The following is a 115,343-nucleotide window of genomic DNA, read 5'->3' as shown; positions in this document are numbered from 1 at the left end:
AGCCGCGCCCGCCGGAAGGTGCGGGGACAGCCTCCGGCCGACGAGCCCCAGCAGCGTGCCGTCGTCGACGCGTTCCTCGCGGCCGCGCGCGAAGGGGACTTCGAGGGCCTGCTGGAGATGCTCGACCCCGATGTGACGTGGCGTTCGCGGACGCGGCACGGCGAGATCGTGCGGCTGGGCGCGGCCGAGGTGGCCACGCGGGTCCAGCGCGGGGCTCGCGCCGCCGTCAGCACGCGTGCCGCGCTGGTCGACGGCAAGCCGGGGGTCGTGTCGTGGAGCAGGACGGGCAAGCTGCTGGGCGTCATGACTTGCACCATCGTGGACGGCCGCATCGTCGGAATCGACTCCGTGAGTGACCCGCGTCGCCTCGCGGCCATGGGTGTTACCTCCCGGGAGTCCTCCTCGTCGAAGTAAGTGAACACCGACGAGAAGGAGAAATCCCATGCAGGCAAGGCTGGAAGTCTTCAAGACCGCTCTCGCGCCGAAGCTGGTGAAGCATCTCGTGGCGGCGGGGAGGCTCCTCGAAGGCAGTGAAATCCCTGCGGCGACAAGGGAACTGGTGAACATCCGGGCCAGCCAGATCAACGGTTGCGCCGGCTGCCTCGACATGCACACCAAGGACGCCGCGGAAGCGGGGGAGACGGCCGTCCGGCTGAACCTGGTCGCGTGCTGGCGGGAGGCGACGGTCTTCACCGAGGCCGAGCGCGCCGCGCTGGAACTCACCGAGGCCGGCTGCCGCATCGCCGACAGCGCCGGCGTCACCGACGAGGTGTGGGAGGCCGCCGCCAAGCACTACGACGACGAGCAGCTCATGGCGCTGGTGACCCAGATCGCGCTCATCAACGCCTTCAACCGGCTGAACGTCATCACCCGGCAGCCCGCCGGCGACTACACGCCGGGCCAGTACGCCCACCACTGAAGTACATGAAGGCCCCCATCCTGTAGCTAGGCGCAAGGATGGGGGCCTTCATGTACTTCCTGGGACTCAGGAGCGCTGCTTCGCCCGTCCGAGGATGCGACGGCGGCCATGGCCGTTCGTGCGTTCCTCGTGCAGTTCCTTCAGCGACAGCATCATCGCGTCTTCCTGCTTCATCAGCGGGTCGTTGCGCAGGTCCTTCCAGACCGATACGCACAACCCGACCATCACGAACACGAACGGCACCGCGATCAGGATCGTGAGATTCTGCAACCCGGTCAGCGCCTTGTCCCCGCCGACCAGCAGCATCACCGCCGCGACGGCGCCCATCAGCACGCCCCAGAAGATCACGACGTTCTTGCTCGGGTGCACGCTTCCGCGCTGGGACAAGGTGCCCATCACCACCGACGCCGCGTCCGCGCCGGAGACGAAGAAGATGGACACCAGGATCATCACCAGGATCGCGATCGGCACGAACCACGGCAGGGTTTCCAGCAGTTTGAACGTCGCCGACTCGGCGCTGCCCGCGCCCGCGATGTCCGTCCCCGCCCGTTGCCTGCTGATCGCCGCTCCGCCGAAGATCGCGAACCAGATCAGGCTCACGACGCTCGGGATCGCGATGACACCGAAGATGAACTGACGGATGGTGCGGCCGCGGGAGATCCGCGCGATGAACATGCCGACGAAGGGCGTCCACGAGATCCACCACGCCCAGTAGAAGACCGTCCAGCCGCCGAGCCACGTCTGCATCTCGTCGCCGCCGGTCATCCCGGTGCGGCCGGACATCTCGGCCAGTTCGCGGAAGTAGTCGCCGATCGCGCCCGGCACGATGTTGAGGATCAGCACGGTCGGCCCGACCACCAGCACGAACACCGCGAGTACCGCGGCGAGCACCATGTTGATGTTCGACAGCCACTGGATCCCCTTGGCCACACCGGACACCGCCGAGGCGATGAACGCGATGGTGAGGATCGCGATGATCGCGACCAGCAGGCCGCGGCCGGGGTTGTCGATCCAGCCGACGGCACCCATACCGCCACCGACCTGGAGCGCGCCGAGTCCGAGGGAGGCGGCCGAACCGAACAGGGTGGCGAAGATCGCCATGATGTCGATCGCCTTGCCCAGCGGGCCTTCGGTGCGCCGCTTGCCGATCAGCGGCGCGAACACCGAACTGATCAGCTGGCTGCGGCCCTTGCGGAAGGTGCTGTAGGCGATCGCGAGGCCGACGACGGCGTAGATCGCCCACGGGTGCACGGTCCAGTGGAACAACGTCGTCGCCATCGCGGTGTGGACGGCTTCGTCGGAATTCGGGGCCGCGGTGCCCGGAGGCGGGCTCGCGAGGTGGGAGACCGGTTCGTACACGCCGAAGAACATCAGGCCGATGCCCATGCCGGCGCTGAACATCATCGCGATCCACGACGACGTCCGGAATTCGGGCAGTTCCTTGTCCCCACCCAGCGGGATCCGGCCGTAGCGGCTTATGGCCAGACAGACCGCGAAGAGCACGAAACCGCTCGCGGTCAGCACGAAGGCCCAGCCGCCGTAGGGGATCACGGCGTCGTTCAGCAGGGTCGACGCGACATTCGCCAGGCTGTCCGGGGAGAGCACACCCCAGACGATGATCGCGAGCGCGAGCACCGCCGCCACACCGAAAACCGTCCGGTCGGTCGCGGCGGGTCGTTCGGCGGCGAGGTCGAGCGGGACGTGCTCATCGGGCGGGTGGCCCGGACCTGTCGTGTCCGGTGCGTGGGCGAGGTCCGCCGCGGTCTCCGCGACAACCTCTTCTTCCGCTTGTTTGCCGTCCTGCGAACTCATGTTTCAGCCACGCGCCGATGACAGCGCGATCTCCTTCCGCCCGAGTTAACCCGTTTGCACCACTGCACCCTAACCAGAAAACTGGTAACCGGCAGAAAATGCGGGCGGAGAGGTTTAAACCGCTGATTGTGGGTCTGACCTCGGCGGATGCGGGCTTCGTCGGCGATCCCGGCGGGGAACGTGGCGCTCGTGACACCGGACGGTCAGGAGATCGGCCGAGTTTCTCGCAGAGTGCCCTGTTGAACTGCGGTTCTCCGGCCCGCAGTGACCTCAGGTTCCGGCCGGCAGTTTGTTCCAGGGTGGTGAGCGGTCCGGCGAGTCGAGGGAGCTCAGACCATGGCACCGCCTCTCCAGAAGGGGCGGCCGAGCGGGTCGCCGCCGGACGCGGTCGGGCGGCCCTGCCGCGTGTGGTTGCGCTCCAGCAGGTAGGTGACGAGGGCGATCAGGGCGAGGGTGACGATGATTGCGGTCATGGCAGTAATTTTGCGCCGCTCGGCATCCTGCCAGAAGTGGCAGTTCTGTCGTTGTGCATCAAAATCCTGCCAGCTATGCTCCGGTCATGCTGAAGAGCGTCGCCGTGGTGCTGCTGGACGACTTCGCCGCCTTCGAGTTCGGCGTCGTCTGCGAGGTGTTCGGCCACGACCGGACGGATGACGGAGTGCCGCTGCTCGACTTCCGCGTGTGCGGGGAGCGGGCGGGGAAGCCGCTCAGTCTCGGGCACGGCCTCAAGGTGACCCCGGAACACGGCCTCGAAGCGACCGAGGACGCGGACCTCGTCGTCGTCCCCGCCTGCGACGTGCGCGAGGAGTATCCGCTCGCGGTGCTCGAAGCGCTCCGTGCGGTTTCGGCGCGGGGCGCGACGCTGCTTTCGGTCTGCACCGGCGCGTTCGTGCTGGGCGCCGCGGGACTGCTCGACGGGCGGAAGTGCACGAACCACTGGCGGCACAGCGACCGGTTCCGCAAGCGATTCCCCGAGGCCCGGCTGGACCCGGACGTCCTGTTCGTCGACGACGGCGACATCATCACCAGTGCGGGCACGGCGGCCGGCATCGACGCCTGCCTGCACCTCGTCCGGCGTGAACTCGGGTCGGCCGCGGCGACCGCCATCGCGCGGCGCATGGTGGTGCCGCCGCAGCGGGAGGGCGGGCAGCGCCAGTTCGTCGAGGTGCCGATCCCGGAGTGCACCGGTGACAACCTCCAGCCGGTGCTCACCTGGATGCTCGACACCATCGCCGACGAACATCCCGTCGCCGACCTCGCCCGTCGCGCGCGGATGTCCGAGCGCACGTTCGCTCGCAAGTTCGTCGCCGAGACGGGCACCACGCCGCATCGCTGGCTTTCCACGCAGCGGGTGCTGCACGCGCGGTCCCTGCTGGAGGAGACGTCGATGGGCGTCGACGAGGTCGCGCGCCGATGCGGTTTCGGCTCGGGAGCGCTGCTGCGCCACCACTTCCACAAGGTGGTCGGGGTTTCCCCGCAGGACTACCGCCGGACCTTCGCGCCGCAGCGCGTGTAGTCCACAAAGGATGACAACGCGGCTCAGGCGGAGCTTTGTCCCACAGCCTCGAAGATGTCGTGGGTCAACACGACGGCGCCCTCGGTGAACCCGTTGATGAGGATCTTCCGGCCGTCGGGAAGGACGCTGGTGGCGGAGGAGGGGACCGGTCCTAGTCCTTCGGCTTCTTGTTGAACAAACCGAGAGACTGGGCGAAGGCTGCACCGCCGGCCAGGAAGACGAGCGGCAGCGTCTTGGCCCAGAAGGCGCCTGCTTCGAGCGAGATGAGCAACGCGAGGAGCCCGCCCGCCAGTGCGGCCAAGACGAGCATTCCCAGTGCGACGCGGGGTTTCGAGACCATGTGTCCTCCAAGGGGTTCGGAAGAGCAAGCCTGGCGTCGGCATTGACGCGGAAAGAGGTCATTTTTGCCGCGTCCGGAATTTCAGGGGGTTCAGCGGAGTACGGCGTGCAGCGTGCCGCCGGGCAGGCGACCCGTCGCGTGGACGACGACCCTCGGGCCGGGCCGATCTCCGCGCGGTCGTGCCTGGCCGGTGGGGCGGTGATCTCTGCGAGCCGTCCTCGGCGATGCCCGGGCGAAGCTGATCGCGGTCGCCTCGGTGACTCAGGTGCTCTTCGTTGATGAAGACAGGGAGGGACAACGGAAACTGAAGACTGTGGTGCGGCAGGACCAGATTGATCAGCGTGCGCCATCTGTACCCGTCCGGTTTCGCCGTGGTGCGTTCCCTTCTCGTCGGCGACGGAACTGTGGGGAGCGGACGACGCCGTGACCACCGAGTTTGCGCGCCGGACGGACCAGGGCATACGATCAGGGCAGTCGTACAGGACGAACGCCCTAGGAGGCGGCGGTGGCAGGTTCTCCGGCTGCGGAACGTGGTCAGGTCGCCCGGCGGCGGCTACTCGAAGCCGCGGTCGCGTTGGTGCCCGAGCTCGGCTGGTCCGCGGTCAGTACCCGGATCCTGGCCGAACGCGCGGGTGTCACGCCGAGCGTCGTGCACTATCACTTCCCCTCGTTGCAGGCCTTGATGATCGAGGCCGTGCTGGGTGCGATGCGCGAGGTCGCCGTCGCTTTCGAACCGGCGCTGGAAACCGTCGAGACGCCGGCGGAAGCGGTGGACCGGCTGCTGGCCTCGGTCGGCGAATATTCCGGCACCGATCCGATGTCGTTGCTGTTCACCGAGGCCTACCTGGCCGCGACCCGCGATGACACCTTGCGCCAGGGCATCCGCGAGCTTCTCGCCGATTTGCGCGCCCGGTTCGGCGGTTGGCTGGCGGAACGTGGCGTGGCCGACGCCGAGGGCACGGCCGCGGTGCTTTTCGCCACGGTGGACGGGCTGCTGCTGCATCGCGCGCTCGAACCGGAATCTGGCGGCGAGGTGCCCTCCGCGGTCCTGCGCAGGCTGGTCGGCTGAACCGAAAGGGAGGAACCCTGATGAAGGTGGCGATCTGCGGTGCCGGGATCACCGGACTGGCGCTGGCGCACCGGCTCGCGACGCTGGACGTCGAGGTCGTGATGCTGGAACGTGCGGCGGGGCCGCGAGAACAGGGCTACATGATCGACTTCTTCGGCCCTGGGTTCGACGCGATCGAGGAGATGGGTCTGCTCCCTCGGGTCGAAGACGTGGCGTACCGGGTGGACGAGGCGAGTCTGCTGGACGACCGCGGCCGCCGTCGGGCGGCGATCGACTACGTCCAGTTCGCGAAGTCGTTGCGGGGCAGGCTGTGCAGCATCATGCGGCCCGACCTGGAACGCGTCCTGCGTACGAATCTTCCATCCACAGTGGACGTCCGGTTCGGCGCCGGGGTGACGGGAGTCGAGGATCTCGGCGACCGCGTGCGGATCACCTTGACCGATGGCGAGGTGGTCGAAGCCGATCTGCTGGTCGGTGCCGACGGGATCCATTCGACCGTGCGGCGGCTGGTCTTCGGTGAAGAGAAAAGATTCCTGCGTTACCTCGGCTTTCACACGGCGGCGTTCGTCTTCGAGGACGAGGAGATCCGCGCACGGGTGGGGGAACGGTTCTGCCTGACCGACACCGTCGGGATGCAGATGGGTTTCTACGGTCTCCGCGACGGCAAGCTCGCGGCGTTCGCCGTGCACCGCGCGACAGACCCGGCCCTGCCGGGCGACGCGCGGGCGGCACTGCGCGCGACCTATGGTTCGCTCGGCTGGGCGGTTCCCAAAGCACTCGATCTCTGCCCGCCACCCGGTGAGGTGTACTACGACCAGGTCGCGCAGATCGAGATGCCGTCGTGGAGCCGCGGCCGGGTCGTCCTGGCCGGTGATTCCTGCTACGCCGTCTCACTTCTCGCCGGTCAGGGCGCTTCGCTCGGGATCGCGGGCGCTTTCGTGCTGGCCGAACAACTCACCCGGGCCCCCTCGATCGAAGCCGCGTTCGCCGAGTACGAAAAGCTGGTCCGGCCGGTGGTGACCGAGAAGCAGCAGGTCGCTCGCCGAGGTGCGCGATGGTTCCTGCCCGCGAACCGGCTCCTGCTCCAGGCGCGCCGAATTTTCCTACGTGTGGCAAGGCTTCCGGGACTGGAACGAACACTCGCGACCGCCGTCACGGGCAAGTCGGCGGCGCTGGTGACGAATCTGAGGCACGGGACCGAGATCCGGAGCCGGTGAGTCGGCCTATGTCCTGAGGCTTTCCGAGGATCCCGATCTCCGACCGCCTGCCGAAGCCGACGATCGAGCGATCCCAGAACACGGGAAAGGCGATCTGATCATGGGCAGAGACAGCGGTTCGACGATCGGGACCCTGGCCGAGTGCTCGACCCGGGTCTGCCTCTGCCTGGCAGCAAGGACGCCACTACGGTCGCCTAGGCAATGATTCACCCGGTCGAATGCCTCAACCAAGGATTTCGGAGGTTCGCGCGGTTCGGCCTATGCCCTGAGGTGCATGTTGTTGCGTCTGGGTTCTCCTGTGGGGTCGAGGTAGGCGGGGGCGGTGAATTCGGGGAGTCCGTCTTGGGCGATGCGGACTTTCCATTCGCTGTGGTGGATGAGCCGGTGGTGCTTGGTGCACAGCAGGACGAGGTTGTCGATCTTTGTTTCGCCGTGGTGGCGCCAGAAAACGATGTGGTGGGCGGTACAACGCGGCACTGGCATGTCGCAGCCCGGGAAGGCGCAGTCGCCGTCGCGGATGGTGAGGGCGTATTTCTGGGCGAGGGAGACGGTGCGTTTGGAGCGGCCGATGTCGAGGGGTTCGCCTGCGGTACCGAGGACGCCGGGGCGGACGCGGGCGTCGCAGGCGAGGATGCGGGCGTCGGTGGCGCTGATCGACCCCACGAGATCCAGGTGGGCTTCGCCGAGATCGTTGATCAGGTCCTCGTAGGACATGGTCACCAAGATGTGCGTGGCCTCGCCCGCTTGGCCGGGAAGGTTCCGGCTGGTCGTCTTGAGTCGGACGTAGTCGGTGAACGCATCGCCGTAGCGTTCATCGTGGGTGCGGGAGTCCCTGATCCCGTCGATGGCTTTGTGCGGTTTGGCCATCGGATCCAGGTCGGACTTCAGTCGTGCGTAGGTTTCGAGGTCGAGTCGCGCTTTGAGGCCGAGGGTGCCGTCGCGGTGCTTGACGAACCGCAACTCCGGACAAACGTCCTTCGGATCCTCGTTGCGGGGCTCTTTCCCGTCGGGGTCGAGTTTGTCGAGTAGGCGTCGTCCGGCTTGGGCGATGGCGCGGGGCCCGGCGTGGCGGGCGAGGTCCACCAGGATCTTCTCGCCGCCTCGCACGTCGTCTTCGGGAACGGTGGAGGGGATGCGGGCGAGTGTTCGGATGATCGCGTCGATCTGCGAACCGCCGATCGCGCCTTCCGCGGCGGCGTCGGCGGTCAACGGAGCCAACGGAGGTTCAGTACCGCCGCCCACCGCCACGCCGGGATACAAAGCCAGGACCCGATCAGCACGCGCCTTGGCTTCTTTGTCCGTCACATGGAAGTCCTCGTAAATCATCGCCACCAACGTCGAATGGCCACTGCAGCCACGAACCCCGCGCGCGTTGATCTCGGCGAGTATCGCGTTCTGTTCGGCATCCAGTTGGCGTTTGAGGACTTCGATCTCCTGTTTACGGGCGTGCAGCGTCGCCGTATCGACGCGCCACCACTCGGTGGGCGTCTTCTGGGGTGCGTTGTCGCTGGCCACGAACGTAACGCTACCCGCGTTCGAACACCTGTGCTATCACGCGTTTATGTGGCACCTGCATGTGCTATTTCCTTCGATAGAGGGTGTAATGCCAGCAGGTGCTCGTGAGTGGAGATTCGGGTTATTGAGGGGTAAGGCAAAGGTGGCTTTCGCGACGTTGGCGGTGGCGGGGCGCATGGTCGGCCCAGGTTCTCGTGAGTGGTAAGGACGGTTCTAACCGTCCTTACCACTCACGAGGTTTGCCACCAGGACGCGCCCTAAGCCCTGAAGCACAAAGTGCCCCACTGGAAACCCGCCCCGATCGCCGACACGACGAAGGTGTCGCCCGGCCGCACCATGCCTGCCGAGAAACCCTTGTGCAGAACGGTGAAAACGCCGGCCGAACCGGTGTTGCCGAGCGTGTCGACGGTGATCGGAGCACGGTCACGCGGCACGCCGAGTTTGTCCATCGCCGCCCGCACGATGTTCAGATTCGCTTGGTGGACAAAGAAATGGCTCACCTCGTCCACGGTCAGCCCAGCCTGGGCGGTGGCGTTCGTGACGCTGTCGGGCAGGCATCGGGTGGCGGTGTCCCAGACGGCCCGGCCGTTCATCTTGAGGTAGTGCCGCCGGTCCGCGAACGTCGTCGCCCCGGCGGGCTGCCGTGAGCCGCCGGCCGGGATCTCGACGTCGTAGGACAGTTCGGCGCCGAAGTCCCAGCCGAGCAGGCCGGTGCCCGGTGTCGTCGCCTCGGTCAGGACGGCGGCACCCGCGGCATCGCCGAAGAAGACCCGGGTGGTGCGGTCCTCCGGATCGGTCACGCGGGACGCGCAGTCACCCGCGATCACCAGGACCCGTTTGGCCGCACCGGTTCGCACCAGCAAGGAACCGAGGAACAGCGCCTGGACACCGTTCGCGCAGGCGGCCTGCGTGATGTCGAAGGTGAGCGCTCGGAACGCGCCGAGCGCGTCCTTGACGATCAGGGCGGTCGACGGCAAGGGCTGGTCGTAGGTGTAGGTCGCGACGATGATCGCGTCGACGTCCCTCGCGGCACAGTTCGCCGCCGCGAGCGCGGGAAAAGCGGCGGCCACGCACATGTCCGAAGTGGCGAGATCCGGGGCGAGCCAACGGCGTTCCCGGATCCCGGTGCGGTGGACGATCCACTCGTCGGAGGTGTCGAGCGTTTCGGCGAGCCGCCGGTTGGTGACGACGTCCGAGGGCAGGTGGACGCCGGTGCCGGCGATCCGCACGGGCAGCGGGATCATGCGACGGTGCTCCGCTCCGGGGCGATCTGCCGGTCGAGGTCGGTGTAGAACCGGCCGGACGCGCACGGCAGGCCGAGCAGGATGCGCCGCGCTGCCTCGCCGCACAACGCACCGCCCAGCGCGACCCCGGAGGCCAGCTGCGGCCAGCTGCTCAGGGTGCGGCCGAGTTCGCCGAAGGAGGCGGCCAGTTCCGGGCTGATCCGGTCGGCGTCGACCATGGCCAGGATCAGGTCTACCTTTTCCTGCCGGCTCAGGTCGGTGACGTCCACGGACTTGATGTCGCCGAGCAGGCCGTGCAGCAGCGGACGGTCCGGCTCGAGGTCGAAGCGCTCGACGTCGAGCATGCCGCGGTCGTTGCAGTCCATGACGACCGGGACGCGCAGATCGCGCGCGTACTCGCGGGCCGCGACCTTGACCCACGGGGTGTCGCACTCCTCGATCAGGAGGTCGATCGCGCCCTGCCCGCCGGTGAAGAACGCCTCGATGTTGTCCTCGGTCAGGCCGCCGCGGTGGATCTCGATGTCGAGGTACGGGTCGATCTCGAACATCTGGCGCGCCGACAGGACCGCTTTGTTGACACCGAGTTCGTGCACGCCGGCGCGCAGCCGGTTGAGGTTCGAGAGGCTGAAGTCGTCGAAGTCCGCCAGTTTGAAGGCGCCGCCGATGCCTTCGAGGGCGAAGGTGAGCGCCGCGCTGTTGCCGACCGAAAGGCCGATGATCCCGATCCGCTTGCCGAGCAGACGGCGCTGTTCGGGCCGGTCGATCTTGCCGCGGTTGCGATCCGTGCGCACGAGCCGGAACTCGTCGCGCGGCAGGACGTGCACGAGCCGCCGCGACCACGGGTACCAGACCCAGGTGCCGTACTCCCAGGTCTCCAACCCGGCGAGCTGTTCCCGTTTCCTGACCTCGATTTCGGTCTCGTCCCGGCACGACGGTTCCCGGCTTCGGACCAGTTCGGTCAGTTGCTCGTCGACGGTGTCGTGGATCTCGCGGACGTCGCCGTAGGTCAGCAACGCCGTCAGGGCTTGGAAATCCATCGCGTTGCGGGGTGTGAGCAGGGTCGGGCGCCACAGGTCGCGGTCGGGCCCGGGGGCCGTGGTGAGCCCGGCGGGCGCGGGCCTGCCCGGCGACGCCTCGGCGGTGGCGAGGGCAGGCGTGGAAGCGGCGATCCGGGGGAATTCGTCCCGCAGCCGGGTGACGAGATCGTGGTGCCGCCCGGCGCCGTCGGCGACGCGGTGGAACATGATCACGACGTCTTCGGTGTACTGCTCGACATAACGGCGGGTGCCCGGCATCGCGCGGAAACCGAACTGCTCGTGAAACCGGTCCTGGCCGTCCTTCGTGCCCGAAGTGCCGATCATGGCGCGGGCGCCGAGGTGGTGCGCGGCGCCGATCGCGAGCGCGTTGAGGTACTGCCCGAGTCCGAGCTTCCGGGACCGGTGCTCGACGACGAGCCTGCTGTGCTCGAAGACCTGACCGGGTTCGACGCCTTGTGCGGCAAGCAATTCCTCGTACCGCTCGACGCCGAGGTAGGTCCGTGACTGAAAGTTTTCGCCGGTGGCCGGGGTGGAGAGCCGGATGTAGCCGAGCGGCGGACCGTCCGGCCGCTGCCGTGCGATGAAGTGCCAGGCCCCGAAGTCGAGGTCCTGGTCGTCGATGTGCGCACCGTCCGCCCGGCGAAAGGCCGGACGGCGGCCGCGATCGAACAGGATCCGCGCGCGGAGTTCGCGCACTGAGTCGAGCAGGCAGGTGTCGGCCCCGAGGAACGCGGTCACGATCCACGGGTGGCTGAGATCCGTCAAGTGATGCCTTTTCTGGGGAAATTGCCGGGAATCGGCGAAATAATCGTAGGAGAAGCCAGGAAACACTGCGGAAACCGGACTGGCACGGACTGTAGCAGTGTGGCGACGGAGCGTCTTCGTATGTATGCCGCGGCCTGCTGTACGCACGAGCGAGTGCGGCAATCGTTTACCGCCACGGCGATCGACAATCCGTCACGGTGAAGGAAATCAGATCTGATGAAGCCCGCCGGAATTCCCACCCGATGGTGTGTCGGGCTGTTTCGCAGTGAGAGCAAGCCATTCCGCGACATGTGGCGGAGTTCACAGCAGAGCGGCGTCCGTCATCACCAGGTGGGACGCGCGGAGACGCCCCCGTCCACGGTCAGGTTGTGCCCCGTGATCCACGACGCGAGGGGCGAGGCGAGGAACAGGCAGGCGTTCGCGACGTCCTCGGGGGTGCCGAGCCTGCCCAAAGGCGCGGCCTGTTCCCAGCGGTGGACGCCTTCCGGCCAGTCGTCGCCGAGCCCCCGGCGGTCGATGAGGCCGGGGGAGACGGCGTTGACGCGGAGGCCGCGCGGTCCGTATTCGAGCGCGGCGGCGCGGGCGTGCATGACCAGGGCGGCCTTCGCGCTGCTGTAGTGCGCGTGCCCCGGCGCGGGATGTGCCGCTTCGATCGAGGCGATGTGGACGACGCTGCCGCCGTCCATCACCTCGGCGGCGGCCTGTGTGCACGAGAACGCGCTGGTGAGGTTCGCGTCGAGGACGGCGCGCCAGGTATCCGCCGACATCCCCGCGAGCGGCTCGACCGGCTGCACGCCGGCACTGTTGACCAGGGTGTCCAGCCGTCCGGTCCAGGCCGCGGCGGCGGCCACGAGCCGTCGGCATTCGCCGTCGTCGGTGAGGTCGGCGGCGAACGCGGCGGCGGTACCCCCGGCCGCCTCGACGTGGTCGACGACGGCGAGCGCCGATGCCTCGTCACGGTGGTAGTGCACGGCGACGGCGCTGCCCGCTTCGGCGAAGCGCAGGGCGATGCCCTTGCCGATGCCGCCGCTGGCACCGGTGACGAGGGTGGTGGTGCCGGTCAGGTCGAGCATCGAGGTCGCTTCTGTGGCGCGAGGACACCTGCGACGACAAGGAAGACCAGACCCGCGAGGACGTAGCAGTTCCCCAGCCACTGCTGGGCGGTCGTCCATGTCTGGCCAGGCCGGTCGAAGGCCGGGAAGTACCGGAACGGCGCCGCGACGAAGATCGTGGCGACGACCCCGGTGACGGCGAGCCAGGCCAGTGCCCTGCGGTGATCCCGCCGCCTGTGCACCGCGCAGGCGGCGGTGGTGAACAGCGCCGGGGCGATCCACACCCAGTGATGCGACCACGACGTCGGCGAGATGAGCAGGGCGAACGTCGCGTTCAGCAGCAGCGCCGGCACCGCGGCCGAGCGGTACATCGTCAGTGTCACCAGCACCAGCAGTACGCCGGTGAGGACGATCCACAGCGGCTTCGCGGCGGACTCGACACCGAATCGCGCCAGCACGGCCTGGAGGGTCTGATTGGTGTGGAACGAGGTGCCGCTGATCCCGGACGCCCCGGCGAGTCCGCCGAACCAGTAGCGCGCGGAGGCCTCCGGGGCGACCGCGAACGCGACGGCCGACGCGGCCACGAAAGTGCCCATCGCGGTCAGAGCGCCGCGGAAGTCCCTGCGTATCAGGAAGAACAACAGGAACGCCATCGGCGTCAGCTTGACGGCCGCGGCGAGACCGACACCGATGCCGCGGTAGCGGCCCCGCGCCAGCAGGCAGTCGGCCGCGACGAGGCCCATCAGCAGCAGGTTGATCTGGCCGAAGCCGAGCGTCTGGCGGACCGGTTCGAGGAAGAGCGCCGGCGTGATGGCCAGCGACGCGACGAGCAGCGCCTTCCGCCGGTCCCCGGACGGCCGCAGCGTGCGGGCGATCGCGTAGAAGGTGATTTCCAGCGCGGCAAGGCTCAGCGCGAACAGCAGGAGCACCGCGCCGGTCCACGGCACCAGCGCCAGCGGGGTGAGCACCAGCGCGGCGAACGGCGGATAGATGAACAGCAGCGGGATACCGGCGTCGGAAAGCGGCAACGCGCCATAGAGGTCGCCGCCGTTCCACAGGGTGTCGACACCGAAGCGGTAGATCTCGAGGTCGCTGTGGGAAGCGCCCGTCGTCGCCCAGGCCACGGCGCACGCCGGCACCAGTGCGGCGAACGCGCCGAGCGACCACCGGGCCCGGCCGCGCGACTGGATGGAAGACATCGCGTGGTGACCCTTCGGACGTGCGTCGATGATCTCGACTGTACCGGGAGGGTGAGAAGCGACTTCCGTCGGCAGTCAGCGCACCACGAATTGGTCTAGACTTTTGCTTCCCAGTGTGGTGAAAGGGACCGGTCCATGCGCGGAACGACGGTGTTGCCCAGAACGCCTTGCCTGAAACCGAAGGCGGGGGAACTGCCACTGCATCGGCTGGAGGTCCGCGCGCCGGACGCCCTGCCGTTCACGGTCGGCACATTCGACACGATCGGGCCGATGTCGCGGGCGGCGTTCCCGCATCGGCACACCTTCTACGAAATCGTCCATGTCACCGGCGGTACCGGTGACCACGTCATCGATTTCACCCGCTGGGAAGTGGGGCCACCACAACTCGCGGTCATAACACCGGGGCAGGTGCATCATTGGGATGCCCGCGATCTCAGTGGATTCGTCGTTTTGTTCACCGACGATTTCCTGCTCGAACATCCGTCGGATCGCGAAACCCTGCGAAGGCTCAGTCAACAGCCGTGGCGACTCGACGAGCGCGCGGCCGAGGAGACGGCGCGGCTGATCGCCGAACTCGACGAGGAATTCCGTTGTGGCGGTCAGGGTACCGATTCGGTGCTGCGGGCCCTGATGCACGTGCTGATCGTGCGGGCGGGACGGCTTCCGGGACTGGCGGATCCGCGTCCGCCCGCCAGAGCGCAGGCGGTGGGCACGGAATTCGCCCGCCTGCTCGGCAGACCCGATCTCGGATTGTGGTCGGTCGGCGCGCTCGCGCAACGTATCGGTGTCACGCCGGGATATCTGACCGACGCGGTGAAAACGGCGACCGGCCGGACGGCGGCACAACTGATGCGCGAGGCCAGGACACGGGAAGCGAAACGGTTCCTGCTCGGCACGGATCTCACCGTGCGGCAGGTCGCCAGCCGGGTCGGATTCGCGGATCCCGCCTATTTCTGCCGGTTTTTCCGGCGGGAAACGGGGCTGAGCCCCGGCGATTATCGCCGGACCGGTGACGCGCCCCCGGAGATTCACCACGACTGACCAAGTCAGTCCATCGTCCGCAGCTGATCTTCTCCATACCGTCGAGGGTGATTCCCGAAGCCCCCACGAGGAGCAGGTATGGACGAAGAGAACAAGCTCAGCCGAAAGACTGTGCTGAAGGCCGCGCTCGCCGCGGGTGTGGCGGCTCCGGTCGCGTTGATCGGCGGTCCCGCACTCGCGCGCACCACCGTCGCGAACGGCCAGGCACCCGAGCTGACCCCGGCCTGTGACGACGGTGACGACCCGACCCCGCCGCAGACCGAAGGTCCTTATTTCAAGCCGAATTCCCCGCAGCGCACCTCGCTTGTCACGTCGGGGACGCCGGGGACGAGGCTCACCGTGTCCGGCTATGTGTTCGGGCTCGGCTGCCTGCCGATCGCGCGGGCGCTGCTGGACTTCTGGCAGGCGGACGTCAACGGCGCCTATGACAACGTGGGGTACACCTTCCGCGGTCACCAGTTCACGAACGACCAGGGCGCGTTCTCGCTGAGCACGATCGTGCCCGGCCTGTACCCCGGTCGTACGCGGCACATCCACGTCAAGGTCCAGGCCCCCGGCAGGCCGGTGCTGACCACGCAGCTCTACTTCCCCAACGAGCCGCGCAACAACACCGACACGATCTTCGACCCGCGGCTGCTCATGACCGTGCGGGACGTGGGCACGGCCAAGGAGGCCGCGTTCGACTTCGTGCTGAACGTGCCGCAGACGCCGACGTCGACCTCACGGCCGACCAGTACGACGCCGACGACGTCGACTTCGACCTCCAACCCGCCCGGCGGGACGACCTGGGCGGCGGGAACCGGCTATTCCGCGGGCGCCCGGGTCACCTACAGCGGTAGCGGTTACGTGTGCTTGCAGGCGCACACGGCCCAGCCCGGCTGGGAGCCGCCGTCGACACCCGCGTTGTGGCGCGCGGAGTGACGAGCAGCCGCTGCGGAGGGAGATAAACGCGGGTGGACTCCCGCCGCCGGACCCACACCCCGGTGGCGGGGTCCACCCGCTCTTCGCGGGGTGGGGGTTTTCCCCACCCCAAGTAGGAGCTTTGCTGCAGTGCGCCGACCCCGGTCCGCGGACGATGATCGTCTTCGACATCGGAGCGAAGGGGTGAACGGTATGACAGAGAACCGGAAGCGGTGGGGCAGGCGGGGACTGGTGGCCGCCGCGGTGGTGGTGACGGGAGCGGTGCTCGCTCCCGTGGCGAGTCCTGCTTTCGCGGACGAGGCGGCCGCGGCCCGGCTGGACCCGGTGCGGTCGCTGGACAGGGCGGCGCATCCGCTGCGTTCGACCGAACCCGGCCGGAACACCGCCGATCTGCGGGCCCTTGGCGGGATGATCGGTGGCGCGAAGGTGGTCGGCCTCGGCGAGGCGACCCACGGCTCCCACGAGTTCTTCACCATGAAGGAGCGGGTGTTCCGCTATCTCGTCGAGGAGAAGGGGTTCCGGGCCTTCGCGCTCGAGCTGAGCTGGTCCGCGGGCCTGGAGATCGACGAGTACGTCCAGACCGGCAAGGGCGACGCCCGGGAGCTCGCGAAGCGGACGCTGGCCGGCTCCCCGTGGGACCGCGAAGAGTTCGTGAGCCTGATCCGGTGGATGCGCGACTACAACCGCGCGCACCCGGGCCGCACTGTGCACTTCGTCGGCGACGATCTCGGCGCGCCTTCGGTGAACGACGCTTTCTTCGCCAGGATCACCGACTACTTGCGGCAGCACCATCCTGCGGCGCTGGCCGAGCTGAATCGGCTCTACACCGGCCTTCGCCCGATCGACGACGCGTTCGTCTACCTCCGCAAACCGCTCGACGAGCGGCAGCGGCTCGCCACCCAGGCGGAGCAGGCCTTCGAGCTGGTCAAGGGCCTCACCGGCGCGGACGCCTACGACTGGACCGAGCAGCACGCCCGGTTCGTCGCACAGACCGCCCGCTTCCTCGCCGTCGACCTCTCGGACCCTAAGTCGCTGCCCACCGCGCAGATCCTGCGGGACAAGGCGATGGCGCAGAACGTCGCCTGGTGGCAGCGGCGGACCGGCCACAAGGTCCTGCTCTCCGCGCACAACGCCCACGTCGCCTATCTCCCCGACCTCCCGGCGATCTACCCGAAGACCCAGGGCGCCTTCCTGCGCGAGACGCTGGGCCGCGACTACCTGCCGATCGGGTTCAGCTTCGACCGGGGTTCCTTCCTGTCCAAGGACACCGCGGTCGGCGGGGAATGGAAGCCGTTCTCCGTTCCTGCCGCGCCGTCCGGATCGAACGAGCACACCCTCGACCGGGTGCGGTTCGAGGACTTCTACCTCGACCTCCGCACCGCGCCGCCCGCCGCTCGAACCTGGCTCGACGCCGCCCGGCCCACCCGCACGATCGGCACGCTGTTCCCCGTCGACCCCGCGGCCATCTCGCTCGGACGGTCCTACGACGTCGTCATCCACCTGCACGACGTCCGCCAGGCCGATCTGAGAAGGTAGTGACGTCGCGCCCGTTTAGGGGTTTTTAACCCGGTTCTCCTGGCGTGCCGCGACGGATCTCGGTAGTAGTCGAAGTGTTCCGGTGCCCCTGTTCCAGTACCCAGTGGAGGAAATCCCTGATGTTCAAACGGATGCTCAGCGCCTTCGGGGTCGGCGGTCCGTCCGTCGACACCGTGCTCGACTCACCGCACGCCGTTCCCGGCGAGGTGATCACCGGCCAGGTCCGCATCCAGGGCGGTTCGAGCGACGCCCAGATCGAGGAGATCCTGCTTTCGCTGGTCACCCGGGTAGAGGTCGAGCACGGCGATCACGAGCGTGCCGGGACCGCGGAGTTCCTGCGGGTCAGCGCGGGCCGCAAGGTCAAGGTGACGGCGGGGCAGCCGACCACCGTGCCGTTCCGGATCGCGTTGCCGTGGGAGACGCCGATCAGCGCGGTCGGCGGCCGTGAGCTGCCGGGCATGGTCGTCGGCGTGCGGACCGAACTCGTCATCGCGGGCGCGCCGGACAAGGGCGACCTCGATCCGGTGCTGGTCGGTCCGCTGGAATCGCAGGACCGGGTACTGGAGGCGTTCGGCGAGCTGGGCTTCTCCTTCCGCAGCGCCGACGTCGAAGCCGGGCGGTTGCACGGTGTCCGGCAGGAACTCGGGTTCTTCCAGGAGATCGAGTTCTTCCCGCCGTCGCGCTACGCCGGCCGCGTCAGCCAGGTCGAGCTGACCTTCGTCGCGAGCCCGGACGACCTCGTGGTGGTGCTCGAGGCCGACCGGCGCGGCGGCATGTTCCGCTCCGGCGGAGACTCCTTCGGCCGCTTCCACGTCTCGCACGAGGAGGCCCTGCGCACCGACTGGGCCGCGGCCATCGACGGCTGGCTGGCCAAGGTCGCCGAGTCCGGCGGCGGGCACGCCATGTTCGGTGGGCACCAGGAGCACTACGGCCACGACTACGACCACCACGGTCACCACGGCAGGCGTGGACCCGGGATGGGCGGCGTGGTCGCCGGTGCCGCGGCCGGTGTGGTCGGCGGCATGATCCTCGGCGAGGTCATGGAGGACGTCTTCGACGGCGGCGACGAAGATTTCGAGGAGTGATCCGGCTCCTGGGCACACCGGAACCGGTGTGCCCAGGGGTCACCGTCCTCACCACTCAAGACCGGCCGGGCTCAGGTGTACCAGGTGGGCTGCGGGAGTTCGTTCAGCAGTGCGTAGGCACCGACTTCGCGGCGCTTGTAGGCCACGGGATCGTGCAGCGAATGGGTGCGCAGATTCCGCCAGAAGCGATCAAGGCCGTATTTCGTGGCGCTCGCGCGGGCACCGGTCAGCTCGAAGATCTTCGAGCCGATTTCGAGTCCGGTGTCGATCGCGCGCTGTTTGGCGGCGGCGATGAGGACCGCGATCTCGCCGCGAGCCTCAGGGGTGAGCTCTTCGCGCGGCGCGTGCAACACGGCCGAGATCGCCGCGCCGACCTTGTCCGCCAATGCCTCGGCGGCCCACAGCTTCGACTGGAGATCGCCGTAGCCCTCGAGGATGTACCACTCTTCGCCGGCGGATTTCTTGTTGTCGCCGCCGTACGGCCACGCGCGGGTGTGCTCGCGCGTGTATGCCAGCGCGGTTTCCAGCGCTCCCTGCGCGATGCCGAGGTAGAAGTTGGTGAAGACCAGCTGGATCGCCGGGACGTTGAGCGTGTTGTAGGTCGAGGGGCGGAACTTCTTGTCGACGTAGCCCGCCGCGCTCGCCCACGGGACGCGCACGTCGGTGATGGTCACGCTGCCGGATTCGGTGAGCCGCTGACCGATGTTGTCCCAGTCGTCGTGGAAGACGATACCGTCCTGTGTGGACGGAACGATGGCGAAGATGTGGTCCTCGGTGCCTTCGAGGACGCCTTCGAGCACGGTCAGGTCGGAGACCTTGCCGCCGGTGGAGAACGACTTGTGTCCGTTGTAGACGATCTCGTCGCCGTCCTCGGTGATCTTCAGGTCGGAGTCGCGGGGGTTGACCGCGCCGCCGAACACGAAGTTGCTCCGCGTATACAGTTCTTCGACCGCGGCGATCTGGTCGTCGGTCGCCACCAGCCGCGCGGCCCAGGCCCAGAGATAGTGGTAGCCGAGCAGCTGGCCGATCGAGCCGTCGCCGCGCGCGACCTCGCGGATGACGCGATAGGCGGTCTCCCAGCTCTGGCCGCCACCGCCGTGCTCGACCGGGCCGAGCAGCGTCACCAGGCCGGAATCCTTGAGCAGCCGGACTTCCGCGTAGGGCGTTTCGTTCTTCCGGTCGCGCTCGGCCGCGTCCACCGCGAGTTCGGCGGCGACCTTCTTCGCGGCGGTCAGCCATTCACTGGCGGATCGGACCCGGTTCTCGGTCGTGGTCATGGGCGAATTCCGTTCTGTGCGAGGGCGAACGGGAATTCCGGGCAGGGCGGAGCGCCCGGAATTCCCGGGTTTTCCCGAAAGTGAGCGGACACTGCTTCAGGCCGTACAGAGCATGCGTCCGAGTAGAGCAGTGGCACTACGGGGTGTCAACGAACGTCCGCGCTCTGAGACCGTGCTCCTCGCGCGATCAGAACCAGTGCAGGCAGTGCGGCGCTCGCTCGGTACGGAAGAGAGTGTCGGCGAGCGCGGCCGCGTCCGGGTGATGGGCGCGGATGTGCCCGGCCCGCACGAGCGTGCTCGGCGCGGTGCCGCCGAGGTAGATCGAGCCGAGGTCGCTCACGTCCAGGGACAGGTCGGGTTCCCGCTCCGCCGGGACGCAGTCCGCCTCGCCGTTCCGGACGGTGAGCAGATAGCGGCCGTGCTCGCCGAGCGCCGCGTCGTCGACGTCGAGGACGATCTCGCCGTCGGTGGACCAGCCGCGTGCGGTGAGCGCGCGGGGGATGTCCAGCAGCCGCACCCAGAGCCAGTCCGTGTCGCCGCCGACTTCGCCGGCGCGGAAGTCCTCGAGCTGCCACCGCAGCGGATGGTCGGGCGGGCAGTGCTTGAACACGACCTCGCTGATCAGGTCGTGTCCGAGCAAGAACCGGGCCAGCGCCGTGGAAACCTCGTCGTCGACGGCGATGGTCTCGTCGACGGTCAAGGTGCTGGGTTCGGTGAGTGAGTAAGAGGCGTACCCGTCCGGGACGCCCTCGGCGTCACGGTGAACGGCGATGTGGCGCGGAGTGCGGGAGATCGGCGGCTGCCCGGCTCCCGCCTCCCACCAGCGGTGCGGCCGTGACAGCGCGCCGGGCCGGGCCCGGCGATACCGGTCGTAGATCTCCTCCAGGATCTCGCCGCACTCGGCACGGCGCAGCACCTCGATCGAGCCGGCGGCCGCCCCGCCTGCCCGGGGGACGGCGAAGGCGGCCTGATGGCGCTGTACCGTCAGACGCCGGGTGTAGGTCGCCGGCCCGTAGCCGAACCGGCGGTAGATCAGGGCCTCCGACGCGAGCAGGACGGAGAGGAACTCGCCCCGCTCCCGGAACTCGGCGAGCTGATGCCGCATCATCGCGCTGAGCACGCCTTGCCGCCGGTGCGAAGGAAGGACGCCGACGGCGGTCACCCCGGCGGCCGGGACGACGACCTCACCGGGCAGGGTGAGCTCGAAGGAATACGCGGCGGCCGTGCCGACGGGCCGCCCCTCCGCCGTCATCGCGAGCAGGCCGCGGTCCATTTCGAGTGCGGACCAGGTCTCGGCCGCGGTGTCCGGGAAACGGGCGAAAGCGGTGAACATGGTGTCGACGAAGACGTCGTAGTCCTCGGCGGTCGTGGAACGGATCTTCATCGGCCCAGTGCATTGCCGTTCCCGCGTGGCGTCAAGCGATTTGCAGCTCGAGGAACCCGGCGAACGGGCGCAGCGGCCGGGCCGCCGTGGGTGCCGTCATGACGAGGCCAGCGCGCGGCGCAGGACGCCGCCCAGTTCGTCGATCTGACGGCGGGACACCTCGGCGGACAGGATCGCCTGCGACCCGTGGAAGGTGCCCGCCCACTGATGCAGCTCGACCGAAACCCCCGCCTGCAGCAGACGGAGCGCGTACTCGATGTTCTCGTCGCGGTTGGGGCAGAGCTCGGCGGAGGCCATGTACGCGGGCGGCAACCCGGAGAGATCGGTGGCCCGCGACGGGGCGGCATACGGCGAAGGGGCGGGCTTGCCGTCCAGGTAGTACCGCCACATCGCGGTGGCCTTGGCGCGGTTCATCCACGGGGTGTCGGTGAAGTTCCGCGCCGACCACGACTCCTGCCGGTCGTCGAGTCCCGGCTGGTTGAGCAGCTGGAAGCAGATCCGCGGTCCGCCTTCGTCGCGGGCTCGCAGCGCGGTGGCCGCCGCGAGCCCGCCACCCGCGCTGTGCCCGCCGATCGCGATCCGGTCCGGGGTGACGCCGAGTTCGGCCGCGTGGTCCGCCGTCCAGTTCAGCACGGTGTAGACGTCGTCGAGCGCGGCCGGGAACGGGTTTTCCGGCGCCAGCCGGTACCCGACCGAGATCACCACCGCGTCGGAGACCTCGGCGATCCGGGCCGCCCACGGATGTTCGGTCTCCAGATTCCCCATGACCCAGCCTCCGCCGTGCATCCAGACGATGGCGCCCTGCGCCTCACGCGGCCGGTAGATCCGGATCGGGACACCGGGCTCGCCGGGCACCGTCCGGTCCTCGACCTCCATGGCCGACGTGTCGGGTCGCGGCACCGACGTGGCCAGTTTCGCGAAGTTCGCGCGGTCCGCGATCGGGTCGTCGAGTTTCGCCGCGGGGAACAGGGCGATGAAGGCTTCGAGTTCGGGATCCATGACCACGATTCTTCCGGTTTCCGGCCCGGAGGACGGCCGCCATCCGTCGCGCGTGAACGCCCCTTCGCGCGACGATCGCCGCGTAGGCTCGCGGACATGGAGGCATTGGCCGCGCGGTTGTCGCATCTGGATCCCGATGTCGAAGGCGTGATCCGGGTCGTGATGTTCTACGACACCCTGATGCGGCGACGCGTCGATCTCCCCGCGCTCGCCCGCGCCAGCGCGGGTCTGGCGGAATGCGTGACGGGCATCCGGCTGCACAGCACGGGACGCACCATCCGCATGGCGCCGGACGGACGCGAAGCCGCTCCGGCCTCCGTGCCCGCGTCCTCCACGACGGCGGTCACCCTCGACGACGAAGAGATCGGCACGGTCTGGCTGGAACGCGAGGGGGAGCCGGGCGCCCTCGACGACGCGGTACTGGACCGGCTCGCGATCGCCGTGGCGACGGTCGTCGAACGGTATGGACCGGCCCGCACCACCATGGCCGATCCGGCGCTGGTGGAACTCGTGATCAGCGCCGGCGACGACGCCGCGAGCAACCGGGCCCTGCGGCTGCTGGGTTTTCCCGCCGACGCGCCGATCCGGGTGGTCGCCGTCCGGTCGGGGATCCCGCTCGAGAAGATCGGGAGCCTGATCTGCCAAGGCCGTCCGGTCAAGGCCGCGTCACTCACCGGCCTCGGCATCATCCTGGCCACCGCGGTGGATCCGGCCCGGTTTCCGGAAGACGTCCGGGCGGGGATCGGAGAGGCCGGATGCCCGCACCGGTCCTGGCAGGACGCCAGGACCGCGCTGCGGTTCACGACCGCGCGCCGTCCGGTGATCCACTACGGCGACCTCGGAGCGCTGGCACTGCTCGCGCGGATCCCGGAGGAGGACGCGCGGGCCAACGCCGACGTCGTCGCGATCACGAAGCTGGCGGCGGATCCGGAGGACTTGCGGACGCTGGACGCCTACTGCGAGGCGGGTTCCGTGCGCCAGGCCGCCGATTCCCTCCATCTGCACCACAGCAGCGTCGCGCGCCGGCTGACCCAGATCGGCAAAAGCCTGGCCATCGACTTGACCGCGCCGCTCGGTCTGACGCGGGCGAGGCTCGCCCTCACCGCTTGGCGGCTGCTCGGCGAGTGAAGCGCTACCTAATGATCTTCGACCGCATACTCAAAAATCTCCTCCGGCCGTCATGGAAATAAATAGGTAGCCCGCGCGAACTTTCGTCGGTTACCGGATTCCCTTGGCGCCAAACAGAATCAGCGCGTTCGTCCCCGCTGAAGCGGCCGCAAGCCGGCCGCAGAAATGAGTCGGAACATGCGACTGCGCTCCCTCGTCCTGCTTGCCGGTACCGCCTTCATGGCGCTGCTCGGCTCGACCGCCCCCGCCGCGACCGCCGCCGAGCCTTCGGGCGTGCAACCGATGATCATCGGCGGCCAGTACGCGCAGAGCGGTCCCTGGGCGGCCCGGCTGTTCGTGAACGGCCAGCAGAACTGCACCGCGACGATCATCGCGCCGCAGCACATCCTGACCGCCAAGCACTGTGTGGCCGGCAGCGGCAGCTATACGTTCCGTATCGGCAGCCTCGACCAGCAGAGCGGCGGCACCATGGCCACCGCGGCGAGCATCACCCGCCACTCGGGCGCGGACCTCGCCATCGTCCGGCTGACCAGTTCGGTCAACGCCACCTACGCGCCGCTCGGCACCACGAGCGACGTCGCGGTCGGCCAGAACGTCCAGGTCTACGGCTGGGGCGCGACCAGCCAGTGCGGTTCGGAGATCAACTGCCAGTCCCGCTACCTGAAGGTCGCCACCGTCCGGGTCAACTCGGTCAGCTGCGGTGACTACAACGGCGGTGTCGCGGTCTGCGCGAACCGCGTCGACGGCATCACCGCCGGCGGTGACTCGGGCGGCCCGATGTTCTCCGGCGGCCGCCAGGTCGGTGTCGCCTCGACCAGCGACCGGTCGAACAACACCGCCTACACCAACATCACCCGCTACCGCAGCTGGATCCAGCAGGTCGCCGGCGTCTGACCTGGGCGACGGAACGTGGTGGGGCTCGTGAGCGGTGAGGACGGTTAGAACCGTCCTCACCGCTCACGAGCGGGACCGTATTTGTCAAATGACACTCAACCCGGGCCGATTGACGCGATAATGTGGCGGTCGGCGCCGGAGGTTCGGCGCCGTGGACCTTGGGAGGGGGCCAGTGGCGCGACCGACGCAGGCTCTCGACCGCACGATCGTCGTGGTGGACGTCGTGGGTTTCACCGCGCCGGACCGCAACCGGCTCGACAAGCTCGCCGTGCACCAAGGCATGTACGACGTGTTGAAGACCGCTTTCGCCGAAAGCGGCGTCGACTTCGATTCCTGCGCGCACGAGGACCGCGGTGACGGCGCGTTGATCCTGCTTCCGCCGGGAACGACCAAAAGCCTCGTCGCCGACCTGCTGCCGGATCGTATCGCGGTCGCCCTCCGCCGGTACAACCACACGCGGACGCCGCAAGCGCAGATGCGGCTGCGGGTGAGCCTCAACTCCGGCGAGGTGCTCAACGACGGTAACGGATGGGTGGGGGACGCGGTCGACATCGCTTTCCGCATTCTGGACGCGCAACTGGCGAAGGACGCGTTCGCGGAATCCGATCGGATGATCGCGTTCATCTCTTCTCAGCGTTTCTTCGCCGACGTGATCGAGAAGGACCCGGGCTTGCTGCCCGAGTTGTACCGTCCGATACCTGTTTCGGTGAAGACTTTCACCGGAACGGCTTATTTGCGGCTGCACGGGGACGTCACCGCGCCGGTCTCCAAACCGCCCGATCCGGCCGTGGTGGCCGCCGAGGACCTGTTTCTGGCCGACCTGAACGGCGCCGTTCTGGATTTGATTCCCCGCAAGGATCTGGTGGGCCTGCACCGGCACCTGACCCGGATGGAAGTCCCCCATCTGGCCGTCATGATGAGCCGCGCGCTCGGTCCGGCGGTCCCGTTGCCCCGGTTGGAGGGCATCACCGACGCGTGGGCCGCCTTTCACCTGCTCACCGACTTCAACGCGGGCCCGGACGGCATCCCGCCCGCCGTGACTTTTCTGCGCCTGCTGGCGGAAAGCGTGGAAGGGGAGCCGGGGGCCGTGATCGCCGGCTGGATCGCCGATCAGGCCCGATCGCTGCGGCTCGGTCCCGCCCTCGGGCACCAGCGGCAGAGCAGGCCGCCGATTCCGGAGCGGCCCCATTTGCATTTGATGATCATGCTCGAACCGCTTTCCGCGGATCCGACGCGGTGCACGCTCGCATTCTGGCGACAGGACGATCCGGAGGTTTGGCCGCCGTCGCTCGGTGGAGTGCGCGAAATCGGAATAGAAGAGGTCGAGTTCAGGGTCGATGACGTCATCCTGGAGACTGAGGGCGTCTGGTCCGGCCAGAGCATGTCCGCGTCGGTGGAATTCCTGCTGCCGAGGACGTTGATCAATTTGCCCGTGCAGCGGTGGGCGAAGGAACACGAAACCGGTCAGCCTCAGCCGTTGCGCTACGGGTACCGGCTCGGGATACGGTCTTTGGAGAGGATGCGGGCGAGGCATTGGCATCGCGCATGGCATGTTCGCTGGGATTCGATGGTGAAGGACCCCGCTGCCGACCGGCTGCATTATTCGGGGTGCGCGGAGTTCGAGGATCACCCGATCGACGCCATACTGAGCGACGACCACTGGGTCGGCATGGTATTGGCGAAACCCCCGTCGCCCCAGGCGGAACCGGGCGCCGCGCCGGACGAACTGACGAGCGCGCTCCGCAGTGGCCTGCCGGTGGTGCTCTGGCATCCGGACGCCGAGCCGGAGAGCCTGCGCGAGTTGCTCGACTGGGTATTGGCCGCGGACAGCGGTTTTATCGAACTTCCGGATCGCCGCAAACTGGCGAATTCGGGTGCGGCGGTACCGTTCAAGAATTCTCTGGCTCACGATCTGGTGGTAATGTGGGACGACCCCAAACGCGTGATCGTTCTGGACCAGCCGTTGATCCCGACTCGACTGTAAGGGGATGCCGCGGATGAGCGGGAACGATCAGGACGCGGCCGCGAACGGCCGGACGCCTCGACTCGATGCACCCGATTGGTGGATCTATCGGGGCACCGGCAGGCCTATTCACGACATCGACCTCGCGCAGCTGTTGCCCGCGCCGCCGCCGTGGCGTTCGTATCGCGGTGACCCGCCACCGGAAAACGACGTGCCGCCGCCGGACGACGGCGAGGCGGAACGCCGTCTCGGTACCGCGTTCACGCTTTCGGAGCAGGACGTCGACGCCGACGAACTGAACATGGTCAACGCCGCCCTCTATCTGCGGCGTCCCTTGCTGGTCACCGGGAACCCGGGGACCGGGAAGTCCAGCCTCGCGTACCGGATCGCCAGGGAACTCGGCCTCGGCAGGGTGCTGCGCTGGGCGATCACCAGTCATACCGCGCTGAGTGCCGGGCTGTACGGCTACGACGCGATCGGCCGGGTCCAGGCCGCGGCGACGAGTCAGGCCCAGCGCGGCGGAGAAGCCGACGAGCCACCGATCGGCGATTTCGTCCGCCTCGGTCCGCTGGGCACCGCTTTTCTCCCCAGCAGACTGCCGCGGGTACTGCTGATCGACGAGCTGGACAAATCCGAGGCGGATCTGCCCAACGATCTGCTGTCGATCTTCGAGGACGGCGAATTCTCCATCGAGGAATTGGCCCGCGTGCGCAACCGGCACCCCGAAGTCACCGTGCACACCGCCGACCCGCAGCGCACCGCCGTGGTCCGCGACGGCCGGATCGCCTGCCACGCCTTCCCGATCATCATCATGAGCAGCAACGGAGAGCGGGAGTTCCCGCCCGCCTTCCTCCGCCGCTGCCTGCGATTGCGGATCGAGAACCCGGACGAGGAGCAGCTCGCCGCGATCGTGGCGGGTCATCTGGTCGGCGAGAACGGCGAACACCGGGACAGGCTCATCCGCGAATTCGCCGAACGGAGCAAGGCCGAAGGCGGGCTCCCCACCGACAGGCTGCTCGACGCCGTCTATCTCGCGACGTCGGGCGCGTACCAGCCGGATCAGGAGGCATGGCCGCGGCTGGTGGACGCTCTCTGGCAACGACTGACGGTGCGGTGACATGGACGGGCCGGGCGGTGTGTCCGACTCGCGTTCCGCCCCGGTGGCGGAGCGGCGGAAGGCCGGTTTCTCCCAGGAGGTCAAGCGGTCCGGCTTCGAAGACCTGAACTGGACCGAGGTCGCGGACATCGTGTGGCTGGCCGCCGTCATCTCTCCGCGGAGAGATGACGGCGGATCCGCTCCGGCCGAGGAGCCGGAGCGGACGTCCGATGACGTGCGGATCCGTAACGCGCCCGCCGAGCGCGGCGAGATCCCTGCGCTTCCCGAGGCGCGGTCGTCACAGATCTCCGAGACCGCGCCTTCGAACGAGATGCCTCCGAACGAGGACGACGGTCAGTCCGTCGGGATCGAGGCCGTCCCCGGTGCGCTGCCCGAACCCGCGGTGGACGGCACCGGACCCGGGGGAGTCGTACTCCTCGAATCGCTGGAGTACTTCCGCGCGCTCAGAAGGCTGAAACGAGAGATGCCCTCGCGCCGACACAACGATGTGGTCCTGGACGAAGTGGCCACCGCCGTCCGGGTCGCGGAGACCGGCCGGTGGTGGCCGGTCACCCGATCGAGAAAAGAGCGCTGGCTGGACCTGACGCTCGTCCTCGACAATGGGCCGTCGATGGCCTTGTGGCGGCCGAGGGTGTCCGCGTTTGTCGAATTACTCCGGCAAGTGGGTGCTTTCCGTACCATTCAAATCCGCCTGTTGGAAACCGCGAAGGACGACGAAGAGGATCTCGTTCTTCGTGGTGGTACGCCCGGTGCGCCCGCCCGTGACCCGGACGAGATCGTGGATTCGTCGGGGCGGCGTGCCGTATTACTGGTGACCGACGGTGTCGGCGAGGCCTGGCAGAAGAAGGACGCGCTGTACCCGATGCTGGCGCGGTGGGGCAGGAAGATGCCGGTGAGCATCGTTCACCTGCTCCCGCAATGGCTGTGGGGCCGGTGCGGCATGGACCCGCGGAAGGCGTGGTTGCGGGTGCCGAACGCGTTGGCCCCCAACGGCCGATGGGGCTGCGACCTCGCGGACGCCTGGCTCGAACCCGGCTCGAAAGTACCCGGCCACACCGTTCCGGTACCGGTGCTCGAACTGCGGCCCCGGCCGCTGGGCTGGTGGGCCGGACTGATGACCGGCGAAAACGCCGCCGCCGTCGAAGGAACGGTCGTCCTCGCCACGGAACGGATTTCCCAGTCCGATTCCGGTGACCCGCCGGTAACTTTGTCACCCGCCGAAAGAGTGCACAGATTCCGCAGTGTTGCGTCGCCGCCGGCGCTACGCTTGGCACAGTTACTCGCGGCGGTACCGGTCCGTCTCGACGTGGCGAAGCTGGTCGGTCAACGGTTCGTGCCGGAAGCGGGCGTGGAGCACCTCCTCGAGCTTTTGCTTTCGGGGATGATGTACGCTCCCGCACTCAGGGAAGGCAAATCCACTTGGGACACAGATGGGGTCTTCGCTTTTCCCGAGGCGGTCCGGGAATTGCTGCTCAGTGGCGCGCGACGGTCGGAAACGGCCAGTGTCGTCCGAGTGGCCGCCACCCATTTCGGTGACCGGATCAGGCTGCTCGGTCACCTCCGGGACGCCATCGCCGACCCGAACAACACACCGGATCCGGACCTCACCCGCGAGTCCTCGGCCGATGTGGAACTGGAAAGCGCGCTCATGCGCGCCCTTTCCGGACCGTACCTGTCCCGGGCTGACCGGCTACGGAACGCGGTACAAGACCTGGACCTCGTCGTACCCGTACCTGAATCAATAAAGAAGACTGTGAGCCCAAAGATGCGTGAGACGGCCGAACGTCCACCTGCCTCGACACCTGAGAAACAGGGACGCTCGTCCTATCTCAGCGAGCCCGAAGCGAACGAGCCGACGACCCGGATCGTGCACCCTTCGGCGTCGGAAACCTCGCGGCATTTCCCCACCCGTCAGCCCGACGATCCGCCGCTGGTCTTCGGCAACGTACCACCGCGCAACCCCAACTTCACCGGCCGCGACGAATTGCTCGACCAGCTCACCAAGCGGCTGAGCAGTGGCACCACCGCCGTGCTTCCTTCGGCGCTGCACGGTCTCGGCGGTATCGGCAAGACCCAGATGGCCGCCGAGTACATCTATCGGCATCTCCAGGATTACGACCTCGTCTGGTGGATCGACGCCGCCCACACCACCCAGATCCGCGCCGGTCTCACCGAACTCGCCGGGACCCTGGGCCTGCAAGGCGCGTCCGAGGCCAGCGTCGCGGTCCCCGCCGTCATCGAGGCGCTGCGGACCGGACGGCCGTTCCGTCGCTGGCTCCTGGTGTTCGACGCCGCGGAGAGCCCGGAGACCGTGTTGCCGTTCTTTCCGCGCAACGGCCCCGGCGAAATCCTGATCACCTCGCGGAACTCCGACTGGGCGGGTATCGCACGCCCGCTGGAACTGGCGGTGTTCAAACGCGAGGAAAGCGTCGAGCTGCTCGGCCGCCGGGGCCCGGAGATCGACCCGGCCGATGCCGACGAGCTCGCCGAGAAGCTCGGGGACCTGCCGTTGGCCGTGGAGCAGGCGGCGGCGTGGCGCGCGGTGACGGGGATGCCGGTGCAGGAGTACCTGCGCCTGTTCGACGAATCGGTGGAGGAAATCCTCGACACCGCCTCGGCGCCCGACAACGAGGTTTCCGTCGCCGCGGCGTGGAATGTTTCGTTCGAGGAGTTGAAGACGCGTAATCCGGCGGCTCATCAGATTTTGCATATTTGTGCGTTCTTTTCGCCGGAGCCGATTTCGCGTGATCTGCTGACCGGGGTGAATCGGGTGTCGATCTCCCCGGAGCTGGACGCGGCGTTGCGGGATCCGATCAAGCTGGCACGGGCGATTCGTGACATCAATCGGTATGGTCTGGCGAAGATCGATCATGGTAACAACACGCTTCAGCTGCACCGGTTGGTGCAGTTGGTGTTGCGTAATCGGGTGATGGCCCGGCAGGTGCATGCGCGGATGCAGCATGGTGCGCATCAGTTGCTGGCCGCGCTGGATCCGAATGATCCCGAGTCCAGCAGGCACTGGTCGCGCTACCGCGAGCTGCTGCCGCATGCCTACGCGGCGAACGTCCTGGACTGCGACAACGACTGGCCGCGTCAGCTCCACATCAACCTGATGCGCTACCTGTTCGAGTACGGCGATCACGAAGAGGCGGCCCGTCTCGGCATCGAAGCGCGGAAGCGGCTCACCGACACTCTCGGCCCCACGCATCCGCAGACGCTCGAAGTCTCGGCCAGGCTGGGGCTTTATCTATGGGCGATCGGCCGGTACGCCGAAGCTGCGGAGCTCAACCAGCGCACCCTCGCGCTACGCCTTCAGATTTCCGGTGAGGAGAACGAGGAGACGTTCGCTCTGCAGCGGAACATCACGATCGACCTCCGGGCACAGGGTGACTTCGCGGCGGCGACCAAACTGAGCGAAGAGGTCTACCACAAGGCCAAGCGGCTGTTCGGCGAAGACGATCCGGAGACGTTGCACGCCGCGTATCAGCACGCGATCAGTCTCCGGCTGGGCGGCGCTTACCGGGAGGCGCTGGAGCTGGATCAGGACACGCTACGGCGGCGGATCGAGGTCCTCGGCCGTGATCATGTCCGCACGTTCAGTGTCAACAGCGCGCGGAACGTGGATCTGCGGGAGGCGGGTGAATACGGCCAGGCCCGGATTCAGCAGGAGCGGCTCACGGAGAATTTCATCGCCCGTTTCGGCGCGGACCAGCTGGACTCGGCGGGCAACTCGCTGCTGCTCGCGGTGGCCAGGAGGAAGGACGGCGACCACCCCGGGGCGCTCAGCCTGTCCACGGACGTCCTCAAGAGGTTCCGGCTCGCCTACGGCGACGACCACGGCACGACGATGGCCTCCGCGCTGGCCCATTCGATCGATCTCCGTCACTCGGGTGATCTGGCCGCGGCCAGGAAGCTCGGTGAGGAGACCTTCGAGCGCTACCGGCGTGGTCTGGGCGAGCACCACCCGCACACCCTGGCGGCCAACGCCGACCTCGCGGTGACCCTGCGGCTGCAGGGCGACCCAGCGGCCGCCCGCGTCCTCGACGAGCGTGCCCTCGAGCAGCTCCGGGCTACCATCGGCCCGGATCATCCCTATGCCGTCATCGCCACGATCAACCTGGCGAGTGATCTGTCGGAACTGGGTGAACTCGACCGGGCGGTCGAACTGGGACGGGACGCGGTCGAGCGGGGCACACAGGTGCTCGGCGAGGACCATCCCACGGTCCTGGCCGCGTCCTTCAACCTCGGCCTGGATTTGACCGCGCTCGGCCGGACGGACGAGGCCGCGCCGTTCAGCGCCCCGATCCTGGCGCGATACCGCCGGATCTTGGGCGAGGCCCACCCCGGAACGCAGGCGGCCGGCCGCGGCGCCCGCGCCAACTGTGACATCGACCCGATCCTGATGTGAGTCACCCTGGTACGACTTGCCCGATCCAGGAGGCGATTTCTTCCACAGTCGGCGGCCGGGGACCGGATCGCAAGGGCCGGTGTACCGCGCGGACGAGTTCAGGACAATGCAGCAAGGCGCGGGCGGCGGGATGGAGGCCTCGTGCGGAGAGCGCGAGGCCCAGCCCGACCAGCGAGTTCGGCCGGTCCGGATCCACGGTGAGTTCCGCCCGGTAGCCCTGGACGGCTAAGAGGAAATCGCCCGCCACGTAGGCGAAATCCGCGGCGGTGGCGCCAGGAACCGCCGGAGGTTGTCCGTCCGTCGGCATCACCGTGCCGCCGACTGCGAGCCTGATGAGGTCCGTTCTGGCGTGGGACCAGCTTCCGTCCGGCACCGGCGTCGGGGGAAGGCTGGTCGCGTCGATGACGGCGGGAGGCCTTGGCCGTCCGCGGAGCCACGCCGCCGCCAGTTCGGCGACCACGGACGTGTCCGGTCGCAGATGCCGGGCACGCCATCCCGCGAGATGATCCCGGCCCGCGGCCATGGCGAGTTCACTCGCCTCCGTCGACACGGGCTCGCCCTGCCATGGCCCGAGCCGTTCGGCGATGTTGTCGAGAAAACGTCGGCCGGCGTCGGTCAGTGTCGAGTCCGCGCGCAGGACTCGGAGTGTGTGCCACGTCCGCTCCCGCCAGTAGGCGAATTCGAAGCCGGAGCGCCGCGGACTCTGGTCGGCCTGATACAGCGCTCGCCAGAACGCTGTGACGCCGAAGAAGGCGTAGACGCCTTGCAGCGCGCCGCTCACGGGTCTCGGGTCGTCCCGCCATGCCACGTAGATCCGTTCCCGTGGGTCCGGTTCGTACAACTCGACGAGGTGCAGCAGACCACCGAGCACTATGTGCTGGAATTCGTGGATCAGTGTCTCGGCGAGGGACGCGCCGTCAGTGGGCAGGCCGACCACCGCGCTGCCGAACGCTTCCCCCGTCGACGCGCTCGGATTTCGGAAGAACACCCGGGGTTTCGGAACCAGTGACGCCAATCCCACGGGCATGATGCGGGCCAAACCGGGCAGGTGGGCGGCGACCAGACGGCAGGCCTCGTCGATCAGCCGCTGCCAATCCGCCACGTCCTTGCCCGGCAACCGTTCCGGCGGAATCGGTTCGTAGAGCCCGCGATAAGGATCGAGGTCGTCCAGCCACAACGAGAACCGGTGCGCGCCGACCTGGCTCCGTACCCGCCGGATTCCCCACCAGCCCGGCGCATCGGAGCCGGGCGCGTCCGGCAGGCGGACCGTCGTTCCGGCGCTCGACACGGAGTACCGGCCGTTCACGCCTCGCACGGCAGCCGAAGAAAACGTTCCGTCGTCCGGAAATCTGGCCATGCCGAGCGAAGGGATCATGGCGCTTCCGTGCCAGACCGGGATGGCGGTCTCGAAGTCCAGCTCCGCCCGGATCGCCGCGGCCGCGGCGATCGCGTGTGCGTGCCCAAGGTGCACCCACAAAGGACCGACTCCATCGATTCCGTTGCGCAGCAGACGAGTCGTATAACCTGCCCAGCTGCCGGTGTACGGATTGGTAAGCATCCGGTTCACCGCTCGCGGGGCTCGTGCTTCGGCACGTGCAAGGAGTTCCCAGGCGGAATCCAGCGCCGGAAGGGGGCCCGAGTGGCCCGGCGCCTTCATTGCCTCGGTCAACAACGAGTGGATCAACAGTTTGCGCCGGCTCCGCTCGGCCCGTCGCAGGCGCCGAGCCATATCCTCGTCGCCGTCCAGGCGTGCGAGCGAGTCCAAGTCTCGCCATGACAAACGGTGGAACGCGGGGCGAGCCTCGGCCGATGGCGGCATCAGTCGATCCGCTCGCCGCCCCCGGAGTTGTTGTCGCTTCTGTAGCGTGCGCGGACGAGGGTGGTGCGTTCGACGACGTGGTGCGCCGAATGGCGGAAGGCTTCACTGTCCAGCTCTCGTAACGCGGTGAGTGAGACCGCGTCGAGATCGATCAACGCCGATTCGATATCCGGTTCGGTGCTTGCCGAGAATGAACTCATCGTGCCGATTCCCTCCACCCGTGAAACGGTTGCGAGAGTTGAACCTCGACCAGGATAGCCGAGATTTCGTGCCTGATCAGGCCTCAGTGGCAGGTGGTGGCCGCCCGGCCGCCAATTCCCGTAGCGTGCGAGGACTGGTGATGGTGACTCGCTGGCGCGCGGTGCGCACCACACCCAGTCGCCGGAGTTCTTCGAGGCCCCGGATCAGGGTGCTGCGCGAGACCCGCGCGAAGCCCGCCAATTCCCCTTGGTTGAAGCGGAGATCGACCTGCTTTTCGGCCGTCCAGTCGACGGCGTGCTGCAGCGCCAGTTCCAGGAGAACGGCGGCGAGGCGTTGCGGGAAATCCGGGCCGCCGGATTCGAGACGCAGCCTGTCGGATTGCTGCAGCCGGATCGCCGCGGTACGGAAGATCTCCTCGGCGATCCGCGGCTGGGCGCGCAGCACGCCGAGGAATCTCTCCCTAGGCACGACGAGGGTGTGCACCTCGTCTATCGCCGACATCGTTGCGGAACGGGGGAGTCCGCTGATCGGGGCCAGTTCGCCCACGATTTCGGCGGGGCCGCGGGCGGCGAGCGGGGCGTCCTCACCGCGATAGTTGGTGGCACTGATCTTCACCCAGCCGTGCAGGACGACGAACATGCTCGTGGGCGGACTGCCCTGGAGGGCGAGGATCTGGCCGGGCCGCCACACCTTCACATGGCCGGCGCGCCGAAGAGCGGACTGCTCCGCGGGTGTCAGCCGCCGCCAGGTTCCGAGCCCCCCTTGTTCACCCGCGGAGGAACCGGTCATCCCGGCCCTCCGGATCCCCGGGAGCCGAATCGGCGCTGTATTCCATCGCGCTGTGTTCCATTTGACGCATCAGCCCCTCCCCCGACTCGTCAGCATGGTCAGTGGGCAGAACGACCCGGAAGTTTCGAACCGCGAACGGTAATTGTGCCAGGCAAGGGGTGACTTCACCAGGCCTCGGGCCGGCGACGGGGGAGGATGTCATGCGCAGCGCCGAAAGTGTCATGGGACGGCCGAAGGATCACCGGCACGAGCCGGCCGGGCAGAATCCGCGGACGCCCAAGGCGTTCGGCCGAAGACCGGCCTTCTTCGCGCCACACCCGCCGTTGATGTCCGGTGGGTGGTATCAGGGCGACGACCACGAGGTCCTCGGCCCGGGGCGGTATCCGGTTCCCCGTCCGCCCGCGAAATCGGTGAAGACGGCGTTGTTGTGGGCTCTCTTCCTTGGTCCTTTGGGTTTTTGTTACGTGTCACCCGTCGGTGGGCTGATCGCGACGGCGGCCTCGATCACGGCGATCACCTTCGGGGGAGCCCCGATGGTGGCCGTGATCTGGCCGGTCGTCATGGTGCTTTCAGTGGCGGCCTTGTCCGGTCGTCCGGCTCGTGAGTGGTGAGGCCTCGTGAGTGGTAAGGACGGTTAGAACCGTCCTTACCACTCACGAGGCGTGTCACCATCCGAAAGTCGCGTCATGTTGCTCCGATCATGCAGCCCGTGGCCGGAACCCTTGAACCGATCAGATCCATATGCTTCTATCTGCTCGATAGCCGCCGCAAAAGTGCAGTTTCGAACACGATCGAACGGGTTCAAGGCAATTCCTGGAGGGCTTCGTGCGCCGTCGTACCCTGCTGAAGGCCGCTGGTGCGGCTTCCGCCTTCACTTTGCTCCCGGCGAGCGTCCGGGAGGCGCTCGCCGCCGAAGCGCCGACGGGCGGACTCGACGTCATCGAGCATGTCGTGGTGTTCATGCAGGAGAACCGGTCGTTCGACCACTATCTGGGAACGCTTCGCGGCGTACGGGGTTTCAGTGATCCGGCCGCGATCAAATTGCCTTCGGGAGCGTCGGTCTTCCAGCAGCCCGACGGCGCGGGCACCCTGCTGCCGTACGCGATCGACGACCAGTTCATGGCCGACGTCGACCACAGCTGGTCCGGCGGGCACCGGGCGTGGAACAAGGGCCGTCACGACGCGTGGCGTGCGGCCAAGGGCGTCCGCTCGCTGACCTACCACACGCGTTCGGCGCTGCGGTTCTACCACGAGCTGGCCGACGCGTTCACCGTCTGCGACGCCTACCACTGCTCGGAAATGGGGCCCACCAACCCGAACCGGTTGTACCTGTTCACCGGCAAACTCGGCTACGAGCCGGACGGCACGACCCGCGCGATCGGCAACGACGCCTGGCAGAACCCCGGGCACACCGGCTACACCTGGAAGACCTACGCCGAACGCCTCCAGACCGCGGGCCGCAGTTGGCGGGTCTATCAGGAATGGGACAATTACGGCGACAATTCGCTGGACTATTTCAGCAGTTTCCTGGCCGTCGGCGGCAAGGCTCTGTCGAAGGTGAAGGACTCCGCGGGCAAAGCCTTCCCGAAGCTGGAGTACTTCTATTACGCCCTGGATTCGGCTTCGGCCGCCGAACGGACCCGGCTGCTCGACGGACTGGCGACCGGCGTGGCGACCCTGACCGCGACCGAGCGCGCTCTGTACGATCGCGGGCTGGCCCGGGTCGCGCCGAAGCAGCTGGCGAGCGCCTTCAAGGCCGATGTCGACGCGGGCAGGTTGCCGTCGGTGTCGTGGATCGTCGCGCCGGAATCGCAGACCGAACATCCCGCGTGGGGACCCAACACCGGGGCCGATCTGGTGAAATCGATCCTCGACACGATCGCCTCCAAACCCGAGGTGTGGAACAAGACGCTGTTCCTGTTGACCTACGACGAGGACGGTGGCTTCTTCGACCACATGCCGCCGCCCGCGCCGCCCGCCTCCGGTGACGAGGGCAAGAGTTCCGTCGCCACGACCGACGAATTCGTCTCCGCTGAGCCGATCGGGCTGGGCGTGCGAGTGCCCATGTTCGTCATCTCGCCGTGGAGCCGGGGCGGGAAGGTGTGCTCGGAGGTCTTCGACCACACCTCCGTGCTGCGCTTCCTGGAACGCTGGAGTGGTGTCGCCGAGCCGAACATCTCGCCATGGCGGCGCACCGTCTGCGGCGATCTGACCTCGGCGCTGGACACCACGGCGCCGAACGCGACCTATCCGGCGCTGACCAAGCCGGTGCCGACGAGCGGGCCGTGGAACACCCAGCCGCAGCCGCCTTCCGTGCAGAAGCTTCCCGTGGCGGAGACCGGGGTGCGGACGGCACGGCCCTTGCCCTACCGGCTGGAGGTTTCGGGGCGGGTGACGGCCGAGCGGTTCTGGATCGACTTCGCCAACACCGGTGCCGCGGGCGCCCACTTCTACGTGTACGCCAACGCGCACCGGACCGATGGGCCTTGGCGCTACACCCTCGGAGGGAACGCGACGCTCTCGGACTACTGGCAGGTGGGTTCCCCGGACGGCGCGTACGACCTCACCGCGCACGGTCCCAACGGCTTCCTGCGGCGATTCGCGGGCAACCGGATCACCGCGACCACCGGCGGCAAGCCGAATCCGGAAGTCGTGCTGCGGCCGGGTTCCGGAGTGGTGTACCTGAAGATGACCAACGCGGGCGCCGCGTGCGAACTGACCGTGCGGACCGGTAACCGGGGCGGTGGGCCGTGGACGTACTCGGTCGCCCAAGGCGCGACGGTCGAGGACTGGTTCAGCATCGAAGGCGGCATGGGCGGCTGGTACGACCTTACTGTTCAAGGTCCGGACGGCTTCCTTCGCCGTTTCGCGGGCCATGTCGAGACCGGCGCCGAGACCATCAGCGACCCGGTCATGGGCTCCGGGCCGCTCGCCGCCACCGTCCGCTCGGCCGACAGCCAGGAGACCGTGGGCGAGTCCGGCGCCGCCACGAACGCCGTCGACGGCGATCCCGCCACCCATTGGCACACCAAGTGGTCCGGCGGGGAAGACCCGCTGCCCCACGAACTGCACCTCGATCTGGGCGCAGTCCGCACCGTCACGGGCCTGGTCTACTTGCCGCGCCAGGACGGTTCCGCCCACGGCCGCGTCGGCGGTTACGAGGTCTATTTGAGCACCGACGGGTCAGCCTGGGGAAGTCCCGTCGCCACGGGTACCTTCCCTGACGACGCGACCCGGAAGACCCTTCGATGCTGGCCCACCCAGGCCCGCTATGTGCGGTTCCGCGCCCTCACCGAGGCGGGCGGACGCGGCCCGTGGACGTCGGCGGCGGAGGTCACCCCGCTCGGCTGGACGTGACCGGACGGGCAGAATTCCTTGCCCTGAAGGGAAAGATGTGTGACGACCGCTGAGGTTGCTTTGGTGAGAGCAGCGTCATCGTGACGCATCTTTCCGTCCCCGTCGGGCATCTTGCTTGGTGAATGATCCACAGCGAGCAGGGACCGACGGGGAGAAGACGATGAGCCACCGCAAGATTCGACCGAACATCGCACGGGTCGCCAAGGGAATCGCGGCCTGTGCCGGTGTACTCGCCGTCGTCGCCTGCAGCAACCCCGGAACCCCCACCGCCGCCCCGCAAGCCTTCGCACCTGCCGGCGGCGGTGTCGAAACGTCCGTCGCGCCGACCGCCACTTCCGCGCCCACCGCCACCACGGCGGCGCCGAACGGGGGAACGGGAGCGTCGAAGCCGACGGCCACCACGGGGAAGCAGGTGGGATCGGGTAGTACTCCCCGTTGTGCCACAACGGATCTTTCGCTCGCGCTCGGCGCACCCAAGCCGAGCCCGAACTCGCCGGGTCAGGTCGACGTGCCGTTGACCTACAAGAACACTTCGTCCCGGACGTGCGCGTTGTACGGCGTGCCCGGTGTCGACCTGAACGGTCCCGGAGACCCGAACGGTCCGGTCTACCACCTGCCCCGGGTCGACAACGGCGTGAAGTACAACGACGTTCCCGCGGGGTCCACCGCGACCGCGACCATCACGATCCTGAAGCCCGCCGAGGGTTCGGCCACGTGGACGCCGACGCGGGTGACGACCATCCCGCCGGGGCAGACCCAGCCGCTCACCGTGAACTGGCCGTCGGATCTTCCCGTGCTGCGGCAGGACGCCGCCACGCACCCGGGGACCTACGTGAACGGGATCCTGTCCGATCCCGCCTGAGGCTCGTGAGTGGTCGCGCGGGTCATGAGTGGTAAGTGGCGTTCGAACGGACCGACGTCTCACCGCGTGCCCGGCCTCCCCGCGGCCATGTCGCGAAAGCCACGTTCGCGACGTCCTGTGTCCTGAAAGTGGCTTTCGCGACGTGCTTCCGGCGCCGAGCCCCGCGGCCAACCGGCCGCGCGAGTCCAGCTACCCCCGGAAGTCGGGGTCCGATGCTCGTCGGTGAACGCCGGCCGATCGTCCGGCGGTTCGCGGGACGAGGTCACAACGGGCGCGGAAGCCCGCCGCGAATCTCGGTCATTACACGAAGGTATAGCGGTGCTGCTCCACGCTGGTACAAACGGAGGCGGTCGCGAACGCAGCGAAGTCTTTTCGTGCCCGATCGTGCACTATCGGCCGACGAATCGCGCATTCCAGACTGGGTGTCCGGCGGAAATCCAGGAGGAATCATGACGGAGACCGTGACCACGCACATCTTCGAAGCCGTTGAAGGCGAACAGAAAATCCACGTCCCGGCGGACGCTAAGCGGGCCCGTTTCAAGCTGCGAGGAGGGCAGGGAGGGCACGGCAACGCGGATTCCGGCGGTCCCGGCCACGGTGCCGAGGTCGAGGCGACGGTGCCGGTCAAAGGCGGCGAGACACTGACGATCCATGTCGGCGAACAGGCGGGGAGATCCGGCGGTTCCGGATTCACCACCGGCGGGAGAGGCGGCTCCGGGGAAACCGTGTCCGGCCGCAACGGCGGTGGCGGAGGCGGATCGAGCGCGGTTTGCCGCGGTGACGTGCCCCTGATCGTGGCGGGCGGCGGAGGCGGTGCCGGCGGCGGATCGCTGGTGGCCCGCGGTGGCGACGGCGGTGCGGGTGACGAGAAGCCGCACAACGGCGACAAGGGCGAACGCGGGACGCTCGGTGTGGGCGGCGACGGCGGAGGCGGTGGTACCGCGAAGACGTCCAAGGGCGACAACGGCCAAGGGGCGCCCGGAGCGTCGACAGCCGGTGGCGGCGGTGGCGGCGGCGCGGGGTACGCGCTGAAGGGCGGAGGCGGAGGCGGGGGCGGCAAGTCGGGCACCAACGACTCGGCGGGAGGCGGCGGGGGAGCCGGCGCGTCCTACTACGTCGAGGGTTCCGTCAATCCGTCGATTCACAAGACCGGCGCGAAGGGTAACGGAAAGGTGGAATTGCTGGAGTGGCTCAAGGATTAAAACTCGTGAGTGGTAAGGACGGTTCTAACCGTCCTTACCACTCACGAGCGCTCACCAGGTGACCGGAAGTTCGTGGACGCCGTAGATGTTCATGTCGGTCTTGAGTTTGACCTCGTCGGCGGGAACGGCGAGCGCGAGCGTCGGGAAGCGGCGCAGCAATCCCTCGAAACCCGCACGCATCTCGATCCGCGCCAGCTGCTGGCCGAGGCATTGGTGGATTCCGTGCCCGAAGGACAGCAGGCCGCGGGCATTGCGGTGGAGGTCCAAGGTGCCGGGGTTCTCGAAACGCCGCGGATCGCGGTTCGCGGCCAGCAGCGAGATGACGACGGTCGACCCCGCGCGGATCGTTTCGCCGCCGAGCTCCAGGTCTTCCGTGGCGTAGCGGAAGAAGATGTCGGCGACGGACAGGTAGCGAAGCAGTTCCTCGACGGCGCCAGGGAGAAGTTCCGCGTCGGCACGCAGTTCGGCCAGCTGCTCGGGGTGCTCGAGAAGCGCGAAGGTGCCCAACGACAGCATGTTCGCCGTGGTCTCGTGACCGGCGAGCAGCAGCAGGAAGGCGGCGCCCGCCAGCTCCTCGATGGTGAGGTCGTCGTGGCGGCCGAGGTCGGACAGGATGTCGTCGCCGGGCGTCTCGCGTTTGCGCGTGACCAGTTCGGTGAGGAACGTGTTCATCCCGATGAACGCGGCCATCTTCTCCTCCAGCGTCTGGTCCCTGACCATGAGCTGAGCGGAGTTCGCCTGGAAGTTCTCCCGATCCTCGTACGGGACGCCGAGCAGTTCGCAGATCACCAGCGACGGCACCGGCAGTGCGAACTCCTTGACCAGGTCGATCGGCGGGACCAGATCGGCCATCGCGTCCAGCTGCCGTTCGGTGATCTCGATGATGTGATCTTCGAGCTGCTTCATCCGTTTGACGGTGAAAGCGCCGGTGAGCCGCTTCCGCAACCGGCCGTGATCCGGCGGGTCCATGGCGACGAACATGCCCGGCATCGGCGGGGAAGGTTCGGTCTGGACGGGCATCCCCGGCGTCTCGTACGGCACGTGGAGGATGCCGATGTCCTGGCGCGAGCTGAACCGGGTGTCGGCCATCAGCTGCCGGACCTCGTCGTAACCGGTGACCAGCCAGCCCTCGTGACCGTCGGGGAAGACCATGGGACTCACGGGGCGGGCCTCGCGCAGCCGGGTGATCTCGCGGGGCGGGTCGAAGGGACCCGCGTCGCGCTCCATCGGGAGGCCCTGCGGGACGGGAACCGTCTGAGTCATCGCTTCGCCTTTCGTGGTGGTTGTGACGACCACTCTCACCGGCGGGCCTGACATCCGGCTGACACGCCGCTGACACCACCCGTGTCAGCGGCGTGGCGGGGGCGTGTCAGCACGGCCGCCCAGTGTGGTCCCCATGAACGACACAGCGATCGCGGTCTCCGGACTGCGAAAGACCTTCGGCGACAAGGTCGTGCTCGACGGTATCGACCTCGAAGTCCAGTCGGGCACCATCTTCTCCCTTCTGGGCCCGAACGGGGCCGGGAAGACCACGACGGTGAACCTGCTGACCACCCTGATGAAGGCCGACGGCGGGACGGCCAAGGTCGACGGCCACGACATCGTGACCGAGGCCAAGGCGGTGCGCGCGGCGATCGGGGTCACCGGCCAGTTCGCGGCGGTGGACGAACTGCTGACCGGCCAGGAGAACCTGCGGCTGATGGTGGACCTGAGCCGCGGCCCCGCGGGCAAACGGGTCGTGCCCGAGCTGCTGGAACGCTTCGACCTGGTGGAATCGGCGCGCAAGCCGGTGTCGACCTACTCCGGGGGCATGCGCCGGAAACTGGATCTGGCGATGACGCTCGTCGGCGATCCGCGGATCATCTTCCTCGACGAGCCCACCACGGGACTGGACCCGCGCAGCCGTCGCACGATGTGGTCGATCATCCGCGAGCTGGTTGCGGGCGGCGTGACCGTCTTCCTCACCACCCAGTACCTCGAAGAAGCCGACCAGCTCGCCGACCGGATCGCGGTCCTCGACCAGGGCCGCCTGGTCGCCCAGGGCACTCCCGGCGAACTCAAACGCCGGATGCCCGGCACGCACGTCCGGCTCCGGTTCACCACCGCCGCCGAACTCGACGCGGCGGCGCGGATCTTCCCCGGGGCCACCCGGGACGACGAGGCGCTCGCCCTGCGGGTCCCCAGCGACGCCGGGACGAAATCCCTGCGCTCGCTGCTGGACCGGCTCGACGAGTACTCGATCGGCGCCGAAGAGTTCTCCGTCCACACCCCTGATCTCGATGACGTTTTTCTCGCCCTGACCGGCCACGACACGGAGGCAGTGAAGTGAAATCCCCCTCGACGGTGATGTTGCGCCGCAACTTCAAGCACCTCGTCCGCAACCCGACCTCGGTGTTCAACGCGATCCTGATGCCGGTCCTGATGATGCTGATGTTCGTGTACGTCTTCGGAGACGCGTTCAGCGTCGGTGTCGACTACATCGACTACGCCACGCCGGGATTGATGCTGCTGGCCGTTTGTTACGGGCTCGGGGCCACCGCGACGGCGGTGAACTCCGACATGACCAAGGGCATCATCAACCGGTTCAAGGTCATGGACGTCTCCCGCGGCGCGGTCTTGACCGGGCACGTCATCGCCAGCGTGCTGACCAACCTGGTCGCCATCGCGGCGCTCACCGGGGTGGCCTTCCTGCTCGGGTTCTCCCCGGCGGCCGGTTTCCTCGACTGGCTCGGCGTGGCCGGGATCGTCGTACTGCTCGGTTTCGCGGCTGCCTGGCTCACGGTCGCGCTGGGTTTGGCGGCGAAATCCCCGGAAACCGCGGGCATGGCTTCGGTTCCGCTGGTCATGCTGCCGTTCTTCAGCAGCGCGATCGTGCCCGCGGAGAAGATGGGACCCGGGCTCCGGGAGTTCGCGGAGTACCAGCCCTTCACGCCGATCATCGAGACCCTGCGCGGGCTTCTCGACGGTGCACCGGCCGCGGGCGACGTGTTCCCCGCCCTCGGGTGGTGCGCCGGGATCGCGCTCGCCGGGTACCTGTGGGCGTCCTCGACGTTCAAGAAGCGAGCGTGACCTCGGCCAGCTGTTTCCAGTCCGCCACGGTGCCTTCTCGCGCCGCCTCCGCGAACTTCGCTTCGCCGAGGCGGCGCAGCACTGTCCGTTCGATCCGGGTCACGTCCGGACGTGACCGGTCCGGCAGCCCGCGCAGTTCGTCGGCCGCCCCGAGCAACCGTGCGGCCTGTTCGGGATCGTCCCGGCGCAGGGCCAGATCCGCGACCCCGACGAGCATGTGGGCGATCAGGGGCACGTGCCGCACCTCGGCGGCCGCCTGCCAGGCCGCTTCCCGGTGTTCACGGGACTTGCCGAGATCGTCCGCGAAGTAGCCCAGCAGGTCGTGGCTGATGGCGCGGACGTGTCCCAGGCCCGCTTCGTCGCCCATCACGGTCGTCGCGAAGGCGAGTTGCTTCGCCGCTTCCTCGGTTTCGCCACGCCAGTGGGCGAGTTCCGCCTGCGAGAGGGCGAACATGCCCAGCGCGCCCGGCCACGTGACCTGCTCGGCGCGCCGCTCCGCATCGGCCGCGGCGGCCGCGCTGGCCTCCTCGTCGCCCATCAACCAGAACAGCTGCGCCTGCCGGGACCGCAGCCGGATCAGGTCCTCCATCGAACCGACCTCGGTCACCACCGTGATCGCCTGCTCGTAGTACTCGCACGCGGTGGCGAACTCGCCGCGGGTGGCGATCCGGTCCGCCAGTTCGGTCAGGGCGAACGAGATCCCGAATCGCTCGCCGATCGTCTGGAACTCGCTGAGCGCCTGTTCGAGGTAGCGGTCGGCGTCCCGGCCGGGATGGCCGAGCGTGACCCGCATCTTGCCCAGGTGCAGCCTGGCCAGCGCACGGACCCAGGCGTCCTCGTCCGCCAGCACCGGTTCCCACGCGGACAGCGCGTCCGATCCGGTGAGCATGCGCTCCAGCGCGGCGACGAGCCCCAGCAGCGGGTGCCTCTTTTCGGTGCGCGTGCCCAGCCGGTACGACTCGTGGATCCACTTCGCCGCGGTGTGTTCGTCGGCGAAACCGGAACTCACGAACAGCGAGACAAGCCCGTACACCACGGCCGCGACCTCTTCCGGCACCTCGCCCGGCGTCTTGACGGCCGCACTGACCAGCTCCATGCCTTCCGCGCGGTGCCCGCTGAGCCACCAGTACCAGCCACAGGCCGCCGCGAGCCGCATCGCCTCCGGTGCTTCGCCCGCCGTGAGGGCGCCGCGCATCGCGGAAGTGATGTTGTCGTGCTCGGAATTCAGTGTGGCGAGCCAATCCAGCTGCTCGGCACGGCGGAGCATCGGCTCCGCGGCCTCGGCGAGTTCGGTGAAGTACGTGAGGTGCGCGTGGCGCGCCAACACCGTTCCGTCCGCCTCGTCGAGCCGTTGCGCGGCGTACTCCCTGATCGTGCCGAGCATCCGGTAGCGCGGCGCTTCGTCGCCCGCGGCGACCAGCAGCGACTTCTCGGTCAGCGCGGTGAGCAATTCGAGGACTTCGTACTGTTCGACGGCCTCGTCGGCGCAGACCCGCTCGGCCGCGTCCAGGCTCGCCCCGCCCGAGAACACCGAGAGCCTGCACAGGACCGTCCGTTCGGCGTCGGACAGCAGCTCCCAGCTCCAGTCGACCATGGCGCGCAACGTCCGGTGCCGGGGCAGCGCGGTCCGGCTGCCACCGGTGAGCAGGCGGAACCGGTCGTCGAGCCGGTTCGCGAGCTGCTCGATGGACATGGTCCGCAGCCTGGCCGCGGCCAGTTCGATCGCCAGCGGCATCCCGTCCAGGATCCGGCACACGCGCGCCATCGTGGACAAAGTGGCCTCGTCGGCCACGAAATCCTTGCGCACCGCGCTCGCCCGGTCCCGCAGCAGCCGGACGGCGGGGGAGGATTCGATCTCGCCGGGGCCGGCGTTCCGGTCCGGCACGGCCAGCGGCACGACGTGCCACAACGCCTCGCCGGTGATGCCGAGCGGCTCCCGGCTCGTCGCCAATATCCGGAGACGACGGCATTCCCCGAGCACTCGATGGGCGAAGGCGGCGGCCGCCTCGATCACGTGCTCGCAGTTGTCGAGGATCAGCAGGACTTCCCGATCGCGGATCGCGGCGATGACCCGCTCGGCGGGTTCGGCGTTCGGTGAGTCGCCGAGCAGTGCGTCCCGCAGGCCGAGCGCGGCGAGCGCCGCTTGAGCGATGTTGTTCCCGCCCCCCTGCCCTTCGGGCCCGCCTCCCTTGTCTCCGTCCGGGCCGATGGCCGCGAGTTCCACCAGCCACGCCCCGTCCGGCAGGTCTGGAAGCACGGTGCGCGCGGTTTCCGTGGCCAGCCTGGTCTTTCCCGAACCGCCAGGCCCGATCAGGGTGGTGAGCCGGTGTTCGCCGACGAGTTCGCGGACCTTGGCGACGTCGGTGTCCTTGCCGACGAAGCTGGTCAGCTCGGCGCGCACGTTGGTCTTACGGTTCTCTTCGCGGCGTCCCAGCTCACCGCGCAGCAGCGCGACGTGTACCGCGGACAGCTCCGGCGACGGATCGACACCGAGCGCGTCGGCCAGGGCTTCCCTGGTGCGCTGGTACACGAGCAGCGCTTCGGTGTCGCGGCCTGTCGCCGCGAGGGCCCGCATCAGCGCGGCGACGATCCGCTCGCGCAGCGGATGCGCGGCCACCAGGTCGGTCAATTCGGTGACCAGTTTCGCGCCGTGGCCGAGGTCGAGTTCCGCGTCGAACCGGTCCTCCAGCGCCGTCAGGCGAAGCCCTTCGAGCCGGGTGACCGCCGCGTCGAACGCGCCGCTGTCCTGCAGGCCGACGTCCTGCAGCGCCGCGCCGCGCCACAGGGCGAGGGCCTCACGCAGCTTCCTCGGCTCCTCCTCGCCGCGGGCCTGGTCGATGAGCCGCTCGAACCGCACGGTGTCCACGGCGTCGGCGTCCACCTTCAGCCGGTAGCCGTCCGTCTGTCCCTCGACGACCCCTTCCGGCAGCACTTTCCGCAGCCGGGAAACCAGGCGCTGCAAGGCGTTCGTCGCGTCGGCCGGCGGCTGTTCGCCCCAGATCCAGTCGACGAGCGTCGCCTTCGGGACCACGCGGCCCGGTTCGAGCGCGAGGGCGATCAACAGCCCGCGCAACCGGGCGCCCGGCACGTCGACGAGGCCGCCGTCGTCCGTACGCACCTCGAAGGGCCCCAGCATCCCGATCCGCATTGGGCCGATTTTGCCACGGGTGACCAGGGGTCTTACGACTCGCCGGTGATCCTCGCCGAGCCGATCGAGGCCGCGGTGATCGCCCTGGCGGCGGCCTGCGTCGACGAACCGGAGTTCAGGCCGGTGAGCGAGGTCTGGTCGAGGGCGTGCACGACGAATTCGTAGGTGTTCACGGTCGAAGGCGAGCACGGACCCTGGTAGCCGTAGAGACTCGCGCTCCCGCGGTAGTAGACCTGCCTGGAGCCGGCGGGCACCGGGGGCCGGTAGACGTGCTGGACGTTCTGGGGGAGCGAAGCCGTGGTCGCCGGGATGTCGTAGATGACCCAGTGGATGAGGTTGGCGTTGTCGAGGTCGCGCATGACGATCGCGTAGCTCTTGGCCGCGGCGGGGGCACCCGACCAGGCCAGCGGCGGCGACTCGTTCTTCTTGGCCGGGTCGTGCCCGCCACCGCTGGTGCACTCGTGGACCTTGGGCATGAGACCGCCGTCGGCGAAGGCGCCACTGGACAGGGTGAACGCGTTTTGCCCCGCCGATGCCGCCGGTGACGCCGATGCCGCCGGTGAAAGGCATGCGGCGCCGAGGGCGAACAGGGCGCAGAACACGATTCTCGTTGCTCTCATCGGAGACTCCCGAGGACATTTGTGGTTCCCGTGCGCGGAATTCAGCGTAGGCATCCCGGAAAGCGTCGGCTAGCGTACTTTTCCGGCCGATCGAGGTGTTTTCGCGGTGCGCCGGTACATGAAGGGGCATCACCATGCGCTGCCTGGTGTGGCGGGACTGTGTGGATTCCGGGACATCTGACGTCCCGAAATCCACACGGTCAGAGATCGGGTGGCAACCGGCGCGATGTTCGGCAAGACGATCGACAAGCGCACCGCCGGCATGATCGCGGCGGCGGAGAAGAAGGCCGGTGACTACTTCAAGGGGCTCAACCGCTCGGCTGCTTTTCGGCGGCCCTCCCACGGCGGGTGCGCGCGACGCCGATCCACAGCAGGACGGAAACGACGGCGCCCGGCATCGCCGTCAGGTACACCGGCCACGCACGGAAGCCCGACATCCACAGCATCGTGGCCAGGCCGAGGGTGATCAGCGTCCAGATCAGCGCCAGAGCGCCGCCTCTCCGCCTCCAGTGGGCGGTGAGGCCGCGCGTTCTGTTTCTTACTCGGCTCACGCCGCTGGATACCCGTTCGTCGCCTGGTCAACCCCCGGAAATCGAGCGCGGAGACAGCCGGTGATCATCGTTCTCGAGCCGCATGACGTCGATGGAGCCGGGAGCGGCGGATGTACTGCTGTGTATCCGTGCGTCTTCCCGCCTCGACGCGCGCCGGTACGACGGTGTCGGCGGCTGGGATCGGACCGGCAACCTGACGGCGTGGACGATGGTCCTCGGGGACCGGCGAGGTGCCCCGATGTCTCACCGTATGCCGCCCCCGCCCGTGCGATCTGGGCCGCCGGGGGAGAGGCGGAACTGCACGTCTGGAGCGGCGCCTTCCACGGCTTCGACGACCTCGCGCCGGACGTGAATGAATTTTTCCGAATTGCCCCGGGAGCGAGGCGGTGTAACCCTGGTCATACCGAACGACACCACCACCACGAAGTACAGGAGTCGTTATGACCACCACTGAAATGCCCGCTGTCCACGAATGCACGGTCAGTGGCTGCTCGTACAATCACGACGGCTGTCATGCTTTCGCCATCACGGTGGGAGGCGGCAACGGATCGGCCGATTGCGGAACGTTCGTCCCGCTCAACACCAAAGGCGGACTCGATCGAGTGACCGCGCAGGTGGGAGCCTGCTCCCGCGCCGATTGCCGGCACAATTCCGCATTGGAATGCACCGCGTCGAGTGTCCGTGTCGGGCCGGGTGATGGCGACCATGCCGCCAATTGCCTGACCTACGCCCCGTAGCCGGTACAGCTGGTCCTGAGTGGCGTTTCGGGTATCGGGACCGTCTATGAAGGAATTAGGACGCTCAACGTCCTAATTCCTTCATAGACGCGAGGTGGCCGACCGTGCCAGCTCCAGACGGAGTCAGCTCCCGGCCTGGTCGCAGCTCGCGGCGTCGGTGCCGAGCACCGGGTCGGTCACCGGGCGGCTGGTGATCGGGATGGTGTTCCGGGTGGTCAGCGCGCCGTCGCGAAGGGTGTAGACGGTGCGGGTGCCCGAGTAGGTGAGGGGGTCGGCGCCGACGTCGTCGGCTTCGGCGGCGACGGTTTCGAAGGTGCGGCCGCCTCCTTCGAGCGGGGTGCACTGGTAACCCAGGTGGGCGGCGATGCCACCGCCTTCGGCGATCGACAGCGGCTTGCTGTCGTTGTCGACGACCTGGCTGAGGTTGCGGCCGTCGTAGTGCAGAGCGGTGAAGAAGGTGGTGTTGGCACCGACGGACTGGGTGACGATCAGTTCGGCGCGGCCGTCGCCGTTGAGGTCGGTGACGCGCGGGGCCTCGAGCGGGACGGAGCTGTCGGCGCCGAGGTGGATCGAAGTGAAGGTGCCGTTCACCGTGGCGGAGACGACCTGGTCGTTGTCGCCGGTGAGCTGGGCTGTGACGGTCTCGATCTCGCCGTCGCCGTCGAGGTCGGCCACGGTGGTGACCGGGCCGCCGGAAGGCGCGGTCAGCGGATCGCTCAGCGGGCCGGCCAGCGCCGGGACGACGGCGGTCAGGCTCAGCGCGGCGGCGACGCCGGTGATGGTGGCGGTACGGACGATGCCGGTGTGGTTCATGATGCTCTCCCTCCACGCTTTCGGTGAACTTTTCACCGAAAGTGCTCTCATGAAGGGAGACGGTTGCGGATCAAGGACGTGCAGTGAGAGTGTGATGTGCCACACAGACGCAACCCGGCCGCGAGAGTGGCCCACCCCCGGAGGAGTGGGCCACCCGGTTCAGCCGATCGACCACGACTGGAGCGCGGAGCCCGCGTCGGCCTGTTGCGTCACGGCCGCACCGTCCGAAGTGGACGCCGTGGTCAGGAGCAGGCCGGAGCGCACGCTGGCGATCTTGTAGGTGCCGTCGGGTTGTTTCGCCGCGGTCCAGCGCTGGTTGGCCGCGCCGGTGCACGTCCACTGGATGACGCGCGCGCCCGCGGTGGTGGCTCCGCCTTCGACGTCGGCGCACAGTTTCGAATGCGTGTTGGTCAGGGTGTAGGAACCGTCGGCCTGCCTGGTGAACAGCCACTTCTGGTTGGCGCCCTGGTTCGGCGTCCAGGTGATCAGAGGCGTGCCGGTGGCCGTCGACGAGTCCGGGTCGTCGAGGTTCTTGCCCGACGCCGCCAGGGTGTGGACGCCGTCGAGAGTGCCCGCGCCGGCGTCGGTGAACTTCAGTGTCTGCTCGGCCGCGCTCCGGCCACCTCCGACGGCGTTCCCGGTGGTGTCGGTCCAGGAGCGCAGCGGGGTGGTCTCCGCCGGTCGCGAGGCCTTGCCGGAAAGGCCGAGCACAAGCCCGCTGTAGCGGTTCACCAGCCGGAAGGTTCCCTTGTCCACAGTGGACGGAATGACGAACCATTGCTGCCCCACCGTCGAGGACGACGTCACGGTGGGTTTCGCGCCCCATGCCCGGCCCGCTTGCGCGGCGTCGACGCCGAGGAACTGGCCCGTGGCGGCGTTGGTGACGCGGTACGAGCCGTCGCCGTCGGACGAGAACTGCCACGCCTCGCGGTCGGATCCGGTCGTGCTCGCGACCGACGTCGTCGCGGTTCCGGTGCCCTGCGCCAGAACACGGCCGTCGCCGAGGCCGATGCGGTACTTGCGCGAAGTGTCCACAGGGGACGGTACGGGCGCGGAGGACGTGATGGTCTGGGTGGTGTACTCACCGCCCGCGTTGTTCGAGCAGGCGACCGCGCAGTACGACCGGAACTGCTTGCCGATGATGGTCGAATTCGTCTTGTTCGCGGCGTCGACGAACCAGCGGTACCAGGACTGGTTGGTGTAGCTCCCGGTGTCGCCGATCAGCCGCCACTTCTGCGTCGTCAGATCGTCGGTCACGTAATACCGCTGGGGGACGACGCTGTCCACGGCCTCCGGCGCGCCGATGTAGAGACCGAGATGCGCGTTGTAGGCGATGTTCATGATGAACAGATCCGATTTGCGCGGCAGCTGTCCCGCGGCGATCTGCTGGCTGACGTTGCCGGTGTTGGCCGGGTCGTAGTCGTTCGCGACGGGTGTGTAACCGGTGTCGCCCGGGGCGGACACGGGGACCATGTTGCTCTCGCGGCCGCCGACGCCGGGCTGGGTCCATCCGCCGTCGAACCACTTCTGCCACGAGCCGGACGCCATCTTGGCCGAGATCGGCGAGCGGGCGACGTGCGCCAGCCCGGTCATCGGCCCGCCGGCGCCCGCCTTCGGCACGATGCGCGAACCGTAGTAGACGTAGAAGTACCCGGAGGCGGTGTCGACGAACAGGCGCGGGTCGCCGTCGCCGTAGTCGAACGTCTGATTCGGGAAGGCCGCCGCGTCACCGCGTTTCGTGCTGTAGGGCGAAGTGATCGCGTGGTCCTTGATGGTCCAGGTCTTGCCCTGGTCCTTCGACACGGCCATGTCGATCGCGTCGTAGTGCGAGAACGAGTACGCGCCGAACGGCTCGGGCGTGAACTCGTTGTGGATCAGGCCGTACCAGTCGCCGGTGTCCGGATCGACCCAGGTGCCGACGAGGTCGCAGAAGTTGCGCTGCGAGTAGCCCGACCCGGCGGGCGGGTAGGTGGACTCCTTGCCGGTGGGGCTGTTGTTGCAGCGCCAGGTCGTGTCGTCGTTGCGGTCGGCGGGGTTGGCCGGGTTCACCGCTGTGCTGATGGGGTTCTTGGTGAAGCTGTCGAAATCGCGCCCGCTGTAGAAATCCCACTCGCGCGGCTGGTCGGCTCCGTAGAGGGCCGCCGCCTGCTGAAAGTAGAAGGTGCCGTCTTTGTCGACATAGCTACTCGCCGGGGTGTCGGTGGTCGGGCTGAACGACTTCTTGGCGTCGACCGTGATGGTGTACGTCGCGTCCGGCGGCGCGGCGTCGGACGACGCCGGCACCACCGTGGTCGCCGCCACGGCCAACGCCGCGGCGCCGAGAAGAGGCAGGGTCCGCATGACTCTCTCCCAAGGGTGACCCGCACCACAGTTGGCGGGGCGGTCGCCGATGTTATGAACGTTATTGCGCGTAAGTCAACGCTTTCACTCAACTTCAAGCGAAGTTCATGCACTTATTGCGCGGAAAGTCCAAGCGGTGCCGTGCGGAAGTCCAAGGGTCAGTCGGGCACCAACGGTGGGTCGTCGGGAGGAGGAATCCGCGAACTCCAGCCGCCTGGGACGGCCTGGACGCGCGACTCGCGGAAGCGCCCGGGGGAGACGCCGACCCGGCGGGTGAAGAGCCTGCTGAAGTAGGCGGCGTCCTCGTAGCCGATCGCTTGGGCCACCTCCTGCACCGGCATCCGCGTGGTGGTCAGGAGTTCCTTCGCGCGGTTGAGGCGGAGGGTCAGCAGGTGATCTTTCAAGCCGGTTTCGGTGCTCCGGCGCACGGCGGCACGCAGTTCGGGCAGCGTCATGCCGCGGCGGGCCGCGATCTCCGCGACACTGATCGGCAGCAGGGCGTCCCGCGCCAGCGCCTCCAGCAGGGATCCGCCGCTCGGTGTGCTGTCGGCGCCGGCCCGCCGCAAGGCCACCAGCAGGTGATGCACGGCCGCCGAAGCGTCGACCTGTGCCAGCGGGCTGCCGCCTCGCGCGCAGCGCACGATCCGGCTCACGATGTCGCGGACGACCTCGACGTCGCCCAGCGGCACCACCGGCGTCCCGGGCGTGACGTAGCCGAGTTCCACGTAGGCGTCCACGGCGCTGCCGTCGAAGTCGACGAAACATTCTTCCCAGCCGTGCGCGGGGTCGGGCGCGTAGTGGTGCCCGACCCCGGGGACGAGCCACAGCAGGGCGGGCGCGACGACCTCCTGCCGTTCCCCGCCCGCCACGGCGAACCACCCGCGCCCCTTGGACACCACGACGGCCACGTAATGGTCGAGCACGCGCGGCCCCACCACGGGCAGGACGCCGTGCTGCAGCCCGACACCGAGGCACACCAGGCCCAGCCGTCGGTGCACGGCGGACGGTGTGAAGTACCGCATCCAGGTCCGGTAACCCATCCCCGCATCCTCGCGCAATCACCCCAAAGCGGCGTCGAGGGTGACCGCGGCGTCGATGAGCGAGAGGTGGGTGAAGGCCTGCGGGAAGTTGCCGAGTTGCTCGCCACTCGGCGCGATCTCCTCGGCGTAGAGACCGACGTGGTTGGCGTAGGTCAGCATCTTCTCGAACGCCGCCCGCGCTTCGTCCAGTCTGCCTGCCCGGGTCAGTGCGTCGGCATAGGCGAAGCTGCACAAGGAGAAAGTGCCTTCCGTGCCCGCCAGGCCGTCCGGGGTCGCGGCCGGATCGTACCGGTGCACCAGGCTGTCGATGACCAGATCCTTCCCGATCGCGTCGAGGGTGGAAAGCCACAGCGGGTCCTGTGACGGGAGGAAACCGGTGCGGGGCATCCGCAACAGCGACGCGTCCAGCTCGTCCCCGGTGTAATGCTGGACGAACGCCTGCCGCGTCCGGTGCCAGCCCTGGTTCAGGATCTGGTCGTAGATGCTGTCGCGCTGCCACGTCCAGTCCTCGACCGGCGCCGGACGGCCGTGCGTGCTCGCCATCCGGAGGCCGCGGTCGAAGGCGACCCAGCTCATCAGGCGGCCGTAGGTGAAGGACCGGCGTCCGCCCCTGGTCTCCCAGATGCCCTCCTCGGGCTGGTCCCAGTGTTGTCCGAGCCAGTCGAGCGTCGAGCGGACCGCGGTCCAGCCCCGGTGGGGCAGCCCGAAGCCCGCCAGATCGGCGGTGAAGACACTGTCCAGTGCCTCGCCGTAGATGTCCAGCTGCAGCTGCCCCGCCGCGTCGTTGCCGATCCGGACCGGTCTCGACCCGAGATACCCCGACCAGTGCGTGAGCTCCTCCTCGCGGAGGTCCGTCGCACCGTCCACGCGGTAGAGCACGGCCAGCGGCCCGCCCTCGCCGCGTTCGCGGCCGCCTTCGCGGATCCGGTCGCCGAGCCAGCCGCCGAACCGGGCCGCCTCTTCGGTGAAGCCGAGGGCCAGCAGCGCGGAGACGGAGAACGACGCGTCACGCACCCAGGTGTAGCGATAGTCCCAGTTCCGTTCCCCGCCGAGTTCCTCCGGCAGGCCGAGGGTGGGGGCGGCGACCAGGCCGCCGGTCGGCCGGTAGGTGAGCAGTTTCAGGGTGATCGCCGAGCGGGTCACGATCTCCCGCCAGCGCCCGCGGTAGGTGGAGCGGGCCAGCCACGAGCGCCACCAGCCCACCGTGTCTTCGAACAGGCCGGTGAACTCCCCGAGCCGGATCTCGCGTGGCGGTTCCGGGTTGTCCGTCTCGAGTACGACACCCCGGACCTGTCCGGCGGCCAGGCTGAGCCGCAGGTGCACGTCGTTTCCTTCGATCCGCGTCTCGGAGAGGTGCTCATCGCCGGGTTCGCGGACCGGATGCAGCGTCAGCGACAGCTCACTCGACACGAAGACGGCACCGTGCCCGGACAGGATCGCCTCGTGTGGACGGCGGCCGTAGTCGAAACGCGGCGCGACCACCATGTCGAAGGTGACGTTCCCCCGGACGCAGCGCACGAGGCGGGCGATCCGGTGCTTGGCGGTCGCGGCGCCGTCACACGGGGGCATGAAGTCGACCACCTCGCCGATCCCGTCCGCGCTGGAGAACCGGGTGATCAGGACCGCGGTGTCCGGGTAGTACATCTGCCTGCTGGTGTACTGCCCGGCCGGGTGGACGCGGAACCGGCCACCACGTTCGTCGTCGAGCAGCGCGCCGAAGACCGACGGTGAATCGAAGCGCGGGCTGCAGAACCAGTCGATCGACCCGCCGGTGGTGACCAGCGCGGCGGTCTGCAGATCGCCGATCAGGCCGTGATCGGCGATCGCGGTTTCGGGCATGGTGCCTCCTCGGGCATCGGGTGCGGTCGGAGATCACCGTCGTCCCGGCGGGGCGGGCACCGCCTCATCCGCCCGGGGTGAAGTGGTTCCGAGGTGGCCGCGGCACCGCGAGGTCAAGACGAGAGCGCCTTCCGCTTGAGGACGCGGAATTCCTCCTCGTCGATGGCTCCCTGGTCCAGCAGGCGTTTCGCCTCGGCGATCCGCTCCGCGGCATCTTTGTCCACTGCGGACGGAGGTCGCATGTGCCTGCCCTGGGTGCCCAGGTAGAGCAGGACACCGACGAAGGGCAGCAACAGCACGAACACCGTCCAGCCCGCCTTGGCCCAGCCGGACACGCCGGGCCTGCGGTAGAGGTCGCTCAGGACGAGGAACAACAGCCAGAACCAGGCGACCCAGCAGAAGAACACCAGCATCGTCCACATCAGCTCGGAGAACGGGTAGTCCGTGCTCGCCAAGGCCATGATCTCTCCTCACACCGGATCGGTCGGGTCCGCTTCACTCGACCGGAGCCAGGGCCCGCTCGCCTCACCCTGGGCAGGTGAGGCGAGCGGGCTTCGCGGGTTCGACGCGTTCGGCGGCCTCGCCGCGGGATGGTCACCTTTGTCTTCGGCCCCGTCTTCGCGGTCGGTTTCACATCCTCAAGGCGGATCCTGCCAGGCAATTCGGCCGTCTCACCCGCGCCGGGCGAGGAAAAGGAGGACCGCGCACAGAATCGTGTGCCCCGTGAAAGTTCGTGGAGATTCATGGAGAAAGCAAAAAACCGGAAATCGGCCGACGCTCGCATTCGCCACGATGCAGTTGTTCTGGGTCGGTCCCGTCGAGTTCGTGGTACTCGACGTTCTGCGAACCGGCCGTGTCGGCACCGAGGCGGTGGTGTTCTCGCTCGCCGCCTTCCTCGCCACACTGACCTCGGCTCGGCTCGCCGTCGGGGCCGGTCTCGACCTGCTCGCGCGGTCGCTCTTCCTGCCGTCGCACATCTGGTCGTCGATCATGCTGGCGGTCGATCTGGCTGTGCTCGCCGCGACGTTCTTCTCGGCGGGGCGGGCGGGCAGGGGGAAGGGAAACCGATGAGCCTGCCGAGTCCGGCTCAACGCGGATCGTTGGCGGGAGCGAATTACGTCTTCCGGGGCAGTGGTCGAATCCCCGAACAGGCGAACAGGGTGGTGGACGATTTCCAGGGAATGCTCGTGGTCCCGGTCGGCAAGGAGATGATCGTCTTCGGCACCGTCACCGATCAGGGGAGTATCTCGCGCATTCTGCGGACGCTCGAGGCACTCGGGATGCGTGTGGAGTCCGTGCACCGGGTCAGAGAACTCACCCCGCAGGAGACCGGCGACGGGGGTTTTCCGGATACGCGGTGATCCGGGAAGGTTCCGTGGCGTCCGTGAAGGCCTCTTCGAGCGACCCAGAGTCCCTCGAAGAGGCCTTCACGGACCTGCCATCCGGTGACTGGACCGGGTCAGAGCCGTCCGGGAACAGGGAACTCGCCGAACGCGGTGCGCAGTCGTGCCTCTTCCTCGTCGGAGAGATTCGTCGTCAGCAGGATGGCACCGGTCTCCTTGAAGGGTTCCGCGACCCGATCCAGGACGGCGTCGTCCGACATCACGAACAGCGCGGACGTGCCCGGCGTGACGCGGGTCCGGACGGCGGCGATGAACTCCTCGTCGATGCCGACGCGGGAAAGTGAACCGGTGATCGCCCCGACCGCCGCCCCGACGGCCATCCCCAGCAGCGGCACCAGGAAGATCAGGCCGAACAGCAGCCCCCAGAACCCACCGCCCAGTGCCCCGGCGCCGGTCAAGGAGCCGAGGTCCTTGGTCTTCGGCTTCTTCCGGCCTTCGGGCCAGGTGACATAGGCCGCGTCGGCGATCGAGATGAGCTGTTGCTTTTGCAGTCGTTCCAGCAGTGCGAGCGCGTTCTCCGCGCCGTCCGCGGTGGGAAAGGCCCATACGGTCAGCGAACTCATGATGCGGTCCTCCTCGATCCGGAATCGGTGGTCCGAGCGGCACTGTGCTCCGGGGCCGCCCCGCCCCGCATCGCCCGCGCCGGATGAGCCCGGGTGCGGTTCCGGCGGAGCCCGATCTCACCTGATACGGGCGAGGCCGCCGTCACGGCGAACGCGCCACGATCACCCGAGTCCGCAGCCCTCCTCACGGAAAGAGGAATCATGAGCGAAAGAGCGCACCACTGGACCACCGCGCCCGGCACCGGGCCGCCGTCCCCGCCGGATACCGCCGCCTCCCGGTCGCGGCGGTCGGGCTGGATCTGGTTCGCCGGGTCGATCACCATCATGGCCGGTCTGTTCACCGCCGTGGAAGGACTGGTCGCGCTGTTCGACCGGAACTACTACCTGCTCGGCCCATCGGGGCTGCTCGTCTTCGACCTCGGCGCCTGGGGATGGGTCCATCTGATCGTCGGCGCCCTCGCGGTGTTCGCGGGGGGCGCGCTGTTCACCGGGGCTCCGTGGGCCCGCATCGTCACCGCCGTGCTCGCCGGTTTCAACGCGTTGGCGCAGATGGTGTTCCTGTCCGCGTATCCGATCTGGGGCGTGGTCGTCATCGCCCTCGACGTCCTGGTGATCTGGGCGGTACTGGTGCACGGGGACGAGGCCCCGGAAGAGCTCTGGTGATCCGGAGGCCACACCGGTGACCGTGTTCCGCGCCCCGGCCGGTTCCGGAAGACGGCCTGACCGCACCGGTCAGTCCTTCTCCCGGTTCGGCGCGCACAGCAGTGCCTCCGCCCACCGGGCGCGCGGATCGACGTCGATGAGCAAGGCCTTGGCCAGCAGCGTCGCCGGCACGGCGAGGACGGCGCCGAGCGGACCGAGCAGCCAGGTCCAGAAGACGAGCGCCAGTACGGTGACCAAAGTGGACAGACCGACCGACTCCGCGACGAACCGGGGCTGGATCAACGACTGCACCACGAAGTTCAGCAGGATGTACACGGCGACGGTCACGAGCATGGTCCGCCAGCCACCTTCGAGGAGCGCGATGAGCGCGGGCGGGACCACACCGATCACGAAGCCCACGTTGGGCACGTAGTTGGTGACGAAGGACAGCAGGCCCCACAGCACGGCCGCCGGGATGCCGAGCAGAGCGAGCGCGACGACGTCGAGTGCCGCCACCAGTCCGCCGAACACCGTCGTCACGATCAGGTACCTCCTGGTGCCGAAGGCGAAACGGCGCAACGCCGCGCTCACCCAAGGCCGATCGCTCGCGATCCGTCCGAGCCGTTGCCCGGCCCACGCCGATTCGGTACTCAGGAACAACATCAGGGCGAACAGGAAGGCCAGGTTCGTGACCAGGCCGCCGACACCCGCGAGCAGGGAACCGGCGAAACCGATCAGCTTCCCGGTGTCCACGGCGGACATCATTTTTCGAAGCTCTGGATCTCCGATCCCGAACCGGCCGAGGAACGCCATTCCGTCCCGGAGCAGTTCGTCGGCCTGTCCGGCATAGCGGGGGAGCAGCGCGGACAACTGCGCGAGGGACACCACGATCACCAGGAACAGTACGAGCAACACGGCGTAGACGGTGACGACCAGGACGGCGACCGTGAGCCAGCGCGGGAAACCCTTGCCGCGCAACCATGCTCGCACCGGATCGAGGGTGATCACGATGACGAGGGCGAGGAACACGGGCCCGGCGAGCCAAGCGACGGCCTTCAGTCCGGCCAGCACGATGATCGCGGCGGCGGAACCGAGCAGCACCACCAGCGCGCGGGGCAGTGACGCGCCGGTGCCCGGCAGGGCGGGAGGCGGCGACGGAACCGGTGGCGCGCCGGTGGAGAGCCGTCTCGAGAAGAGGCGGATTTCCCGTCGCTCGCCCGTTGTCCGGCGGTGGCGTGCCCATCGCGGCCGGCGGAGCCGGATCGCCGGGAACTCGTCGAACGATATTCGCACCATGCGGCAACCTCCGGAGACGGTCTGGCGATCGGCCGTTCCACGGTGGCAGGGCGTCACCGTCCGAAGATCACCCGGCGTGGGCGAAAGCTGCCGTCCCAGGAGCGGCCGCGCCATGCCGGCTCTCGTGAGTGGTGAGGACGGTTCTAACCGTCCTCACCACTCACGAGGCTCGCCACGGTCCGCCACGTTTGCCGTACCCCTCAATATGCCGAGCGCGAGGTGGAGCTGGCGCGCCCACCAGCGCACTTGTGCGGCCGAATCGTCCGCCGCGGCTCCGGTGATCCCGGCGCTGCGCCGGAAAACGCTCCCGTACAGGGCCTCCGTGGCCATCGCCTGATGCAGGGCGGCGACGGCGAGGCGGGTGTCGTCGAGCGAACCGCCGGGTGGCCGGAGCCGGTGGAGGGCGTCGACGACCGGGTCGAGCACCCCGCTGTCCGGATCGCGCCATCCCGCCGCGTGCAGCGCCACCGCGAGCTCGCCGTAGCCATGCCGGTACAGAGCGTGGAGAGCCTCGACGAACCCGAGCAGATCGGCGTCGTGGTCCAGCCGGCTCGCGAGGAGGTCCTGAAGCGCGTCCCGAAGGCGGCGGCCCCCGTGCCGGAGGAGTTCGGCGAGCAGTTTGTCGCGGTTGCCGAAGTGATGGGCGACGCCGGCGTCGGTCATGCCGACCCGCGCGGCCACGGCACGCATCTGGACGGCGGCGACGCCGGACTCGCTGAGCAGTGAAGCCGCGGTGTCGAGGATCAGCCGCCTGGCCTCCTCGGGAGTCCGTCGCACTCGGGGTGTCCTCACGATCGCATCGTACCTTGATGGGCCAAGGTACGTGGGTTACCTTGAGATGCCAAGGTAACCTGGGGAGGTAGCCGCTCCGCGACGCCGACGCGAGCCGTCTATGCACTGCCAATCGCCGGGTCGTCGTCGTTCGGACGCTCCGGAAGACCTCGCCGACCTCGTGCCGGCGTGGCTTTGTGGCATCCGTCACGGGACGGTTTCGACGCCCGGGGCGGGCGGGCAAGATCTGCGATAGAGCTGTGCGGCGCAGGTGAACGACATCGTGTGCACTGGGCGCTACCAGTTGGTAACTTATTGTCGGGGTGGCGAAAACCCCATAAGAGACGGCGACATCGCGCTGCCTACAATGTCGGGCATGACCTACAGCGAACCAGCGCGATCAGCTGCCCCCCGCACCGGATCGCTGGCGTCCGCCTCCTCCTCGGCCGTCTTGGCGAGGGGAATCACGATTTATGGATGCGGACAGGACGAGGCCGCCTTGTTTCGGGAGATGGCGCCTCGTTTCGGCATAACACCGACCATTGTGGACGCGCCGGTATCCGAGGCCAATATCGATCTGGTCTCCGGAAACCGATGCATCAGTATCGGTCACAAGACCAAGGTCACGAACTCCATTCTTCTCGCGCTGGGCAAAGCGGGAGTGAAATACATCTCCACGCGGAGCATCGGCTTCAACCACATCGATGTGGAATACGCGGCGAGCGTCGGTATCACCGTGGGCAATGTCGCCTACTCGCCCGACAGCGTGGCCGACTTCACGCTGATGCTGATGCTCATGGCGGTGCGCGACGCCAAGTCCATCATCCGCCGCACCGAGGTCCACGACTACCGGCTGAACGAGGTGCGCGGGAAAGAGCTGCGCGATCTGACCGTCGGGGTGGTCGGAACAGGGCGTATCGGCGTCGCCGTCCTGGACCGGCTGCGCGGTTTCGGCTGCCGGGTGCTGGCCTACGACACGCTGCTGACCGCGTCGGCCGATTATGTTCCTCTCGACGAATTGCTGCAGCAGAGCGACATCGTGACGCTCCATGTGCCGCTCAACACCGATACCTATCATCTGCTCGACCGGAAGAACATCGGGCAAATGAAGGGCGGCGCGTACATCATCAACACCGGACGTGGTCCGCTCATCGAAACCGAGGCCCTCATTTCGGCACTGGAAAGCGGCAAGCTGGGCGGAGCGGCACTGGACGTCGTCGAAGGAGAGGAAGGGATCTTCTACGCCGACTGCAGGAACAAGCCGCTCCAGAGCGAAACGTTGCTGCGGTTGGAAAAACTGCCGAACGTGCTCATCAGTCCGCATACCGCCTATTACACGGACCACGCGCTGAGTGACACTGTTGAAAACTCCATCATCAATTGTCTCCAATTCGAAAGCGGGAAGTAGTATGGGTAGGCTGAAAATCGGAATTCTGTTCGGCGGGCTTTCCGAAGAACATCCTATCTCCATCAAATCTGCGCGCGAGGTCCAGCAGAACCTCGACCTCGAGAAGTACGAGCCGTTCTACATCGGGATCACCCAGAGCGGTGCCTGGATGCTGTGCGACGGCCCCGCCGAGGATTGGGAGAACGGGAACGTCCGCCCGGCCGTCCTGTCGCCGGACCGCGGTGTGCACGGCCTGCTCGTCCTGGACGAGGGCAAGTACGAGACGATCGCCCTCGACGTGGTGCTGCCGGTCCTGCACGGCAAGTTCGGCGAAGACGGCGCGATGCAGGGCCTGCTGGAGATCTCCGGCGTTCCCTACGTCGGCTGCGACCTCCCGAGCTCGGTCATGTGCATCGACAAGGCCCTCACCTATTCCGTCGTCCGCGGCGCGGGGATCGCGACGCCGACCTTCTACATCGTCACGCCGGACAACGACGTCGACCCGGACCAGCTGAACTACCCGGTCTTCGTGAAGCCCGCCCGCTCCGGCTCGTCGTTCGGCGTCAGCAAGGTCTCCGCGAAGGAAGAGCTGCCCGCCGCGCTGGCGGAGGCGCGCCAGTACGACGCGAAGATCCTGATCGAAGAGGCCGTCATCGGCAGCGAGATCGGCTGCTCGATCCTGGGCAACGACGAGGACCTGTTCGCGGGCGAGGTCGACCGGGTCGCGCTGACCCACGGCTTCTTCAAGATCCACCAGGAGGAGAGCCCCGAGACCGGCTCCGAGAACTCGAGCTTCATCGTCCCCGCCGACATCCCGGACGAGTCGCGCGACCTCGTCCAGGAGACGGCGAAGGTCATCTACCGCGCCCTGGGCTGCCGCGGGCTCGCGCGGGTGGACCTGTTCCTCAAGGAGGACGGGAGCGTCGTGCTCAACGAGGTCAACACCCTGCCCGGCCTGACCTCGTACAGCCGTTACCCGCGGATGATGGCCGCCGCCGGCCTCTCGCTCGGTGACGTGATCGACCGGCTGGTGAAGCTGACCCTGGCGGGCCGTGACGAATGAAGGATGATTTCGTCTTCGTAGACGAGGTTGTCCCCGGAATTCGCTGGGACGCCAAGTACGCCACGTGGGACAACTTCACCGGCAAGCCGGTGGACGGGTACCTGGTGAACCGCATCGTCGGCACGCGTGCCTTCTGCGCGGCGCTGGAGAAGGCGCGGGACAAGGCCGCGGAGCTCGGCTTCGGCCTGCTCCTTTGGGACGGGTACCGCCCGCAGCGCGCCGTGGACCGCTTCATGCGCTGGGCGGAAGAGCCCGAAGACGGCCGGAAGAAGTCCAGGCACTACCCGAACATCGAGCGGCCCGAGATGTTCGAACAGGGCTATGTGGCCACCAAGTCCGGGCACAGCCGGGGCAGCACGGTGGATCTGACGCTCTACCGCCTGGACACCGGTGAGCTCGCCGACATGGGCGGCGACCACGACCTGATGGACGTCGTCTCGCATCACGGTGCGGAGGGTGTGCCGGAAGAGGCCGCGAAGAACCGTGCGCACCTCTGCGCGGTCATGGAGGGCTCGGGCTTCAGCTCGTACGAGTGCGAGTGGTGGCACTACAGCCTGAAGGACGAGCCGTACCCGGACACCTATTTCGATTTCCCCATCGAGTAGCGGCGGGGAAAGAGACCGGTGTCCGCCCGGTCGGACGACAGAGATGCCGCGGGTGCCACTGAGGGCACCCGCGGCATTTCTGTCATCCGACAGGTTCGCTCTCGTCGTTCGCCGGCGTAGCCCGTCCGGGCCGTGTACAAGGGAATTCCCTCCGGATCGTCCAGTGCGCGCTCACCTCCCCGGGTGAAGAGGCGGGGAACGTGGGTTTGCCGCCTGCCACCACGGTGTGGACGGCTCAGGTGCCTGTCCACCTTGGCACCCACCGCTTTGCTCTCGACGACTTCGTCGGAGTGACCCCGCACGCGTGTCGTCCGGCCGCGGAATTCCGCGCGCGAACCACCGCGATGGCGCAAACCGGAATGGCCGTGTGTGGTATCGGGCCTGCCGCTGGGAGAGCCCGGCTCGACCGTTCGTGTGAATAAGTGCCGGAGGGCGACACACTGGCGGACGGTGGTGATCATCCCACGCCGGAATACAAGATCACGCGGATGGACTAACCGGCCCCGGGAAGAGTTCGACCCGCAGGTCTGTGACCAGCGTGTGCGCGACAGCACTACGCACCCTCGGCGAGCGAGTCAATACCGGAGCCGAAGTTTCGAATAGTGATCTTGAGCGTTCTCTTCACTGCGGATTACGCTGTTCGTCAATTGCCGACAGCGTTTTGCCGTGCCATGCTGAAGTGGTGTGAGGCCCGCTGGGGTTGATAGGGCCGCGCACTTGCTGGGACCGAGGGGGGGCGACCGAGTCTTGCGATGCAGTCAAAGATTCCGGCCGATGAACCACTGACCCGAATCGCTTCCCAGGCCAAGGGATGAAAACTTCCGAGATCCTCGCTTCGCGTCGGGTGTCGGCATCTTCGGGCTGACCTGGTGCGGCCCTTGCTGGACTGAAGTCGCTGAGCGAATGTTGAGGAAAGCTTTGTTCGGGGTGAAAGCAGGATGTGTCCTGCCGCCTCGATGGTTCGTCGAAGTGCACGCTGCCGCCGGTCATCCGGGACAACACGGAGACCGCCCGCTCACGCGGGTCCGCAGGCGGCGTTCGAGTAGTCCTCACCGTCGAGGACGCCCTCCGCGCGGCCAGGACCCGTGCTGGACGGGATCGTGGTGTCCAACCACCGAAGCCAAGCAGTTGGACGGTGGATTCCATGCCATGTAACAAAGTTGACGAATAACAGATTCAATGGGGGCTAGGTGGATCCGACGAGAGTTGACCTGTCCGCTCTCCCGGTCGTCGAAATCGAGCTGTCGAGGCTGTCGTCCGTGTGCTCGCCGCGAACTTCGGGTGAGGATCCGGACCACGTCGAGACATTGCTGTCGGCAGAATGGGAGCTTCCGCCCATTCTCGTGCACAGACCGACGATGCGGGTGGTCGATGGCCTGCACAGGCTCAGGGCGGCGCAAGTCAGAGGCGACACTAAAATTCAGGCCAGGTTCATCGACGGTACCGAATCGGATGCCTTCGTGCTGGCCGTGGAGGCCAACATCCGGCACGGTTTGCCGCTTTCGCTGGCCGATCGCAAACGAGCGGCGGTTCAGATCATCGGGACGCATCCGCAATGGTCCGACCGGCGGGTGGCTTCGGCGACGGGCATCTCCGCCGGCACGGTGGCGGACCTTCGCAAACGTGGCGGAGAGAGCGGGAACGAGGCCAGGATCGGACGGGATGGGCGGATCCGCCCGGTGGACAGTTCGGAGCGACGACGACTTGCCGCCGACCTCATCCGCAACGACCCGGGTCTCTCGCTCCGGCAGGTCGCCAAACAGGTCGGCATCTCCCCGGAGACGGTCCGGGACGTGCGGGGCAGGCTGGAGCGCGGTGAGAGCCCGACCCCGAACGGAAGCAGGAGGCTCCGGACCAGACAACATCCGCTGAACCTGACCGAGCCGGACCTCGGTCACGCGCTGGACCGGGAGCGTCTCGCCGTACTGGAAAGGCTCAAGGCGGATCCCACCCTGCGGTTGAGCGAGGTGGGCCGGATCCTGTTGCGCATGCTCACCATGCATTCCATCGATGGGCAGGAGTGGGAGCGGATCCTGCAAGGCGTGCCACCGCACCTGTACGGCGTGGTCGCCGGGTTCGCCAGGGATCACGCCCGGGTCTGGGCGGGATTCGCGGATCACCTGGAGAACCGCGCCACCGACCTCGCCGCGGGAGTGATCGCGTAACGCGGAGGCCTGGCTCGAAGGGGACTTTCCCGCGCGGTGCGCGGGAAAGTCCCCTTCGTGCTGTCCGGACCCACTGGTGTCCATTCCCGTGTTCGGACACCGGTGTCCTCAGTGGACGGTGGCGCCCACGGTGCCCAGGTCCGGGGCTCGACATGGCCGGGCGCGCGGCATAAGAAAAGAGGGTGACCATCGAAAAAGTGCTCGTCGTCGGCACGGGTCTGATCGGCACCTCCGTCGCGCTGGCCCTGCGGGAGACGGACGTGGAGGTCCACCTTTCGGACGTCGACGCGGAGGCCGCGGATCTGGCGCGGGAACTCGGCGCGGGCCGGGAATGGACCGGCGGGGAGGTCGACCTGGCGGTGATCGCCGTCCCACCGCATCTCGTCGGGGAGCGGCTGGCCGAACTGCAGAAACAGGAAGTCGCGCGGGTGTACACCGATGTCGCCAGCGTCAAGGCCGAGCCGATCGCCGACGCCGAGCGGCTCGGCTGCGACCTGGTCTCCTACGTGCCGGGTCACCCGCTCGCCGGGCGCGAGCGATCCGGTCCCGCCGCGGCCCGCGCCGATCTGTTCTCGGGCCGCCCCTGGGCGCTCTGCCCCGGCTCCGGAACGGGCGCGGACGCCGTCCGGCTGGTGCGGGAGCTGGTGTCTCTGTGCGGGGCGAAAGCGGTCACCGTGGCCGCGGACGAGCACGACTCGGCGGTGGCGCTGGTGTCGCACGCTCCCCACGTGGTTGCGTCCGCCGTGGCGGCGAGCCTGGCGGGCGGCGGCGACGTCGCGCTGAGCCTCTCCGGACAGGGCCTGCGGGACGTGACCCGCATCGCCGCCGGGAACCCCGTGCTGTGGCAAAGGATTCTCGCCGGAAACGCGGTGGCGGTGGCCGGGCTGCTCGACCGGATCGCGGACGAGCTCGCGGCGGCGGCCTCGGCGTTGCGGTCCGGCGACCTCGCCGAGGTGGCGGATCTGCTGTGGCGCGGCGTGGAAGGCCACTCCCGGATCCCCGCAAATCGTTAGGCCTTGCGGTAAAACGCGTCCAAGTGCGGAAACCGATCGCTTGGACCCACTCGTGGACATCGACTCGATTCAGCACGATTGAGATCGCCGGCTTGGTTCGTGAGAGAGGTGACCGAATGGACGTGGTGTTGCGCTTCGGGGGGGTGGACAAGAGTGATGACGATCCCGATCCCTGGGTCACCAAGGTCCACAAGGGAACGGTGCGGCGGGTGCTCACCTACTTCCGCCCGCATATCGGCAAGGTGGCGCTCTTCGTTCTGGTCGCCGCGCTGGAGGCGGCGATCGTCGTCGCGACTCCGTTGCTGCTGAAGGAACTCATCGACGAAGGCATCGTCAAGAACGATTCCGGGGTCGTGATCCTGATGGCCTGCCTCACCGCCGGGCTCGCCGTGGTGGCCGCGGTGCTGGCGCTGGTGTCGGGCTACATCTCCGGGAAGATCGGCGAGGGGATCACCTACGACCTCCGGGTCCAGGCGCTCGCCCATGTCCGGCAGCTGCCGATCGCGTTCTTCACCCGCACCCAGACCGGGATCCTGGTCGGCAGGCTGCACTCGGAACTGATCATGGCGCAGCAGCATTTCACCGGGCTGCTCATGGCGGCCACCGGTGTGGTCATGGTCGTGGTGGTGCTGATCGAGCTGATCTACCTTTCGTGGCTCGTCGCCCTCATCACGCTGGTGCTGATTCCGATCTTCCTCGTGCCGTGGATCCGTGTGGGCCGGGTGATCCAGAAGCGCAGCGTGGCGCAGATGGACGCGAACACCGGCCTCGGCGGGCTGCTGCAGGAGCGGTTCAACGTGCAGGGCGCCATGCTTTCCAAGCTGTTCGGCCGCCCGGCCGAGGAGATGGCCGAGTTCGAGGAACGCTCCGGCCGGATCCGCGAGATCGGCGTGAGCCTTTCCGTCTGGGGCCGGACGGCCTTCGTGATGATGGCGCTGATGGCCTCGCTCGCCACGGCGCTCGTCTACGGGATCGGTGGCGAGCTCGTGCTCGCCGGGGCGTTCCAGCTCGGCACGCTGGTCGCCATCGCCACCCTGCTTTCGCGGCTGTTCGGGCCGATCACGCAGCTGTCCGGGATGCAGGAGCTCGCGCAGACCGTCGTGGTGAGCTTCTCCCGGGTCTTCGAGCTGCTCGACCTGAAGCCGCTGATCCAGGAACGCCCCGACGCCGTCGAGCTGGAAAAGGGCGTGGCGCCGGACATCCGGTTCGAGAACGTGCGGTTCCGGTACCCCACCGCGGACGAGGTCTCGCTGGCGTCGCTGGAACACCTGCGGACCGAACGCGAGCGCGGTGAAGTGTCGCCGGACGTCCTGCGCGACGTGAGCTTCCAGGTCCAGGCCGGAACCCTCACCGCGCTCGTCGGCCCGTCCGGCGCGGGGAAGAGCACCATCACCCACCTGGTGTCCCGGCTGTACGACCCGAACTCCGGGACCGTTCGCGTCGGCGGACACGATCTGCGGGACCTCACCTTCGACTCGCTCCGCGACACGGTCGGGGTGGTCAGCCAGGACGCGTATCTCTTCCATGACACCATCCGGGAGAACCTGCTCTACGCCCGCCCGACCGCCACCGAGGACGAACTGATCGAAGCCTGCAAGGGCGCCCAGATCTGGGATCTGATCGAATCCCTTCCCCTCGGGTTGGACACCGTCTCGGGTGATCGCGGCTACCGCATGTCGGGAGGGGAGAAACAGCGACTGGCCATCGCCAGGCTGTTGCTGAAGGCACCGTCGATCGTCGTGCTCGACGAAGCCACCGCGCATCTGGACTCCGAGTCGGAGGCCGCCGTCCAGCGGGCGCTCAAGACCGCGCTGCGCAGCCGGACGTCGATCGTGATCGCACACCGGCTGTCCACGATCCGCGAGGCCGACCAGATCCTCGTGATCGACGGCGGCGGGGTCTCCGAACGCGGGACGCACGACGAACTTCTGGCCGAAAACGGGCTCTACGCCGAGCTCTACCGCACGCAGTTCGCCAACCCGGACCGCGACGCGCCCAAGCCGGAAATCGAAGAGGTCGAAGAGGAAGAGCTCGAGCCGGCGATCGAATACATGGGTTTCGGAGGATGACGATGAATTCCACCGCGCGGACCACCCCGACGGTGCTGGACCTGTTCACCTCGCACGTGACCCGGGCACCCGGAGCGGTGGCCGTGGTCGACGGTGACCGGGTCCTGACGTACCGGGAACTCGACGAGGCCGCCGGCCGGTTGGCCGGACGGCTCGCCGGGCGGGGGATTCGCCGTGGCGACCGGGTCGCGGTGATGATGGGCCGGTCGGCGGAGCTGGTGGTGGCGTTGCTCGCCGTGTGGAAGGCGGGGGCGACCTACGTCCCGGTGGACGCCGCCTACCCCGCGCCGCGGGTGGAATTCATGGTTTCGGATTCGGCGGCCGCGCTGACGGTGTGCTCGGTCGTGACGCGCGACGCCGTGCCGGAAGGCGCCGGGTACCTCGAAGCGGACGCCTCGGACGAGGACGCTTCCGGCGTGGCGCCGGCCGCCGCGCTCGCGGAAGACCTGGCGTTCGTGATGTACACGTCCGGTTCGACGGGCAAGCCGAAGGGTGTGGCGATCTCGCATCGCTGCGTCGCGGAGCTGGTGCGGGACCCCGGTTGGGAGATGGAGCCGGGCGAAGCGGTGCTCATGCATTCGCCGCACGCCTTCGACGCTTCCCTGTTCGAGGTCTGGACGCCGCTGGCGTCGGGCGCCCGGGTGGTGATCGCCGAGCCGGGCGTGATGGACGCCCGGCGCCTGCGGGAGGCGGCCGCGGCCGGAGTGACGCGGGCGTACCTGACCGCGGGGAGTTTCCGCGCGGTGGCGGAGGAATCGCCGGAATCGTTCGCGGGGTTCCGCGAGGTGCTGACCGGCGGTGACGTGGTGCCCGTGCACGCGGTGGAGCGGGTGCGGGAAGCCTGCCCTCGCGCGCGGGTGCGGCACATGTACGGCCCGACCGAAGCGACGATGTGCGGGACGTGGCATCTGCTGGAGCCGGGTGACGTGCTGGGATCGGTGCTGCCGATCGGGCGTCCGCTGGCGGGCCGCGCGGTCCAGGTGCTCGACGAGTCGCTGCGGCCGGTGGGACCCGGCGTGGTCGGCGACCTGTACCTCTCCGGAAGCCTCGCGGAAGGCTACTTCGGCCGGGCGGGGCTGACGGCGGAACGGTTCGTGGCGGATCCGTCCGCGCCGGGCCGGAGGATGTACTGGACGGGCGACCTCGCCCAGTGGACCGCCGAGGGCGAGCTGCTGTTCGCGGGGCGGGCCGACAACCAGGTGAAGATCCGCGGGTTCCGGATCGAGCCCGGCGAGATCGAGGCCGCGCTGATCGCCCAGCCGGACGTCCAGGACGCCGTGGTGGCGGCGATCGACGGCCGGCTCGTCGGCTACGTGGTGGCGGGCGGGGACGTGGATCCCGCGCTCGTCCGCGAGCGTCTCGGGGCGGTGCTGCCGGAGTACCTGGTCCCGGTCGCCGTGCTCGTGCTGGACGCGTTGCCGCTGACCGGCAACGGCAAGGTGGACAGGGCGGCGCTGCCCGCACCCGAGTTCACGGCGAGCGCCACGAGCCGGGAGCCCGCCACCGAGGCCGAGCGTGTCCTTTGTGGACTCTTCGCCGAGGTGCTCCGGATCGACCGGGCCGGTGTCGACGACGGATTCTTCGAACTGGGCGGGGATTCGATCCTCGCGATGCGCCTGGCGGCCCGCGCGGCCAAGGCGGGCCTGCTGCTGACGCCGGTCCAGATCTTCGAGGAGACGACTCCCGCCGGGCTGGCCGCCGTGGCGCGGGACCTGCCTTCCGACCGGCCCGGCGACGGCGCCCTGATCAGCCTGACCGAGGCGGAAGAGGCGGAGCTGGCGCTCGCCGCTCCGGGCGCCGACGAGATCTGGCCGCTGGCCCCGCTGCAGGAGGGGCTGCTCTTCGAATCGATCCTCGACGACCAGGGCCCCGACATCTACCAGGTGCAGGTGATCCTGGAGCTGACCGGCGAGCTGGACGAGACCCGGCTGCGGGGCGCGTGGGATACCGTCGTCCGGCGGCACGCCGAGCTCCGGCTGACCTTCCACCGGCTCGAGTCGGGCAAGACGGTGCAGGCCGTCCACGGGGACGTCACCGTGCCGTGGCGGACGGTGGATCTGACCGATGCCGACGACGTCGACGCCGCCTTCGAGGCCCTGGCGGTGCAGGAGCAGGCGCATCGGTTCGACCTCGCCACGGCACCACTGATCCGGCTGGTGCTCGTCCGGGTCGGCGAGGACCGGCACCGGCTGCTGGTCGTCATCCACCACATCCTGGTCGACGGCTGGTCGGTGGCGGTCATCCTCAACGAGGCGTTCGAGGCGTACGAGCCCGGCGGGCGGCTGCCGGAACGGCGGGACGGCGCCTCCTACCGCGACTACCTGGCTTGGCTGGACCGGCAGGACAAGGACGCGGCACGCGAGGCCTGGCGGGCGGAGCTGTCCGACCTCGACGAGCCCGCGCTGATCGCGTCGGCGTCGGCCGCGACCGACTACGACTACCGCGTCACCCACCTGCCGCCCGCACTGCACGCCGACCTGCTGGAGTTCACCCGCGAGCACGGGCTGACGCCGAGCACGGTGGTGCACGCCGCCTGGGCGATGGTGCTGTCGCGGCTCACGCGGCGGACCGACGTGGTGTTCGGCACCATGGTCGCGACCCGCCCCGCGGAACTCCAGGGCATCGAGTCGATGCCGGGCCTGCTGATGAGCGCTATGCCGGTCCGGGTGTCCCTGGACGGCGGGCAAGCGGTCATGGACATGCTCACCGAGCTGTACGGCCGTCAGATGGCCCTCATGCCGCATCAGCACCTGGGACTGCCGGAGATCCAGAAGGCGGCCGGACCCGGCGCGACCTTCGACACGCTGCTGGTGGTCGAGAACTACCCGCGGGAGTACGCCGGCCGGTACAAGTATCTGCGCACGATCGAAGGCACCCACTATCCGCTGACCCTCGGCATCACCCCGGGGGACCGGTTCAAGATCCAGCTCGGCTACTGGCAGGGCCAGGTCCCGGAGGCCGTCGCCGACTCGCTGCTGGAGTGGTTCGTCGGTGCCATCGGCGCCCTGGTCGCCGATCCCGCCGGTCTGGTGGGGCGGATAGGTGTGGGCACGGCCGAGGCGCGCCGCTGGCGACCGCCGCTGGTGGCGGGGGAACCGCTGCACACGCTGGTGGGGCGGATGGCCGCCCGGCGGCCGGACGGCGTGGCGCTGGTGGACGGCGACGGTGAGCTGACCTACGCGCGGTTGTGGGACCGGTCGGTGAGGTTCGCCGCCGTGTTGCGCGCCCACGGCATCGGGTCCGAGTCCCGGGTCGGCCTGGTGGTGGGACGGTCGTCCTGGTGGACCGTGGGCATGCTGGGCGTCCTGCTCGCGGGCGGCACGTTCGTGCCGGTGGACCCGGCGTATCCGGACGAGCGCAAGGAAACGATCTTCCGCAGCGCGGATCCGATGCTGGTGGTGTGCGCGGCGTCGACACGGGGGGCCGTGCCCGCCGAGTACCAGGACCGGTTGCTGGTGATCGACGAGGTCGAGCTGCCGGCGGCGCCGGAGGAAGAGCCGCCGCGGGTGGATCCGCGCAGTGCCGCGTACGTGATCTACACGTCGGGATCGACGGGAACTCCGAAGGGAGTCGTCGTCACCCATACCGGGCTGGGGAACCTGGCGCTGGCGCATATCGAACGGTTCGCCGTGACCCCGTCGTCGCGGGTCCTGCAGTTCGCGGCGCTCGGCTTCGACACCATCGTGTCCGAGGTGATGATGGCGCTGCTGTCGGGAGCCACGCTGGTGGTACCGCCGGAGCAGGAGCTGCCGCCGCGGATGGCGATGTCCGAAACGCTGGCACGGTGGGACATCACGCAGGTGAAGGCACCGCCGTCGGTGCTGGGCACGGTCGACGTGCTGCCGGACCGGGTGGACACCGTGGTCGCGGCGGGAGAACTCTGCCCGCCGGGCCTGGTGGACCGGATGTCGGCGAACCATCGGATGATCAACGCCTACGGGCCGACCGAGACCACGATCTGCGCGACGATGAGCATGCCGTTGTCGCCGGGCCGGCACCCGATCCCGTTCGGCGGGCCGGTCCCGGGAGTGCGCGCCTATCTGCTGGACTCGTTCCTGCGTCCGTTGCCGCCCGGCATCACCGGTGAGCTGTATCTGGCGGGCATCGGGGTGGCGCGCGGTTATCTGGGCCGTCCGGCGCTGACGGCCGAGCGGTTCGTCGCCGATCCGTTCGCCCCCGGCGAGCGGATGTACCGGACCGGAGACCTGGCGTACTGGACCGACCAGGGCGAACTGGTGTCCGCCGGGCGTGCCGACGACCAGGTCAAGATCCGCGGCTTCCGGGTCGAACCGCGCGAAATCGAGTTCGCGCTGTCCTCGTACCCGGGGATCACCCAGGCCACCGTGACCGTCCGCGAAGACCGCCTGATCGCCTACGTGACGCCGGGCGACATCGACACACAGGCGGCGCGGGCGCATCTCGCGTCCCGGATGCCCCAGTACATGGTGCCCGCGGCGGTGGTGGCGTTGGACGTCCTGCCGCTGACGGCGCACGGGAAGATCGATCGGCGCGCGCTGCCCGACCCCGATTTCGCCACCGGGACGCCCGCCAGGGAGCCCGCCACCGAGACCGAGCGGGTGCTGTGCGAGCTGTTCGCCGGCGTGCTCGGGCTGGAGCGGGCCGGTGTGGACGACAGCTTCTTCGACCTCGGCGGGGACTCCATCCTTTCGATGCAGCTCGCGGCGCGGGCGCGGCGTTCGGGGCTGACGTTCACCGCGGCGGACGTCTTCGACGGGAAGACCCCGGAGCGCATCGCGCAGCTGGCGGAGGTGTCTTCGCCGCCGGAACAGGCTTCTTCCCCGAAGCCCGACGGTGTCGGCGACGTCGCCTGGACGCCGGTGATGTCGCTGCTGGGCGACGGCGTCACGGGACCCGGATTCGCGCAGTGGATGGTGGTCGGGACACCTCCGGGCCTGACGGAGAAGGCTTTGGCGGCGGGATTCTCGGCCGTGGTGGGCACGCACGACATGCTGCGGGCCCGCGTTGTCGAAGACGTGCGAGGACGGCGGCTGGTGGTCGGCGAGCGTGGGGCGGTGGACGCGGCCGGGTGGGTCACCCATGTCAGGCTCGACGGCCGTTCGCCGGACGAGGCCGTCCAGGACGCGGCACGCGAGGCCGTCAGCAGACTCGACCCGCCGGCGGGGGTGATGGCGCAGGTCGTGTGGCTCGACGCCGGACCGGATCGGGTGGGCCGGTTGGTGGTGGTCGTCCATCACCTGTCGGTCGACGGCGTGTCCTGGCGGATCCTGCTGTCGGATCTGCACTCCGCCTGCGAAGCGGCGGCCGCGGGGCGGACTCCGGCGCTGGAGCCGGTGGGCCTGTCGTTCAAGCGGTGGGCGAGCCTGCTGAAGGAGCAGGCGGTCTCCGTGGAACGGGTCGCGGAACTGGAGGCGTGGAAGGCGATCCTCGGACCGGCGGAGCGCGGGTCGTCCGCGAGCCGGGCCGCGGAAGGCGAAGTGCGCTCGCGGTCGTGGGTGGTGCCGAAGCGGGAGACATCGGTCTTGGTCGGCCGGGCTCCGCTGGTCTTCCACTGCGGGGTGAACGACGTCCTGCTCGCGGGGCTGGCTGGAGCGGTGACCCGCCGGCGCGGTGGCGACGCGGTGCTGGTGGACGTGGAAGGCCACGGCCGTCATCCGGCCGCGGGGACCGATCTGTCCCGGACGGTGGGCTGGTTCACCAGCGCGCATCCGGTACGGCTGGCCGTGGCGGACACCGATCTGGCGGACGTGCTCGCCGGTGGCCCGGCGGCCGGGCGGTTGCTGAAGCTGGTCAAGGAGCAGTCGCGGGCGGTGCCCGGCGACGGGCTCGGATACGGCTTGTTGCGCTATCTCAACGACGTGACGGGTCCGGTACTGGCGGAACTGCCGTCGCCGGAGATCGGGTTCAACTACCTGGGCAGGTTCGCCACCGCCGAGAAGAGCGACGTGCGGGCTTGGCAGCCGGTCGGCGACCTCGGCAGTGCGCAGGAACCCGGAATGGGCCTGCCGCACGCGCTCGAAGTCAACGCGATCGTCCAGGATTCGCCGGACGGTCCCGAACTGACGCTCCTGCTGGAATGGCAGGAAGACCTGCTGGACGAAGCGGAGGTCGAACGACTGGCCCAGGGCTGGCTGGAGATGCTGGCAGGGCTGGCCCGTCAGGCGGACGATCCCGCCGCGGGCGGGCACACCGCCTCCGACTTCGATCTCGTCGCCTTGGACCAGGCCGAGATCGAGGCCCTCGAAACCGAATACGCGGACGCCGGCGGGGTGGCCGACGTGCTGCCGCTGTCGCCGCTGCAGCACGGGCTCGCGTTCCACGCCGGTTACGGCGGTGACGGTGTCGACGTCTACACCGCGCAGGCGGTGCTGGACCTGAGCGGTCCGCTGGACATGCTGCTGCTGCGGAAGTCGGTGCGCGGGCTGCTGGACCGGCACCCGAACCTGCGCGCCGGATTCCGGCACGCCGCCGCCGGGCCCGCCTACCAGGTGATCCCGGGCGCCGTGGAGGTTCCGGTGTCCTTTGTGGACGCGACGGGGTCGGCGGATCCGGAGGCCGAGGCGACGGCGGTGGCCGCGGCCGAGCGGGCACGGCCGTTCGATCTGGCCAAGCCTCCGCTGCTGCGGATCACGGTGGTGGCCTTGGGCCAGGACAGCCATCGGCTGGTGCTGACCAACCATCACATCCTGCTCGACGGCTGGTCGACGCCACTGCTGGTGGACGAACTGCTCACGCTTTACCGCGCCGGCGCGGTTCCGTCCGCGCTGGCGCCGGTCACCCCGTATCGGGACTACCTGGCCTGGGTCGGTGAAACCGATCGGGACGCGTCGATCACCGCGTGGCGTGAGGCGCTGGCAGGCTTGCCGGAACCGACCCTGGTCGCGGACGACCGGCCGGTGCCGGTCCAGGTGCCCGGGCAGATGTGGGCCGAACTGGACGAGACGTTCGCCGCCGCTTTGGCCGCGCGGGCACGCGAATGCGGTGTCACGGTCAGCACGATGCTGCAGGCGGTGTGGGGCCTGGTGCTGGCGGCGACCACCGGACGCGACGACGTGGTGTTCGGGGCGGTGGTGTCCGGGCGACCGGCCGAGCTGCCCGGGATCGAGACCATGGTCGGCCTGTTCATCAACACCGTCCCGGTCCGGGTCCGGACGCGGCCGGAGCAGACCTTCGCCGAGCTGGTGCGGCAGATCCAGGACGAGCAGATCGCGTTGCTGGCCCATCACCACGTCGGGCTCGCCGACATCCAGCAGACCGCCGGGCTGGGCCGGTTGTTCGACACCCTCGTCGTCTACGAGAACTACCCCAGGCCCGACGAGACCGGTGACACGGAGCCGGATCGGTTGCGGGTGCGGGGAATGACCGCCGCCGACGCCACCCACTACCCGCTGGCGCTGGCGGTCGTCCCCGGCGACGTCCTGCGCCTGCGCCTGGAGCACCAGCCCACGCTGTTCACCACCGAGCAGGCCGTTGCCGTGCTGGATCGCTTCACTCGGGTGCTCGAAGCCGTGGTCGCCGAGCCGCGGACGCCGCTCCCGGCGGTGCCGATCCTGTCCGGCGCCGAACAGCGAGACCTGCTGGCGCGCAACGACACCGCGGTGGAGGTGCCGGACCGGACGCTCCCGGAGTCGTTCGCCGCGCAGGTCGCCGCCACCCCGGACGCGACCGCGGTGATCTTCGAGGACCTGTCGCTGTCTTACGCCGAACTCGACGCCCGTGCCAATCAGCTGGCGCGCTGGCTCATCGATCGGGGCGCCGGGCCCGAAGGCCTGGTCGCGGTGATGCTCCCCCGGTCGCTGGAACTGGTCGTCGCGGTGCTGGCGATCACCAAGACCGGTGGTGCCTGGCTGCCGATCGATCCGGTCTATCCGGCCGAGCGCGTGTCGTACATGCTCGACGACGCCCGGCCTGCGCTGGTGATCACCTCCGCGGCGCTGTCGGCATCACCCGCCGGTGAGGTGCTGGCCGGCAGGCAGGCGACGGTGGTGATCGACGACCCGGTCTCGGTGGGCGAGCTGGCGGGCCGGGATCGCGCGCCGGTCACCGACGCGGACCGCGTCCGGCCGCTGGATCCGCGTCATCCGGCGTACCTCATCTACACCTCGGGCTCCACCGGCCGGCCCAAGGCCGTCGTCGTCACCCACCGGAACCTGGCGAACTACCTGTTCCACTGCGGGCGGAAGTACCCGGGCCTACGGGGACGATCGCTGATGCATTCGTCGATCGCCTTCGACCTGACGGTGACCGCGCTGCTCACTCCGCTCACCGTGGGCGGAACGGTTCTCCTCGGCGCGCTGGAGGACCTGATCGGCACGGTGGAAAGCGCCCCGTCGCTGTTCCTCAAGGCCACGCCGAGCCATGTGAAGACCCTGGACACCGGTTCCCGGGAGATCGCGGTCGCGGGCGACCTTCTGCTCGGTGGCGAGCAGTTGTCCGTCGACACGATCGCCCACTGGCGCCGCACCTACCCGAACACCGTTGTCGTCAACGAATACGGCCCGACCGAGGCCACCGTCGGATGCGTCGAATTCCGGCTCGAACCCGGGCAGGCGGCTCCGTCCGGCGAGGTGGTGCCGATCGGCACTCCCATGACGAACGCGCGGGCGTTCGTGCTGGATTCGTGGCTGCGGCCGGTGCCGCCGGGCACGGTGGGCGAGCTGTACGTGGCGGGCGCGGGTGTGGCACGCGGATATCTGGGGCGAGCGGGACTGACCGCGACGCGGTTCGTGGCCGACCCGTCCGGGGCCGGCGGGCTGATGTACCGGACCGGGGACCTGGTGCGGTGGAACCCGGACGGGGAACTGGTGTTCGCCGGTCGCGTCGACGATCAGGTGAAGGTGCGGGGATACCGGATCGAGCCCGGCGAGATCGAAGCGGTCTTGGTGGCACAGGAGTCGGTGGGGCAGGCCGTGGTGATGGCCAAGGACAGCGCCTCCGGCAAACGGCTGATCGGTTACGTGACCGCCGCCGGGGAGTCCGGAGTGGACGAAGCCGCGGTGCTCGAGAGCGTGGCCGCCCGGTTGCCGCGGTACATGGTGCCGGCGGCGGTGGTGGTGCTCGAGGCACTGCCGTTGACGGCGAACGGGAAAGTGGACCGGGACGCGTTGCCGGATCCCGATTTCAACGGACGCGTCACGGGCCGGGAACCGGTCACGGAGGCCGAGCGGCTGCTGTGTTCGCTCTTCGCCGAGGTGCTCGGACTGGAGCGGGCGGGCGCGGACGACAGTTTCTTCGAACTGGGTGGCGATTCGATCCTTTCGATGCAACTGGCGGCGCGTGCCCACCGTGCGGGAATGGCCTTCGGCGCGCGCGAAGTGTTCGAACAGCGGACACCCGCGGCGATCGCGGCGATCGTGGAACGGGGAGCGAGTGCTCCCGCCGCGAGTGAATACGCCACGTCCGACGTCGCTCTTCTCGAACTGGATCAAGACGAGATCGACGAATTCGAAGCGGAGTTCGAAAACGGCCGCTGACCCCGTGACGCCGTGAGGTTCGCTCCGTCGGTTACTGACGTCGCGAAAGCCACTTTCGGGACATCGGACGTCCCGAAAGTGGCTTTCGCGACACTCGAAGAAGACGGCCAAGCAAGACCTGTTTTCCTTACAAATCAAGAGAACGACGCGGCTGGACATGTTGTCCGGCAAGGCCGGGCAGGGGGATGATCCCTTCACGGGGGTAATTCCGCACAAGAAGCCGCATTCCTCGAACCGGCCAAGGCCGAATCGGGGATTTCAAGCTGAGCTCGACGAACTTCACACCCTTCGCTGATTGAGGGAGACATTGATGAACCAGTCGCGGATTGAGGAAATCTGGCCGCTGTCGCCATTGCAGGCCGGATTGCTCTTCCACGCGGTTTACGACGGCGAAGGGCCCGACGTCTACGTAGGTCATTGGATCCTGGACCTGGACGGACCGGTGGACGCGGCCAGGCTGCGCGCGGCCTGGGAAACGCTGCTGTCCCGGCATGCCCCGCTTCGCGCTTGTTTCCGGCAGCGCAAATCGGGCGAGACGGTGCAGATCATCGCCAAGCAGGTGGACCTTCCGTGGCGGGAGGTCGACCTCTCGCACCTCGACGATCCCGCCGACGCCGTGCGAGAACTGGCCGAGCAGGACCGGACGACGAGGTTCGACCTCACGCGGGCGCCCTTGTCGCGGCTGACCTTGATCCGCCTCGGCGATGACACGCACCGCCTGGTGGTGACCTGCCATCACACGATCATGGACGGCTGGTCGCTGCCCGTCGTGCTGGACGAGATGTCGAAGCTGTACGCGGCGGACGGCGGTCCGCTGGACCTGCCGGAAGTGACGTCCTACCGGGAGTACCTGGCATGGCTGAGCCGTCAGGACAAGGAGAGGTCGCTCGAGGCGTGGACGGAACGGCTGAAGGGCCTCGACGAGCCGACGCTGGTGGTGCCCGCGGATCCGGGGCGGGCGCCCGCCGAGCCGGAGAGCGTCGAGGCCGGGCTGCCGGAGAACGTCACGCGAGCGCTCGGCGAACTGGCCCGTGCTCAGGGGTTGACGCTGAACACGGTGGTGCAGGGCGCGTGGGCGCTGGTGCTGGCGCAGCTGACCGGGCGGACGGACGTGGTGTTCGGGGCGGCGGTGTCGGCGCGCCCGCCGGACCTTCCCGGCGTGGAGGGGATGGTGGGGCTGTTCCTCAACACCGTTCCCGTGCGCGTGCGCTTGCGCGCCACGACGCCGGTCGCCGGACTGCTGACGGACCTGCAGAAGCGGCAGTCCGCGCTCATCCCCGACCAGTACGTGGGGCTGGCGGACATCCAGCAGGCGGCAGGCCCCGGCGCCGTCTTCGACACGTTGATCGTCTTCGAGAAGTTCCACCACGATTCCGGTGAATTGGGCTCCGCCGAGACTTTCGGCATCCGGGTGCATCAGGGCCGGGTGGCCGCCCACTATCCGCTGACGCTGGTCGCGGTCCCCGGCGAATCGATGTACTTCAAGCTGGACTATCTGACCGACCTCTTCGATCGGGACACCGCGCTCGCGATCATCGAGCGCTTCACGGGGGTGCTGCGCCTGCTGACGGACGCGGGCGACCTCACGGTGGCCGACGTCGAGGTGACGAGCCCGGCCGAGCGCGCCTTGGTGGTCGACGCCTGGGGTACGTCGTCCCAGGCGCCGCCGAACCGGACGGCGCCGGAACTGTTCGACGGCCAGGTGGAGCGCCGCCGCGACGAGCCGGCGATCGTCGACGGCGACCGGGCGCTGTCGTACGGAGAACTCACCGAGCGCGCGGAGCGGCTCGCCGGTCACCTGCACGGCAAGGGAGTCCGGCGCGGGGACCGGGTGGCCGTGGTGCTGGACCGGTCACCCGAGCTGATCGCGACGTTGCTCGCGGTGTGGAAGGCGGGCGCGGCGTACGTGCCGGTGGATCCCGCCTACCCGGTGGAACGCGTGCAGTTCATGCTGACGGATTCCGGGCCCGCGGCGGTGGTGTGCGCGAAAACGTACCGGGACGCCGTGCTGGACGTCGGCCTCGAACCGATCGTCCTGGACGATCCCCGGACGCGGCAGGCGGTCCAGGAGAGCGCTCGCCGGTCGACGGCCACGAGCGCCCATGACCTCGCCTACGTGATGTACACGTCCGGGTCGACGGGGACGCCGAAGGGTGTCGCGGTGTCGCACGGCGATGTCGCGGCGCTGGTAGGGGAGCCGGGCTGGCGGGTGGGCCCCGGCGACGCCGTGCTGCTGCACGCCTCGCACGCCTTCGACATCTCGCTGTTCGAGCTGTGGGTGCCGCTGGTGTCGGGCGCGCGGGTGGTGCTGGCCGGATCGGGCGCGGTGGACGGCGAGGCGCTGGCGCGTCACGTGGCCGGTGGCGTCACGGCCGCCCATCTGACCGCGGGGGCCTTCCGCGTGCTGGCCGAGGAGTCGCCGGAGTCCGTCGCCGGTCTGCGCGAGGTGCTGACCGGAGGCGACGCGGTGCCGCCGGCGGCGGTGGAGCGCGTGCGGCGGGTGTGCCCGGACGTGCGGGTGCGGCATCTCTACGGCCCGACCGAGGCCACGCTGTGCGCGACGTGGTGGCTGCTCGAACCCGGTGACGAGACGGGTTCCGTGCTGCCGATCGGACGACCGCTCGCGGGACGGCGTGTCTACGTGCTCGACGCGTTCCTGCGGCCCGTGCCCGCAGGGGTGGCAGGCGAGCTGTACGTCGCCGGAGCCGGTGTGGCGCAAGGCTATCTGGACCGTCCGGCGTTGACGGCCGAGCGGTTCGTCGCCGATCCCTTCGTCGCCGCCGGGCGGATGTACCGCACCGGGGACCTGGCGTACTGGACGGACCAGGGCGCGCTGGCGTTCGCCGGGCGCGCCGACGACCAGGTGAAGATCCGCGGCTATCGCGTGGAACCGGGCGAGATCGAGGTGGTCCTCGGCGGTCTGCCGGGGGTGGCCCAGGCCGTGGTGCTCCCGAGGGGCGAGCATCTGATCGGCTACGTGGTCGCCGAAGCGGGGCAGGAGGCCGACCCGGCGCGCCTGCGCGGGCAGCTGGCCGAGACGCTGCCCGAATTCATGGTCCCGGCCGTGGTGCTGGTACTGGACGCCTTGCCGTTGACGGTCAACGGAAAGGTGGACCGGCGGGCACTGCCCGAACCGGACTTCGCGTCGAAGTCGGCGGGCCGGGAGCCGGTCACCGACGCCGAACGAGTCCTTTGTGGAGTGTTCGCCGAAGTCCTCGGCCTCGACCGGGTCGGGATCGAGGACAGCTTCTTCGAACTGGGCGGCGACTCGATCTCGTCGATGCAGGTCGCCGCTCGCGCGCGTCGCGAAGGCATCCCGCTGACCCCGAGGCAGGTGTTCGAGCACCGGACTCCCGAGCGCCTCGCGGTCCTGGCGCAGGAGACCGCCGCGACGCCCCGCGCCGAGGTCGTCACCGGCGTGGGGGAGATCCCGCGGACGCCGGTGATGCTCGCCCTCGGGGACGACGCGCTGCGCCCCGGTTTCGCGCAGGTGCGCGTCGTCGTCACTCCGGCAGGCCTGAACCAGGACACGCTGGTGAGCGCGCTGCAGGCGGTGCTGGACACGCATGACCTGCTGCGGGCGCGGGTGGAGCCGGACGGACGGCTGATCGTGCCCGGGCGCGGCGCGGTGGACGCGGCCGGTCTGGTCACGCGGGTGGCCGCCGAGCCGACGGAACTCGACGAGGTCGCCGAGCGCGAAGTCAGGACGGCGACGGGCACGCTGGACCCGTCGGCGGGGATCATGGCGCGGGTCGTGTGGGTCGACGCCGGGGACGCCGAGCCGGGCCGGCTGGCCTTCGTGGCGCATCACCTGGCCGTCGACGCGGTCTCGTGGGGAATCCTGCTGCCGGATCTGCGGGCGGCCCACGACGAGCTGATCTCCGGCCGGGCCCCTGCCCTCGAAGCCCCGGCGACGTCGTATCGGCAGTGGGCGCTGCGGCAGGTCGAGCAGGCGCACAGCGAGAGCACCGTGGCCGAACTCGAGGACTGGGTCGCCCTGCTGGACGGCGCGGATCCGGCCGCGGAAGAGGACACCGGACAGCACACCGGACAGTCGCATTCGTGGTCCACGCGACTGTCCGGCACCGAGGCGCGCAACCTGGTGACGCTCCTGCCGGGGGCGTTCCACTGCGGGATCCAGGACGTCCTGCTGGCGGGTCTCGCCGGTGCGGTCGCGCGGGTGCGCGGTACCGGCGCCGGGCTACTGGTGGATGTGGAAGGGCATGGGCGCGAAGCCGCCGACGGCGAGGATCTGCTGCGCACCGTCGGCTGGTTCACCAGTGTCCACCCGGTCCGCTTCGATCTGTCCGATGTGGACCTCGCGGCCGCCGGGTCGTTGCTGAAGACCGTGAAGGACCAGAGCCGCGCCGTGCCCGGTGACGGATCCGGCTACGGGCTGCTGCGCCATCTCAACCCCGGTACCGCGGCGACGCTGGCCGGGCTGCCGTCCTCGCGGATCGGCTTCAACTATCTCGGCCGGACCGTCCTCGCCCCGGAGGACACCGCGTGGCAGCCGGGCGGCGAAGGGCCGCTCGGCGGCGGTCCGGACATGGTCCTCGCGCACGCCGTGGAGGTCAGCGCGGAGGTCCAGGACACGCCGTCCGGACCGCGGCTGGGGCTGGCCATCGACACCCGGGACGCCGATTTCGCCGCGGTGGAACGGCTCGGTGAGGCGTGGGCGGAGACGCTGACCGCCCTCGCGGCGCTCGCCGAGGATCCCGGCGCGGGCGGGCACACGCCGTCCGACTTCGCCCTCGTCGGCCTGACGCGGCGGGACGTGACGGAACTGGAAGCCGCGGCGCCGGGACTGACGGACATCTGGCCGCTGTCGCCGTTGCAGGAGGGCATGCTCTTCGAGCGGGCCTTCGACGCCGACGGTGTCGACGTCTACCAGAGCCAGCGGATCCTGGACCTCGACGGGCCACTCGACGCGGAACGGCTGCGCGAGGCTTGGACGCGGGTGCTCGCCCGGCACGAATCGCTCCGGACCGGTTTTCATCAGCTGGGGTCCGGTGAGACGGTGCAGGTCGTCGTGGGGGACGCCGAACTCCCTTGGCGCGTGGTGGATCTGTCGCACCTCGACGAGGCGGCCGCGGCCGCGGAGGTCGAACGGCTCCTCGCGGAGGATCAGGGCAGGCGGTTCGACGTGACCGAGCCGCCGCTGCTGCGGCTGTCGCTGATCCGGCTCGGTGCCGACCGGCACCGGCTCGTGCTGACGTCCCACCATGTCGTGCTGGACGGCTGGTCGACGCCTCTCGTCGTGGGTGAGGTGTCGGCCGCCTACGCGGGCGGGCAGCTCCCTTCGAAGGCACCGTCCTTCAAGGACTACCTGGCGTGGCTGGGCCGCCAGGACGGCGACGCGACCCGGACGGCGTGGCGGGCCGAGCTCGCCGGCGCGGACGAACCGTCCCTTGTGGACGCCGACGCGGGCAAGACGATGGTGATGCCCGGGGAGCACGCCGAACTGCTGTCCGAGGAGACGACGCGCGCGCTCACCGAACTGGCCCGGGGCAACGGGGTGACGACGAGCACGATCCTGCAGGCCGCCTGGGCGCTGGTGCTGGCGCGGCTCGCGGGCCGGACGGACGTGGTGTTCGGGTCGGTGGTGGCGGGCCGTCCGGCGGAGGTGCCGGACGTCGAACGCATGGTGGGGATGTTCATCAACACCGTCCCGGTCCGGGTGCGGCTCGACGGCGGGCAGCCGGTGCTGGAGCTGATCCAGGACCTGCAGGGACGCCTGGCGGCGTTGACCGAACACCAGTACCTGGGGCTGCCGGAGATCCAGAAGGCGGCGGGTACGGGCGCGGTCTTCGACACCATCGTCATGATCGAGAACTACCCGCACACCGCCGACGGTCTCGGCGACGACGGCGGTGTCGCGATCAGCTCGGTCGTCACCCGCACCGGCACCGGTTATCCGCTGACCATGAACGTCAGCCTCGGGAACCGCCTGCGGATCAACGTGTCCTACCGGCCCGACCGGATCGGCGCCGGAACGGCCGCCGAGGTCGCCCGGCAGGTCGTGCGTGTCCTGGACCAGGTGGTGGCACGGCCTTCGCTGCCGGTGGGCCGCCTCGGCGTGACGAGCGAACCGGCGCGCGAGTCGGTGGTGGAACGCTGGAACTCGACGGGCGACGCGGCCGGCACGACGTCGGTGCTGGAGTTGTTCCGGCGGCAGGCCAACGCCTCGCCGGACGCGGTGGCGGTGGTGGACGGCGAACGCACCCTGACCTACACCGGCCTCGACCGCGAATCCGACCGGCTGGCCGGACGGCTGGCCGCCGTCGGCGTGCGGCGCGGTGACCGCGTCGGCGTGGTGATGGAGCGCGGCGCGGACCTCCTCGTCGCCCTGCTCGCGGTCTGGAAGGCGGGCGCCACGCAGGTACCGGTGAACGTCGACTATCCCGCGGACCGGATCGAGCGGATGCTGGCCGACGCCGGGGTGTCGGTCGCGGTCTGCCTCGAAACGAGCCGCAAGGCGGTGCCGGACGGGGTCGAGCCGGTGGTCGCGGACCTGCCGTCGATCGACGGAACGCGGCACGAGGCGCCGGCGGTCACGGTCGGAGCGCACGACGTCGCCTACGTCATGTACACGTCGGGATCGACCGGGGTGCCGAAGGGTGTCGCCGTGCCACACGGAAGCGTGGCGGCGCTGGCGAGCGACACCGGCTGGTCGCAGGGCCCCGGCGATCACGTACTGCTGCACGCGTCGCACGCTTTCGACGCGTCGCTGGTCGAGCTCTGGGTGCCGCTGGTCAACGGGGCCCGCGTGGTGGTCGCGGAAGCGGGCACGGTCGACGCGGAGCGGCTCCGCGAGGCGATCGCCCGCGGCGTGACCACCGTCCACCTGACGGCGGGTGCTTTCCGTGCGGTGGCCGAGGAAGCGCCCGACTCCTTCCGCGGGCTGCGGGAGATCCTGACCGGCGGGGACGCGGTCCCGCTCGCCTCCGTCGAACGGATGCGCCGGGCATGCCCCGACGTCCGCTTCCGGCAGCTCTACGGTCCGACCGAGATCACCCTCTGCGCCACGTGGCTCGTCCTCGAACCGGGGGCCGAAACGGGCGACACGCTGCCGATCGGTGGCCCGCTGGCCGGGCGGCGGGCCTACGTGCTCGACGCGTTCCTGCAGCCGGTGGCCCCGGGCGTGACCGGTGAGCTCTACCTCGCCGGAGCGGGGCTGGCGCACGGATACCTCGGCAACCCGGCGTCGACTTCGGAGCGGTTCGTCGCCAATCCGTTCGCCCCCGGCGAGCGGATGTACCGGACCGGCGACCTGGCACGCTGGACGGAGCGGGGCGAACTGTTGTTCGGCGGGCGTGCCGACGCCCAGGTGAAGATCCGGGGCTACCGGGTCGAACCCGGCGAGATCGAGGCGGCGCTGACCGAGGTCCCCGACGTCGCGCAGGCGATCGTGGTGGCGCGGGAGGAACGTCCCGGCGAGAAGCGGCTGATCGCCTACGTGACCGCGGAACCGGGACAGGGACTGGAATCCGACGCGGTCCGCGCGCAGCTCGCGGCCAGGCTGCCGGAGTTCATGGTGCCGTCGGTGGTGCTGGTGCTGGACGGTTTTCCGTTGACGATCAACGGAAAGATCGACCGCGCGGCCCTGCCCGCCCCCGAGTTCGTCCCGACCTCGGCCGGTCGCGAACCGCGCACCGAGACCGAGCGGGTGCTGTGCGGCCTGTTCGCCGAAATCCTCGGACTGGACCGGGTCGGCGCCGACGACGGTTTCTTCGAACTGGGCGGGGATTCGATCCTCTCGATGCGGCTGGCCGCCCGCGCGCGTCGCGAGAACCTCGTTTTCGGGGCGAAGCAGGTCTTCGACCACAAGACGCCCGCGGGGATCGCGGCGGTCGCCGAGCACGGCGGCCGGACGCGGGCCGAGGACGGCGAGGGCGTCGGCGAGGTCCCGTTGACGCCGGTGGTGCGGGCACTGCTCGAACGCGACCCCCTCGGGCTGACCCGCGGCGGCATGGCGCAGTGGGTGATCGTGGACGTGCCCGCCGACCTTTCCGTGACCGCGCTGGCGGCCGGACTGGGCGCGGTGCTCGACACCCACGACCTGCTGCGGAGCCGGATCGTCGAAACCGAGGGCGAGGAGCCCCGGCTGGTCGTGGCCGACCGCGGAACGGTCGACGCGGCGACGCTGGTCGAACGGGCCGGCACCGCCGCGGGCGACATCGACGAAATCGCGCGTGACGCGGCGGCACGCCTGGATCCCCTCGGGGGCGCGATGGTGCGGGCGGTCCTGGCGGACGCCGGGCGGCTCGTGGTGGCCGCGCATCACCTGGTGGTCGACGTGGTGTCGTGGCGGACCCTGCTGCCGGACCTGCAGGCGGCCTGCGAGGCCGCGCTCGCGGGCTTGCGGCCGTCGCTCGAGGCACCGGACGTCTCCTTCCGGCGCTGGTCGCGGACGCTGACCGAAGAGGCGGCGAACCGGACCGCCGAGCTCGCGACGTGGACGGAGATCCTCGACGGGGCACCACGGCGACTCGGCGAGCTCGACCCCCGGCGCGACACCGTGTCGACCGCGGGACGCCGGACCTGGACCCTGCCGGCGGGCACGCTCGCGGACAAGGCCACCTCGGCCTTCCACTGCGGTGTCCACGAGGTGTTGCTGGCCACCCTGGCGGGCGCCGTGACAGGCTGGCGCGGCGGCACCGCCGTCGTCGTCGACGTCGAAGGCCACGGGCGTCAGCCCCTCGGCGAGATGGACCTGTCGCGGACGCTCGGCTGGTTCACCGACGTCCACCCGCTCCGGCTGGACACGACCGGAGCCGACCCGGCCGACGTCGTCGCGGGCGGCGACGCGGCGGGTCTTCTGCTGAAGCAGGTCAAGGAGAACGTGCGGGCGGTACCCGACGGCGGGCTCGGCTACGGGATGCTGCGCCATCTCAACCCGGAGACGGCACCGGTCCTCGCGGCGCTGCCGAAAGCGGAGATCGGCTTCAACTACCTCGGCCGCTTCTCCTCACGGTCCGACGGGCACGGTGAGCCTTGGCGGATAACGGGAATCGTCGGTGACGCGGCGGACGAGGCCACGCCGCTGCGGCACGTCCTGGAGATCGACGCCGTCGTGACGGACGGCGCGGACGGACCCGAGTTCAGCCTGACCGTGACCTGGGCCCGACGGCTCCTCGGCGACGCCGAAGCCGAGTCGTTCGCCGACGCGTGGCTGGCCACGCTGACCGGCCTCGCCGCGCACGTCGACGGCGGCGGCGCCGGGGGACACACGCCGTCCGACTTCCCGCTCACGGCGCTGACGCAGCGAGAGGTGGCGAAGCTCGAGGCCACCGTGCCGGATCTGCTCGACATCTGGCCGCTTTCCCCGCTGCAGGAAGGGTTGCTGTTCCACGCCGCCGACGACGACGGCCCGGACGTCTACGCGAGCATGCGGACCCTCGCCCTCGACGGCCCGCTGGACGCCGCCCGGTTCCGCGCCTCCTGGCAGGCCGTGCTCGACCGGCACGCCGCCCTGCGGACGAGTTTCCACCGGCTCGCGTCCGGGACGGCCGTGCAGACGATCTCCCGCGAGGCGACGCTGCCCTGGCAGGAGACCGACCTGTCCCGGCTGCCCGAGGACGAGGCGCTGGCGGAATTCGACCGCCTCGCCGCGGCACAGCACGCCGAACGGTTCGACCTGGCCAACGGACCGATGCTGCGTCTGCATCTGGTGCGCCTCGGCGAACGCAGGCACCGGCTGATCTTCACGTCGCATCACATCGTGGTCGACGGCTGGTCCCTGCCGCTGCTGGCCACCGGCGTGCTGACCGCGTACGAAGCGGGCGGTGACGGCCGGGCGCTGCCCGCGTCGGCGTCGTACCGCGACTATCTCGCCTGGATCGCCCGCCAGGACAAGACGGCCGCGCTTCAGGCGTGGCGGACCGAACTCGCGGGGCTCGACGAGGCGACCCAGATCGTGCCGCCGGAGTCGATCCGCACCCCGCTCGAACCCGAACGCGTCAGGTTCGAACTCGGCGACGAGCCGAGCAGGCGCCTGGCGGAGTTCTGCCGCCGTCACGGTGTCACGCCGAACACGCTCTTCCAGGGGATCTGGGCCCTGCACCTGGCCCGGCAGACCGGACGCCGGGACGTGGTCTTCGGCGCCGCGGTGGCCGGGCGTCCGGCCGAGATCCCCGGTGTGGAGGCCGCGGTCGGCCTGTTCATGAACATGCTGCCGGTCCGGGCGCGCCTCATCGGCACCGAACCGGTCGTCGACATGCTGAAGAACCTGCAGGAGCGGCAATCCGATCTGTTGCCGCATCAGCACGTCGGGCAGGGCGAGATCATCAAGGCCGCCGGCCGGGGCGCGGCGTTCGACACGATCGTGGTGTTCGAGAACTACCCGCCCCCGCCGCCCCGGCTCGACGGCCCCGACACGCTCGTCATGGGCCCCGCGGGGAACTCGGACGACGACGGGCACTATCCGCTGTCCCTGCGCGCGTCCGTGGCGGGAGGTCCCGTCCGCGGCGAAGTGATCTACCGGCCGGACGTGCTCGACCGGGTCGAGGCCGAGGAGACGGTCGCGACCCTTCTCCGCGCCCTCGACCAGGTGCTGGCCGAACCGCGGACGCCGGTGGGGCGGATCGGCCTGATCGGCCCGGAGCAGCGCCGCCTGGTGGTGGACGAGTGGAACCGGACCGGCGCGCCGCTCACGGAGAAGACGCTGCCGGTGCTGCTGCGCGAACAGGCGGAGCGGACGCCGGACGCGATCGCCGTCCAGGACGCGACGCGAAGCCTGTCGTACCGGGGATTGCTCGGCGAAGTGGAGTCGCTGGCGCGGCTGCTCGCCGGGGCGGGCGTGCGGCGCGAAGCCCGGGTCGGGGTGCTGGTCGAGCGTTCGGCCGACCTCGCGGTGACCCTGCTCGGGGTGATGTTCGCCGGCGGGGCGTTCGTGCCGGTCGATCCGGGCTATCCGCGCGACCGCGTCGAGTTCATGCTGGCGAACTCGGCGCCCGGGGTGCTGGTGTGCACGAAGGCGACCCTGTCCTTCGTGCCGGCGGGGTTCGCGGGCACGGTGCTGGTGCTGGAGGAACTGCCCGCCGGTCCGGACGTCGCGTTGCCCGAGCCGGCACCGGAAGACGCGGCGTACGTGATCTACACGTCCGGCTCGACGGGGGTGCCGAAGGGCGTCCTGGTCACCCACTCCGGACTCGTCAACCTCGGGTACGCGCATATCGAGCGGATGGCCGTGACGTCGTCCTCGCGGATCCTGCAGTTGTCCGCGATCGGCTTCGACGCCATGGTCTCCGAGCTCTACATGTCCCTGCTGGCGGGGGCGACCCTTGTCCTGCCGGACGCGGCGAGCATGCCGCCGAAGGTGACGCTGGGCGACGCGATCCGGCAGGCGGACATCACGCACCTGACCGTGTCGCCGAGTGTGCTGGCGAGCGAGGACGACCTGCCGGACACCCTGCGGACCGTGCTGACGGGCGGCGAGGCCCTCCCGGCCGCGCTGGTGGACCGCTGGTCGCCGGGCCGCCGGGTGATCCAGGCCTACGGGCCGACCGAAACGACCATCTGCTCGACGATGAGCGCTCCGTTGTCCCCGGGACACGACCAGGTCCCGCTCGGCGGACCGATCCACAACGTGGGGCACTACGTGCTCGACGCGTTCCTGCGGCCGGTGCCGCCCGGTGTGGTCGGCGAGCTCTACATCACCGGTGTCGGACTGGCCCGCGGCTACCTGGGCCGCCCCGGCCTGACCGCGGAACGGTTCGTCGCCAGCCCGTTCGCCCCCGGCGAGCGGATGTATCGCTCCGGCGACCTGTTCCGCTGGACCCGGGAAGGCCAGCTGCTCTTCGCCGGCCGGGTCGACGCGCAGGTCAAGGTGCGCGGCTATCGGGTCGAGCCCGCCGAAATCGAGGCCGTGCTCGCGGAGCATCCGTGGGTCGGCCAGGTGGCGGTCTCCGTCCGCCGGGACGGGCCTGGCGACAAGCGGCTGGTGGCCTATGTCGTGCCGTCGGCGGCCGCCGGCGACGGGAACGGCACGCTGGCCGCCGCGCTGCGGGAGCTGGCCGCCGAACGACTGCCGGACTACATGATGCCCGCGGCGTTCGTGTCGATGGAGAAGATGCCGCTCACCCCGAACGGCAAACTCGATCACCGGGCGCTGCAAGCCCCCGACTTCACCGGGACGTCCTCGAAACGGGATCCGCGCACGGCCGCGGAGGCGAGGATGTGCGCGCTGTTCGAGGAGGTGCTGGGGCTCGAACAGGTGGCTCCCGAGGACAGCTTCTTCGAACTCGGCGGCGACTCGATCACCTCGATGCAGTTGTCGGCGAGGGCCCGCAGTCAGGGGCTGGAACTGACCCCGCGGCAGGTTTTCGACGAAAAGACGCCGGAACGGCTGGCGTTGCTCGCCAAGGAAATCCTGGCCGGGGACGGGCCCGCCGCGGTGCCGGAGCCCGCCGACGGCACGCTACTCGCCCTTTCCCCTGACCAGATGGACCTACTCGAGGCCGGGCTGGCCGGCGAATGACCCGCCATAAGGAGCAGATCGTGACCGTAGACGACACTCGCGCGAAGCCTCGCTCAAGCGTGGAGGACGTCTGGCCTCTTTCGCCGCTGCAAGAGGGAATGCTTTTCCACACCGCCCTCGACAAGGACGGGCCGGACACCTACACGGTGCAGACCGTCTACGGGATCGACGGGCCGCTGGACGCGGGACGGCTGAAGGCGTCATGGCAGGCGCTCGTGAACCGGCACGCCGCGTTGCGGGCCTGTTTCCGCTACGTCAGCGGCGCGCAGATGGTGCAGGTCATCGCGCGGGACGCCGAGATCCCGTGGCGGGAGACGGATCTTTCCGGACTCGCCGGCGACAGCGTCGAAGGCGAAGTCGACAGGCTGGCCGCGGAGGAGGTGGCCGAGCGGTTGAGCGTCGAGTCGGCGCCGCTGATGAAACTGCACCTGATCCGGCTGGGCGAGGAGAGCCACCGGCTCGTGCACACGCTGCACCACGTGCTGACCGACGGCTGGTCGATGCCGATCATCCACCGCGAGCTCGCCGAGATCTACGCCGCCGGAGGCGACGCGTCCGGGCTTCCGCCCACCGTGTCCTACCGGGACTACCTCGCCTGGCTGGGACGGCAGGACAAGGAAGCGGCCAGGGCGGCCTGGCGGAACGAACTCGCCGGGCTCGACACCCCCACCCTGGTCGTCCCCGCCGATCCGGCGCGGGTGCCGGACATCCACACCACGGTGGTCGAGCTGTCGGCGAAGCTGACGGACGGCCTCGCCCGGCTGGCGCGGGGCAACGGTCTCACCCTGAACTCCGTCGTGCAGGGCGCGTGGGCCGTCGTGCTGTCGCAGCTCGCCGGCCGCGCCGACGTGGTGTTCGGCGCGACCGCGTCGGGGCGGCCCGCAGATCTCCCGGGTGTGGAGTCGATGGTCGGCCAGTTGCTCAACACCCTGCCGGTCCGTGTCCGGCTCGACGGCGCGAAGCGGGCCGTCGACCTGTTCGCCGAGGTGCAGCGCAGCCAGGCGGCACTCATGGCGCACCAGTATCTCGGTCTCCAGGACGTGCGGGCCGTCGCCGGCCCCGGAGCGGTTTTCGACACGCTCGTCATCTACGAGAACTTCCCCCGCAAGGGACTCTCTCAGCCGTCGGGGGACGGCCTGACCCTGCGCCCGCTGAAGCGGGGGAGCAACTCCTCGCACTATCCGTTCACCCTCGTCACCGGCCCGGGCGAACAGATGCCGCTCATCCTCGACTACGACCGGGGCCTGTTCGACCCCGCGGCCGCCGAATCGGTCGTCGGCGCGATGGCGCGGGTGCTGGAGCGGCTGGTCGCCGAGCCCGACGTCCTCGTCGGCCGTCTTACCCTGGCGAGCGAGGCAGAACGCACCCTGGTGGTGGACGACTTCAACGCGACCGCGGGCCCGGTGCCGGGGGACTCCGTCGTCGAACTGTTCGCGCGTCGGGTGGCCGCGGCGCCGGACGCGGTGGCGATCATCGACGCCGCCGGCGCGACCCTGACCTACGCCGAGGTCGACCAGGCGTCGGATCGGCTGGCCGGCTACCTCGCCGGTCGCGGTGTCGGCCGCGGCGACCGGGTCGGTGTGGCCATGGAAAGGTCGCCGGATCTGCTCATCGCGTTCCTGGCGATCTGGAAGGCGGGCGCCGCCTACGTCCCGGTGGACATCGAGTACCCGGCCGAGCGCGTCTCGTTCATCCTCGCCGACTCCGGCGTCTCGACCGTCTTGTGCACCGAGGCCACCAGGGCGGTCGCTCCGGAGAACGCGATCGTGCTCGACGCGCCCGGAACGCGCGCGGCCGTGAACGAGTGCACCGCACCGGGAAACCGGCCGCACGCGGACGATCTGGCGTACGTCATGTACACCTCGGGATCCACCGGCCTGCCGAAGGGCGTGGGGATCCCGCACGGGGCCGTCGCCGGGCTGGCGGGTGACGCGGGCTGGCAGATCGGCGAGGGCGACGGCGTCCTGATGCACGCGACGCACGTCTTCGACCCGTCGCTCTACGCGATGTGGGTGCCGCTCGTCTCCGGCGCCCGGGTCCTGCTCACCGAGCCGGGGGTGCTGGACGCGGCCGGGGTACGGCAGGCCGTGCGACGGGGCGCGACCTACGTCCACCTCACCGCGGGCACTTTCCGCGCACTGGCGGAAACCTCGCCGGAGTGCTTCGAAGGCCTGATCGAGATCGGGACCGGCGGCGACGTGGTCCCCTTGCAGTCGGTGGAGAACCTGCGGCGGGCCCAGCCCGGCCTGCGCGTGCGCAACACCTACGGGCCGACCGAAACCACCCTGTGTGCGACCTGGCTGCCGATCGAACCCGGCGACGCGCTCGGCCACGAGCTGCCGATCGGCCACCCGATGACCAACCGCCGGATCTACGTCCTCGACGCCTTCCTGCGCCCGGTCGCGCCGGGGGTGGCGGGCGAGCTGTACATCGCGGGCACGGGGCTGGCCCGCGGATATCTGAACAACCCCGGCCTGACAGCCGACCGGTTCGTGGCGTGCCCGTTCCTCCCCGGTGAGCGCATGTACCGCACCGGGGACCTGGCCCGCTGGACCCGTGACGGCGAGATCGTGTTCCTCGGCCGCGCCGACGACCAGGTGAAGATCCGCGGCTACCGGGTCGAGCTCGGCGAAGTGGAGGCCGTGCTGGCCGCCCAGCCGGGAGTGGTCGAGGCGGTCCTGCTGGCCCGTGAGGACCAGCCGGGCGAAAAGCGCCTCGTCGGCTACTTCGTGTCCGACGGCACCGACGCCGGGCCGGAGGAGATCCGGCGGCGGATGGGCCTGGTCCTGCCCGACTACATGGTCCCGATCGCGGTCGTGGCGCTGCCCGGCCTGCCGGTCACCCCCAACGGCAAGGTGGATCGCCGGGCGCTGCCCGCCCCGGATCTCGCGGGACGCTCGTCGGAGAAGGCGCCGGAGAGCGAGACCGAAAAGGTGCTGTGCGCGCTGTTCGCCGAGATCCTCAGCGTCGAGCAGGTGGGGGTCGACGACGCCTTCAACGACCTCGGCGGCAGTTCGGCGCTGGCCATGCGGCTCGTCGCGCGGATCCGCGAGGAACTCGGCGAGGACCTGCCCATCCGGCAGCTGTTCTCCTCGCCGACGCCCGCGGGCCTGGCCAGGGCGCTGGCCGCGAAGTCCCGTCCCGTACTCGAAGCCGCCCAGCGACCGGACCGGGTGCCGCTGACCGCCCGGCAGCTGCGGGCCTGGCTGCTGGCCGATCCCGGCGGGGAGACGGCGGGCCTGACCACCTCGGTCGCGCTGCGCCTGCGGGGCAAGCTGAACGTGCCCGCGCTGGTGACGGCGCTCGGAGACGTCGCCGCACGGCACGAGCTCCTCCGCACGACTTTCCCCGGTGACGCGCAGAGTGTGCACCAGCTCGTCCACGACACCGCGGCGGTCGAGCCGGTCCCGATCCCGGCGACCGAGGAGTCCCTTCCCGGGTTGCTCGCCGAGCGGCGCGAGGCCGCCTTCGACCTCACCCGTGAAATGCCGTGGCGGTGCGATCTCTTCGAGCTCTCCGAAACGGAGCATGTGCTGCACCTCCAGGTGCACCGGATCCTGGCGGACGACGACTCGCTGGACGTGTTCTTCCGCGACCTGGCGGCCGCCTACGGCGCGCGGCGCGAGGGCCGGGTCCCGCAGCGCGCGCCGTTGGCCTTGCAGTTCGCCGACTACGCGCTCTGGGAGCGGCGGCTGCTCGAGGACGAGAACGAACCGGGCAGCCTGATCAACGAGCAGATCGCCTTCTGGCGGGACAACCTGGCCGGTATCGACGGGGAGACGATGCTCCCGTTCGACCGGCCGCGGCCCGCCGTCCCGTCACGGCGGGCGGGCACCGTCGCGCTGCGGCTGGACGCCGGTCCGCACGCCCGGCTGGCGGAGGCCGCGGAGTCGGCGGGCGCGGAAACGTCGCGGCTCGTGCACGCGGCGCTCGCCATGCTGCTGGCCAAGTCCGGAGCGGGCGAAGACGTGGTGATCGGCTCGGCGCTGTCCCGGGACGAGGAACTCTTCGACCTCGAACCGATGGTCGGACCGTTCACCCGGCCGCTCGCCGTGCGCACGGACCTCTCGGGTGATCCGACCTACCTGGAGGTCGTCAACCGGGTGCAAGAGGCCTTCCAGGCGACCGAACAGCATCTGGACGTGCCCTTCGAGCGCATCGTCGAGCTGCTCGACCTGCCCGCGTCGCTCTCCCGCCATCCCGTGTTCCAGGTGGGCTTGCGGGTGGACGAGGAGGACATCGACGGCTGGACGGCGGCGGAACTGCCCGCCCTGCGCACCAGTGTCGAACCCGGTGGGACCGAGGCCATGGAGCTGGATCTCTCGGTCGAACTCACCGAGCGTTTCGACGACGACGACGAACCGGGCGGCTTCGAGGGCGTGCTGCGCTACGCCACCGACCTGTTCGACGAGGCCACGGCCGAGTCGGTGGCCCGGCGGCTGGTCCGCGTCCTGGAGCAGGTGGCCGACGATCCCGGGCGGCGGATCAGCGACCTGGACCTCTTCCTGGACGACTTCGAACGCGGCCGTCCGCCCATCGCGCCGGCGCGATGGGCCGGGGCTGTCCCCCAGGTGGTCGCCGACGTGGCCGGGGACGGCCCGCTCGGCGCGCTCGTGCTGGACGAGCGGTTGCGCCCCGTCGCTCCGGGCACCGTCGGCGAGCTCTACGTCACCGGCCCCGCGGTGGACGAGGGACCGGCCGACCTCCCGACCGTGCCCTGTCCATTCGGGGAGGACGGGCACCGGATGCTGCGCACCGGTCTGTTCGCCCGGAAGACGCCCGCCAAGACCCTGGTCGTCGTCGGCGAACGGCGGCGGACGAACTCTTCGGTGAAAACGGGCGATTTCGAGATCCTGCTGCCGCTCCGGCCCGGCGGGGACCGTCCCTCGCTCTTCTGTGTCCACGCGAGCGGCGGCCTGAGCTGGAACTACGAGCCGCTGCTGCGCCACCTTCCGCCGAACCAGCCGGTCTACGGCGTCCAGGCCCGCGGCCTCGCCCGTACCGAGCCGCTGCCGGGCAGCGTCGAGGAGATGGCCGCCGACTACCTCGCGCAGATCCGCGCCGTGCAGCCGGAAGGGCCGTACCACCTGCTGGGCTGGTCGCTCGGCGGCCGCATCGCACAGGCGATGGCCAAACTGCTGGAGGAGCAAGGGGAAAAGGTCGGCCTGCTCGCCTTGCTCGACGCCTATCCCGTCTACATGGGACGCAAGACGACCGGGGCGGCGAGCGAGGAGGAGGCGCTGTCGAAGCGGAACCAGGCGGACCTGGACCTCGCGGGCCAACTGGTCAAGGGGGAGGCCGCCCGTGCCCGCCTGGAGGCGGTCATGCGCAACCTCTGGGACGTCGGGCCACGCCACGTCTCTTCCCCCTTCGCAGGCGACATCCTGCTCTTCGTGGCCACTGTGGACCGTCCCGAGCATTTGCCGGTCTCGGTGGCGAAAGCCAGCTGGAAGGACTTCACCAGCGGGACCATCGAGACCCACGACATCCCGTCCAACCACTACGACATGGTGCAAACCGCGGCGCTGGGCCAGATTGGAGCCATCGTCGCCGAGAAACTCCGGCAGCGTCCGGAAGGTGAAAGGACACAACGATGACCAACCCCTTCGACAACGAAGACGGTTCCTTTTTCGTTCTGGTCAACGACGAGGGACAGCACTCGCTGTGGCCCGCCTTCGCCGAGGTGCCCGCGGGCTGGACCACGGTGCACGGCGAGGCCGGCCGCAAGGAATGCCTCGCCTACGTCGAGGAGAACTGGACGGACCTCCGGCCGAAGAGCCTCATCCAGGAAGCGGGCGCCTGAGGGCGGGTGTCCAGCCGCTCAACGCGGACGGTTGGACGCGCCCGGCCCTTTGCCCGGCGGCGTCCGACCTTCAAACACCGGCTGGATGAGGCGAAAGGACCTTGTGCAGTGTTCGAGGAGAAGAACGCCCTCCGGGGCACGGAGATCCACCGGAGAGAGCGCTTCGATCCGGGGCCGGAACTGCGCTCCCTGATGGCCGAGGGCCGCATGTCCGTGATGGAGGCCGAAGACGGTCCCGGCGGGCGGACCGGGTGGCTCGCCACCGGGTACGAAGAGACCCGCCAGGTGCTCGGCTCGGACAAGTTCAGCGCCAAGCTGCTCTTCGGCGGCACCGCGGCGGGCCGCATCTGGCCCGGCTTCCTCAACCAGTACGACCCGCCGGAACACACGCGTCTGCGCCGGATGGTGGCGTCGGCGTTCACCTTCCGGCGGATGCAGGACTTCCGGCCGAAGATCGAGGCGATCGTCGAGGCCACGCTGGACGACATCGAAGCCACCGGCGGGCCGGTGGACTTCGTGCCGCGGTTCGCGTGGCCTGTGGCGACGACGGTGATCTGCGACTTCCTCGGCATCCCGCGGGACGACCAAGCCGACCTGTCGCGCGCCCTGCACGCCAGCCGGGCCGAACGGTCGGGCAAACGGCGCGTGGCGGCGGGAAACAAGTACTGGACGTACATGGGCCAGATCGCGGCCAAGACGCGCCGCGACCCCGGGGACGACATGTTCGGCGCCGTGGTGCGTGAGCACGGCGCCGACATCACCGACGCGGAATTGCTGGGCGTCGCCGCGTTCGTCATGGGCGCGAGCGGGGACCAGGTGGCCAGGTTCCTCGCGGCGGGGGCGTGGCTGATGGTGGAACACCCGGAGCAGTTCGCCGTGCTCCGGGACAAGCCGGAAACCGTCCCGGACTGGCTGAACGAGGTGGCCCGGTACCTCACCAGCGACGAGAAGACCACCCCGCGCATCGCGCGGGAGGACGTGTACATCGGTGACCAGCTGGTGAAGGCGGGCGACGCCGTCACCTGCTCACTGCTGGCTTCGAACCGCCGGAAGTTCCCCGACCCGGAGGACAGGTTCGACATCACCCGGGAAAAGCCGGCGCACGTCACCTTCGGGCACGGCATCCATCACTGCCTCGGCAGGCCGCTGGCCGAAATGGTGTTCCGGGCGGCGATCCCGGGCCTCGCGCACCGCTTCCCCACGCTCCGGCTGGCCGAACCGGACCGCGAGATCAAATTGGGCCCGCCACCGTTCGACGTCGAAGCCCTGTTGCTCGACTGGTAGCCCAGGCCCTCGGTCGTGAGTGGCGATGAGGGTTCTGTCGACGGGTAAGGCAAATGCGGCGTGTCGCGGTGGGTGGCCGTCGGCGCGTATGTCGCGAAAGCCACTTTCGCGACGTGTGATGTCCCGAAAGTGGCTTTCGCGACACGCTCGCGGACGGGCACCGCTCACGAACACGCACATCCGCCTTACCCATTGGTTCGCAAAGGAGTTTCCCGTTGAGTGAGGACGACCCGCGCCCGCTGCACATTCGCAGACAGGGTTTGGACCCGGCGCCCGAACTGCTCGCCGCCGGGCCGCTGACCAGGGTCACCATCGGCTCCGGCGCGGACGCCGAAACCCATTGGATGGCCACCGCGCACGCCGTCGTCCGGCAGGTGATGGGCGATCACAAGAGCTTCAGCACCCGGCGACGCTGGGACCCGCGCGACGAGATCGGCGGGAAGGGCATCTTCCGGCCGCGGGAACTGGTCGGCAACCTGATGGACTACGACCCGCCCGAGCACGCCAGGCTGCGGCAGAAACTGAACCCGGGTTTCACGCTGCGCAAGATGCAGCGGATGGGGCCGTACATCGAACAGATCGTGACCGAACGGCTCGACGAGCTGGAGCAGGCGGGATCGCCCGCGGATCTGGTCGCGATCGTCGCCGACAAGGTCCCCGGCGCCGTGCTGTGCGAACTGATCGGTGTGCCGAGGGACGACCGCGCCACGTTCTTGCAGCTGTGCCACGCGCATCTCGACGCCTCGCGCAGCCAGAAAAGACGCGCGGTGGCGGGTGAGGCGTTCTCCCGCTACCTGCTGGCGATGATCGCCAGGGAACGCAAGGAACCGGGCGAGGGGCTGATCGGAGCGGTCGTCGCCGAGTACGGCGACGAAGCCACGGACGAGGAACTGCGCGGCTTCTGCGTGCAGGTGATGCTGGCCGGTGACGACAACATCTCCGGCATGATCGGCCTCGGTGTGCTGGCCTTGCTGAGGAACCCCGGGCAGATCGCCGCGTTGCAGGGCGGCGAGCAGCAGGCGCATCGGGCGGTCGACGAGCTGATCCGCTACCTGACGGTCCCGTATTCCCCGACCCCCCGGATCGCCATGCGGGACATCACCATCGCGGGCCAGGCGATCAAGAAGGGTGACAGCGTCATCTGTTCCCTCCCGGCGGCCAACCGGGATCCCGCGCTGGTGCCGGATCCCGGACGCCTCGACCTCACCCGCGAGTCCGCGCCGCATGTCGCGTTCGGGCACGGGGTCCATCACTGTCTGGGCGCCGCGCTGACCCGGCTCGAACTGCGTACCGTGTTCACCTTGCTGTGGCGCCGTTTTCCCGCGCTGAGGCTGGCGGATCCCGCGCAGGACACCAAGTTCCGCCTGACCACCCCGGCCTACGGATTGACCGAGCTGATGGTCGCCTGGTGATCGCGGGCTCGCGTCCACCCAGGTCGCTGGACGTGCCGCCCGATTACCGGTCAAATTGGGCGTCGCTGTGTTCGGGGCGGTCGAAGCCGAACGACACTTTCCCGGTCTACCAAGGAGTTCCAGTCGGATGGGGCAAGGTATCGAACAGGTCGCGCCACTGGTGAAGGAGCCCGCGAACTTTCAGCTGAGAACGAACTGCGATCCGCACACGGACAATTTCGAACTCAGGGCGCACGGCCCGCTCGTCCGGATAGTCGGCGAATCCTCGACCCAGCTGGGCCGGGATTTCGTCTGGCAGGCCCACGGTTACGACGTCGTCCGCAGGATCCTGGGTGACCACGAGAATTTCACGACGCGCCCGCAATTCACCCAGGCGAAATCCGGGGCGCACGTCGAGGCCCAGTTCGTCGGGCAGATCTCGACTTACGACCCGCCCGAGCACACCCGGTTGCGGAAGATGCTGACACCGGAGTTCACGGTCCGGCGGATCCGCCGGATGGAGCCCGCGATCCAAAGCCTCGTCGACGATCGCCTCGACATGCTGGAGGCCGAGGGATCACCCGCGGATCTCCAGGGCCTGTTCGCCGATCCGGTCGGCGCACACGCCCTGTGCGAACTGCTCGGCATTCCCCGCGACGACCAGCGCGAGTTCGTCCGGCGGATCAGGCGGAACGCCGACCTGAGCCGCGGCCTCAAGGCGCGGGCCGCCGACAGCGCGGCGTTCAACCGGTACCTGGACAACCTCATCGGCCGTCAGCGCGCGGACCCCGACGACGGCCTCCTCGGCACGATCGTGCGCGAGCACGGCGGCAACGTCACGGACGAGGAATTGCGGGGCCTGTGCACGGCACTGATCCTCGGCGGTGTCGAGACCGTCGCGGGGATGATCGGCTTCGGAGTGCTCGCCCTCCTCCAGAACCCCGGCCAGATACCGTTGCTTTTCGAAGGCCAGGAAAAGGCCGACCGCGTCGTCAACGAGCTGGTGCGCTATCTGTCCCCCGTGCAGGCACCGAATCCGCGTCTCGCCATCAAGGACGTGGTCGTCGACGGGCAGCTGATCAAAGCGGGGGATTACGTCCTGTGCTCGGTTCTCATGGCCAACAGGGACGAAGCACTGACGTCCGATCCGAACGTTTTCGACGCGAATCGGATCGCTGTTTCGGACGTCGGGTTCGGGCACGGAATCCATTACTGCGTCGGCGCCGCCTTGGCGCGGTCGATGCTGCGGACGGCCTATCAGACGTTGTGGCGGCGATTTCCGGGGCTGCGGCTGGCGGTGCCCGTCGAAGAAGTGCGGTATCGCAGCGCGTTCGTTGACTGCCCAGATCAGGTACCGGTCACCTGGTGACGACCTGCCCGGCGAAGTGACACTCGACAAAGGAATGGTGGGAAATGTCGGTCGAAGATTTCGATGTTGTGGTGGCGGGCGGCGGGCCGGGTGGTTCGACGGTGGCCACCCTGGTGGCGATGCAGGGACACCGGGTCCTGTTGCTGGAGAAAGAGGTCTTCCCCCGGTACCAGATCGGTGAGTCGCTGCTGCCCGCCACGGTGCACGGGGTCTGCCGGATGCTCGGTGTCGCGGACGAGCTGGCGAATTCCGGGTTCCCGATCAAACGCGGCGGCACGTTCCGCTGGGGTGCCCGGCCGGAGCCGTGGACCTTCCACTTCGGGATCTCGGCCAAGATGGCGGGCTCGACGTCCCACGCCTATCAGGTCGAGCGGGCGGTGTTCGACGACATCCTGCTGAAGAACGCCAAGAGCAAGGGCGTCGTCGTGCGGGAAGGCTGTTCGGTCAACGACGTCGTGGAGGACGGCGAGCGGGTCACCGGCGCCCGCTACACCGACGCGGACGGCAACGCGCGCGAAGTGTCGGCGCGGTTCGTGATCGACGCGTCGGGCAACAAGAGCCGGCTCTACACGAAGGTCGGCGGTTCGCGGAACTACTCGGAGTTCTTCCGCAGCCTCGCGCTGTTCGGCTATTTCGAGGGTGGCAAGCGGCTGCCCGAGCCGGTGTCGGGCAACATCCTGAGCGTCGCCTTCGACAGCGGCTGGTTCTGGTACATCCCCCTGAGCGACACGCTGACCAGCGTCGGCGCCGTCGTGCGCCGGGAGGACGCCGACAAGATCCAGGGCGACCGCGAGAAGGCGCTCAACACCTTGATCGCCGAATGCCCGATGATCTCGGACTACCTCTCCAACGCGACCAGGGTGACCACCGGCAGGTACGGCGAACTGCGGGTGCGCAAGGACTACTCGTACCAGCAGGACAGTTACTGGCGGCCGGGGATGGTCCTGGTCGGCGACGCCGCGTGCTTCGTGGACCCGGTGTTCTCCTCCGGGGTGCACCTGGCGACCTACAGCGCGCTGCTCGCGGCCCGGTCGATCAACAGCGTCCTCGCGGGCGACCTGGACGAGAAGACCGCGCTGAACGAGTTCGAGGCGCGCTATCGCCGCGAGTACGGCGTCTTCTACGAGTTCCTCGTGTCCTTCTATCAGATGAACGTGAACGAGGAATCGTATTTCTGGCAGGCCAAGAAGGTCACGCAGAACCAGAGCACCGACGTCGAGTCGTTCGTCGAGCTGATCGGCGGGGTGTCGTCCGGCGAGACCGCGCTGACGGCCGCCGACCGGATCGCCGCGAACAGTGCCGAATTCGCCGCGGCCGTCGACAAGATGGCGGCGGGCGACGGCGACGACATGGTGCCGATGTTCAAGTCGACGGTGGTCAAACAGGCGATGCAGGAAGCGGGCCAGGTCCAGATGAAGGCGCTGCTCGGCGAGGACGCCGAACCCGAGCTGCCGCTGTTCCCCGGCGGCCTGGTGACTTCGCCCGACGGGATGAAGTGGCTGCCTCACCACCCGGTATGAGCCGTTGCCCGTCGAAAAGGCCGAGGACCTACGAAACAGGGGATGCGAAATGCGCGTGCTGATCACGGGGTGTGGATCACGCGGGGACATCGAACCGTTGGTGGCCTTGGCCGTCCGGTTGGCCGAACTCGGCGCCCAGCCGCGGATGTGCCTGCCGCCCGACTACGCGGAACGGTGCGCCGAGGTCGGTGTGCCGATGGTGGCGGCAGGGCCGGCGGTGCGAGCGGGGGCACGCGGGCCGGGGGAACCGGCGCCGGGGGATCCCGAGATCGTGACCGACGTGGTCGCCGAATGGTTCGGCAAGCTCCCGGCGGCCGCCGAAGGCTGTGCGGTGGTGGTGACGACCGGCCTGCTGCCCGCCGCCGTCGCCGCCCGGTCGGTGGCCGAGCGGCTGGGTGTCCCTTATCGCTACATCGTGCTGTCCCCGGACCATCTGCCGTCGGTGCACAGCCGGGCGGAACTGGACATGTACAACGAGGGCGCTTACGGGCTCTTCGGTGACGTGGTCAACGAAAACCGGGCTTCGCTCGGCCTGGCTCCGGTGAAGGACCTCTTCGACTACGGCTACACCGAGCGGCCCTGGCTGGCGTCGGACCAGGTCCTGGCCCCGCTGCCGCCGTCGGACTCCGGCACCGTGCAGACCGGTGCGTGGATCCTGCCGGACGAACGGCCCCTTCCGGCGGAGCTGGAGGAGTTCCTGGCCGCCGGGGCACCGCCGGTGTACGTCGGTTTCGGCAGCTCGTCCGGTGCCAGGACCGCCGGTGCCGCGAAGGTGGCCGTCGAGACGGCCCGCGCCCAGGGCCACCGGGTGGTGCTTTCCCGTGGCTGGGCCGATTTGGCCCTGCCCGAAGACGATGGTGACTGCTTCGCCGTCGACGAGGTGAACCTCCAGGAGCTGTTCGGCCGGGTGTCCGCCGCCATCCACCACGACAGCGCCGGCACGACGTACGTGGCCATGCGCGCGGGCATCCCCCATGTCGTGGTGCGCCGCGTCGTGGACAACGTGGTGGAGCAGGCGTATCACGCCGACCGGGTGGCCGAGCTGGGAGTCGGGGTGGCGATCGACGGTCCGATCCCGGCCGTCGATTCCCTGTCGGCCGCGCTCACCGCGGCGCTGGCGCCGGAAACCCGGGCGCGGGCGAAGGCGGTGGCGGACACGATGCGCACCGACGGGACGACGGTGGCCGCGGAACTGCTGTTCGACGCGGCGGGTGTCGAGAAGCCGGCCGTTCCGGCATGAACGGGGGAAATGTGACGCGGGTGTTGCTGGCGACGTGCGGAAGCCGCGGCGACGTCGAACCGCTGGTGGCGCTGGCGGTCCGGTTGCGTGAGCTCGGCGCGGAGGCGAGGCTGGCCGCTCCGCCGGACTGCGCGGACCGGCTGGCCGAGGTCGGCGTGGAGCACGTTCCCGTCGGCGCCTCCGCGCGCGAACCGGTCAAGAACGCGGCGCCGCCGACGCGCGAGGACATGCAGCGGTTCATGACCGAGACGATCACCACGCAGTTCGACCGGATCCCGGCGGCCGCCGAGGGGTGTGCCGCCGTGGTGACGTCCGGGCTGCTGTCCGCCGCGATCGGCGTGCGGTCGGTGGCCGAGAAGCTCGGCATCCCGTACTTCTACGCCTTCCACTGCCCCGATTTCGTGCCGTCGCCGTACTATCCGCCCCCGCCGCCGCTCGGCGAGCCACCCGCACCGGAGGGAACCGACATCCGGGAGCTGTGGGAGCGGAACAATCAGAGCGCCTTCCGGCGATACGGCGGTCCGCTCAACAGCCGGCGGGCGGCGATCGGCCTGCCGCCGGTGGAGGACATCTTCGGCTTCGGCTACACCGATCACCCCTGGATGGCGGCGGATCCGGTGCTGGCCCCGCTGCGGCCGACGGATCTCGACGCCGTGCAGACCGGGGCGTGGATCGTATCCGACGAGCGGCCGCTTTCCGCTGAGCTGGAAGCGTTCCTGGCCGCCGGTACACCGCCGGTGTACCTCGGGTTCGGCAGCCTGCGTGCCCCCGCCGACGCCGTCCGGGTGGCGGTCGCGGCGATCCGTGCCCACGGCCGCCGGGTGATCCTTTCCCGCGGCTGGGCCGATCTGGTGCTGCCCGACGACCGGGAAGACTGTTTCGAGACCGGCGAAGTGAACCACCAGGCGCTGTTCGGCCGGGTGGCCGCCGTCGTCCATCACGGCGGCGCGGGCACGACGCACGTGGCGACGCGGGCGGGTGCGCCCCAGATCCTGCTGCCGCAGATGGCGGACCAGCCGTACTACGCGAGCCGCGTGGCCGAGCTGGGGATCGGCGTGGCGCACGACGGCCCGGTCCCGACCTTCGACTCCCTGTCGGCCGCGCTCACCACGGCACTCGCCCCGGAAACCCGCGACCGGGCGGCGGCCGTGGCGGCCACGGCGCGGACGGACGGGGCGACGGTGGCGGCGGAGCTGCTGCTCGACGCGGTCAGCCGGACGAAGTCTTCTGTTTCCGCGTGAAACCCAGAACCGCTCAAGATAGGGGACGCGAAATGCGTGTGCTGTTGTCGACGTGTGGAAGCCGCGGCGACGTCGAACCGCTGGTGGCACTGGCGGTCCGGTTGCGAGAGCTCGGTGCGGAAGTACGCATGTGCGCGTCGCCTTCCTCCGCGGACCGGCTTGCCGAAGCCGGGGTGCCGCACGTGCCGGTCGGCCTGGCGCACGAGGGCATGCTGCTGCAGGAGGGCATGCCGCCGCCCTCGGCCGAGGAGGAACGCAAGTTCGCGGCCATGGCGATCGACATGCAGTTCGACCAGGTTCCGCCGGGCGCCGAGGGCTGTGACGTGGTGGTGGCGACCGGGGAGCTGGCCCACGCGACCGGCGTGCGGTCGGTGGCCGAGAAGCTGGGCATCCCCTACTTCTACGCCGCCTACAGCCCGAACTACCTGCCGTCGTCGAACTATCATCCGCCCGAGGACGAGCGGACCACGCCGGGCGTGACCGACTTCGGGGTGCTCTGGGCCGAGCGTGCCCAGCGTTTCACCGAGCGGTACGGGGAAGCGCTCGACAGCAGGCGGGCGGCGATCGGCCTGGCCCCGGTGGAGGACGTCTTCCGGTACGGCTACGGCGATCGGCCGTGGCTGGCGGCGGACCCGGTCCTCGCCCCGGTCGATCCGGAGCTCGACGCCGTGCAGACCGGCGCGTGGATCCTGCCGGACGAGCGGCCGCTCCCGGCGGACCTGGAGGAGTTCCTGGCCGCCGGGCCGCCGCCGGTGTACGTCGGTTTCGGCAGCGCGTCCGGCCCCGGCCTCGCCGACGCCACGAAGACGGCCATCGAGGCGATCCGCGCCCAGGGCCACCGGGTGATCCTTTCCCGCGGCTGGGCCGATCTGGTCCTGCCCGACGACGGGGCCGACTGCTTCGGGGTCGGTGAGGTGAACATCCAGGCGCTGTTCGGCCGGGTGGCCGCCGCCCTCCACAAGGGCAGCGCGGGGACCTTGCATCTGGCCACCCGGGCGGGCATCCCTCAGCTCGTGCTGCCGCGACACACGGACCAGCCGTACTTCGCCGGTCGTGTCACCGAACTGGGGATCGGGGTGGCACTGGAGGAACGTCCGGTCCCGACCTTCGACACCTTCTCGGCCGCGCTCACCCAGGCCCTTTCCCCGGAAACCCGCGCGCGGGCGAAGGCCGTGGCGGACCAGGCCCGCACCGACGGCCGGACGGCGGCCGCGGAACTGCTGTTCGAGGCCGCCGGCCAGGGCAAGCTCACCGTTCCCGCCTGACCGCGCGCCACGACTTTCTTCGACGACAAAGCCCAGAGGAGACCGCATGTCAGCCACGTCCCGGTGCCGCATCTGTGACGGCACCGTCCACGAGTTCATCGATCTGGGACGGCAGCCGCTCTCGGACGCGTTCGTGGTCCCCGGCGACGAGAAGAAGGAGTTCTTCTTCCGGCTCGCCACCGGGATCTGTGAATCCTGCACGATGGTGCAGCTGATGGAAGAGGTCCCGAGGGACCTGATGTTCCACGAGGCGTACCCCTATCTGTCCTCCGGTTCGGCGGTCATGCGCGCGCACTTCGGCGAGCTGGCCAAGCGTTTCCTGACCACGGAGCTGACCGGCGAAGACCCGTTCATCGTCGAACTCGGCTGCAACGACGGCATCATGCTCAAGGCCGTGGCCGACGCGGGGGTGCGGCAGCTGGGCGTCGAACCCTCCGGCAGCGTCGCGGATCTGGCCGCGGCCAAGGGGATCCGTGTCCGCAAGGACTTCTTCGAAGAGGCGACGGCAGCCGACATCCGGAAGAACGACGGCCCCGCCGACGTGATCTACGCGGCCAACACCCTGTGCCACATCCCTTACATGGACTCGATCCTGAAGGGCGTCACCCAGCTGCTCGGCCCGAACGGCGTGTTCGTGTTCGAGGACCCGTACCTCGGCGACATCGTGGAGCGCACCTCGTTCGACCAGATCTACGACGAGCATTTCTTCTTCTTCACCGCCCGCTCGGTCCAGGCGATGGCCGAGCGCAACGGTCTCGAACTCGTGGACGTCGAGCGCATCCCGGTGCACGGCGGCGAGGTCCGCTACACCCTCGCCCTCGCCGGGGCCCGCCAGCCGTCCGCGGCCGTGGCGGAGCTTCTGGCGTGGGAGGCCGAGCGCAAGCTGGCGGAGTACGCCACGCTGGAACGCTTCGCCACCAACGTGAAGAAGATCAGGGACGACTTGATCGCGCTGCTGACCAAGCTCCGCGCCGAAGGCAAACGCGTCGTCGGTTACGGCGCGACGGCCAAGAGCGCCACGGTGACCAACTTCTGTGGCATCACCCCGGATCTGGTGGAGTTCATCTCGGACACCACGCCCTCCAAGCAGGGGAAGCTCAGCCCGGGGCAGCACATCCCGGTCCGCGAGTACCGGGAATTCGCCGACGACCACCCGGACTACGCGCTGCTGTTCGCGTGGAATCACGCCGACGAGATCATGAACGCGGAGCAGGCTTTCCGCGACTCCGGCGGGCAGTGGATCCGGTACGTGCCGAACGTGCACGTGAGCTGACGTGGCCGCCATGACACAAGACCTCGGCGCGGACCGGATCCTGGCGATCTCCCCTCATCTGGACGACGCGGTCCTGTCCTTCGGGGCGGGACTCGCCCAGGCGGAACGGGACGGCGCGAAGGTGACCGTCCACACGGTGTTCGCCGGTACCGCGACGCCTCCGTTCTCCCCGGCGGCGGACCGGTTGCACTCGATCTGGGGGCTGTCGCCGGACGAGGACGCGTCGCTGCGCCGCCGTGACGAAGACATCGCCGCACTCGGCCACCTGGGTGCCGAGTACCGGCACAGCCGGTTCCTCGACGCCATCTATCGCAAGGCGGCGGACGGCCGATGGATGGCCGACAACGTGCCGGGACGGCAGAAGCTGGCCATCGGACGCCTGTCCCCGCAGGACGATCCGGAGCTGTTCTCCGCGGTGACGGAGGAAATCGTGTCGGTCGTCGAGGAGTGCGACCCGACGCTGATCCTGACCTGCGCGGCCGCCAGCGGGCATATCGACAACGAGATCACCCGGGACGCCACGCTGCTCGTCGCGCGGGACAAGGACATTCCGGTGCGGCTGTGGGAAGACCTCCCGCACGCGTTGTTCGCGCAGGAGGATGCCGAACTCCCGGACGGATTCCGGCTCGGTGCCCCCGATTTCGTTTCGGTCGAGGAGGACGCGCGGACGCGCAAATTCGAGGCACTGCTGCTTTATCCGACGCAGATGCGGATGCTCCACGGGCCGGAGAAGGATCTTTTCGCGCAGTTGGACGGGCATGCCGGGAAGAAGTCGGCACGGTCCGGGTACGGCGAAACGACCTGGCCGGTCATATTCCGCGAAGAAACCGGCTGAATCGGGCTGGTGACGAATGTCGACCTGGAGGTTGTCCTGATGACCGATCAACTGGAACGCGGCCCGGCGCGGACCGCGCACGCCGGCGTGGTGCTGGCCTCGGCGGGTGACCGGGGCGTTCTGTGCGATTTCTACGACGAGGCGGGCTCGGACACCTATCGGGACTTGATCCAGGACGCCGACGGCACCCTGGAAACGCGGGAATTCGCGGCTCGTGTTCCCCAGGATCCCGGGCCCGTGCTGGAGCTGGCGGCCGGAATGGGCAGGCTGACGTTCCCTTTCCTGGAGCTCGGCTGGGAGATGACCGCACTGGAGCTGTCGGCGACGGTGGTCACCGCGTTCCGGAAGCGGCTGGCGGAATCGCCGCCGGAGCTCCGAGAGCGGTGCACGGTGGTTCAGGGGGACATGAGCGCCTTCGCGCTGGGCAGGCGTTTCGGCGCGGTGGTCATCAGCTCGGGCTCGATCAACGAACTCGGCGAGGCCGACCGGAAAGGGCTGTACGCGGCGGTTCTCGAGCATCTCCGGCCGGGCGGGAAATTTTTGCTCAGCCTGGAATTGACGAAGCCCGTCGAAGCGGAGCCGGTGGAGCGCAGCCAGGAGTTGTCCGGCCGGAGCGGCAGGCGGCACGTACTGCACGTGAAGATCCTGCCGTCCGAGGAACTCCAGGAGATCACCATCTACCCCGCCGACGAGACCGCGGATCCCTTCGTCGTCTGCACGCATCGCCGGAGGCTTTTCACGGTGGACCGGATCGCGCGGGAACTCGGGCAGGCCGGCTTCGACGTCGTCGCGCGGGAACCGTTCGCCTCCACCGGCGCCGGTCGTGACGACATGGTGCTGGTGGAGGCGATCCCGCGAGAGGTCACGGCAGACGCGAAGTGATGAGAGCGGCGAGCCTGCTCACGCCTTCTTCGATCAGCTCCGGCGTGAGCAGGCTGATGGACAGCCGGAGCTGGTTGAACCCGTCTTTCCCGCCGTAGAAGTGATGCATCGGGGTGAACAGCACACCGTGGTCGCGGGCGGCGTCCGCCAGCAGCTCGTCGTCGACGATGAAGGGCACGGTGACGGTGACGAAGAACCCGCCCGTCGGGGTGTTCCAGCGGACCCCGGGGTGTTCGCCGAGCCTGCGGTCGAGCTCGCTCAGTGTCAGGTGGAGATTCCGCTGGTAGATCGCGGTTTCCCGGACGTTGGCCTTGGTCAGGCTGTAGTCGTTGAGCAGCAGCTTCCCGGCGATCACCGCCTGGGCGATGGGCGAGGTGTTCACGGTGAGCATGCCCTTGAGCTTCGAGAGCTGGTCGGCGTACAGACCGCCTCCCGCCACACGCTGATCCGCCACCGCGTAGCCGACCCGGGCGCCGGGCATGCCGGTCTTGGCGAAGGATCCGATGTAGACCACGTTCCCCGACCGGTCGAGCGCTTTCAGCGTGGGCAGGCGCTCGGCGCCGAAGAGCCCGTACGCGTTGTCTTCCAGCAGCAGGATCCCGTGGGCCGCGGCGACTTCGAGGAGCCGGTGGCGGGACGGCAGATCCATGCTGGTACCGGTGGGGTTGGCGAAGTTGGGGGTCACGTAGCAGGCCCGCACCCGCTTGCCCTGGTCGTCGGCGCGCTTCAGCTGGAGGACGAGATCCTCGGGGTCGATGCCGTTCTCGCCGGACCGGACCGGCCAGACCGGCGTGTCGGTGAGCAGCGCCGCCCCGGTCAGGCCGACGTAGGTGGGGGCGGGGGCGAGCAGCACGTCCCGCTCGTTCGCCCGCAGTGTGCGGAGCACCAGGAACATGGCCTCCTGGGCGCCCACGGTGACGACCACGGATTCCGGGGCGGCGTCGATGTTCTCGTCCTCGGCGAGGTTGCGGGCGATGATGTCGGCGATGATGCCCTTCGTGGTGCCGTACTGGAACAGCGCGCGGGTGACCCCGGCCTCGTCCAGTTTCCGATCGCGCCGCAGATGCTCGCAGTAGGCGTCGAGATAATCGTGAATGAGCCGGATGTCGAAGAACTCTTCGTACGGCCGTCCTGCCGCCATGGAAATGGCAACGGGATATTCGTCGATCAGTTCGTTGAGCAGATTCATCGAGGAGATGGCCGGATCGGTGAGCGATCCGTGCAGCGTTTCCATGTCCAAATGGGTGGACAAAACGTTCGAATCCATAAATGCTAGGATTTCCATCCGGTGGCGAAGTGTCAAGCTGGGGTGTGGACGCGATTCACCGCCGATTTTCGTCGATGTCCAGTGCTGATTCCTTCCGGATAACGGATCTCCGAAGGTACGGTCACCGCAGTGCGCCGCGTAGCCGGGGATCGCACGTTCCACATCAGACGGAAACCGGCGGCCCGAGTAATTCGACGGCCGCCATGTCGCTGCGCGCCGTGGCTTTGCGGTGAGCGGGGAAGGACCATCATGTTGATGACAACCGAGAACGGGATCCGGTTGTCTTACCACGATCAAGGCAACGGTCCGGCCGTCCTGTTGCTGACCGGCACCGGCGCGCCGAGCTCCGTCTGGGACCTGCATCAGGTTCCCGCGCTCCGCGCCGCCGGATTCCGCGTGATCACCATGGACAACCGCGGTATCCCGCCGAGCGACGAGGGCACGGACGGGTTCACCATCGAGGACCTCGTCGCGGACGTGGCGGCCTTGATCGACTACCTGGACGCCGTGCCGTGCCGCGTGATCGGCACGTCGATGGGTTCGTACGTCGCGCAGGAGCTGGCGCTCGCCCGTCCGGAACTGCTGGACTCGGTCCTGCTGATGGCGGCCTGCGGCAAGAGCAGCCTCGTCCAGCGGGAGCTCGCGGAAGGCGAAGCGAAGCTGATCGAGCAAGGCATCGAGCTGCCACCGGGTTTCCTCGCCGCCGTCCGGGCCATGCACAACCTGGGGCCCGCGACCCTCGCCGACGACGACCTCGCCGGTGACTGGCTCGACCTGTTCGCCGCGGCGGGATCCTGGGGGCCGGGTGTCCGGGAGCAGCTGCTGCTGAGCGCGTTGCCCGACCGTCTCGAGGCCTACCGCTCGATCAAGGTGCCGTGTCACGTCGTCTCGTTCGAACACGACCTCGTGGCACCGCCGGCCGCCGGACGCGAGCTGGCAGGCGCGATCCCCGGCGCGACCCACCGCACGATTCCCGGGTGCGGGCATTTCGGCTACCTGGAGAACCCGGAAGCGGTGAACCGGGAGCTGATCCGGTTCCTCCGCACCGAATCCCGCGAGACACTGGGGGAGACCGCATGACCGTCCTTTCGGCGGCCACGACACCGGCCCTGTTCGAGGCGACCGCAGCCGTGCTGCCGGATCGGCCGGCGGTGGCGATGGACACCACCACACTCACCTACGCCGAGCTCAACGGCGAAGCCAACCGGCTCGCGCGGCGGCTCGTGGCGCACGGGGTGGGCCCGGAGCGGCTGGTCGCGCTGGCCATGCCGAGGTCGATCGAGTTCGTCATCGCGATCCTGGCCGTGCACAAGGCGGGCGCCGCGTACGTGCCGGTCGATCCGGACTATCCGGAGGAACGCAAACGCCACATGCTGGACGACACGGCGGCGCGGATCCTGCTGTGCCTGCCGGGCCAGGACGTGCCCGGCGACGGCGTCGTCCTGAGCGTGGAACGGGAACCGGGTCTGTCCGAGCCGAACCTGGACGACGAGGACCGCCTCGGCCCGTTGCTCCCCGACCATCCCGCGTACGTCATCTACACCTCGGGCTCGACCGGCAAGCCGAAGGGCGTGCTGGTCACGCACCGCGGGATCCCGAACCTGGCCGACGACTACGTGCGCCGCCAGCGACTGGTGCCTGACAGCAGGTTGCTGGCCTTCGCCTCGCCGAGTTTCGACGCCGCGGTCGCCGAGTTCTGGCCGATCTGGCAGGCCGGTGGCTGCCTCGTGCTAGCCTCCGCGCCGGACCTGGTCCCTGGCGAGCCGCTCGGCAGGCTGGTGCGCGAGCAGGGGATCACCCACGTCACGCTGCCGCCGTCCGCGCTGGCCCCGCTGGAGGAAGCGGGCGGCCTGCCCGCCGGGCTGACCCTCCTGGTGGCAGGCGAGGCGTGCCCGGCGCCGGTGGCCAAACGCTGGTCCATGGACCGCGTGATGATCAACGCCTACGGCCCCACCGAAGTCACCGTGGCGGTGACCGCGAGCGAGCCGCTGTCCGGTGAGGACACCCCGCCGATCGGCAGGCCGATCACCGGTGTCCGCACCTATGTCCTGGACGAACTGCTGCGGCCCGTCCCGGACGGGGACGTGGGCGAGCTGTACACGATGGGTCCCGGTCTCGCCCGCGGGTACCTCAGGCGGCCCGCCGCGACCGCGGAGCGGTTCCTGCCGGATCCGTTCGGTGAACCGGGCGGCCGCATGTACCGCACCGGCGACCGGGTGCGGAGGCGTCCGGACGGCCAGTTCGTCTTCGTCGGCCGCGTCGACGACCAAGTGAAGGTCCGCGGTCACCGGATCGAACCGGGCGAGGTCGAGTCCGCCCTGCTCGCCGTGGACAAGGTGGCCCAGGTGGTGGTGACCGCGCACGACAACCGGCTCGTCGCCTACGTCGTCGGCACCGGGGGCGAACGCGTAAGGGCGGACAACCCCCCCCCGCCGCTACGGGAGCGGATGCCGTCCTACCTGGTCCCCGACGTGGTCGTCAGCCTGCCGAGACTGCCGGTCTCGCCGAACGGCAAGGTCGACCGGACCGCCCTGCCCACCCCGGAAGAGGAGAGCGCCGAGCGCGCGGCGTCGGGACGAGCGCCGAGCACACCGACGGAGATCCTTCTCGCCGAGCTGTTCGCCGACGTGCTCGGCGTCGCCAGCGTCGGCGTCGAGGACAGCTTCTTCGAGATCGGTGGTCATTCACTGCTCGCGACCCGTGTGGTGAGCCGCATCCGCGAAAGCCTGAAGATCCGGCTGAGAGTGCAGGCATTCTTCGACGCGCCGACCGTGGCACAGCTCGCCAAGGTGCTCGACGGCGCACTCACCTGACCTGGAGAACCTTCATGCAGACGACGAAAACCGTCGACCTCGGCGATCCCGATCTGTACACGACCCTTGACCGTCACGCCCGGTGGCGCGAGTACGCGGCGGAAGACGCGATGGTGTGGAGCGAGCCGGGCAGTTCGCCCGGTGGCTTCTGGTCGGTGTTCTCGCACCGGGCGTGCGCCGCGGTGCTCGGCCCGTCCGCCCCGTTCACCTCCGAGTACGGGATGATGATCGGCTTCGACCGCGATCACCCGGACACTTCCGGGGGCCAGATGATGGTGGTGTCCGAACAGGACCAGCACCGCAAACTGCGGAAGCTGGTGGGACCGCTGCTTTCCCGGGCGGCGGCGCGGAAACTGTCGGACCGGGTGCGGACCGAGGTGCGCGGCGTGCTCGACCGGGTGCTCGACGGCGAGGTGTGCGACGTCGCCGCGGAGATCGGCCCGCGCATCCCCGCCGCGGTCGTCTGCGAGATCCTCGGCGTGCCCGCCGAGGACCAGGACATGCTCATCGACCTGACCAATCACGCGTTCGGCGGCGAGGACGAACTGTTCGACGGGATGACGCCGCGTCAGGCGCACACCGAGATCCTCGTCTACTTCGACGAACTGATCAGCGCGCGCCGCGCGAACCCCGGCGACGACCTCGTCAGCACGTTGCTGTCCGACGGCGAACTCTCGATCGACGACGTGGTGCTCAACTGCGACAACGTGCTGATCGGCGGCAACGAGACCACTCGGCACGCGATCACCGGCGCGGTGCACGCTTTCGCCACCGTGCCGGGACTTCTGGCCCAGGTGCGGGACGGGGACGTCGACGTCGACCCGGTCGTGGACGAGGTGCTGCGCTGGACCTCGCCCGCGATGCACGTGTTGCGGGTGACGACCGGCGACGTCACGGTCAACGGCCGCGACCTCGAAGCCGGCACGCCGGTGGTCGCGTGGCTTCCCGCCGCGAACCGGGATCCCGCGGTGTTCGACGATCCCGACACGTTCCGGCCGGGACGGAAACCCAATCGCCACATCACCTTCGGGCACGGCATGCACCACTGCCTCGGGTCCGCGCTCGCGCGGATCGAACTGGCGGTCGTACTGCGGGAGGTGGCCGAACGAGTGTCGCGAGTGGAGCTGGAGAACGAACCGGCCTGGCTGCGCGCCGTCGTCGTCCAGGGGTACCGGGAACTCCCGGTGCGATTCACCGGCCGCTGACCCCGGCTAGTCCTATGTGGACGAAAGTGTCAAGCGGACATCATTGATGCGCAAGGGGATGCGCGCCATCCTGTGATCGAGGGTTACATCTATTCCACGGAGGAATGCCTTGTCTTCTCAAGAAAGCACGCAGAATTTCGAGATCGACCATGTGGAAATGTACGTGGCCAACCTCGAGGCCGCCGCGTCCGGCTGGATGGACAAGTACGACTTCTCCGTCACCGCCACCGACCGGTCGGCCGACCACCGGAGCGTGACACTGCGGCACAGCGCGATCGCGCTGGTGCTGACCGAGCCGCTGTCGGACCGGCATCCCGGGGCGACCTACCTGCAGACCCACGGTGACGGGGTGGCCGACATCGCGCTGCGCACCTCCGACGTGGCCGCCGCTTTCGAGGCCGCTGTGAAGGCGGGCGCGGAACCCGTCCGCGAGCCGGAGAAGCGGGCGGACTCGGTCGTCACGGCCACCGTCAGCGGTTTCGGCGATGTCGTGCACACCCTGATCCAGAGCGACGTCGCCGAGGAAGCCCCGCGTGGCAAGGGCGGCGTGGACCTGGGTGTGATCGACCACTTCGCGGTCTGCCTGAACGCCGGTGACCTCGGCCCCACGGTGGCGTTCTACGAGCGCGCGCTCGGCTTCAAGCAGATCTTCGAAGAACACATCGTGGTCGGCGCGCAAGCGATGAACTCGACCGTCGTGCAGAGCACGTCGGGAGCGGTCACCCTCACCCTGATCGAGCCCGACAAGACCGCCGACCCCGGCCAGATCGACGACTTCATCAAGGAGCACCACGGGTCCGGCGTCCAGCACATCGCCTTCACCAGCCCGGACGCGGTCCGCGCGGTCAAGGAGCTTTCCGCGCGTGGCGTGGAATTCCTGAAGACCCCGGACGCCTACTACGACCTGCTCGGCGAGCGGATCGAGCTGGAGACGCACTCGCTGGACGATCTGCGCGAGACGAAGCTGCTCGCCGACGAGGACCACGGCGGCCAGCTGTTCCAGATCTTCACCGCCTCCACGCATCCGCGTAAGACGATCTTCTTCGAGATCATCGAGCGGCAGGGCGCGGGGACCTTCGGCAGCTCCAACATCAAGGCACTGTACGAAGCCGTGGAGCTGGAGCGCACCGGGCAGAGCAAGCTCGGCCCCGTCCGTCGATGACCCACGTCTGTCTCGACGACCTCGAGCGCGCGGCACGCGATGTCCTCTCCGGCGAGAACTGGGATTTCCTCGCCGGGGGCAGCGGCGCGGAGGCCTCCTTGGCGGCCAACCGCGCCGCGCTCGAGCGGATCTTCGTGATCCCCCGGGTATTGCGTGAGCTGACCGGTGGCACCGTCGAGGCCGAACTCCTCGGCGGTCACGCCGCGCTGCCGGCGGTGGTCGCGCCGGTCGCGTACCAGCGGTTGTTCCACCCCGAGGGCGAACTCGCCGCGGCACGCGCCGCCCGCGACGCGGGCGTGCCGTACACCATCTGCACGCTGAGCAGTGTCCCGCTGGAGGAGATCGCGGCCGTCGGCGGACGGCCTTGGTTCCAGCTGTACTGGCTGCGTGACGAGAAACGCTCGCTCGACCTCGTCCGCCGCGCGGAGGACGCGGGCTGCGAAGCGATCGTGTTCACCGTCGACGTGCCGTGGATGGGACGGCGCCTGCGGGACATGCGGAACGGCTTCGCGCTGCCGGATTCCGTGATCGCGGCCAATTTCGACGCCGGGGAGGCCGCGCACCGCCGCACTCGCGGCCAGTCGGCGGTGGCGGACCACACCGCGCGCGAATTCGCCCCGGCCACTTGGGAATCCGTCGAGGCGGTCCGTGCGCACACGGATCTCCCGGTGGTGCTCAAAGGGATCCTCGCGGTCGAGGACGCGAGCCGCGCCGTCGACGCGGGTGCCGCCGGCATCGTGGTGTCCAACCACGGAGGCCGACAGTTGGACGGCGCCGTGCCGGGGATCGAAATGCTGGGTGAGATCGCCGCCGCCCTTTCCGGCTGGGAGGGCGAAGTGCTGCTCGACGGCGGGATCCGCAGCGGCGGCGACATCCTCAAGGCGATCGCGCTGGGGGCGTCGGGTGTCCTGGTCGGACGCCCCGCGATGTGGGGGCTCGCCGCGGGCGGGGAGGACGGCGTCCGGCAGGTGCTCGACCTGCTCACCGTCGAATTCCGGAACGCGCTGGGCCTCGCGGGCTGCGGCTCGGTGGACGCGGCCCGGCGGCTGGGCACGAGGGTCGCTCGCCACGGCTGACGCCGTTCCCGTTCTTACCCGAAGGAGGAAGGTGCTTCTCTCGCTTCCGGCGCCGGTTGCCCCGATCGCCGCCCACAGTCTCCTGCTCTTCTTGCTGCAGGCCGGTTCTCTGCTCCTGCTCGCCGTCGTCTTCGGACGGCTGGCCGCTCGGTTCGGGATGCCCGCCGTGGTCGGCGAACTGGTGGTCGGGGTGCTCCTCGGCCCGTCGTTGCTGGCGTGGGCGGCACCGGAGGTGCACGGCTGGCTTTTCCCCGCCGTCACCGAGCAGTACCACCTTCTCGACGCCGTCGGGCAGATCGGTGTCATCCTGCTGGTCGGTTTCACCGGTATGCAGATGGACATGGGCCTGCTACGGCGGCGGCGTGCCGCGGCCGCCGGAGTGGGCCTCGGCGGCCTGATCGTCCCCCTGGGACTGGGCATCGGCGCGGGTTACGCACTGCCCAAGATGTTAATGCCCGAAGGCACGGACATCACCGTCTTCGCGCTGTTCCTCGGCGTGGCGCTGTGCGTCAGCGCCATCCCGGTCATCGCCAAGACGCTGATGGACATGAAACTGCTGCACCGCAACGTCGGGCAGCTCACGCTGGCCGCCGGTGCGATCGAGGACGCCTTCGGCTGGTTCATGCTGTCGATCGTCAGCGCGATGGCGGTCACCGCCGTGTCCGCGGGCGCCGTGCTCATCTCGCTCGGCTACCTGGTCGGTGTCATCGTCTTCGCCCTCACCATCGGCAGGCCGCTGGTGAGGGGCGTCATGCGCACCGCGGCCAGATCCGACGGTCCGGGGCTCACCGTCTCCGCCGCCGTCGTCCTGATCCTCCTGGGCTCGGCCGGAACGCAGGCCCTCGGTCTGGAGGCGATCTTCGGCGCCTTCCTCTGCGGCATCCTGATCAACACCGCGGGCAAGGTGGATCCCGTCAAACTGGCACCGCTGCGTACCGTCGTCCTGGCGGTCTTCGCGCCGATCTTCTTCGCCACGGCCGGG

77 protein-coding genes and 2 pseudogenes (2 of these 79 cut by a window edge) are annotated in these 115,343 nt (G+C 69.1%); 52 read left to right on the top strand and 27 right to left on the bottom strand.

All coding sequences use genetic code 11. The features are described from left to right. A protein-coding gene (locus H074_RS31875) for a sigma-70 family RNA polymerase sigma factor (RefSeq protein WP_007034206.1) crosses the window boundary here: on the top strand, positions 1–414 show its final stretch. It extends 450 nt beyond the left edge of the window; the window shows 414 of its 864 coding nt (coding positions 451–864); its start codon lies off the left edge, out of view; it ends in the stop codon at positions 412–414. A gap of 28 nt (positions 415–442) precedes the next feature. Next, positions 443–919, top strand: coding sequence for a carboxymuconolactone decarboxylase family protein (locus H074_RS31870; RefSeq protein WP_007034205.1), 477 nt, complete (start codon positions 443–445; stop codon positions 917–919). A gap of 66 nt (positions 920–985) precedes the next feature. Here H074_RS31870 and H074_RS31865 read toward each other — a convergent pair whose 3' ends face one another. After that, complete coding sequence (locus H074_RS31865) at positions 986–2,731, bottom strand: BCCT family transporter (RefSeq protein WP_007034204.1); 1,746 nt, start codon at positions 2,729–2,731, stop codon at positions 986–988. 329 nt (positions 2,732–3,060) lie between these two features. Continuing rightward, positions 3,061–3,204 carry a hypothetical protein gene (locus H074_RS41165; protein WP_167333187.1) on the bottom strand — a complete coding sequence of 48 codons (144 nt, stop codon included), beginning with the start codon at positions 3,202–3,204 and terminating at the stop codon, positions 3,061–3,063. A gap of 86 nt (positions 3,205–3,290) precedes the next feature. On the opposite strand from H074_RS41165, the gene H074_RS31860 reads away from it, so the two are divergent. Further along, on the top strand, positions 3,291–4,247 hold the full coding sequence (locus H074_RS31860) for a GlxA family transcriptional regulator (RefSeq protein WP_007034203.1): 957 nt from the start codon (positions 3,291–3,293) through the stop codon (positions 4,245–4,247). 151 nt (positions 4,248–4,398) lie between these two features. On the opposite strand, the gene H074_RS31855 is transcribed toward H074_RS31860, so the two are convergent. Then, entirely contained in the window at positions 4,399–4,587 is a 189-nt protein-coding gene (locus H074_RS31855) for a hypothetical protein (protein WP_007034202.1), read from the bottom strand. Positions 4,588–5,092: 505 nt separating this feature from the next. On the opposite strand from H074_RS31855, the gene H074_RS31850 reads away from it, so the two are divergent. The 3 genes and pseudogenes from H074_RS31850 to H074_RS41755 all read left to right on the top strand — a co-directional run. Next, positions 5,093–5,656 (top strand): TetR/AcrR family transcriptional regulator, encoded by a 564-nt coding sequence (locus tag H074_RS31850; protein ID WP_007034201.1) that lies wholly within the window; start codon positions 5,093–5,095, stop codon positions 5,654–5,656. A gap of 20 nt (positions 5,657–5,676) precedes the next feature. Then, entirely contained in the window at positions 5,677–6,873 is a 1,197-nt protein-coding gene (locus H074_RS31845) for an FAD-dependent monooxygenase (protein ID WP_007034200.1), read from the top strand. A gap of 46 nt (positions 6,874–6,919) precedes the next feature. Continuing rightward, a pseudogene (locus H074_RS41755) lies at positions 6,920–7,036 on the top strand (IS30 family transposase); the annotation flags it as partial. Between the two features lie 95 nt (positions 7,037–7,131). On the opposite strand, the gene H074_RS31840 reads toward H074_RS41755, so the two are convergent. The 5 genes from H074_RS31840 to H074_RS31820 form a co-directional block, all read right to left on the bottom strand. Beyond that, complete coding sequence (locus tag H074_RS31840) at positions 7,132–8,388, bottom strand: HNH endonuclease signature motif containing protein (protein ID WP_007034199.1); 1,257 nt, start codon at positions 8,386–8,388, stop codon at positions 7,132–7,134. Positions 8,389–8,645: 257 nt separating this feature from the next. Further along, the gene (locus H074_RS31835) at positions 8,646–9,632 is read right to left on the bottom strand and encodes a 3-oxoacyl-ACP synthase III family protein (RefSeq protein WP_007034198.1); all 987 of its coding nucleotides are present in this window, start codon (positions 9,630–9,632) and stop codon (positions 8,646–8,648) included. Next, entirely contained in the window at positions 9,629–11,434 is a 1,806-nt protein-coding gene (locus H074_RS31830; protein ID WP_007034197.1) for a ThiF family adenylyltransferase, read from the bottom strand. The genes H074_RS31835 and H074_RS31830 overlap by 4 nt, the downstream gene beginning before the upstream one ends. Positions 11,435–11,757: 323 nt before the next feature. Then, positions 11,758–12,507, bottom strand: a complete 750-nt coding sequence (locus tag H074_RS31825; protein WP_007034196.1) for an SDR family NAD(P)-dependent oxidoreductase — start codon at positions 12,505–12,507, stop codon at positions 11,758–11,760. Then, on the bottom strand, positions 12,495–13,685 hold the full coding sequence (locus H074_RS31820; RefSeq protein WP_007034195.1) for a glycosyltransferase 87 family protein: 1,191 nt from the start codon (positions 13,683–13,685) through the stop codon (positions 12,495–12,497). The genes H074_RS31825 and H074_RS31820 overlap by 13 nt, the downstream gene beginning before the upstream one ends. Positions 13,686–13,820: 135 nt before the next feature. On the opposite strand from H074_RS31820, the gene H074_RS31815 reads away from it, so the two are divergent. From H074_RS31815 to H074_RS31800, 4 genes are all read left to right on the top strand, one after another. Beyond that, positions 13,821–14,726: an AraC family transcriptional regulator gene (locus H074_RS31815; protein WP_007034194.1), complete on the top strand. Its 906-nt coding sequence runs from the start codon at positions 13,821–13,823 to the stop codon at positions 14,724–14,726. Between the two features lie 78 nt (positions 14,727–14,804). After that, positions 14,805–15,647, top strand: coding sequence for a dioxygenase family protein (locus tag H074_RS31810; protein ID WP_007034193.1), 843 nt, complete (start codon positions 14,805–14,807; stop codon positions 15,645–15,647). Between the two features lie 192 nt (positions 15,648–15,839). After that, the gene (locus tag H074_RS31805; RefSeq protein ID WP_039923759.1) at positions 15,840–17,183 is read left to right on the top strand and encodes an erythromycin esterase family protein; all 1,344 of its coding nucleotides are present in this window, start codon (positions 15,840–15,842) and stop codon (positions 17,181–17,183) included. Between the two features lie 119 nt (positions 17,184–17,302). Further along, the gene (locus H074_RS31800) at positions 17,303–18,268 is read left to right on the top strand and encodes a sporulation protein (RefSeq protein WP_007034191.1); all 966 of its coding nucleotides are present in this window, start codon (positions 17,303–17,305) and stop codon (positions 18,266–18,268) included. A 71-nt stretch (positions 18,269–18,339) separates the two neighbouring features. Here the strand turns inward: H074_RS31800 and H074_RS31795 are convergent, their stop codons facing one another. The 3 genes from H074_RS31795 to H074_RS31785 form a co-directional block, all read right to left on the bottom strand. Continuing rightward, positions 18,340–19,545, bottom strand: coding sequence for an acyl-CoA dehydrogenase family protein (locus tag H074_RS31795; RefSeq protein WP_007034190.1), 1,206 nt, complete (start codon positions 19,543–19,545; stop codon positions 18,340–18,342). Positions 19,546–19,732: 187 nt separating this feature from the next. Next, a complete protein-coding gene (locus tag H074_RS31790; protein WP_007034189.1) occupies positions 19,733–20,929 on the bottom strand; it encodes a GNAT family N-acetyltransferase in 1,197 nt (398 codons plus the stop codon). Between the two features lie 96 nt (positions 20,930–21,025). Then, a complete protein-coding gene (locus H074_RS31785) occupies positions 21,026–21,928 on the bottom strand; it encodes an alpha/beta hydrolase (RefSeq protein ID WP_007034188.1) in 903 nt (300 codons plus the stop codon). Between the two features lie 96 nt (positions 21,929–22,024). Here H074_RS31785 and H074_RS31780 point away from each other — a divergent pair, with 96 nt between their 5' ends. The 5 genes from H074_RS31780 to fxsT all read left to right on the top strand — a co-directional run bounded on the left by H074_RS31780 (position 22,025) and on the right by fxsT (position 31,438). Continuing rightward, the gene (locus tag H074_RS31780; protein ID WP_039923756.1) at positions 22,025–23,056 is read left to right on the top strand and encodes a PucR family transcriptional regulator; all 1,032 of its coding nucleotides are present in this window, start codon (positions 22,025–22,027) and stop codon (positions 23,054–23,056) included. A 177-nt stretch (positions 23,057–23,233) separates the two neighbouring features. Then, complete coding sequence (locus H074_RS31775; RefSeq protein ID WP_007034186.1) at positions 23,234–23,950, top strand: S1 family peptidase; 717 nt, start codon at positions 23,234–23,236, stop codon at positions 23,948–23,950. A gap of 172 nt (positions 23,951–24,122) precedes the next feature. Further along, the gene (locus H074_RS31770; protein ID WP_007034185.1) at positions 24,123–25,934 is read left to right on the top strand and encodes a VMAP-C domain-containing protein; all 1,812 of its coding nucleotides are present in this window, start codon (positions 24,123–24,125) and stop codon (positions 25,932–25,934) included. 13 nt (positions 25,935–25,947) lie between these two features. Then, a complete protein-coding gene (locus H074_RS31765; RefSeq protein ID WP_007034184.1) occupies positions 25,948–27,030 on the top strand; it encodes an AAA family ATPase in 1,083 nt (360 codons plus the stop codon). A 1-nt stretch (position 27,031) separates the two neighbouring features. Then, a complete protein-coding gene (gene fxsT / locus H074_RS31760) occupies positions 27,032–31,438 on the top strand; it encodes an FxSxx-COOH system tetratricopeptide repeat protein (protein WP_007034183.1) in 4,407 nt (1,468 codons plus the stop codon). 1 nt (position 31,439) lies between these two features. Here fxsT and H074_RS31755 read toward each other — a convergent pair whose 3' ends face one another. The 3 genes from H074_RS31755 to H074_RS31745 all read right to left on the bottom strand — a co-directional run bounded on the left by H074_RS31755 (position 31,440) and on the right by H074_RS31745 (position 34,247). Beyond that, complete coding sequence (locus H074_RS31755) at positions 31,440–32,996, bottom strand: HEXXH motif domain-containing protein (RefSeq protein WP_235096922.1); 1,557 nt, start codon at positions 32,994–32,996, stop codon at positions 31,440–31,442. A gap of 260 nt (positions 32,997–33,256) precedes the next feature. Then, complete coding sequence (locus tag H074_RS31750) at positions 33,257–33,457, bottom strand: hypothetical protein (RefSeq protein WP_007034181.1); 201 nt, start codon at positions 33,455–33,457, stop codon at positions 33,257–33,259. Between the two features lie 76 nt (positions 33,458–33,533). Beyond that, complete coding sequence (locus H074_RS31745) at positions 33,534–34,247, bottom strand: Crp/Fnr family transcriptional regulator (RefSeq protein ID WP_007034180.1); 714 nt, start codon at positions 34,245–34,247, stop codon at positions 33,534–33,536. A gap of 200 nt (positions 34,248–34,447) precedes the next feature. Here H074_RS31745 and H074_RS31740 point away from each other — a divergent pair, with 200 nt between their 5' ends. The 4 genes from H074_RS31740 to H074_RS31725 all read left to right on the top strand — a co-directional run bounded on the left by H074_RS31740 (position 34,448) and on the right by H074_RS31725 (position 39,668). Continuing rightward, complete coding sequence (locus H074_RS31740) at positions 34,448–34,858, top strand: hypothetical protein (protein ID WP_007034179.1); 411 nt, start codon at positions 34,448–34,450, stop codon at positions 34,856–34,858. 214 nt (positions 34,859–35,072) lie between these two features. After that, a complete protein-coding gene (locus tag H074_RS31735; protein ID WP_007034178.1) occupies positions 35,073–37,604 on the top strand; it encodes a phosphocholine-specific phospholipase C in 2,532 nt (843 codons plus the stop codon). Between the two features lie 160 nt (positions 37,605–37,764). Further along, a complete protein-coding gene (locus tag H074_RS31730; RefSeq protein WP_007034177.1) occupies positions 37,765–38,466 on the top strand; it encodes a DUF4232 domain-containing protein in 702 nt (233 codons plus the stop codon). A gap of 449 nt (positions 38,467–38,915) precedes the next feature. Next, entirely contained in the window at positions 38,916–39,668 is a 753-nt protein-coding gene (locus tag H074_RS31725) for a hypothetical protein (protein WP_007034176.1), read from the top strand. A gap of 51 nt (positions 39,669–39,719) precedes the next feature. Here the strand turns inward: H074_RS31725 and H074_RS31720 are convergent, their stop codons facing one another. Next, positions 39,720–40,931, bottom strand: a complete 1,212-nt coding sequence (locus H074_RS31720; protein WP_007034175.1) for a cytochrome P450 — start codon at positions 40,929–40,931, stop codon at positions 39,720–39,722. Positions 40,932–41,064: 133 nt separating this feature from the next. On the opposite strand from H074_RS31720, the gene H074_RS31715 reads away from it, so the two are divergent. Together H074_RS31715 and H074_RS31710 are read left to right on the top strand one after the other, a co-directional pair. After that, on the top strand, positions 41,065–41,997 hold the full coding sequence (locus H074_RS31715) for a daunorubicin resistance protein DrrA family ABC transporter ATP-binding protein (RefSeq protein WP_007034174.1): 933 nt from the start codon (positions 41,065–41,067) through the stop codon (positions 41,995–41,997). Positions 41,998–42,014: 17 nt separating this feature from the next. Next, positions 42,015–42,737: an ABC transporter permease gene (locus H074_RS31710; protein WP_420805407.1), complete on the top strand. Its 723-nt coding sequence runs from the start codon at positions 42,015–42,017 to the stop codon at positions 42,735–42,737. On the opposite strand, the gene H074_RS31705 is transcribed toward H074_RS31710, so the two are convergent. From H074_RS31705 to H074_RS31695, 3 genes are all read right to left on the bottom strand, one after another. Further along, positions 42,721–45,885, bottom strand: coding sequence for an AfsR/SARP family transcriptional regulator (locus H074_RS31705; protein WP_007034172.1), 3,165 nt, complete (start codon positions 45,883–45,885; stop codon positions 42,721–42,723). The two genes, H074_RS31710 and H074_RS31705, sit on opposite strands and share 17 nt — an antisense overlap. Before the next feature lie 32 nt (positions 45,886–45,917). Then, positions 45,918–46,505 carry a YbhB/YbcL family Raf kinase inhibitor-like protein gene (locus H074_RS31700; RefSeq protein ID WP_200865834.1) on the bottom strand — a complete coding sequence of 196 codons (588 nt, stop codon included), beginning with the start codon at positions 46,503–46,505 and terminating at the stop codon, positions 45,918–45,920. Positions 46,506–46,813: 308 nt separating this feature from the next. Continuing rightward, a complete protein-coding gene (locus H074_RS31695) occupies positions 46,814–47,056 on the bottom strand; it encodes a hypothetical protein (RefSeq protein WP_039923752.1) in 243 nt (80 codons plus the stop codon). A gap of 142 nt (positions 47,057–47,198) precedes the next feature. Here H074_RS31695 and H074_RS41750 point away from each other — a divergent pair. Beyond that, positions 47,199–47,500 (top strand): annotated as a pseudogene (locus H074_RS41750) (hypothetical protein); the annotation flags it as partial. Then, positions 47,497–47,793 (top strand): DUF1540 domain-containing protein, encoded by a 297-nt coding sequence (locus H074_RS39640; RefSeq protein WP_007034170.1) that lies wholly within the window; start codon positions 47,497–47,499, stop codon positions 47,791–47,793. The pseudogene H074_RS41750 and the gene H074_RS39640, both read left to right, overlap by 4 nt. 123 nt (positions 47,794–47,916) lie before the next feature. On the opposite strand, the gene H074_RS31690 is transcribed toward H074_RS39640, so the two are convergent. From H074_RS31690 to H074_RS31670, 5 genes are all read right to left on the bottom strand, one after another. Beyond that, the gene (locus tag H074_RS31690) at positions 47,917–48,606 is read right to left on the bottom strand and encodes an FG-GAP-like repeat-containing protein (protein ID WP_007034169.1); all 690 of its coding nucleotides are present in this window, start codon (positions 48,604–48,606) and stop codon (positions 47,917–47,919) included. A 159-nt stretch (positions 48,607–48,765) separates the two neighbouring features. Next, the gene (locus H074_RS31685) at positions 48,766–50,946 is read right to left on the bottom strand and encodes an RICIN domain-containing protein (protein ID WP_007034168.1); all 2,181 of its coding nucleotides are present in this window, start codon (positions 50,944–50,946) and stop codon (positions 48,766–48,768) included. 158 nt (positions 50,947–51,104) lie between these two features. Next, the gene (locus tag H074_RS31680; RefSeq protein ID WP_007034167.1) at positions 51,105–51,986 is read right to left on the bottom strand and encodes a helix-turn-helix domain-containing protein; all 882 of its coding nucleotides are present in this window, start codon (positions 51,984–51,986) and stop codon (positions 51,105–51,107) included. A gap of 18 nt (positions 51,987–52,004) precedes the next feature. After that, positions 52,005–53,825: a glycoside hydrolase family 15 protein gene (locus H074_RS31675; protein WP_007034166.1), complete on the bottom strand. Its 1,821-nt coding sequence runs from the start codon at positions 53,823–53,825 to the stop codon at positions 52,005–52,007. Between the two features lie 113 nt (positions 53,826–53,938). After that, positions 53,939–54,286, bottom strand: a complete 348-nt coding sequence (locus H074_RS31670) for an SHOCT domain-containing protein (RefSeq protein WP_007034165.1) — start codon at positions 54,284–54,286, stop codon at positions 53,939–53,941. A gap of 331 nt (positions 54,287–54,617) precedes the next feature. Between H074_RS31670 and H074_RS31665 the strand changes: the two genes are divergently transcribed. After that, positions 54,618–54,896 carry a hypothetical protein gene (locus tag H074_RS31665; RefSeq protein ID WP_007034164.1) on the top strand — a complete coding sequence of 93 codons (279 nt, stop codon included), beginning with the start codon at positions 54,618–54,620 and terminating at the stop codon, positions 54,894–54,896. Then, entirely contained in the window at positions 54,893–55,186 is a 294-nt protein-coding gene (locus H074_RS40430; RefSeq protein WP_051072044.1) for a hypothetical protein, read from the top strand. Before H074_RS31665 ends, H074_RS40430 begins: the two co-directional genes overlap by 4 nt. A gap of 98 nt (positions 55,187–55,284) precedes the next feature. Here H074_RS40430 and H074_RS31655 read toward each other — a convergent pair whose 3' ends face one another. After that, the gene (locus H074_RS31655) at positions 55,285–55,791 is read right to left on the bottom strand and encodes a DUF1269 domain-containing protein (protein ID WP_007034162.1); all 507 of its coding nucleotides are present in this window, start codon (positions 55,789–55,791) and stop codon (positions 55,285–55,287) included. Between the two features lie 201 nt (positions 55,792–55,992). Between H074_RS31655 and H074_RS31650 the strand changes: the two genes are divergently transcribed. Next, on the top strand, positions 55,993–56,454 hold the full coding sequence (locus tag H074_RS31650) for a DUF7144 family membrane protein (RefSeq protein WP_007034161.1): 462 nt from the start codon (positions 55,993–55,995) through the stop codon (positions 56,452–56,454). Between the two features lie 69 nt (positions 56,455–56,523). On the opposite strand, the gene H074_RS31645 is transcribed toward H074_RS31650, so the two are convergent. Then, positions 56,524–57,729: an AI-2E family transporter gene (locus H074_RS31645; protein WP_007034160.1), complete on the bottom strand. Its 1,206-nt coding sequence runs from the start codon at positions 57,727–57,729 to the stop codon at positions 56,524–56,526. Positions 57,730–57,882: 153 nt separating this feature from the next. Then, positions 57,883–58,521, bottom strand: a complete 639-nt coding sequence (locus H074_RS31640) for a TetR/AcrR family transcriptional regulator (RefSeq protein WP_235096921.1) — start codon at positions 58,519–58,521, stop codon at positions 57,883–57,885. A gap of 355 nt (positions 58,522–58,876) precedes the next feature. Between H074_RS31640 and vanH the strand changes: the two genes are divergently transcribed. The 20 genes from vanH (at position 58,877) to mpaM (ending at position 106,838) form a co-directional block, all read left to right on the top strand. After that, positions 58,877–59,908: a VanH-AOV family D-lactate dehydrogenase gene (gene vanH, locus H074_RS31635; protein WP_083920529.1), complete on the top strand. Its 1,032-nt coding sequence runs from the start codon at positions 58,877–58,879 to the stop codon at positions 59,906–59,908. 1 nt (position 59,909) lies between these two features. Next, positions 59,910–60,950, top strand: a complete 1,041-nt coding sequence (gene vanA-Ao2 / locus H074_RS31630; protein ID WP_007034157.1) for a D-alanine--(R)-lactate ligase VanA-Ao2 — start codon at positions 59,910–59,912, stop codon at positions 60,948–60,950. Beyond that, on the top strand, positions 60,947–61,555 hold the full coding sequence (gene vanX / locus H074_RS31625; protein WP_007034156.1) for a D-Ala-D-Ala dipeptidase VanX: 609 nt from the start codon (positions 60,947–60,949) through the stop codon (positions 61,553–61,555). Before vanA-Ao2 ends, vanX begins: the two co-directional genes overlap by 4 nt. Before the next feature lie 1,460 nt (positions 61,556–63,015). Next, complete coding sequence (locus H074_RS31620) at positions 63,016–63,720, top strand: helix-turn-helix domain-containing protein (RefSeq protein ID WP_476692309.1); 705 nt, start codon at positions 63,016–63,018, stop codon at positions 63,718–63,720. A gap of 182 nt (positions 63,721–63,902) precedes the next feature. Further along, the gene (locus H074_RS31615) at positions 63,903–64,733 is read left to right on the top strand and encodes a prephenate dehydrogenase (protein WP_007034154.1); all 831 of its coding nucleotides are present in this window, start codon (positions 63,903–63,905) and stop codon (positions 64,731–64,733) included. A gap of 116 nt (positions 64,734–64,849) precedes the next feature. Further along, positions 64,850–66,802 carry an ABC transporter ATP-binding protein gene (locus H074_RS31610; RefSeq protein ID WP_007034153.1) on the top strand — a complete coding sequence of 651 codons (1,953 nt, stop codon included), beginning with the start codon at positions 64,850–64,852 and terminating at the stop codon, positions 66,800–66,802. A gap of 2 nt (positions 66,803–66,804) precedes the next feature. Beyond that, positions 66,805–76,254 carry a non-ribosomal peptide synthetase gene (locus H074_RS31605; protein WP_007034152.1) on the top strand — a complete coding sequence of 3,150 codons (9,450 nt, stop codon included), beginning with the start codon at positions 66,805–66,807 and terminating at the stop codon, positions 76,252–76,254. Between the two features lie 310 nt (positions 76,255–76,564). Then, positions 76,565–88,735, top strand: coding sequence for a non-ribosomal peptide synthetase (locus H074_RS31600; RefSeq protein WP_007034151.1), 12,171 nt, complete (start codon positions 76,565–76,567; stop codon positions 88,733–88,735). 20 nt (positions 88,736–88,755) lie between these two features. Further along, positions 88,756–94,332 carry a non-ribosomal peptide synthetase gene (locus tag H074_RS31595; RefSeq protein WP_039923839.1) on the top strand — a complete coding sequence of 1,859 codons (5,577 nt, stop codon included), beginning with the start codon at positions 88,756–88,758 and terminating at the stop codon, positions 94,330–94,332. Beyond that, the gene (locus tag H074_RS31590) at positions 94,329–94,538 is read left to right on the top strand and encodes an MbtH family protein (RefSeq protein WP_007034149.1); all 210 of its coding nucleotides are present in this window, start codon (positions 94,329–94,331) and stop codon (positions 94,536–94,538) included. Before H074_RS31595 ends, H074_RS31590 begins: the two co-directional genes overlap by 4 nt. 108 nt (positions 94,539–94,646) lie before the next feature. Continuing rightward, entirely contained in the window at positions 94,647–95,822 is a 1,176-nt protein-coding gene (locus H074_RS31585; protein WP_007034148.1) for a cytochrome P450, read from the top strand. Between the two features lie 215 nt (positions 95,823–96,037). After that, a complete protein-coding gene (locus H074_RS31580) occupies positions 96,038–97,234 on the top strand; it encodes a cytochrome P450 (protein ID WP_007034147.1) in 1,197 nt (398 codons plus the stop codon). 127 nt (positions 97,235–97,361) lie between these two features. Beyond that, positions 97,362–98,582 (top strand): cytochrome P450, encoded by a 1,221-nt coding sequence (locus H074_RS31575; protein WP_007034146.1) that lies wholly within the window; start codon positions 97,362–97,364, stop codon positions 98,580–98,582. Between the two features lie 44 nt (positions 98,583–98,626). Continuing rightward, entirely contained in the window at positions 98,627–100,102 is a 1,476-nt protein-coding gene (locus tag H074_RS31570) for a tryptophan 7-halogenase (RefSeq protein WP_007034145.1), read from the top strand. A gap of 49 nt (positions 100,103–100,151) precedes the next feature. Beyond that, positions 100,152–101,342 carry a glycosyltransferase gene (locus H074_RS31565; RefSeq protein ID WP_007034144.1) on the top strand — a complete coding sequence of 397 codons (1,191 nt, stop codon included), beginning with the start codon at positions 100,152–100,154 and terminating at the stop codon, positions 101,340–101,342. Further along, entirely contained in the window at positions 101,339–102,583 is a 1,245-nt protein-coding gene (locus H074_RS31560) for a glycosyltransferase (protein ID WP_039923744.1), read from the top strand. Before H074_RS31565 ends, H074_RS31560 begins: the two co-directional genes overlap by 4 nt. 32 nt (positions 102,584–102,615) lie before the next feature. Beyond that, the gene (locus H074_RS31555; protein WP_007034142.1) at positions 102,616–103,848 is read left to right on the top strand and encodes a glycosyltransferase; all 1,233 of its coding nucleotides are present in this window, start codon (positions 102,616–102,618) and stop codon (positions 103,846–103,848) included. Positions 103,849–103,894: 46 nt separating this feature from the next. Then, entirely contained in the window at positions 103,895–105,121 is a 1,227-nt protein-coding gene (locus H074_RS31550; RefSeq protein ID WP_007034141.1) for a class I SAM-dependent methyltransferase, read from the top strand. Positions 105,122–105,131: 10 nt separating this feature from the next. Next, positions 105,132–105,956 carry a PIG-L deacetylase family protein gene (locus H074_RS31545; protein ID WP_039923837.1) on the top strand — a complete coding sequence of 275 codons (825 nt, stop codon included), beginning with the start codon at positions 105,132–105,134 and terminating at the stop codon, positions 105,954–105,956. A 39-nt stretch (positions 105,957–105,995) separates the two neighbouring features. Next, positions 105,996–106,838, top strand: a complete 843-nt coding sequence (gene mpaM / locus H074_RS31540) for a daptide-type RiPP biosynthesis methyltransferase (protein ID WP_051072050.1) — start codon at positions 105,996–105,998, stop codon at positions 106,836–106,838. Here mpaM and H074_RS31535 read toward each other — a convergent pair. Beyond that, on the bottom strand, positions 106,819–108,105 hold the full coding sequence (locus tag H074_RS31535; protein WP_007034138.1) for an aminotransferase-like domain-containing protein: 1,287 nt from the start codon (positions 108,103–108,105) through the stop codon (positions 106,819–106,821). The two genes, mpaM and H074_RS31535, sit on opposite strands and share 20 nt — an antisense overlap. A 249-nt stretch (positions 108,106–108,354) precedes the next feature. Between H074_RS31535 and H074_RS31530 the strand changes: the two genes are divergently transcribed. The 6 genes from H074_RS31530 to H074_RS31505 form a co-directional block, all read left to right on the top strand. After that, entirely contained in the window at positions 108,355–109,185 is an 831-nt protein-coding gene (locus H074_RS31530) for an alpha/beta fold hydrolase (RefSeq protein WP_007034137.1), read from the top strand. Beyond that, on the top strand, positions 109,182–110,918 hold the full coding sequence (locus H074_RS31525; protein ID WP_007034136.1) for an amino acid adenylation domain-containing protein: 1,737 nt from the start codon (positions 109,182–109,184) through the stop codon (positions 110,916–110,918). The genes H074_RS31530 and H074_RS31525 overlap by 4 nt, the downstream gene beginning before the upstream one ends. A gap of 14 nt (positions 110,919–110,932) precedes the next feature. Further along, positions 110,933–112,123: a cytochrome P450 gene (locus tag H074_RS31520; RefSeq protein WP_007034135.1), complete on the top strand. Its 1,191-nt coding sequence runs from the start codon at positions 110,933–110,935 to the stop codon at positions 112,121–112,123. A gap of 109 nt (positions 112,124–112,232) precedes the next feature. Continuing rightward, positions 112,233–113,285 carry a 4-hydroxyphenylpyruvate dioxygenase gene (hppD, locus tag H074_RS31515; RefSeq protein WP_007034134.1) on the top strand — a complete coding sequence of 351 codons (1,053 nt, stop codon included), beginning with the start codon at positions 112,233–112,235 and terminating at the stop codon, positions 113,283–113,285. Beyond that, the gene (locus H074_RS31510; protein ID WP_007034133.1) at positions 113,282–114,361 is read left to right on the top strand and encodes an alpha-hydroxy acid oxidase; all 1,080 of its coding nucleotides are present in this window, start codon (positions 113,282–113,284) and stop codon (positions 114,359–114,361) included. Before hppD ends, H074_RS31510 begins: the two co-directional genes overlap by 4 nt. Before the next feature lie 31 nt (positions 114,362–114,392). Next, positions 114,393–115,343, top strand: the 5' portion of a protein-coding gene (locus H074_RS31505; RefSeq protein WP_007034132.1) for a cation:proton antiporter. Its footprint extends 399 nt past the window's final position; 951 of the gene's 1,350 nt are visible here — the first part of the coding sequence; the start codon lies at positions 114,393–114,395; its stop codon lies off the right edge, out of view.

Origin of the sequence: Amycolatopsis decaplanina DSM 44594, assembly GCF_000342005.1 — a bacterium.
In the GTDB taxonomy this organism is placed as follows: domain Bacteria; phylum Actinomycetota; class Actinomycetes; order Mycobacteriales; family Pseudonocardiaceae; genus Amycolatopsis; species Amycolatopsis decaplanina.
The sequence above is the reverse complement of the archived record's forward strand: the minus strand, read 5'-3'. Positions and strand labels throughout refer to the sequence as shown.

Excerpts from the sequence above, each read along its gene's own strand:
- H074_RS31870 (WP_007034205.1), top strand. The coding sequence starts at position 443 with ATGCAGGCAAGGCTGGAAGTCTTCAAGACCGCTCTCGCGCCGAAGCTG.
- H074_RS31865 (WP_007034204.1), bottom strand. The coding sequence starts at position 2,731 with ATGAGTTCGCAGGACGGCAAACAAGCGGAAGAAGAGGTTGTCGCGGAG.
- H074_RS41165 (WP_167333187.1), bottom strand. The coding sequence starts at position 3,204 with ATGACCGCAATCATCGTCACCCTCGCCCTGATCGCCCTCGTCACCTAC.
- H074_RS31860 (WP_007034203.1), top strand. The coding sequence starts at position 3,291 with ATGCTGAAGAGCGTCGCCGTGGTGCTGCTGGACGACTTCGCCGCCTTC.
- H074_RS31855 (WP_007034202.1), bottom strand. The coding sequence starts at position 4,587 with ATGGTCTCGAAACCCCGCGTCGCACTGGGAATGCTCGTCTTGGCCGCA.
- H074_RS31845 (WP_007034200.1), top strand. The coding sequence starts at position 5,677 with ATGAAGGTGGCGATCTGCGGTGCCGGGATCACCGGACTGGCGCTGGCG.
- H074_RS31835 (WP_007034198.1), bottom strand. The coding sequence starts at position 9,632 with ATGATCCCGCTGCCCGTGCGGATCGCCGGCACCGGCGTCCACCTGCCC.
- H074_RS31825 (WP_007034196.1), bottom strand. The coding sequence starts at position 12,507 with ATGCTCGACCTGACCGGCACCACCACCCTCGTCACCGGTGCCAGCGGC.
- H074_RS31820 (WP_007034195.1), bottom strand. The coding sequence starts at position 13,685 with ATGTCTTCCATCCAGTCGCGCGGCCGGGCCCGGTGGTCGCTCGGCGCG.
- H074_RS31815 (WP_007034194.1), top strand. The coding sequence starts at position 13,821 with ATGCGCGGAACGACGGTGTTGCCCAGAACGCCTTGCCTGAAACCGAAG.
- H074_RS31810 (WP_007034193.1), top strand. The coding sequence starts at position 14,805 with ATGGACGAAGAGAACAAGCTCAGCCGAAAGACTGTGCTGAAGGCCGCG.
- H074_RS31805 (WP_039923759.1), top strand. The coding sequence starts at position 15,840 with ATGACAGAGAACCGGAAGCGGTGGGGCAGGCGGGGACTGGTGGCCGCC.
- H074_RS31800 (WP_007034191.1), top strand. The coding sequence starts at position 17,303 with ATGTTCAAACGGATGCTCAGCGCCTTCGGGGTCGGCGGTCCGTCCGTC.
- H074_RS31795 (WP_007034190.1), bottom strand. The coding sequence starts at position 19,545 with ATGACCACGACCGAGAACCGGGTCCGATCCGCCAGTGAATGGCTGACC.
- H074_RS31790 (WP_007034189.1), bottom strand. The coding sequence starts at position 20,929 with ATGAAGATCCGTTCCACGACCGCCGAGGACTACGACGTCTTCGTCGAC.
- H074_RS31785 (WP_007034188.1), bottom strand. The coding sequence starts at position 21,928 with ATGGATCCCGAACTCGAAGCCTTCATCGCCCTGTTCCCCGCGGCGAAA.
- H074_RS31780 (WP_039923756.1), top strand. The coding sequence starts at position 22,025 with ATGGAGGCATTGGCCGCGCGGTTGTCGCATCTGGATCCCGATGTCGAA.
- H074_RS31775 (WP_007034186.1), top strand. The coding sequence starts at position 23,234 with ATGCGACTGCGCTCCCTCGTCCTGCTTGCCGGTACCGCCTTCATGGCG.
- H074_RS31765 (WP_007034184.1), top strand. The coding sequence starts at position 25,948 with ATGAGCGGGAACGATCAGGACGCGGCCGCGAACGGCCGGACGCCTCGA.
- fxsT (WP_007034183.1), top strand. The coding sequence starts at position 27,032 with ATGGACGGGCCGGGCGGTGTGTCCGACTCGCGTTCCGCCCCGGTGGCG.
- H074_RS31755 (WP_235096922.1), bottom strand. The coding sequence starts at position 32,996 with ATGCTTACCAATCCGTACACCGGCAGCTGGGCAGGTTATACGACTCGT.
- H074_RS31750 (WP_007034181.1), bottom strand. The coding sequence starts at position 33,457 with ATGAGTTCATTCTCGGCAAGCACCGAACCGGATATCGAATCGGCGTTG.
- H074_RS31745 (WP_007034180.1), bottom strand. The coding sequence starts at position 34,247 with ATGACCGGTTCCTCCGCGGGTGAACAAGGGGGGCTCGGAACCTGGCGG.
- H074_RS31740 (WP_007034179.1), top strand. The coding sequence starts at position 34,448 with ATGCGCAGCGCCGAAAGTGTCATGGGACGGCCGAAGGATCACCGGCAC.
- H074_RS31730 (WP_007034177.1), top strand. The coding sequence starts at position 37,765 with ATGAGCCACCGCAAGATTCGACCGAACATCGCACGGGTCGCCAAGGGA.
- H074_RS31725 (WP_007034176.1), top strand. The coding sequence starts at position 38,916 with ATGACGGAGACCGTGACCACGCACATCTTCGAAGCCGTTGAAGGCGAA.
- H074_RS31720 (WP_007034175.1), bottom strand. The coding sequence starts at position 40,931 with ATGACTCAGACGGTTCCCGTCCCGCAGGGCCTCCCGATGGAGCGCGAC.
- H074_RS31715 (WP_007034174.1), top strand. The coding sequence starts at position 41,065 with ATGAACGACACAGCGATCGCGGTCTCCGGACTGCGAAAGACCTTCGGC.
- H074_RS31710 (WP_420805407.1), top strand. The coding sequence starts at position 42,015 with ATGTTGCGCCGCAACTTCAAGCACCTCGTCCGCAACCCGACCTCGGTG.
- H074_RS31705 (WP_007034172.1), bottom strand. The coding sequence starts at position 45,885 with ATGCGGATCGGGATGCTGGGGCCCTTCGAGGTGCGTACGGACGACGGC.
- H074_RS31700 (WP_200865834.1), bottom strand. The coding sequence starts at position 46,505 with ATGAGAGCAACGAGAATCGTGTTCTGCGCCCTGTTCGCCCTCGGCGCC.
- H074_RS39640 (WP_007034170.1), top strand. The coding sequence starts at position 47,497 with ATGACCACCACTGAAATGCCCGCTGTCCACGAATGCACGGTCAGTGGC.
- H074_RS31690 (WP_007034169.1), bottom strand. The coding sequence starts at position 48,606 with ATGAACCACACCGGCATCGTCCGTACCGCCACCATCACCGGCGTCGCC.
- H074_RS31685 (WP_007034168.1), bottom strand. The coding sequence starts at position 50,946 with ATGCGGACCCTGCCTCTTCTCGGCGCCGCGGCGTTGGCCGTGGCGGCG.
- H074_RS31680 (WP_007034167.1), bottom strand. The coding sequence starts at position 51,986 with ATGGGTTACCGGACCTGGATGCGGTACTTCACACCGTCCGCCGTGCAC.
- H074_RS31675 (WP_007034166.1), bottom strand. The coding sequence starts at position 53,825 with ATGCCCGAAACCGCGATCGCCGATCACGGCCTGATCGGCGATCTGCAG.
- H074_RS31670 (WP_007034165.1), bottom strand. The coding sequence starts at position 54,286 with ATGGCCTTGGCGAGCACGGACTACCCGTTCTCCGAGCTGATGTGGACG.
- H074_RS31665 (WP_007034164.1), top strand. The coding sequence starts at position 54,618 with ATGCAGTTGTTCTGGGTCGGTCCCGTCGAGTTCGTGGTACTCGACGTT.
- H074_RS40430 (WP_051072044.1), top strand. The coding sequence starts at position 54,893 with ATGAGCCTGCCGAGTCCGGCTCAACGCGGATCGTTGGCGGGAGCGAAT.
- H074_RS31655 (WP_007034162.1), bottom strand. The coding sequence starts at position 55,791 with ATGAGTTCGCTGACCGTATGGGCCTTTCCCACCGCGGACGGCGCGGAG.
- H074_RS31650 (WP_007034161.1), top strand. The coding sequence starts at position 55,993 with ATGAGCGAAAGAGCGCACCACTGGACCACCGCGCCCGGCACCGGGCCG.
- H074_RS31645 (WP_007034160.1), bottom strand. The coding sequence starts at position 57,729 with ATGGTGCGAATATCGTTCGACGAGTTCCCGGCGATCCGGCTCCGCCGG.
- vanH (WP_083920529.1), top strand. The coding sequence starts at position 58,877 with ATGACCTACAGCGAACCAGCGCGATCAGCTGCCCCCCGCACCGGATCG.
- vanA-Ao2 (WP_007034157.1), top strand. The coding sequence starts at position 59,910 with ATGGGTAGGCTGAAAATCGGAATTCTGTTCGGCGGGCTTTCCGAAGAA.
- vanX (WP_007034156.1), top strand. The coding sequence starts at position 60,947 with ATGAAGGATGATTTCGTCTTCGTAGACGAGGTTGTCCCCGGAATTCGC.
- H074_RS31610 (WP_007034153.1), top strand. The coding sequence starts at position 64,850 with ATGGACGTGGTGTTGCGCTTCGGGGGGGTGGACAAGAGTGATGACGAT.
- H074_RS31605 (WP_007034152.1), top strand. The coding sequence starts at position 66,805 with ATGAATTCCACCGCGCGGACCACCCCGACGGTGCTGGACCTGTTCACC.
- H074_RS31600 (WP_007034151.1), top strand. The coding sequence starts at position 76,565 with ATGAACCAGTCGCGGATTGAGGAAATCTGGCCGCTGTCGCCATTGCAG.
- H074_RS31590 (WP_007034149.1), top strand. The coding sequence starts at position 94,329 with ATGACCAACCCCTTCGACAACGAAGACGGTTCCTTTTTCGTTCTGGTC.
- H074_RS31575 (WP_007034146.1), top strand. The coding sequence starts at position 97,362 with ATGGGGCAAGGTATCGAACAGGTCGCGCCACTGGTGAAGGAGCCCGCG.
- H074_RS31570 (WP_007034145.1), top strand. The coding sequence starts at position 98,627 with ATGTCGGTCGAAGATTTCGATGTTGTGGTGGCGGGCGGCGGGCCGGGT.
- H074_RS31565 (WP_007034144.1), top strand. The coding sequence starts at position 100,152 with ATGCGCGTGCTGATCACGGGGTGTGGATCACGCGGGGACATCGAACCG.
- H074_RS31560 (WP_039923744.1), top strand. The coding sequence starts at position 101,339 with ATGAACGGGGGAAATGTGACGCGGGTGTTGCTGGCGACGTGCGGAAGC.
- H074_RS31555 (WP_007034142.1), top strand. The coding sequence starts at position 102,616 with ATGCGTGTGCTGTTGTCGACGTGTGGAAGCCGCGGCGACGTCGAACCG.
- H074_RS31550 (WP_007034141.1), top strand. The coding sequence starts at position 103,895 with ATGTCAGCCACGTCCCGGTGCCGCATCTGTGACGGCACCGTCCACGAG.
- H074_RS31545 (WP_039923837.1), top strand. The coding sequence starts at position 105,132 with ATGACACAAGACCTCGGCGCGGACCGGATCCTGGCGATCTCCCCTCAT.
- mpaM (WP_051072050.1), top strand. The coding sequence starts at position 105,996 with ATGACCGATCAACTGGAACGCGGCCCGGCGCGGACCGCGCACGCCGGC.
- H074_RS31535 (WP_007034138.1), bottom strand. The coding sequence starts at position 108,105 with ATGGATTCGAACGTTTTGTCCACCCATTTGGACATGGAAACGCTGCAC.
- H074_RS31530 (WP_007034137.1), top strand. The coding sequence starts at position 108,355 with ATGTTGATGACAACCGAGAACGGGATCCGGTTGTCTTACCACGATCAA.
- H074_RS31525 (WP_007034136.1), top strand. The coding sequence starts at position 109,182 with ATGACCGTCCTTTCGGCGGCCACGACACCGGCCCTGTTCGAGGCGACC.
- H074_RS31520 (WP_007034135.1), top strand. The coding sequence starts at position 110,933 with ATGCAGACGACGAAAACCGTCGACCTCGGCGATCCCGATCTGTACACG.
- H074_RS31510 (WP_007034133.1), top strand. The coding sequence starts at position 113,282 with ATGACCCACGTCTGTCTCGACGACCTCGAGCGCGCGGCACGCGATGTC.